Source organism: Streptomyces sp. NPDC044003 (genome assembly GCF_056435185.1).
In genome coordinates, this window is record NZ_JBWKFA010000013.1 from 71,938 (window position 1) to 183,439 (window position 111,502).

Consider the following 111,502-nt stretch of genomic DNA (forward strand, 5'->3'; position numbering starts at 1 on the left):
ACGAGAACGCCCGGCGGGACTTCCGGGAGGAGTGGGCCGCCGTCGCCTGCCCCGGTCTCGTCGTGCTCGGGGAGGGCGGGATCATCGGTCGTGATCAGTACGCGGAGATGGCTCGGGTGCAGGCCGGGCTGCGGGGCGTCAGCCTCCCCGGTGCCGGGCACGACGTGCACCTTGAGCGGCCCGAGCTGCTGGGCGGGCTGATTCTCGATTTCGTACGGCAGGAAAGGCTTTGACGCCCTTGCCGTGGAGCCCTTGTCGTTGAGCCCGTATGCGTGGAGCCCGTATGCGTGGAGCCCTTTCCCCCGCAGCCCTTTCCTCGAAGCCCTTGCCTTGGAGTGCACTTCACTCCCTAGAGTGCGCGCATGCGCTATCGGGTACTCGGCGGGACCGGGATCGACGTCAGCACCTACTGCCTCGGCACCATGATGTTCGGGGCGGTCGGCAATCCGGACCACCAGGAGTCCGTACGGATCATCCATGCCGCCCTCGACCAGGGCATCAACTTCGTCGACACGGCCGACATGTACTCGGCCGGCGAGTCCGAGGAGATCGTCGGCAAGGCGCTGCGCGACCCCCGGCGCCGTGAGGCCACCGTCCTCGCCACCAAGGTGTACTTCCCGATGGGCGGCGAAGGGCCCAACAAGGGTGGCTCCTCCCGCCGTTGGATCACCCTCGCCGTCGAGAACAGCCTCAAGCGGCTCGGTACGGAGTGGATCGACCTCTATCAGGTGCATCGGCCCGATCACCGGACCGACATCGAGGAGACCCTCGATGTTCTCGGTGACCTCGTCGGTCAGGGGAAGATCCGGGCCTTCGGCTGTTCCACCTTCCCCGCCGAGGAGATCGTCGAGGCCCACGCCGTCGCCGAACGGCGCGGGCTGCGCCGGTTCCGCTCCGAGCAGCCGCCGTACTCGCTGCTCGCGCGGGGCGTGGAGGCCTCCGTGCTGCCCACCGCCCAGAAGTACGGGATGGGGGTGCTGACCTGGAGCCCGCTCGCCTCCGGCTTCCTCACCGGCAAGTACCGCAAGGGGCAGCCGATCGACCTCACCAGCGGGCGGGCCGCGCTCACCCCGCACCGCTTCGACCCCTCACTGCCCGTGAACGCCGCCAAGCTCGACGCCGTCGAGGCCCTCGTCGACGTCGCCGAGTCCATCGGGTGCTCCCTGCCCGAGCTGGCGATCGCCTTCGCGGCCGCGCACCCGGCCGTGACCTCCGTGATCCTGGGGCCCCGGACGATGGAGCAGCTGGAGGGGCTGCTGAAGGGCTCGACCGTCGTCCTCACCGACGAGACCCTCGACCGGATCGACGCGATCGTGCCGCCCGGGACCAACCTCTACCAGCCGGACGGCGCCTGGAAGCCGCCCTTCCTCACCGATCCGGCCCTGCGGCGGCGGCCGTTGGGCGAGCGGGCGGCCGGGTGAGCGGAAGGGGGCCTAGGCGCTGGGCGTGAACTGTTCCGTGCCCACCACCCGGAGCAGTGCCAGGCGTTCCCCCGCGTCCGTGCCCGGAGGCGGGGTGTAGAGGACGAGGCGCTGTTCGCCCTCCGGGGCGAGCAGCACCTGGCAGTCCAGGTCGACCGCGCCGATCAGCGGGTGCGCGACCCGCATCCGGCTGTGCCGGCGGACCGCCACCTCGTGCCGTTCCCACAGCTCCGTGAACTCCTCGCTCGCCCCGTGCAGACGCTCCACGAGCCGGGTGGCGGCCGGGTCGCCGGAGCGGCGGGCGACGGCCGCGCGCAGGTCGGCGACGTGGAGGCGGCTGTAGTACGCGTGCTCCTCGGCCGGGTACGCCGTACGGGCCGCCGGGTCGGCGAACCAGCGCCACGCCACGTTCCGCCCGTGCTCCGACACCGTGCACACCCCGCCGAGCAGGGACCGGGCCATCGCGTTCTGGGCGAGGACGTCCCCGAGGTCGCTCAGGACCTGCGCGGGGGTCGTGTCCAGCTGGTCGAGCAGGTGCAGCAGGCCCGGTGCGACGTGGTCGCCGGCCGTGGCGCCGGCGGGCGGGCGGTGGCCGGCGAGGAGGTGGAGGTGGTCGCGCTCGTCGGTGTCGAGACGCAGCGCGCGGGCGAGCGCGGCGAGCATCTGCGGCGAGGGCTGCGGGCTGCGGGCCTGTTCCAGGCGGATGTAGTAGTCGGCGGACATGCCCGCGAGCTGGGCGACCTCCTCGCGGCGCAGTCCGGGCGTGCGACGCCGGGGTCCGGCCGGGAGGCCCGCGTCCTGCGGGCGGACCCGCTCGCGGGAACGGCGCAGGAAGTCGGCGAGTTCACGGCGGTCGATCGTCATGCGGATCATGGTGCCGCGTACGGGCGGTCGTATCCAGGGACCGGCAGTCCCCGGGCCCCGACAGCGAGGCAGAGCCGCATCCGGGGGACGGCCGGCCCCCGGGGCACGCGGCCCCGACAGCGAGGCAGAGCCGCATCCAGGGACTGCCGGTCCCAGGGTCAGGAAGGCTCTCCCGGTGGCTTTCGGTGGTCGGCAGAGTCCTCGGTGTCAGGCAGCGCGACCGCCTCCGCCGGAGGTGGTCGGGCAACCACCGGGTTCACCACCCCCTCCCCCCCGGAGCAGAGATCATGGCCACCGTCACCGTCGGCACCGCCCGCGTCCACTACGACATCGAGGGTTCGGGCGCCGGGCCCGCGCTTCTCCTCGTCCACGGCACCGGTTCCGGTGGCGCCGTCATCAACTGGGGCCGGACCGCGCCCCGTTTCACCGCCGACCGCCGGGTGATCACCCTGGACCTGTCCGGCGCCGACCGGACCGTCGACGACGGCGGCCCGCTGACCGTCGAGACGCTCGCCGCGCAGATCGTCGCGGTGATCGAGGACGCGGGGACCGGCCCGGTCGACCTGCTCGGGTTCTCGATGGGGGCGCCGGTGTCCGCGGCCGTCGCTGCCCTCCGCCCGGACCTGGTCGAGCGGCTCGTGCTGGTGGCGGGGTGGGCGTACACCGACGGCGACGAGTACCTGCGGAACCTGTTCACGCTGTGGCAGCGGCTCGGCGCGTACGACCCGGCGGGCTTCGGGCGGAGCGTGACGATGACCGGGTTCAGCCGCGACTTCCTCAACTCGATCGGCCGCGAGGGCGTCGAGGCCCTCATCCCGAACATGCCGCCCACCCCGGGCACCCTGCGGCACGTGGCGCTCGACCTCGGGGTCGACATCCGCGGGCTGCTGCCCCGGATCACGGCGGAGACGCTGGTCATCGGCGGTACGCAGGACGCCACGGTGCCGGTGGAGAACAGCAGGGAGCTGCACGCGGCGATCGCCCGCAGCACGTACGCGGAGATCGACGCCGGGCACGTCATGCTCTTCGAGAAGGAGGACGAGTTCGTGAAGACGGTGACGGAATTCCTCCGCTCGGCCGCCTCCTGAAGCCATCCTTGACCGCATGGCGGAAACCAGAATGATCGACGCGGCCGAGCGGCGGGCCCGGCTCGGGGTACGGCACCGGCTGGCCGCGGGCGCGCGGGCGAAATCCGCGGCGGAGGTCGGGGGCGCGCTCGTGGCGCTGCACGCGACGGACCCGGCGAGCGTGTTCCTCGCGGTGGCGGCGCGGCTGGCGGAGGGCGTCGAGCCGGTGGGGACGGTGGAGCGGGCGCTGTACGAGGACGGGGCCCTGGTGCGTATGCACGGCATGCGGCACACGGTCTTCGTCTTCCCGTCCTCCCTCGCGGCCGACGTCCAGGCCTCGACGACCGAGCCGGCCGCGGTCCGCGAACGGACCACGCTCCTCAAGCACTTGGCGGCCGGCAGCGACTTCGACGGGGAGTGGCTCGCGGAGACCGAGCGGCTCGTCCTCGCCGAGCTGGGCGCGCGGGGCGAGGCGACCGGGGCCGAACTCGGCGAGGCCGTACCGAGGTTGAGGTCGACGTACGTGTACGGGCGGGGGACCCGCCAGGAGGGGGTCCAGTCCGTGGCGAGCCGGGTGCTGCGGGTGCTCGGCATGGAGGGCCGGATCGTGCGGGGCCGGCCGCAGGGTTCGTGGACGTCGAGCCGCTTCCGCTGGGCGCTCGGCGAGGCCCATCCCGTGCGGGATCCGGCGGAGGCGCGGGCCGAGCTGTTGGGGCGGTGGCTCGGGGCGTGCGGGCCCGCGACCGAGGCGGACCTGACGTGGTGGACGGGGTGGAAGGTCACGGACGTCCGCAAGGCGCTGGCGGCGGTGGGGGCGGTGCCGGTGACGGTGGACGAGGGGACGGGTTTCGTCCTGCCGGACGATCTGGGACCCGTACCGGAGCCGGAGCCGTGGGCGGCGCTGCTGCCCGCGCTGGACCCCACGGCGATGGGGTGGCGGGGCCGTGACTGGTACCTGGACCCGGACCACCGGGCGGCGCTGTACGACCGCAGCGGGAACATCGGGCCGACGGTGTGGTGGAACGGCCGGATCGTCGGCGGCTGGGCGCAGCGCCCGGACGGCTCCCTCGCTCGTCGGCTCCTCGCCGACGTGGGCGCGGAGGCGGAGCGGGCGATCGGGGCGGAGGCGGAGCGGCTGGCGGAGTGGCTGGGGGACGTACGGGTGACGCCCCGCTTCCGGACGCCGCTGGAGCGGGAGCTCGCCGGCGCCTAGGGGCTTTCGCGACACCCCCTGGGGCGGCGGCTCCTAGTGACGGCTCGCCAGGCCCGGGACGCCCAGGTCGTAGAGGCCGTCGAGGACCAGGTCGACGCCGACGGCGGCGAGCAGCAGGCCGAGGAGGCGGCCGAGGAGCTCGATCGTGGCGTGGTGGGTGCGGCGCAGGATCCGGGCGAGGAGCAGGACGCAGGCGAGGTCGAGGGCGATGACGGACACGTACGCGCCGACGACCGTCGAGCGCCAGGTGAAGGAGTCGCGGGCGGCCGCCTCGATGAGGACGGCCGTCATGGCGAGCGGGCTCACGACGTACGGCATGAGCAGCTCGCGCACCCCGCTGACCAGGTCGGGGGAGTCCTGGTGGGTACCGTCGGAGCCGAGGTGGAGGCCGAGGACGAGGCCGACGGCGTAGATGAAGAAGATGACGCCGCCGGCGAGCTGGAGGGCGGGCGTGCTGATGTGGAAGACGTCGAGCAGCCAGGGCGCCGTGATGCCGGTGACGAGGCCGACGAGGACGGCCGCGCCGGAGGAGATGAGCGCGATGGTCCGCAGCTGTCGGACGTCGTGGACCTGGGCGAGGCCGGCGAAGGCGAGGAGCACCTTCGGGGGTCCGACGACGGAGAAGAAGGCGATGAAGGCGGCGGAGTAGGTGAGTGCGTTCACACCGGAATCATGGGGCGGTCGGGTGATTTCTCCTGTTTTCCCGGTTTCCGTCCGCGCGGTGTCGAGAACGGCGGACCGGCTCCGACTGTGCTGCGAGAGGAAGTAATCGCAGAGATCGACGAGGAGGACGTCATGAAGTACCTGGTGATGGTCCAGGGAGCGCAGGCCGACTACGAGGCGATGACGGGCCACGGCTCCGCGCAGTACCCGGCCTGGGACAAGGTGCAGCTCAAGTCCATGTTCGCCCACATGAACGCGATCAACGAGGAGGTGTCCGCGCGCGGCGAGATGGTCGACGCCCAGGGCCTCGCCGCCCCGTCCACGGCCCGCTTCGTCACGGTGGACGCCCAGGGCGAGCCGGTCGTGACCGACGGCCCGTACGCCGAGACCAAGGAGGTCCTCGCCGGCTACTGGGTCCTCGACTGCGACTCCCTGGACCGCGTCACGGAGATCGCCGCCCAGGTCGCCCGCTGCCCGGTCCCGCCCGGCTCTCCGGACTACCCGGTGGTCATCCGCCCGATCGACGAGACGGGCCCGAGCCAGGACTGACCTCAGTGCACCCCGTGGGCCCCGCCCGTCGTGCGGGGCCTGCCGTTCGGGATGAGGAGGGGGGCCGTCAGGGCTGTCGTCAGGGCCGTGAGGGTGCAGAGGGTGAAGGTGGTGGTGAAGCCTGCCGTGCCCAGGGCGAGGGTGGAGGTCACGGCCACGCCGATGGTGCCGCCGACCTCGTGGAAGGTGTTGACGATGCCCGAGGCGAGGCCGGCCTCGTGCGGGGGGATCAGGCCGAGGGCCGTCGTAGTGGCGGTGACGAAGACCGCGCCCAGGCCGAGGGCCGCCGTCGCCAGGGACGGCAGGAGGGTCGTCCAGGGGTCGGCGGTCGGGGTCAGGAAGGCGAGCGGCAGGCAGCCCGCCGCCGCCAGAGCCATGCCGCCGGCGGCGCAGGCGCGCGGGCCGGCCGTCGTGACCAGGCGGGAGCCGAGGTGTGCGCCGATGGCCGTGGTGAGCGCGACCGGGAGGAAGAGGAGTCCGGTGCGGAAGGCGTCCAGGCCGTGGACGCGCTGGAGCCGCATCGAGCCCAGGAAGAAGAACGAGATCAGGAGCGCGGTCGCGACCAGCATGAGGAGGGAGCCCGCGACGACCGGGCGTCGGGTCAGCATCCGCAGGTCCATGAGGGGGGTGCGGGTCCTTCGTTCCGCTGCCGCGAACGTTGTGTAGAGGGCGGCCGCGCCCAGGAAGGGGAGCAGGGTCCTGGGCGACGTCCAGCCGGAGTCTCCCGCCCTGATCAGGCCGTAGACGAGTGCTCCCGTGGCGGTGGTGACGAGGATCGCGCCCGGGACGTCCAGGGGGCCGGCCCCTGCCGTGGGCCTGTCCTTCGGGAGGAGTCTCGGGAGTACGGCGAGGAGCGCCAGGCCCGTCGGGACGTTCACGTAGAAGATCCACGGCCAGCCCGGGCCCGCCGTGAGGGCGCCGCCCAGGAGGACTCCGACGGCCGAGCCGGTGCCGCCGATCGCCGCCCAGACGCCGAGGGCCTTGGCCCGTTCCGGGCCGTGGAAGGTGGTGGTGACGAGGGCCAGTGCCGCCGGGGAGAGCAGGGCGGCGCCGATGCCCTGGGCGACGCGGCCGGAGAGCAGGGCGGCGGCGTTCGGTGCGAGGCCGCAGGCCAGGGACGCGGTGGTGAAGAGGGCGAGGCCGGTGAGGAGGACGCGGCGGGCGCCCAGGGCGTCGGCGAGCCGGCCGCCGAGGAGCATCAGGCCGCCGAAGCAGAGGGTGTACGCGGTGACCACCCAGGTCAGGGTCGTACGCCCGAGGTCCAGGTCGGTGGCGACGGCGGGCAGGGCGACGTTCACGACGGTGACGTCCAGGATCAGCATGAACTGGGCCGCACAGATCAGCGCGAGGGCCGTCCAGCGGCGTGCGTGGACGTCGGCGGGGGCGAGGTCGGTCGACATAACTGAACTGTACGGCACAGTACAGTTGAACTCAAGAGTACAGTTCGCTTGGTACGCTCCCCGCATGGATCCCAAGCCCGCCCCCACCGGCGCCCGCGCCGCCCGCAAGCGGCAGGCCGTCGTACGGGCCGCCCGCGACCTCTTCCTCCGCGAGGGCTTCGGCGTCGGCATGGACGCCATCGCCGCCGAGGCGGGCGTCTCCAAGGTGACCGTCTACAACCACTTCGGCAGCAAGGAAGCCCTCTTCACCGCCGTCGTCGCCGGCGCCCTCGACGAACCCCTGCACGGGGACACCGACGGCCCCGACCTCTCCCGCCTCGCCGACGCCGACGATCTGCGCGCCGCCCTCACCGAGGCGGGGCGCGCCTGGGCCCTGGCCGTACGCGCCGACGAGGAGGGCCGCGCCCTGCGCGCCCTCGTCGCCACCGAGCTCCACCGCTTCCCCGAGCTCGGCCTCGCCTGGCGCGCGCACGGCCCGGCCGGCCACCACCCCGCCGTCGCGGACGCCCTGCGCGCCCTCGCCGACCGGGGCCGGCTCGCGATCCCGGACCTGGAGGTCGCGGTCCTCCAGCTGTACTCGCTGCTCGTCTTCCCACAGATGGTGTTCGAGCAGTACGGCACCGAGCTCACCGAGGAGCTGAGCGAGCGGCTCGTCGTCGACGGGGTGGAGATGTTCCTCCGCCGCTACACGCCCTGACAGGTGTCATCCTTGGACTTCGACGGAACCCCGCGCAGGGGAGTAAATTACCCCCTGGGGTATCTGTGGAGGAGTGGCAGTGGAACTCGATCTCGCGGGCGCCGAACTCAAGTCCGTCCTGAACCGGCTGCGCCGGGCCCAGGGCCAGATCTCCGGCGTGATCCGGATGATCGAGGAGGGGCGTGACTGCGAGGAGGTCGTCACCCAGCTCGCCGCCGCCTCCCGCGCCCTCGACCGGGCCGGGTTCGCGATCATCGCGACCGGCCTCCAGCAGTGCCTGACCGACATCGAGGGCGGCCGCAAGAACGGCGAGGACCCCGAGGCGATGCGGGCCCGCCTGGAGAAGCTCTTCCTCTCCCTGGCATAGCGCCGGAAAGAACCTGAAAAACAGCAGTACCCCCGGAGGGCGTTTCCCCCGGGGGTACTTCCGTGTCCGGACGTCGTCAGTCGTCCGCCAGGCCCTTCAGCCGCTTCGCGATGCGCGTCAGGCGCGCGCCCTGGTAGCGGGCGGCCTGGAGGACCTCCTCGCCGGGGGCGCCGTTGGCGCCCGGGTGCGCGGTGCCGTACGGGTTGCCGCCGGCCGCGTACACCGCCGGGTCCGTGAAGCCGGGCGAGACGATGACCGAGCCCCAGTGGTGGAAGGTGTTGTAGAGCGCGAGCAGCGTCGACTCGTTGCCACCGTGGACGTTGTGCGCGCTGGTGAAGGCGGTCGCGGGCTTGTCCGCCATGACGCCCCGCTGCCAGAGCCCGCCCGTCGTGTCGACGTACTGCTTGAGCTGCGCGGCCACGTTGCCGAAGCGGGTCGGCGAGCCCAGCGCGTACGCGTCCGCCCACTCCAGGTCGTCGAGCGTGGCGACCTCCACGTCACCGGTGGCGTCCACATGGGCGCGCCAGGCCGGGTTCGCGTCGATGGCGGCGTCGGGGGCGAGCTCGGGCACCCGGCGGAGGCGCACCTCGGCACCGGCCTTCTCGGCGCCCTCGGCGACGGCCTGGGCGAGCTGGTGCACGGATCCCGTGGCCGAGTAGTAGATGACGGCGACCTTGACGGACATGGTGGACTCTCCTCAGCCGAACTCGACGAGCGAAGCGGATTGCTTTCCGGTTCCTGATATCAAGGTTAAGCGGATTGCTATCCGGTTTGCAAGGGGAACAGGTATGCTCACCTCAGGAAAGCGACCGAGGGGGACGGGGCTCAGGGAACAGGAGTCGGCAGATGAGCGCGGAGAACCCCCAGTCCGGAGAGACGTCCGGAGAGACGTCCGGAGACCGGGCGGCGGTGCCGGCACTCAGCCTGCTCCCCACCGTCGACGCCCCCGCCCCCGAGCGCGCCGACGCGGCCCGCAACCGGCGCCGGATCCTCGACGCGGCCGCCCGGATCGTCGCCGAGGAAGGCCCCGACGCCGTCACCATGAACCAGGTCGCCCACGCCAGCGGCATCGGCGTCGGCACCGTCTACCGCCGCTTCGGCGACGTCTCCCAGCTCCTGTGGGCGCTCCTCGACGAGCGCGAGCGCCGCTTCCAGGAGGCGTACATGAGCGGCCCTCCCCCGCTGGGCCCCGGCGCCCCCGCCGCCGAACGGCTCGACGCCTTCCTCGACGCGCTCGTCGACCGGGTCGCCGCACAGCGCGCCCTGCTGCTCGCGGCGCACTCCGCGGCACCCCGCGCCCGCTACCACAGCGGCGCCTACCGGGTGATGCACACGCACATGGCCCTGCTCATCGGACAGCTCAGGCCGGGGAGCGACAGCACGCTCCTCGCGCACCTGGCGCTCGCGCCGTTCTCGCCCGACGTCATGCACCACCTGACGGTCGAGCAGGCCCTGTCGGCCGACCGGCTCAAGGCCGGTGTGCGGGAGCTGCTCACCCTCCGGGCCTGAACGCCGTCCGACCCGTGGCCGGTGGTGGACCGCCGTGCCCCCGCCGTCGCAGGATCACGCCATGACCACGTACTTGATCCTGCACGGCTTCCAGAACCGCCGCCCGCCCGCCCACTGGCAGCACTGGCTCGCCGGGGAGCTGCGCGAGCGCGGCCACGAGGTCCGCTACCCCCAGCTGCCCGAGCCGGACGCGCCCGGGCTCGACGCGTGGCTCGACGCCCTGGAGGAGCACGGCAGGCGCCCGGCCGAGGGCGAGTTCGTGGTGCTCGCGCACAGCCTCTCGGTGCTGCTGTGGCTGCGCGCCGGGGAGCGCCGGCCGGACGCCGACCGGGTCCTCCTGGTCGCCCCGCCGTCCCCGCAGGTCACCGCCTCGATCCCGGAGATCGCCGCCTTCGCCGACGGCCTCGACCTGACGGAGGCGGGACTCAAGGCGCGGCTCGTGTACGGGGACGGGGACCCGTACTGCCCCGAGGGCGCCGACCTGCACTACGGCATCCCGCTCGGCCTCGACCTGGACCTCGTACCGGACGGCGAGCACCTCAACCCCGACACGGGGTACGGGGAGTGGCCCTCGCTCCTGGAGTGGTGCGAGGACCCGGCGGCACGGGTGCGGAGCAATGGGAACCCGTGGAAAAGCACGGGCCTTTGAGCGGCCGGACCCGATAGCGTCGGCCGGATGTATCCCGAGAACGCACCGTACGACCAGGGCCTGCTCGACGTGGGCGACGGCAACCGCATCCACTGGGAGGTCTCCGGGAACCCGGACGGCAAGCCCGCGCTCGTCGTCCACGGCGGGCCGGGCTCCGGTTCCTCCCCGCGCAGCCGGCGCCGGTTCGACCCGGAGGCGTACCGGGTCGTCCTCTTCGACCAGCGGGGCTGCGGGCGCTCCACCCCGCACGCGAGCGACCCGGCCGCCGACATGTCCGTGAACACCACCGCGCACCTGGTGGCCGACATGGAGCGGCTGCGCGAGCATCTCGGGATCGACAAGTGGCTGCTCTACGGCGGGTCCTGGGGCTCCACGCTGATCCTGGCGTACGCGGAGGCGTACCCCGAGCGCGTGTCGGAGATCGTGATCGCGGCCGTCACCACCACCCGCCGCTCCGAGACCGCCTGGCTGTACGAGGGCGTCGGCCGCTTCTTCCCCGAGGCCCACGAGCGCTTCCGCGCGGGGGTCGACCACGCGGCGGACCTGGTCGGCGAGTACGCCGCCCGGATGAACCACCCCGACCGGGCCGTACGGGAGAAGGCGGCGGCCGACTGGTGTGCCTGGGAGGACGCCGTCCTCTCGATGGAGGGCATGGGGACCCCGTACACCGACCGGGTCGACGACACCCGGCTCGGTTTCGTCCGGATCTGCTCGCACTACTTCGCGCACGGCGCCTTCCTGGAGGAGGGTGCGCTGATCCGCGACGCGCACCGGCTCGCCGGCATCCCCGGGGTCCTGATCCACGGCCGGCTCGACATGGGCGGACCGCTCACCACCGCCTGGGAGCTGACCCGCGCCTGGCCGGACGCCGAGCTGCACGTGGTGGAGAAGTCGGGGCACCTCGGCGGCGAGGAGACGGGGACGCTGATCCTGACGGCCCTCGACCGGTTCGCGAAGCCGTAACCCCGCCGGGCGCGCCGCTTCGCGAAGCCGTGATCCCGCCGGGCGCGCCGCTTCGCGAAGGGGTGAATCCACCGGGCGGTCGCCACGCGCGCGCGTGATGATCGGTCCATGAGTCCCCAGGCCCCCGAGATCCACCTCGCCCAACAGCCGGAGGCCGACGCGCTGCTCGGCCGCTCGCCGCTCGCCGCGCTCGTCGGCATGCTCCTCGACCAGCAGGTCCCGATGGAGTGGGCGTTCTCCGGCCCGTACACGATCGCGACCCGCATGGGCCACGACGACCTCGACGCGCACGAGATCGCCGCCCGGGACCCGGAGGAGTTCGCCGCGCTGCTCTCCGAGAAGCCCGCCGTGCACCGCTATCCGGGCTCGATGGCCCACCGGATCCAGCAGCTGTGCCAGTTCCTCGTCGAGGAGTACGGGGGCGACGCCGAGGCCGTCTGGGCGGACGCGGCGACCGGGAAGGAGCTGCTCGCGCGGCTCCAGGCGCTGCCCGGCTTCGGGAAGCAGAAGGCGCAGATCTTCCTGGCCCTGCTCGGCAAGCAGTACGGGGTGCGGCCCGAGGGCTGGCGGGCGGCGGCCGGTCTCTACGGCGAGGAGAACTGCCACCGCTCGGCGGCGGACATCACGGGGCCGGAGTCGCTCGCGAAGGTGCGCGCGCACAAGCAGGAGATGAAGGCGGCGGCCAAGGCCGCGAAAGCCGCGAAATAAGGCCAGTCGTCCGGGAATTGATAATTCCACATTTCATTCCTGCGCGACCTGACAGGAATTGCGACGGATCTGTTCACAGAATGCCCCCGAGATCGCTAACTTCCCCTCAACCTCGTCCGCACCGGGAAGGACTTCTGTGAACGCATCCCAGCGCCGAGCCGCGGCCATCCTCGCCGCAGCCGCCCTCGCCACCCCGCTGGTCCTCGCCTCCCCCGCCACCGCGGGACAGGACCCGGCGGCCGCGCCCGCCCGCGACGCCGCCCGGCTGGCGAAGAAGCTGGTCCGCGAAACCACCGCCCAGGACGCCTACAAGCACCTGCAGAAGTTCCAGGCGATAGCCGACTCGGCCGGCGGCAACCGCGCGGCCGGCACCCTCGGCCACGACGCCTCGGCCGCCTATGTGTACACGCAGCTCAAGAAGGCCGGATACGACGTCCGCTACCAGCAGTTCGACTTCATCTACACCCAGACGCTCGCCGAGCAGGCCTCCGTCGTCGCGCCCGCGCCCCGCGCGCTCGGCATCAAGGCCATGACGTACACGAAGTCCACCCCGGTCGGCGGCATCACCGCCGAGCTCGCGGCCGTGCCCGTCGACGCCGACGGCTCCACCGGCTGCGAGCCGGGCGACTTCGCCACCGGCGCCTTCACCGGAAAGATCGCGCTGATCAAGCGCGGTGTCTGCTCCTTCGCGGTCAAGCAGCAGAACGCCGCCGCGGCCGGTGCCGTCGGCGCGGTCGTCTACAACAACGTCGACGGCGCCCTCTCCGGCACCCTCGGCGACCCCGCCTCCGGCAAGATCCCCACCGGCGGGATCAGCCTGGCCGAGGGCACCCAGCTCGCCGCCGACCTCGCCAAGGGCCCGGTCTCGCTCTCCTTCGAGATCCGCCAGCTCCAGGAGAAGCGCACCACCAACAACGTCATCGCGGAGACCCGGGGCGGCAACGCCGCCAACACGGTCGTGCTCGGCTCCCACCTCGACTCCGTCACCGCCGGCCCCGGCATCAACGACAACGGCTCCGGCTCCGCCGGTCTCCTGCAGACCGCCCTGGAGCTCGCCAAGTCGAAGGACAAGGTCCGCAACAAGGTCCGCTTCGCCTGGTGGTCGGCGGAGGAGGTCGGCCTCCTCGGCTCCGAGCACTACGTCAACAGCCTCACCGCGCTCGACAAGAAGGAGATCAGGCTCTACCTCAACTTCGACATGATCGCCTCGCCGAACTACGGCCTTTTCGTGTACGACGGGGACAACTCGGACGGCGTCGGCGCGGGCGCGGGCCCCGAGGGCTCCGCCCAACTGGAGCGCGACATCGCCGACTTCATGGACGGGCGCGGGGTCCCGCACGAGGGCACCGACTTCACCGGCCGCTCCGACTACGGCCCGTTCATCAAGGTCGGCATCCCCTCCGGCGGCACCTTCACCGGCGCCGAGGGCATCAAGACCGCAGCCCAGGCAGCCAGGTTCGGCGGCACGGCGGGCGTCGCGTACGACGTGAACTACCACGCCAAGGGCGACGACATCGGCAACATCGACATGACGGCCTTCGACGTGAACATCGACGTCATCGCCAACGCCGTGGGCACCTACGCCCACGACCTCTCGTCCCTGCGCAGGCCGGTCGTCTCCACCCCGACCACCGGCGACGCGGGCAGCGGCGGCGGCCTGCACGGCGACCACGACGAGGTGACCGCCTAGTCAGCGCCTTCGGCGGGCCGTCCCGAAGATCGAGCGGCTGATCTCCCGGCCCAGCTGGGTGCCGATCGACCGGGCCAGGGACGTGAAGATCCCACTGCCCACCACCTGTTCGGCCGGCGAGGGCTCCTCCTTCTTCTCCCGGGGAGCCCTCGCCCCCTCCTTCTCCGCCTCCTTCGCGGCGGCCGCCTCCAGCGCCGCCGCCTCCGCCGCCCGCTGCTCGGCGGTCAGCCTCTCGTACGCCGACTCCCGGTCCACCGCCTCCGCGTACCGCCCGTACAGCGGCGAACCCTTCACCGCCGCGTCCAGGGCCGCCGCGTCGACCGGCCCCATCAGCGACTCCGGGGCCCGCAGCCGGGTCGCCGCCACCGGAGTCGGCGCACCCTTCTCGCTCAGTACGGTGATCACCGCCTCGCCCGTACCGAGCCCGGTCAGCACCTCCTCCAGGTCGTACGGCGACTTCGGGAAGGTCCGCACCGTCGCCTTCAGGGCCTTCGCGTCGTCCGGGGTGAAGGCGCGCAGCGCGTGCTGCACCCGGTTGCCGAGCTGCGCGAGCACGTCCGAGGGGACGTCCTTCGGGGTCTGCGTCACGAAGAAGACCCCGACGCCCTTCGAGCGGATCAGCCGCACCGTCTGCGTGATCGACTCCCGGAACGCCTTCGAGGCGCCGTTGAAGAGCAGATGCGCCTCGTCGAAGAAGAAGACCAGCTTCGGCTTCTCCAGGTCGCCGACCTCGGGCAGGTCGTTGAAGAGGTCCGCCAGCATCCACATCAGGAAGGTCGAGAACAGCTGCGGCTTGTCCTGCACCGCCGGCAGCTCCAGGACCGAGACGATCCCCCGCCCGTCCGCCGCCGTCCGCAGGAACTCGCTCGTGTCGAACTCCGGCTCCCCGAAGAAGCCGCCCGCACCCTGCTGCTCGAAGGCCGTGATCGACCGCAGGATCACCCCGGCCGTCACCGTCGACAGCCCGCCGATCCCCTTGAGCTCGGCCTTCCCGGTGTCCGAGACCAGGAAGGCCACCACCGCCCGCAGGTCCTTGAGGTCGATCAGCTCCAGGCCCTTGGAGTCGGCGTAGTGGAAGATCAGTCCGAGCGACTGCTCCTGGGTCTGGTTGAGCTGGAGCACCTTGGAGAGCAGGACGGGACCGAAGCTGGTCACGGTGGCGCGGACCGGGATGCCGGGGCCGGTGCCGCCGAGCCCGTAGAACTCGCAGGGGAAGCCGCGCGCCTGCCACTCCTGGCCGACCTGCCCGGCGCGCTCGCGGACCTTCCCGCCGTCCTGGCCGGGCACCGAGATGCCGGAGACGTCGCCCTTGATGTCGGCGAGGAAGACCGGCACTCCGTTCGCCGAGAGCTGCTCGGCGATCAGCTGGAGCGTCTTCGTCTTGCCGGTGCCGGTCGCTCCGGCGACCAGTCCGTGCCGGTTGAGCACGGGCAGCGGGAGGCGGATGCCCGCTTCCGGGTGACAGACGCCGTCCCAGAGCAGCGCCCCCAGATCGAGTGCGGGTCCGTCGAAGGCGTACCCGGCGGCGATCTCGGCGGCGGGCGCCGGCAGGGAGGCGGGGGGTGTCCCGGTCGCTTCGGTCTCCGGCGGCTGCTCGCTGACGCTCATGACGGCACCCCCAATTTCGGTTTTGTCACGGTTCGCACCAGCATCCCACTGCCCTCGCGTGGCTGCGCCGGTAGCCGCTTGCCCGGTAGGCTTTCCGTGTGATCTTCAAGCGCATCGGAAACGGAAAGCCGTATCCCGACCACGGCCGGGAAAGCACCCGGCAGTGGGCGGACGTCGCCCCGCGCCCGGTCCGCCTCGACCAGCTGGTGACCACCAAGGGCCAGCTGGACCTGGAGACCCTGCTCGCCGAGGACTCCACCTTCTACGGCGACCTCTTCGCGCACGTCGTGAAGTGGCAGGGCGACCTCTACCTCGAGGACGGACTGCACCGCGCCGTCCGCGCGGCGCTCCAGCAGCGCCAGGTGCTGCACGCCCGCGTCCTGGAACTCGACTGAGCCGCCGGTCCGGCTGAGCCTTTCGGGGTCAGTTCACCCCCATCCGGACGCGATCACATGATCATCAAGTAGGCATCGCCGACGGGCGGCATTACGCTGCGTTCATGAGCATGCTCACTCCCCCCGGCATGGGCGGTAAGTACCGCATCACGGGGGATGTCTATCCCCGCATGCGCCGCCCCCACCGCCGGCGCAGGATCGTCCTCGCGTCCGCCGCCGCCGTGGTCGTGCTCGGCGCGGCCGGCTGGGGGACGCTCCAGCTCGTCGACGTCTTCTCCGGCGACGGGGGAACGAAGACGACGGCCGGGAAGCAGGCCGACTGCAAACCCGCGCCCAAGCCGACCCCCGCGCCCGCCGCCTTCCCGAAGCCCGCGCAGATCACGGTCAACGTCTACAACGCGACCCCGCGCAGCGGACTCGCGAAGACGACCGCGGACGAGCTGAAGAAGCGCGGCTTCAAGATCGGCAAGGTGGGGAACGCGCCCACCGCCTACGACAAGAAGGTCCCGGGCGCCGGCCTGCTGCTCGGCGCGCCCGCGGCCACCAAGGGCGCCTTCACGGTCCTCGGCACCCAGCTCGCGGGCGCCACGACCAAGACGGACACCCGGGGCACGGCGGACGTGGACCTGATCATCGGGACCGCGTTCAAGACGCTGTCCCCGAAGACGACGGCGGACGCGGCCCTGGTCGCCCTGACCAAGCCCGCGCCCGTACCGACCGGGAAGTGCTGAGAGCCTTTACTCGGCCGAGCCGGCAGTGTCCTATTCGGCGGAGCCGTACATGCGGTCGCCCGCGTCGCCCAGGCCCGGGACGATGTAGCCGCTCTCGTTGAGTCGCTCGTCGACCGAGGCCGTCACGACGGTCACCGGCGTGCCCGCGAGCTCGCGCTCCATGACCTCGACGCCCTCCGGGGCGGCGAGAAGCACGACCGCGGTCACGTCGTCGGCGCCGCGCTTGATGAGCTCCTGGATCGCCGCGACCAGCGTGCCGCCGGTCGCCAGCATCGGGTCCAGGACGTACACCTGGCGGCCCGAGAGGTCCTCCGGCATCCGCGTCGCGTAGGTCGACGCCTCCAGCGTCTCCTCGTTGCGGATCATGCCGAGGAAGCCGACCTCGGCCGTCGGGAGCAGCCGGACCATGCCGTCGAGCATGCCGAGACCGGCGCGCAGGATCGGGACCACCAGCGGACGCGGGTGCGACAGCTTCACGCCGGTCGTGGGCGTGACGGGGGTCTCGATGTCGACCTGCTCGGTCCGCACGTCCCTGGTGGCCTCGTAGGCGAGCAGGGTGACCAGCTCGTCGGCGAGACGGCGGAAGGTCGCGGAGTCCGTGCGCTTGTCGCGCAGGGTGGTGAGCTTGTGGGCGACCAGGGGGTGGTCGACGACGTGGAGACGCATGACTCAACAGTAGCCCGCCGAGCACTGGCGTCGACCCACGGCGCTGAGGGAAGGTGGGGGCACAGGGACCCAGCGATGGGGTGGTGTGGCCGATGCCAGACCCGGCAGACACGCGCGGCGAGCCCCCCGAGGAGCCTCGCCCGGAGACCGACGCGGAGCGCCGCAGGCGCCGCGCCCAGTTCCTCCGCGAGCTGAACGAGGCCAAGGCGCTGCGCGAGCGGGTGCAGCCGCGGCGCGCCCGGGCCGCGCGGATGCGCCAGGCGATGCGCATGCGGACCTTCCGCTGGTGAGGTCCCGGACGGATCATCCGTTGTGCGCCCCCTCCGTGCGCCGGGGTCGCACGCCCGCCCGATCGCGGGGTCATTCAGACTGATGCACGACGCAAGAGCCGAAGACCTCTCCTGACGGCGTCGTATCTGTCACGATGCCGATTGGGCGGGGCATCAGGCTCGCGCCGCCGGAACGTCACACCTCTGATCAGTGGGAGAGAGTCAGGTGTACTTCGCCGCACTGCTCGCGCGCACCGAAGACGGGTGGGAAGCGAGCGACACGGAGCTCGACGACGTGGAGACCCTGTCGGATCTGGCCGAGCTCGCCCGTGAGGCCTCGGACGACGACACGGTGATCGTCTTCATCGAGCAGGAGGACGCGTGGTTCGGGATCGTCCGGATCGAGGGTGAGGAAGACCCTCGCATCTACGTCTCGGACGGGGCCGCCGCCGCCCGTTCCTCGTACGGGGAGATGCTCACCCGGGAGCTCCTCGGGGACGATCTGGACGACCTGGTCGACGACCTGGAGACGCTGGACCTCGACGGCACCGAGGACGGGGAGCCGCTGGACGCCGACACGGACGAGGACGACGAGGCGGGCTCCGTCGCCGCCGAGGCCGTCCCGGCCGCTCCGGTGGGCGACCGGCTGATCCTGGCGGACCTCGGCATGTCGGCGGAGGACCTGCTGGCCCTCGACACCGACGCGCTCGCGGAGATCGCGGACGCGCTGGGCGCCGCCGACGTCCTGGAGGCCGTCCGCTAGTGGCACCCGCGGTACCTGTTCCCGACGCCACGGGCGACGCCACGGCGCAAGCCACGACCGACCCCGTACGGGACCCCGGCCCGGACTCCGGGCGCGACCCCGTACGGGACCCCTGGCGGGATGCCATGCGGCTTGCGATCGCCGAGGCCGAGGCGGCCGGGCCCGCCGGTGACGTACCGGTCGGCGCGGTCGTGCTCGGCCCCGACGGCGCCGTGCTCGCCCGCGCGCACAACGAGCGGGAGGCCACCGGCGACCCCACCGCGCACGCCGAGGTGCTCGCCCTGCGGCGGGCGGCCGCGGCGACCGGCGAGTGGCGGCTGACGGGCTGCACGCTCGTCGTGACCCTGGAGCCGTGCGTGATGTGCGCCGGGGCACTCGTCCAGTCGCGGGTCGAGCGGGTGGTGTTCGGGGCGCTCGACGAGAAGGCGGGCGCGACCGGTTCGCTCTGGGACCTCGTCCGGGACCGCCGGCTGAACCACCGTCCCGAGGTGATCCAGGGCGTCCTCGGCGAGGAGTGCGCCGAGCAGTTGACGGCCTTCTTCCGGACCCGCTGACCCCCGCTCCGACCTGCTCTTCGATACGGATTTCATCGCAGCGCCAAGTTGGGCTAAGCTCTCTCTCGGTAGCGTGTCCGAGCGGCCGAAGGAGCTCGCCTCGAAAGCGAGTGTGGCGCAAGTCACCGAGGGTTCAAATCCCTCCGCTACCGCTTCGATCGAAGGGCCCGGTGCATCAGCACCGGGCCCTTCGGCGTATCTCCGGTGCGGGCGCGCCTCCGTACGCGAAAGGCCCCGGTCCGCGCTCGTGACGCGTACCGGGGCCCTGCGAAGGAGGACGGGGGAAGCGGCATCGGGGGGACAAGCCGCTCCCCCCGATGAGAACCGGACCTGCAAGCCCGTGCCGCAGTCAGGGGGGAAGCATGCGGCGCGGACCCCGCAGTGCGGGCCGGTTCCTTCGAGCCCCGGGATTCCTGCCAGATCCGCCGGGCTCGACATCCATACTGCTCGCCCTTCACCCTTCCGGGGGACGGCGAAAGGCCCCGATCGCCGGGCCCTTGGTCCATAAAGCCTCGGTTAGAGTGGCGCGGTCGTACGGCGGGGGAACAGGGGAGGGCTGGGCAGATGGCGCAAGCGAAGAAGGTCGCGCTCTACGCGGTCGTGGTCTTTGTGCTGTACACGATCGTCACTTCCCCGGCCAGGGCCGCCGACCTGGTACAGGTAGGGTTCGAAGGCATTTCCAGCGCCGCCCAGGGAGTCGGTCAGTTCATGACCGAACTCGTCAACTAGGAGCTTTCCGTGATCCGCCATCTGGTCCTCTTCAAGCTCAACGACGGTGTCGACCGCGACGAGCCGCGCGTGGTCGCCGGCGTCGAGGCGTTCCGCGCGCTCGGCGAGCAGATCCCGGAGCTGCGCTTCTGGGAGTGCGACTGGAACATCACGGACCGCCCGATCGCGTACGACTTCGCCATCAACTCGGCCGTCGAGGACAAGGACGCGCTCCAGCGCTACCTCGACCACCCCGCGCACCAGGCGGGTGTCGCCCAGTGGCGCGAGTTCGCGACCTGGGTGATCGCGGACTACGCCTTCTAGTCCCCCGCTTCACCCCTGGGCCCCCTGCCGTCGCGGCGGGGGGCCTTTTCCGTGCGTGACCTCCCCTTTTTCCGCCAACATGCCCTCAACACGTGGCTATGCGGTGCTTGCACACAGTGGACATGTCTTGTGATGCTATGACCGCTTTTGACGGATGAGTTGACCGTAGTTGACCCAGTCGACCAGCAAGACCAGCCAAAGGGGTGGCGTGAACGTGCCGGCCAGTACAGCACCTCAGGTCCCGCCCCAGCACGAGGCGGGCGGAGCCGCGGACACCCCGCGGCCCAGGCCGCAGAGCAGCCGGGGCGCCGACACCCGGGCGCTCACCCAGGTGCTCTTCGGGCAGCTCAAGAACCTGGAACCCGGGACCCCCGAGCACCACCGGGTCCGCGGGGCCCTCATCGAGGCCAACCTGCCGCTCGTGCGGTACGCGGCGGCCCGCTTCCGCTCCCGCAACGAGCCGATGGAGGACGTCGTCCAGGTCGGCACCATCGGCCTGATCAACGCCATCGACCGCTTCGACCCCGACCGGGGCGTGCAGTTCCCCACCTTCGCGATGCCCACGGTCGTCGGCGAGATCAAGCGGTACTTCCGCGACAACGTCCGGACCGTGCACGTGCCGCGCCGGCTGCACGAGCTCTGGGTCCAGGTGAACGGCGCCACCGAGGACCTGACGACCGCGCACGGCCGCTCCCCCACGACCGCGGAGATCGCCGAGCGGCTGCGGATCGGCGAGGACGAGGTACTCGCCTGCATCGAGGCCGGCCGCTCGTACCACGCCACCTCCCTGGAGGCCGCGCAGGAGGGCGACGGGCTGCCCGGACTGCTCGACCGGCTCGGCTACGAGGACCCCGCCCTCGCCGGCGTCGAGCACCGCGACCTCGTCCGTCACCTGCTCGTCCAGCTGCCCGAGCGGGAGCAGCGGATCCTGATGCTGCGCTACTACAGCAACTTGACCCAGTCTCAGATCAGTCAGGAGCTCGGCGTCTCGCAGATGCACGTGTCAAGGCTCCTCGCCCGCAGCTTCGCCCGCTTGAGATCCGCAAACAGGATCGAGGCGTAACCGGAACGGGTAGACCGGTTCGGAGCAGTTCTTCGGCACCCCAAATGCCGTACACCCCTTGTTTCCTGCGGAAATGTCAGCTCTCCGTGTCGACAAGTCACTACAGCGTGTTGCCGACATGTGACATTCTGCTGGAACCGAGTTTGCCGCAGCCCCGCCGCCGGTATTCAGGTGGAGGCTGCGTTCCTCAGATGGTCGCGGCCACCGCGACCGTCCGCGACCTCAAGGGGGTGGCATGTCCACAGAACTGGGCAGCTCGAAGGTGCTCACGCTCACGCCCGTTCCCGTGCCCACGCAGACGACGGCGCCGACCGCGACCGACAGCGCGGCGGTCACGCCGCCGCCGATGCCGGTCACGTCCGGAGCCCTCGACACCCGCACCCTCTCCCGCTCCCTCTTCCTGCGGCTGCGCGCCCTCGACGCCGAGGGCGCCGCCGCCGACAGCCCGGAGCGGACCTACGTCCGCGACACCCTCATCGAGCTCAACCTCCCGCTCGTGCGGTACGCGGCGGCCCGCTTCCGCTCCCGCAACGAGCCGATGGAGGACATCGTCCAGGTCGGCACCATCGGCCTGATCAAGGCGATCGACCGCTTCGACTGCGAACGGGGCGTGGAGTTCCCGACGTTCGCCATGCCGACCGTCGTCGGTGAGATCAAGCGCTTCTTCCGCGACACCTCCTGGTCGGTGCGCGTCCCGCGCCGGCTCCAGGAGCTGCGCCTCGCCCTCACCAAGGCCAGCGACGAGCTCGCCCAGAAGCTCGACCGCTCCCCCACCGTCCCCGAACTCGCCGCCGTGCTCGGGGTGTCGGAGGAGGACGTCGTCGACGGCCTCGCCGTGGGCAACGCGTACACGGCCTCCTCGCTCGACTCCCCCTCGCCCGAGGACGACGGCGGCGAGGGCTCGCTCGCGGACCGCCTCGGCTACGAGGACACGGCCCTCGAAGGCGTCGAGTACCGCGAGTCGCTCAAGCCGCTGCTCGCCAAACTGCCGCCCCGGGAGCGGCAGATCATCATGCTCCGCTTCTTCGCCAACATGACGCAGTCGCAGATCGGCGAGGAGGTCGGCATCTCCCAGATGCACGTCTCGCGACTCCTCACCCGCACCCTCGCCCAGCTGCGCGAAGGCCTCATCTCCGACTGACTTCCCCAAAAGCCCGCCCTGTTGACGACCCGTCAGCCAGACTGGTGCGCATGAGGCGAAGGAAGCCGGGACTCGCGGCGGTGGCGCTCTGCCTCGGCGGGGCGCTGACCGCGTGCGGCGGCGGAGGAGACGGCGAGGGGTACGCGGCGGTCGGCGCCGGCCCCTCCCCGAAGGGCGCGGTCGCCCCTTCGGGCGTGGTCACCCTGGTCCCCCTGGAGCCCTCGGAGAGCGGGACGACGTCCAGCACGTCGTCCCCGTCGCCCGCGGCCCCCGGGGCCCTCGGGACGCCTTCCGGGGGCGGCAGCGGGGCCTCTCCGGGCCCCTCGGGGGCCCCTGGAACCTCCGGGACCTCCGGACCTTCCGGGACCTCCGGGCCTTCCCGTACGGGATCGAGTACGGGATCGAGTACGGCTCCGACGACCGCGCCCGGCAGTGGCGGCACCGGCACCCCGCCCCGTACCCCCTCCGCCACGCCCCGGCCCACCCCGCCCGACACCGGCACGCCCCCGTCCTCACCCGCGCCGACCACCGCGCCCGGGCCCGCCGTGCTGACCGTCTCCGCGCCGAGCCTCGCGGACGGCGACCGGCGCTGGTGCCAGCGGGTCACCGTGACCTTCCGCAACACCGGTGGCACCGCCGCGACTTCGGGCACGGTCGGTTTCGCGACGCACATCATCGGGCTGCTCGGCACCGACTGGGGGACGGTCGACTCCCGTCAGCCGCTGCCCGCGCCGATCGCCGCCGGGACGGCGCGGACGCAGACGTACACGGTGTGCGTGGAGTCCTGGCGGGTGCCGCTCGGGATGCGGATCGACACCCGGGAGGTCACCGCCGCATGGCGCTGACCAGCACCTCCGCGAACTCCTCCGGATGGCCAGGTTCCTGATGTGCGATTGAAGTGTTCTCCTCTCATGGCTGAAGGAGATTCCCACCTACCTCGCGGTGGCGGGCTTGACGCGTCGTGCGCGCCTGGCGACTGCCCTTCCGGCAGCCGGGACGAGCACGAGGCCCATCCGATACAGGTGCAGGATGTTCCGACCTGCATTGTGGTCGGCGTTGCCCACCCAGCCGCAGCCGGGGTTCTTGCATGCGAACACGGCCTGGGATTCCCGGCTGCCTGGTGTGATGAAGCCGCACATGGAGCAGCGTTGGGAGGTGCCGGGAGCGGGAACCTTGTGCAGGCTGCCGCCGTAGCGGGCGGTCTTGTAGTTCAGCAGCTCGACAGTACGCCCCCAGGCCTCTTGGCTGATGGAACGGTTCAGGCCGGACTTCTGAGCGACGTTCTTCCCTGGCTGATCAAGGTCACCCTTCGCGCTCTTGACCATGTTCGTGATGTGCAGAGCTTCGACGACCACGGTGCCGTATTTCTTCGCGATCTCCGTGGTGGTCTGATGCTGCCAGTCCAGGTGCCTGCGCTTGGCTCTTGCGCGAAGCGCCTGAATCTGGTCATACGTAACCCGCAGACGGTGCGAGGAGCGCTCCCCCCGCTTGCGGAACCTCTTGCGATGGGCTGCTCTCCGCTCCAACCGGAGCAGCTTCGCGGCTTCCGCCTCGGTCAACCAGTTGCCATGCGTCCTGATGGACCCGTCCGAGAGAGCCAGGGGCACGGTGACCCCCACGTCGATACCGACCTCCGGGCCGACATGGCGGGCAGGTCGGGACTCGACGCTCGTGAGGCGAAAGGCGATGTGCCAGCCGAGAGCGTCCTTCACCAGCCGGGCCCCGGTGATCCGGTTCTCACGGTCGGCGAGTCTGCCGACAGGCAAGTCCTTGGTCCAGCGGAAGCGGACTCGACCGATCTTGGGGATCGTGACCATGCCCCAGCGACGGTGCACACGAGTGACGTGCAAGTCCCGTCCCTGTGGGATGTCCACGGACATCGGCGTGCGGAGGCGGGCTTTGAATTCCGGCGCGTTGGCCCGGCCTTCCCAGCAGTTCTTCCATGCTTGGAAGTACGTCTTCAGCACGGCCTGCCCCGCCTGCGCGGGGAGCACGGCGAGCCAGCCGATCTCGCGTCGTGCCTGTCGAATCGCCGCATCGGCGGCAGCCAGGGAACGCTTTTCCTTCGGGAGCATCGCCCACCAATCGTGGAGGCAGTTCCACACGGTCCGCGCAGCATGCGCCTGGGCGTCCAGCAGCCGGACCTGGGCGGGCGTCAGTGCCAGTCGTGCACGGTGCCCGAACTGTCGCTTCACCACATCCCGCTCTCCCACGACCACGACGCTCACCACCACTCTCCGTCCCCGATCGATCACCGATGTGCTTGCGGAACATCACATGGAATGGCCCTGGTGGACTTCGGCATGATGACGTCGCAGCAGGACGTTCGCGTCGGTCTCGCCGCTCCAGTCGAAGCCGGCCCGGGCGGCAGCGCGAGAGTCGGCGAGTGCGGCGCACTCGACACAGTGCGAGACGGGAACGGGCGGACGGCTCAGCTCGCACGAAGCAGTCGTCCGCTCGTTCGCCGCCCTGACCCCGGCACTCAGCCGCTCGGCCGACGTCGCCGGGCGCACCTGCTCCGGGTCCGCCTCCCACTCCCGCCCGCCGCCGAGCGGCCGCAGCATCGCGTACGGACCGGCCTGCCCCCTGTACTCGCCGACCTTCCGCACGGCCGGGTCGTACAGGTGTGCCCCGCACTCCATGTACCCTGCCATTCCTCGATTCCTCCCATGACTCACCCGATCGGGCGACTACTCTCCGTGGTTCAAGCGTTGCTCAATGGGAGGGGTGGCCGCAACGCTCACAGCGTGCCAAGGGCCACTGTCACGAGGGGGTTTGCAGTGACCCAAAGAAACGCGAGGATGAGCACGGAGGTCGCCACAACGGCGGACGTCTTCGGCGAACTCCTCAGGCATTACCGCGAGTCAGCCGGCCTCACGCAGGATGCGCTGGCCCGCCGTATCCCGTGCGACCGCTCACAGGTGGCCCGGGTGGAGGCGGCCAAGCGGGTGCCCACGGACACGTTCGCAAAGGTATGCGACGAAATCCTCGGCACGGGTGGGGTGTTGCTGCGACTGTGGGGCCGCATCGACTGGTACCCGCAGGTGGAGCATCCGGACTGGTTCGAGCGGCGCGCGGAGATGGACGCGGAGGCGGTGACGTTAACGGGAGTACCAGGCCCAGGTGATGCCGGGTCTGCTCCAGACCCCGGAGTACGCACATGCCCTGTTCTCGCGGGTGTCGAACGGCGAGGCGGTCGAAGACCGAGTTCGAGCACGACTGAGCCGCCAGCAACGCTTTCTGGCCGAGGACGGCCCGCTGTACATCGTGGTGCTTGACGAGAGCTGCCTGCGGAACGTCGTGGGCGATGCAGCCGTCATGCGGGAGCAGTGCGCACACCTGCTGCGGGTGGGCGAGCAACCCAACACCGTGGTGCAGGTCGCGCCTTCCGACCGTCCGGAGCTCCGCCGCCCCAACACTTCGGTATCGCTGATCAGGCTTCCCGACGGGCATGAGTGGGTCTACTCGGAATCTCTCGACAGAGGGCATTTCACCGATGATCCGGGCGACTTCACGCGGCACAGCCAGACCTATGATGTGCTGAGGGCAGACGCTCTGTCAGCCCATGATTCCGCCGCTCTGATCAGCGACATGATGGAAGGGTACGGGCACCATGCAGAGGCACGATCTGACAGCGGTGACCTGGATCAAGAGCAGCTACAGCGGCGACAACGGCGGAAACTGCCTCGAAGTCGCCCCCGGGTTCCCCGACCTCGTCCCCGTACGTGACAGCAAGGCCCCAGAGGGCCCTGCGATCGTCTTCGAGCGCTCTGCCTGGGAGACCTTCGTCCACGCCCTGTGAATGACGGGTGAGCGGCGCTACCCGGTGGTGAGCCCGTACCTCACCCCCGTCAGCCCCTCCGACAGCTCCCACAGTCGGCGGCCGGTCCCGGGGTCGGCCGCCGCGTCGGAGAGGCGGACGCGGGTCGGGGCGCCGCGCAGTTCGCCCATGCCGTCCGGGCCGATGAACTCGCCGCCCGCGACGGACGGCTCGGTCGCCGCGTACAGCTGGGGCAGCGCACCCCGCTCCGGGCGCTGGGCGAGCAGCGGATTGCCGATGCGCCCGAAGAACAGCTTGGCCAGGCCCGAGGTGTCCTTCATCTGGAGGCTGGTCGCGGTGTAGCCGGGGTGGGCGAGCACGCTGCGGACCGGGCTCGCGGTCTCGGTGAGGCGGCGGTGCAGCTCCTTGCCGAAGACGGCGTTGGCGAACTTGGACTGGTTGTAGAAGGTCATCGGCGCATAGCCGCGCTCACCGTTCAGGTCGTCGAAGCGGAGGCTGCCCTGCCGGTGGTTGATCGAGCTGACCGTGACCACCCGGGGATCGGTCCCGGCGGCGAGCAGGTCCAGCAGCAGGCCGGTGAGCGCGAAGTGGCCGAGGTGGTTGGTCGCGAACTGGAGCTCGTGGCCCTGGGCGCTGAGTGTGCGCGGCGGCGCCATCACACCCGCGTTGTTGACGAGCACGTCCAGGCGCGGGTGCTCCGCGCGCAGCCGGTCGGCGAAGGCGCGCACCGAGTCGAGGTCGGCGAGGTCGAGCGGGCGGACGTCGAGGAGGCGCGCGTCGGCACCGAGGGCCTCGGCGGCGCGGCGGCCCTTCTCCTCGTCCCGTACGGCGAGGATCACGCGGCCGCCCCGGCGGGCGAGCTCGCGGGTGGTGGCGAGGCCGAGACCGCTGTTGGCCCCGGTGACGACGAAGACCCGCCCGGTCTGGTCCGGGATGAGGTCGGCGGTCCAGCGCTGCTTGTCAGTCATGCGGCACACGTTGCCGTCCGTGTCACCGAGTGTCAAGCGCGACTCTGGATGTCATGGACGTCACCGCGTTACCATCGGGCCGTGACCACCCTCGCCCAGCGCAAACGCCAGCTCGTCGCGACCGAGCTCACCGAGGCGGCGCTCCAGCTGCTCGCCCTCCGGGGCTTCGACGCGGTGACCGTCGACGAGATCGCGACCACCGCGGGAGTCTCCAAGCGGACCTTCTTCCGGTACTTCGCGTCCAAGGAGGACGTGGTCGTCCAGTTCCTGGCCGGCATGGGCGCCGACATGCGCGCGGGGCTCGCCGCCCGGCCCGCCGCGGAGCGCCCCTCCGAGGCGCTGCTCCACACCGTCTCCGTACCGCTGGCGGCCTGCGGCGACCACGCCGAGCGCGCGCTGCCGGTGGTCCGGCTGATCCTGCGGACGCCCGCACTGCTCGCCCGCTTCCTGGAGCACCAGGCCCGATGGCGGGAGGAGCTGACGGAGGAGCTGGCCGCCCGGCTCGGGCGCGATCCCGGGACCGACCTCTATCCCCGGCTCGCGGCGGGCATGGCCCTGGCCGCCTTCGACGCCGTACTGCACCGGTGGAGCGGGGGCGAGGGCGCCGAGGATCCCGGCGCGCTGATCCGGGAGGCCTTCACGGTGCTCGCGCCCGCGCTGGATTCCGTAAGGGAGTAAAAAAGTGGGCCGGGTCCGCGTGATGCGGATCCGGCCCACCTCTACGGGGGTGCGGAGCGGTCAGCCCAGCGCCAGCCAGGCGACGGCCGCCAGGACGACGATCACGGCGACGACGCCCACGATCAGGCCGACCCGGGGGCCGCCCGACGCGGCCGCGGCCTGCGGCTGCTGCCGCTGCGGGGTGCCCTCGTCGACGAAGGCGCGGAACATCTGCGTGCTGCCGGCGGGGTCGTAGCCCTCGGGACCCTGAGGGGGCTGGCCCTGGCCGTACGGTGCTTGGGGGTTGTGTGCCATGGGCCAGGACCCTAGCGAAGTCGGGGTGGGGGCCCAAGCCCCGGCACCGACCGTCCGCCTTTGCCGATTCTTTAGCGCCGTTTGACCGATTTAGTTTGCCTGAAGCAACCATCCATCTCTATGGTTGCCCTAAGCAACAAGATGGACGGGGGTGCCCGATGGCGACACGGAACAGGTACGAGGAACTCGCCCGCTCGGTGAGCGCGATCGGAGCCGTCAAGCGCGGACTCGCCCGCGCCCTGCCCGTCGAATGCCAGGGCGGCTCGGCGGCCGTGCTCGCCCTGGTCAACCACCACGGCGACATGCGGATGAGCCGCCTCGCCGAACTCATGGCCGTCGACATGTCCGTGTGCAGCCGCCATGTGGCCCACACGGTGGAACACGGCTGGATCGAGCGCCTGCCCGACCCGGACGACAAGCGCTCCCGCATCCTGCGGCTCACGGAACCGGGCCACGCGATGCTCGGCGAGCTCGACCGCCGGGTGACCGATGCCTTCTCCCGCCACCTCACGGAGTGGTCCGACGACGACGTCGAACTCCTCACCCACCTGTTGACCCGCCTCCGCGACTCCTTCGGGGACTGCCGGGCCCAGGCCCACCACGCTTGAGAAAAAGGAAGTTCATGGCTACGACCACGCCCGACACCGGTGCGCGGGACGGCGTCACCGGTACCGGCGGTGGCGGCGACTCCGCCCCGATGACGCACCGGCAGATCATGGAGGCGCTGTCCGGGCTGCTGCTCGGCATGTTCGTCGCCATCCTGTCCTCGACGATCGTCTCCAACGCCCTCCCCCAGATCATCACCGACCTGGACGGCGGCCAGTCCGCCTACACCTGGGTGGTGACCGCCGCCCTCCTGGCGATGACCGCGACCACCCCGCTCTGGGGCAAGCTCGCCGACCTCTTCTCCAAGAAGCTGCTCGTCCAGATAGCCCTGGTCATCTACGTCGCGGGCTCGGTCGTCGCCGGCCTCTCGCAGAGCACCGGCATGCTCATCGCCTGCCGTGTCGTCCAGGGCATCGGCGTCGGCGGTCTGACCGCCCTCTCCCAGATCATCCTGGCCGCGATGATCGCCCCGCGTGAGCGCGGCCGCTACAGCGGCTACCTCGGCGCGACCTTCGCCGTCGCCACCGTCGGCGGCCCGCTGCTCGGCGGCGTCATCACCGACACGGACTGGCTCGGCTGGCGCTGGTGCTTCTACGTCGGCGTGCCCTTCGCGATCATCGCCCTGATCGTCCTGCAGAAGACCCTGAAGCTCCCCGTCGTGAAGCGTCAGGTCAAGGTCGACTGGGCCGGCGCCTTCTTCATCAGCGCCGCCGTCTCCCTGCTCCTCATCTGGGTCACCTTCGCGGGCGACAAGTACGACTGGATGTCCTGGCAGACGGCCGCCATGGTCGGCGGCTCGGTCCTCCTCGGCGCGGTCTTCGTGCTCGTCGAGTCCAGGGCGAGCGAGCCGATCATCCCGCTCCGCCTCTTCCGCAACCGGACGATCACCCTCGCCTCGCTCGCCTCGCTCTTCGTGGGTGTCGCGATGTTCGCCGGCACGGTCTTCTTCAGCCAGTACTTCCAGCTGGCGCGGAACGAGTCGCCGACGATGTCCGGCGTCCTCACGATCCCGATGATCGGCGGCCTGTTCATCTCCTCCACCGTCTCCGGCCTGGTCATCACCAAGACCGGACGCTGGAAGGCGTGGCTGGTCAGCGGTGGCGCCCTGGCCGCCGGCGGCCTCGGCCTGCTCGGCACGATCCGCTACGACACGGCGTACTGGCACATCGCGATCTTCATGGCGGTCCTCGGCCTCGGCCTCGGCATGATGATGCAGAACCTGGTGCTCTGCACCCAGAACCAGGTGGCCCCCGCCGACCTCGGCTCCGCCTCCTCCGTCGTCACCTTCTTCCGCTCCCTGGGCGGTGCGATCGGTGTCTCGGCGCTCGGCGCGGTCATGGCCCACCGGGTCACGGACTACGTCAAGGAAGGCCTGACCGAGCTCGGCCCGAAGGCCGCGGCCGCCCTGGGCAAGGGCGGCTCCGGCGGCGGCATCCCCGACATGGACAAGCTGCCGGCCCCGATCCGCACGGTCATGGAGGACGCGTACGGCCACGGTGTCGCCGACGTCTTCCTCTACTCGGCGCCGTTCGCGCTGCTCGCCTTCGTGGTGACGCTGTTCATCAAGGAAGTCGCGCTGAAGAGCAACACGGTGAAGGCGGAAGCCGAGTAACAGAGCTCCCGGGCGCGCTTCGAGCGGAGGCGCGACCGGGTCCGGTACGGAGCGGCGGGCAGGGGACGGCCCGCCGCTCCGTCATTTCTCCGTACGGCGCGCGGCTCCGTCACTTTCGTACGGCGCGCGGCTCCGTCGCTTTCGTACGATGCGCCGCTCCGTCATTTCTCCGTACGGCGCGCCTCTTCGGTCTCGCGCGCGACCATGACCTCGATGCCGGCGATCAGGACGTCCAGGGCGTAGCCGAAGTCCCGGTCCCAGATCTCGCTGAGGCTGTCGTGCGAGGTCCGCTCGTCGAGGATCTCCCTCAGGCCCTCGATCTGGTCCGTGAGGTCCGGGTCGTCGCGGAAGGCGTTCACCGAGTCCACGTAGAACTCGTCCTGCGACATCCCGGCCTCCGCCGCGCGCCGGCCGAACTGGGACTCGATCGTCCCGTAGCCGTACACGAACTGGAAGACCGCCGACATCGCGCTCGGCCTGCGGTCGAGCGACAGGCCGGTCTCCGCGACCGTGTCGTGGATCTTCTGGCCGACGGCGATCGCGTTCGGGCCGATGTTCAGGTACTGGCCGGCGCTCGGCGACATCCACCCGTGGCGGACCAGCATCCGCCGGTAGTCCAGGGCGAGCAGGCGGATCCGCTCCTGCCAGTCCGCGGCGGCGTCGACCGCCGCGAGGTCGATCTCCCCGTAGACGCTGTCCATGGCGTACTCGAGGATGTCGTCCTTGGTGTCCACGTACCAGTACAGGGACATCGCGGTGACGTTCAGCTCGGTCGCGAGCTTGCGCATCGACAGCTTGGCCAGGCCCTCCTCGTCGAGCATCCGGATCGAGGCGGCGACGATCCGGTCCCGGTCGAGCCCGGCCGGGCCACCGCCGCCGCGGGCGGCCCTCTTCTCCAGCCAGACGCTGGAACGCGCCGGGTTCTTGGCCCGATCGGCTGCCTTGACCATCGCGTTCCTCCGTCTGTCAGCTGTCCGTCACCATGCTAGGCAGCGACCGGCTGCTCGGACGTCACGGCCTTCTCCGCGCGCTCGGCCCGCTTGAGCAGGGCCGCCGCGAGCAGACCGCCGGCGAAGACGGCGATCGCACCGACCAGCTGGCTGGTCTGGAGGCCGGAGGCGAAGGCGTCCGAGATCTGCCGGCGCTCGGCCTCGCCGCCGGCGGCGGCCAGGGCGGCGGGGAGGGAGGTCGCGGTGACGGCGACGAGGGCGGCGAAGCGGGCGTTGAGCACGGCTCCGAGGACGGCGACGCCCAGGCCGTTGCCGAACTCGGCCAGGGTGCCGTTGATCCCGGCGCCCACGCCCGCCTTCTCCGGCGGGATCGCGCTCATGATCGCGTTGGCCATGGCCGGGTTGGCGACGGCGAGGCCGATGCCCATCAGGACCAGGCCGAGGAGCATGCCCCAGTAGGTGCCGTCCGTGCCGCCGCCGAGCAGGGCGATCGAGCCGAGCCCGGCCGCCACCAGGGTCATGCCGACGGCCACCGTGGTCGGGGTGCCGAGCTTCGTCACGATCCGCGGGCCGACGCCGGTGAGGTTGAGCGCGACGACGGTCAGCGCGAGCGGCGCCATCCGCAGACCGGCTTCGAGCGGCTCGTAGCCGAGGACGAACTGCAGGTGCTGGGTGAGCAGGAAGAGCGAGCCGCCCATGCCGAACATGACCAGGATCGCGCCGGCGACCGCGCCCACGAACTTCTCGTTGCGGAAGAAGTGCATGTCGAGCATCGGGTACGGGGTGTGCAGCTCCCACAGCGCGAAGGCGGCGAGGACGGCGGCGCCGATCGCGGCCGGGACGAGCACCTCGGCCGAGGTCCAGCCGTGCGCGGGACCCGTGATGATCGCGTACACGGCGGCGGTCATGCCGATGGTGGAGAGCAGCGCGCCGAGCAGGTCGGGGCGCTCGCCCTGGGGGTTCTTGGACTCGGGGACGAGCTTGAGGACGGCGGCGAGCGCCACGACCGCGACCGGAAGGTTGATCAGGAAGATCATTCCCCACCAGTAGTGGTTCAGGATCACTCCGCCGATCAGCGGGCCGGCGGCGAAGCCGAGGGAGGCGACGGTGGCCCAGATCGCGATGGCCTTGACCCGCTCGGCGTCGCCGAAGATCTGCATCACGACGGCGAGGGTGGTGGTCATCAGGAGCGCGCCGCCGACGCCCATGCCCGCGCGGGCGGCGATCAGCTGCGCGGTGGAGTCGGCGAGGCCGGCGGCGAGGGAGCCGAGGCCGAAGAGTGCGAGACCGGCGGCGAGGAGCTTCTTGCGGCCGTAGCGGTCGGCGGCGTTGCCGGCGGTGAGCAGCAGGCCGGACTGGACGAGCGAGTACGCGTTGATCATCCACTGGATGTCGGAGGTGGAGGCGTGGAGCTCGGAGGTCAGCGAGGGGATGGCGACGCTGAGCACGGTGTTGTCGAGCAGCACGGTGAGCTGGGCGAGACAGATGACGCCGAGGATCAGCCAGCGCTGTGGGTGGCCACCGGTGGGCGTGGTCGACGCCGTCATGGCAGGACTCCTTATACGGTGTACGGGAGCAGGTCTCGTACACCGTACAAGGAGTCTCGTACGCTGTATAGGGATTATTTTCCGGGGGCTACTTCTCGCTGGTCAGGTCGTAGAAGGTGGAGCTGCCGACGGTGACCTTCTCGAAGGTGTCCTCGACCCACGAGGTGATCGCGCTGCCGCCGCCCATCCCGCCGCCCGAGGCGATGAAGTAGTGGATCCTGCCCTCGGCGACGTACTGCTTGAACTGCGCGAGCGTCGGGGACGGGTCGCTTCCGTTGAAGCCGCCGATCGCCATCACGGGCTTCTCGGTGGCGAGCTGGTAGCTGGCGGCGTTCTGGGCGCCGACGGCCGCCGCGACCCAGGTGTACGAGTCGGCGTCCTTGAGGAGGGCCTCCTTGGCCTCGGTACCGACGTTCGCGCCGTTGAGCAGACCGCCCAGGCCACCGTTCATGCCGCCGCGCTCACTGTCACGACCGTCGCCGGGGGTCTGGCCGTTGCCGGGCATCTGACCGGCGGGGGTTTGGCCGTTGCCGGGCATCTGACCGCCGGGAGCCTGGCCGTTGCCGGGGGCCTGACCCCCGCCCGGGGCCTGGCCGGTCTGCGGCTGACCACCCGGAGCCTGGCCGTCGCCCGGCGCCTGACCACCGGGAGCCTGACCGACGAAGACCATCCGGCCGTTCATCGGACCCCGGCCACCGCCCATGCCGCCGCCCGCCGGGCCCGCCGTCACGATCGAGCCCTGGTGGCCGCTGTCCACCGTCGCCAGGGTGTACGCGAACGGCCCCGCGAGCCCCGCCGCCAGGCCGAGGCCCGCCACCGCGAGCCCGAGCCGCCGGTCGACCCGGCCCGCGAGCAGCAGCCCGAGCGTGGCGACCGCGCCCGCCACCAGGACCGTCCAGCGCAGCCACGGCAGCCAGTCCGGCGTACGGCCGAGCAGCGTCCACGCCCACCAGGCCGTCACCGCCACTGTCACGGCGAGCGCCGCCGAAGCGAGCCACCGGGTCCGCTCCTCCCACAGCACCGCCGCGCCCATGCCGACGATCGCCGCGACGTACGGGGCCAGGGCCACCGTGTAGTACTCGTGGAAGATGCCGGCCATGAAGCTGAACACGACGAGCGTCATGAGCAGCGAACCGCCCCACACCAGGAACGCGGAACGTGCCGTGTCCGTCCGGGACGCCCGCCGGGTGACGACGAGCCCCGCGACGAGCAGAAGCAGCGCGGTCGGCAGCAGCCAGGAGATCTGACCGCCGACCTGGTCGTTGAACATGCGGCCGATGCCGGTCTCGCCCCAGCCGCCACCGGCACCGCCGGCGCGACCGGGCAGCTCCGCGCCTGCGGGCAGATCCATTCCCATGCCGCCGCCGCGCCCCCCGCCACCGACGCTGCCGGTCTCGTTGCCGTTGATCCGGCCGAGGCCGTTGTAGCCGAAGGTCAGCTCCAGGAAGCTGTTGTTCTGCGAGCCACCGACGTACGGACGGGAGGACTTCGGCCACAGCTCGACCGCGGCCACCCACCAGCCCGCCGAGACGAGCATCGCGAGCCCGCCCAGGCCGAGCCGGCCGAGCCGCCGCACGAAGCCGCCCGGCGCGCACGCCACGTACACGAGGGCGAGCGCCGGCAGGATCAGGAAGGCCTGGAGGGTCTTCGCGAGGAAGGCGAAGCCGAAGGCCACGCCCGCCCACACGAGCCACCTCGCCGCGCCCTTGTCCAGCTCCAGGGCGCGCAGCACGCAGTACACCGCGACCGTCATGAGCAGCGCGAGCAGCGCGTCCGGGTTGTTGAAGCGGAACATCAGGGCGGCCACCGGCGTCAGCGCGAGGACCGCGCCCGCGATCAGGCCCGCGCCCGCGCCGAACCGGCGCCGGACGGCCGCGTACAGCACGGCGACCGTGCCCACGCCCATGAGCACCTCGGGCACGAGGATCTGCCAGGAGCCGAGCCCGAAGAGGCGGACGGACAGGGCCATCGGCCAGAGCGCGGCCGGCGGCTTGTCGACGGTGATGGCGTTGGCCGCGTCGAGGGAGCCGAAGAAGAAGGCCTTCCAGCTCTCGCCGCCCGCCTGGACGGCGGCGGAGTAGAAGGAGTTGGCGTAACCGGAGGCGCTCAGGTTCCACAGGTAGAGCAGCGTGGTGGCGGCCAGCAGGCCGAGGAAGGCGGGCCGGACCCAGGGGGCGTCCTCGGCGCGGCCGCGCCACAGCCGGGCGAGCCGGCCGCTGCGGGGCGCCGCATGGACGGCGGTGGGCGGAGTGGTCATCGTTCGTTCCTTGCTGAAGCGCGGTCCGGGAAGACCCAGAGCCGGAAGAGGAGGAAGCGCAGGACGGTCGCGGCGAGGTTGGCGACGACCAGGACGGCGAGCTCGGTGGAGTGCGCCGGGTCGCCGGTCGCCGCGCCGAGGGCGGCGAGCGATCCGCTCGTCAGGGCGAGGCCGATGGCGAAGACCACGAGCCCCTGCGCCTGGTGGCGGACGGCCCGGTCCCGGCCCCGTACGCCGAAGGTGAGGCGCCGGTTGGCCGCCGTGTTGGCGACGGCGGAGACGAGGAGGGCGGCGGCGTTGGCGAGCTGCGGGCCGACGCCGAGGCGGAAGGCCGAGTACAGCGCCAGGTAGAAGAGCGTGGACAGGACCCCGACCACGCAGAAGCCGACGAGCTGGCGGGCGAGGCCGCCCGGCACACCGTTCAGTTCGCGGTCCCGGGGGTCGTCGCCGAAGGGCCGGGCGAGCCGGTCGAGGGGCAGCGAACCGGTCGCGAGGGCCCGCCCCACCCGCCAGACGCCCTTGAGGTCGTCGGTGGCGGTCTTCACGATGTGGACGGTCGAGTCGGGGTCGTCGACCCAGTCGACCGGCACCTCGTGGATGCGCAGCCCGGCCCGCTCGGCGAGGACCAGCATCTCGGTGTCGAAGAACCAGCCGGTGTCCTCCACCATCGGCAGCAGCCGCTCGGCGACCTCCCTCCGTATGGCCTTGAAGCCGCACTGCGCGTCGGAGAACCGGGCGGCGAGCGAGGAGCGCAGGATCAGGTTGTAGGCGCGCGAGATGAACTCCCGCTTCGGCCCGCGCACCACCCGCGAGGAGCGGGCGAGCCGGGAGCCGATCGCCAGGTCCGAGTGGCCGGAGATGAGCGGCGCGACCAGCGGGAGCAGCGCGTTGAGGTCGGTGGACAGATCCACGTCCATGTAGGCGAGGACGGGCGCGTCCGAGGCCGACCACACGGTCCGCAGCGCCCGGCCGCGGCCCTTCTGCTCGAGCCGTACGGAGCGCACCTCGGGCAGCTCGGCGGCGAGGGCGGCGGCGACGTCGGGTGTGGTGTCGGTGGAGGCGTTGTCGGCGACGGTGATGCGGAAGCCGTACGGGAAGGTCCGGAGGAGGTGCTCGTGGAGCCGGCGGACGCACGGCTCCAGGTCCTTCTCCTCGTTGTAGACGGGGACGACCACGTCCAGGACGGGCCGTCCGGCCACGTTCACCGGCAGGTGATCCCGGGCGGGAAGGGCTTCCCCGAGGGTTTGGGTTCGCATGCCCCGACATTCGCCGGGGCCGCTGTCACGGCTGTGTGATGAGCCTGTGGCCTGCCTGTGAGTCCTGGTCGGCAGGCAGGCGCACGGTGAAGACGGTCCGGCCGGGGACGCTCTCGACGGTCACCTCTCCGCCGTGGGCGAGCACGACCGCGCGGACGATGGCGAGGCCGAGGCCGGTGGATCCGGCGTGCCGGGAGCGGGAGGCGTCGCCGCGCGCGAAGCGTTCGAAGACGGCGGGAAGCAGCTCGGGCGGGATGCCGGGGCCGTCGTCCTCGATCTCGACGAGCGTCGCCGCGGAGTCGCCGCGGACGCGCGCGGTGACCTTGGTCCCGGGCGGGGTGTGGGTGCGGGCGTTGGCGAGGAGGTTGACCAGGACCTGCTGGAGCCGGGCGCCGTCGGCCCGTACGAGCGCGCCTGACGTGGGCAGTTCGAGACGCCAGTGGTGGTCGGGCCCTGCGGCGCGGGCGTCGCTGACGGCGTCCACGACGAGCGGGACGAGGTCGACGGTCTCGTACGAGAGGGGGCGTCCTGCGTCGAGCCGGGCGAGCAGCAGGAGGTCCTCGACCAGGCCAGTCATCCGGGCGGCCTCGGACTCGATGCGGTAGAGCGCGTGCCGGGTGTCGGGGCCGCACTCCTCACCGCCGCGCCGGGTGAGTTCCGCGTACCCCCGGATCGAGGCGAGCGGGGTGCGCAGCTCGTGGCTGGCGTCCGCGACGAACTGCCGCACCCGGGTCTCGCTCTGCTGGCGGGCGTCGAGGGCGGAGTGGACGTGGTCGAGCATCCGGTTGAGGGCCGCGCCGACCTGACCGACCTCGGTGCGCGGGTCGGCCTCGGCCTCAGGAACGCGCTGATGGAGCGCCACTTCCCCGCTGTGCAGCGGGAGTCTGGCGACCTGACGGGCGGTGATGGCCACCCGTCGCAGCGGGCGGAGGGCGACCCGGACGAGCACGGTCCCGGCGAGCGAGGCCGCGACGAGCCCGGCGCCGGTGACGCTCAGCTCGACGAGGACGAGGGTGGAGAGGGCGTCCTCGACCTCGGTCAGGGGGATGCCGGTGAGGAACTCGCCGTGGGCCCCGGCGGCGTACTCGACCCGGTACGAGCCGAGCCCGCCGGGCAGGTCGACGGTGTGCGGCCGGCCGTCCCGGGGGACGGTGGCGAGGGCGGCCCGCTGGGCCGCGTCGAGTGCCTTGATCCGGAACTGCACGCCGTACGCACCACTGTCCTCGGTCTCCGCCTGGAATCCGGCGGAGGAGACGCCGTCGTCCGTGAGGACGGCCCCGAGCGTGCCGTTCGGCACGCCCGGCCCGACGACGAAGGCCAGCGGCTCCCGGTCCCGCACGGGATCGGGCGCGCCCATGGCGCTGGGCGGCCCGGCGGCCCGGTTCGAGACGGCCCGCACCTGCTCGTCGGCCTGGTCGTACAGGTACGAGCGGAACGCGATCGTCGTCACCGTGCCGATCACCGCCGCGACGACCGCGATCAGCGCGACCGCGGAGACGACGAGCCGCGTCCGCAGCGACCACGGCCGCCGGCGTCGTATGCGCACGGGTCCTACTCCCCCGGCTTGATCAGATAGCCCGCCCCGCGCCTGGTGTGGATCATCGGCGAGCGGCCCGCGTCGATCTTCCGGCGCAGATAGGAGATGTAGAGCTCGACGACATTGGCCTGGCCGCCGAAGTCGTACGACCACACGCGGTCGAGGATCTGCGCCTTGCTGAGCACCCGGCGCGGATTGCGCATGAGGTAGCGCAGCAGCTCGAACTCGGTCGCGGTGAGATGGATCGAGTCACCGCCCCGGGTGACCTCGTGACTGTCCTCGTCGAGGGTCAGGTCCCCCACGGCGAGCAGGGACTCGCTGCGCGTCTGCGCGGCCCCGGACCTGCGGATGAGGCCGCGCAGCCGGGCCACGACCTCCTCCAGGCTGAAGGGCTTGGTGACGTAGTCGTCGCCACCGGCGGTGAGCCCGGCGATGCGGTCCTCGACGGCGTCCTTCGCGGTCAGGAACAGCACGGGGACATCGGGCAGCTCGCGGCGGATCGAGCCCAGCAGGCTCAGTCCGTCGACGTCCGGGAGCATGATGTCGAGGATGACGACGTCGGGCCGGAACTCACGCACGGAGCGGAGCGCGGCGGCCCCGTCCCCGGCGCTGCGGACCTGCCAGCCCTCGTAGCGCAGGGCCATGGAGAGCAGCTCGGCGAGCGAGGCCTCGTCGTCGACGACGAGCACCCGGACGGCGGTTCCGTCGGCGCGGAGCATGTCGGCGTGGGTGCCGGTGCGGCGTGTGGTGACGGTCATGGCACCACGGTGTCGGCCGCCGCTGAGAGGCCTCTTTCCCTTTCCTGTGAATTCCCTGAGAAAGGGGCGGGAGGCTCAGCGGTGTTTCACGTGAAACAGCGCGGCTCCGTTCTCGTACAGGACGCGCCGGAGCCAGTCGTCCCCGAGCCCGAGACGTTCGAGGGCGTGGAGCTGATGGACGTAGGGATACGGGATGTTCGGGAAGTCCGAGCCGAGGAGGATCCGGTCGCCGAGGTCGAGGAGCCGCTTGCGCTCGACCTCCGGGAAGGGCGCGAGCCGCTCGCTGAAGTCGGTGAAGGCCATGGTGGTGTCGAGGTGGACGCCCTCGTACCGCTGGGCGAGGTCGAGGAACTCGCCGTACTCCGGCATCCCCATGTGGGCGACGATCACCCGCAGCCGGGGGTGGCGGGCGAGCAGCCGCCCCATGGGCCCGGGGCCGGTGAAGTTCCCCGGGGTGGGACCGGAGCCGCAGTGCACGACGACGGGCGTACGGCTGTCGGCGAGCGTCCCCCAGACGGAGTCGAGCCGCGGGTCGCCCGGGTCGAATCCGCCGACCTGGAGGTGCACCTTGAAGACCCGGGCGTCGGCGTCGAGCGCCTGCTGGACGTACGCCTCGACGCCCGGCTCGGGGAAGAAGGTCGCCGTGTGCAGGCAGTCGGGGGTGCGGGCGGCGAAGTCGGCGGCCCAGGAGTTCAGCCAGGCCGCCATGCCGGGCTTGTGCGGGTAGAGCATCGCGGTGAAGGCGACCGCGCCGAACCCGCGCAGGAGGGCGAGCCGGCGCTCCTCCTCCTCGCGGTAGGTGATCGGCCACTCGACGCCGGTCAGGGGCCCGACGGCGTCGAAGTACGCCCAGACCTTGTCGAGGACGTTCTGCGGCATGAAATGCGTGTGCACGTCGACGAACCCGGGGAGCCCGAGCCGCTTCAGCACGGCTTCCGACTCACTCGCGCTCATAGCCGTAGCTCCGCTCGACCTTGCCGATGTGGACGCTGTAGCTGTCGTACCAGTGCTTCCGCCCGTGCGCCTTGGCGGCCTGGTGCTCGGTGTGGAGGCGCCAGGTGTCGAGGGACTCCAGGTCGCGGAAGTAGGCGACGGTGATGCCGATGCCGCCGGGGGTGCGCGCGGACTCGTAGCCGAGGAAGCCGGGGATCTCCCGGACGATCTCCTGCATCCGGGCGCTGGTCTCGGCGTAGCCCTCGGGGGCGTCGGGACGGACGGAGGTGAACACGGCGGTGTAGTAGGGCGGTTCGAGGCCCGCCACCAGCTTCGGGGTCATGTGATCACCCTCGCCGGGTCGGAGGCGGGATGTCCACGGCGGCCGGGGAAAGGGATCCAAGACTTTACGAAGACGGACAGGGCGCGGACGCACGGCCGATCCGCAGCTCAGAAGAGCCCCTCCTGGGCGCTCTCGACCACCGGAACCACCGCTGTCACGGGCACCGAGAAGCCCTCGTCCTGCGCGGCGGCCGCGAGGATCCAGCCGCCCATGAGCCGGGTGTCGAGGGCGAGACAGCGCCCGTCGGGGGCGAGGAGGTGCAGATCGGGGCCTGCGGCGGCGAGCAGCCGCCCGGTGACGACGCCGCCGCCGACGAGCTCGGCGACCGTGCCGTCGAGCGGCGGCAGTCCGTCGAGGTGGAAGGCCTCCACGTGGTCGCGCGCGGCGAACTCCAGCGGCTCCAGGGTCTCCGTCCAGCCGCCGACCTCCCGGGCGCGCCGGTACAGCTCCTCGACCTCGCGGGCCCGGTCCGCGGCGGGCGGCAGGGCGTGCCGGGCGGCCCGCTTCCGCTCGTACGCGACCCGGTCGGGCACGCCGAGGGCCTGCCGCAGGACCTCCTCGGTGCGGCGGGCGGCCATCAGCGGGCCGCGGCCCAGCCAGCTGAACGCGACGGCCCCCTGCTCCAGGAGCCGGGCTTCGCCGCGGGCCTCGGCGGTGATCCCGACCTTGGTCATCCCGGGCCCGAACCAGGCCAGGTAGACGCGGTACGGCTGCGGGTCGTCCAGGAAGGTGTCGGCCGCGACGGAGTGGGCCCGGTCGAGCCGTGCGCACTCCGGGCACCGCCCGCCGGTGGCCCGCCCGGGGACGACGGCCTCCAGGGGGCAGGGATTGCCGCGGGCCCCGGGACACCGCCGGACGCCGACGGCCCGGAAGGCGAGCCGCTGCCCGTACGTGAGCGAGCTGACGCGCCCTCCCCGCCACCGCAGCCCGGGCACGCCGCCGGCCCAGCTGATCCCCCGAGACCACCACTCCACGCCGCCCGCCCCTCCTAAGCTCCCTGAATGCCCAGTCTCCGCCACATCCGCTTCCAGTCTCCGACCAGCGGCCCACGGGGCCACCACCCCGGCGTCTTCGGCCTGACCAACGCGCTGGCCCGGGACGGAAGACTCTCCCCCGAGGAGTGGAGGATCTGGCGCACCTCGAACGACTGGTACGACGCGCACTTCCCGAACCCGACGACGGTGGACCCGACGGTCTACGACCCGGCGGTGAACCCGGGGGCCGCCGCCTGGTTCCGACCGACGGCGACCGAGGCGCTGGCCCGGGTCGCCCCGTACCTGCGGATCCTGCGGGACCACGGCGTGCCCTGCGTGCGCCTGGAGTCGGCGGACCCGGGCCGGATCGTGTACGAGGACGCGTACCAGGTGGTGGCGGTGGGCCGGGTCTCTCAGGGCAGCACGTAGATGCGGGTCCCGTCCGGGCCGGTCTCTCAGGGCAGCACGTAGATGCGGGTCCCGTCCGGGGCCGGTCTGCCCACCTCACGCATGCAGCCGCGTTCGAGGAGGAGCCGGACGCAGTCACGGACGCGTTCGCGGGAGAGGCCGGTGCGGCGGGTGACGTCCTGGGACCGGTAGCGCACCCCGCCCCGCACGAGCGCGGGCGCCAGGCAGGAGGCGACCGTCCGCATGTCCCCGGTGATGGCCCAGGACTCGACGAGCTCCTGCGGGGTGAGCGCGACGGCGGCGCGGGTGCGCTGGCGGGGCACGGCGAGCCGCTCCAGGGAGTCGGCGACCCTGGAGAGGTTCCGCCGGGTCTCGCGGAGCAGCTCCGCGTACTCGACGTGCTCGGCATACGCGACGGCCCCCTCGTCGAACCGCCCCTCAAGGCGGACGAGGACGTCGACGAGCTCCGGCGGCAGCAGGTACCCGGCGTCCACCGGCGAGGGTTCGAGACCGTATCCGCCGTATCGCTGGACCGCCGCCACGACCCCCGCCGTCCACGCCCGGAACGGCCCGGCCTCGGGTCTGCGGCAGGCTCCGACGAGCTGGACGAGCCCCTCCAGGCTCACCATCCGGGTCGCCGCCCGGATCCCGGTGGACCGGCCGGGGCCCGCACCCCCTTCGAGGTCCCGTGCGGCCGCCAGGCACTCCTCGGGCAGCGCCACGGTCCGCAGCGCCTCCCGCGTCCCCGCGTACCCCAGCCGTCTCGCCACGTCCACCACCGGGAACCAGTGGGTGCCGTCCTGCGCGGTCAGCCGCCGCAGGCGCGCTCCTGTGGCGACGTACGCCAGGTCATCGATGTCGATCGCGTCCATCGATCATCACCTCCGCCACGCAAGCTAGGCCGAGGGCATATTCAACTGACATGCAAATCAGACAGGTTCACCCAAAAGGGGAGGGTTTTCGGGTATTTCCCCTAAAACCCTCCCCTCCGCGTGCTTACTTGGCGACGACGCGCTCAGACGCGCTTACTTGGCGACGAACTGCGTGAGGATCGCCTGCACCTCGTAGATGTCGACCCCCTTGGTGAAGGTCTTCGTGACCGGCAGCTGGGTGCCCGAGATCCAGATCTTCAGCTCGGCGTCCAGGTCGAACGTGCCGGCCGTCTCGACGGCGAAGTGCGTGATGCTGCGGTACGGGATCGAGTGGTACTCGACCTTCTTGCCGGTGATCCCCTGCTTGTCGACGAGCACGAGCCGCCGGTCGGTGAAGAAGATCGTGTCGCGGATCAGCAGGTACGCGGCGTGCACCTGCTCCCCCTGGCCGAGCAGCCGCGCGAAGTCCTGCTGCGCCTGCGCCGGATCGATCGCGTGCGCGTTCCCGAAGAGCGCCATGCCCCAAACCCCCACATCGGATGAGAAAGAAAGATCATCCGACCCTAACTCCCGCCCCCCAAGGCCCGCTACGGCCGCGTGCGACCTGCCGTCACGCACCCTCCCCGGACTAAGATCCGGACCATGGCTCTGACCATGAACGACGTGGACCGGTTCGAGGCCTCCCGGCCCCGCCTGGAGGCGATCGCCTACCGCCTCCTCGGCTCGGCGAGCGAGGCCGAGGACGCCGTGCAGGACACCTTCCTGCGCTGGCAGGCCGCCGACGTCGCCCGCGTCGAGGTCCCCGAGGCCTGGCTGACGAAGGTCCTCACCAACCTGTGCCTCAATCAGCTCACCTCGGCCCGCGCCCGCCGCGAGACCTACGTGGGCGAGTGGCTGCCCGAACCCCTGCTCGCCGGCGACCCGATGCTCGGCCCCGCCGACACCGCCGAGCAGCGCGAATCCGTCTCGTACGCGGTTCTGGCCGTCATGGAGCGCCTCTCCCCCAACGAGCGCGCGGTGTACGTCCTCCGGGAGGCCTTCGACTACCCGCACCGGGAGATCGCCGAGATCCTCGACATCAGCGAGGCCGCCAGCCAGCAGATCTTCCACCGCGCCAAGAAGCACGTCGCCGACGGCAGGGCCCGCACCGAGATCGACGAGGCCGAGGCGCGGCGGATCGTCGAGGAGTTCCTCGCGGCGGCCACCAGCGGCCACACCGAGCCGCTCGTACGGCTGCTCACGGGCGACGCCGTCGCGATCGGCGACGGCGGGGGCAAGGTCCCGGCGCGCGCGAAGGCGTTCGAGGGCGCGCTCGCGGTGGCGACGTTCATGCGGGGCCTGTTCAAGCCCGGCATCGCCAAGCGCAAGGTGATCGGCGGTTCGCCCGACGTCTACGCCACGACCGCGAACGGCGTCCCCGCCGTGGTGGCCGTGCTCGACGGCCGGGTCGTCGGCATCATGTGCCTGCAGGTCACGGCCGAGGGCATCACCGCCTTCCGGAACCAGGTGAACCCGGACAAGCTCGAGCGCGCGACGAGGCACTGGGCGACGACGGACCACGGAGCACCACTCCTGGAAGCGGCCTTCTGACCCCACCCCATCCGATGTGACCCAGCTCACATCCCACTCCTGTCAGGAATCGTCGGGCTGCCCGGTTCAAGGGGCGAAACCGCGTGAGACAGGAGCAGGGACATGCAGCAGCACCGGATCATCGTCCTCGGGGCCGGCTACACCGGAGCCATCGCCGCCGGACGCCTCGCCAAGCAGCTCCACAGCGAGGACGTCGCCATCACCCTCGTCAACGCCGAGCCCGACTTCGTCGAGCGCGTCCGGCTGCACCAGCTGGCGGTCGGCCAGGAGCTCACGCCCCGGCCCTTCAGCGAGATGTTCGCGGGAACGGGCGTCGAACTGAAGCTGGCGACGGTGACAGCGGTCGACGCCGACCGGAAGACCGTCTCCGTCACGACCGGAAACGGCGCCGAAGCCCTCCCCTACGACACCCTCGTGTACGCCCTCGGCAGCGGCTGGGACACCCAGGGAGTCCCCGGCACGGCCGAGCACGCCCACGAGCTCTCCAGCCGCCCCGGAGCGCTCCGGCTGCGCGAGCGCCTGGCCGCCCTGGAGGCCGGGCAGTCCGTGGTCGTCGTCGGCGGCGGCCTCACCGGCCTGGAGGCGGCGACCGAGATCGCCGAGGCCCGCCCCGACCTCGACGTCGCGCTCGCCGCCCGCGGCGGACTCGGCGACTGGCTCTCGGACAAGGGCCGCGCGCACGTACGGAAGGTCTTCGCCGGCCTCGGCATCACGGCGCACGAGCACACCGCGGTCACGGCGGTCGAGGCGGACCGGGTCACCACGCCCCAGGGCTCGGTCCCGGCCGCGGTCACCGTCTGGACCACCGGCTTCGCGGTGCACCCGATCGCACGGGCCACCACCCTGGAGGTCACCGACACCGGCCGGATCGTGGTGGACGAGACGATGCGCTCGGTCTCCCACCCGGACGTGTACGCCGTCGGCGACGCGGCCCTGGCCATGGGCCCCGGCGACAAGCCGCTCCGGATGTCGTGCGCCTCGGGCACCCCGATGGCCTGGCAGGCGGCCGACGCCATCGCGGCCCGCCTGACGGGCGGAAAGCTCCCGAAGACGCAGCCGCGCTACTTCAACCAGTGCATCTCGCTGGGCCGCAGGGAAGGCCTGATCCAGTACGTCACCGCCGACGACCGCTCGGTCCGCGCGGCCCTGACCGGCCGGTTCGCCGCCGGCTACAAGGAACTGGTCTGCAAGGGCGCGGCCTGGGGCGTGGCCAACCCGAAGCTCGGCATCCCGACCCGCCGCCGCCGCATCCTCCGCACCCCCGTCACCCCGGCCGCCCCGGCCCGGGCCACGGCCTGACCCCCGTAAGGCGAAGACCCCGAGGGCATCCAGGGAAAACCTCTGGAGGCACCTCGGGGTCTTCGCCCTGCCGCACACGCGGCTTCGCGCCTACGCCGAAGGGGCGGCGACGGTCAACGCGTAGTCCACACCGGTCGAGAAGTCGCCCGCGTTCCCCCGGATCCGCAGCTCGTGCTTCCCGGGGGCCAGGGCGGGCAGCTGGAACCAGAGCCCGCACCCGACGGTGGCGAAGGTCCCTCCCTCTCCGGTGACCGCGTTCCCCCGGACGCTCCGCACCGTGATCGGATCACCCTTACGGGTCTCCGGCGTGACCGCCTTGCCATCGAGGACCACGCTCCCCCGAGCGCTGCGCATGAAGTCCTCACATTGCGAAGGGTCTCCGAAGGTATTGACGACGGGAGCGGCGATCGGCCGCCCGGCGGGAACCTCGCACACCCGCTCGACCTGTCCACCGAAGGTGCCGGCCAGGAACCACACGTCCCGCGGCTGATTCCGCCCGCACAGACTCCCGTCCGGGTCGGCGACGGGACTGGTCCCCTCGGGCTCCGAAGCCGCCCACGACCACCACCGCCCCTGCAGCTCGACAGCGGACAGCCGCACACCCGCCGCCGGGGTCGGGGCGCCACCCGCCGACGGGGACGCGGTGCCACCCGCGGAGGGGGCCACAGAGCCACCCGCCGACGCCGACGCGGCGCCACCCGCCGGCGTCCGCCCGGCCGCACCGCCCGGGTCGGCAGCCTCCTGCGCCCCGCAGCCCGCCACCGCGGCCACGACGACGACGGTCAACCCCGCCGCCCCCACTCTCCACTTCACATGGCTCCCCTGGCCGTTCGCTCCCACACCACCACAACGCAAGAGGCCCGGACTCTCGTCCGGGCCTCTTGTCTGTGTGCACTCGGCAGGATTCGAACCTGCAACCTTCTGATCCGTAGTCAGATGCTCTATCCGTTAAGCTACGAGTGCTTGTTTTTAGTTCTTGTCTCCGCTCCCCCGGCCCTTTCGGCCCGCTGTCCCGGCGACAGGAAGAACATTACATGAGTCCCGCCGCCATGTGAAATCCATTCCCCACACCCCTTGTGACCTGCGAAAACGTCAGAGTCGGAGTCGAGTGGGGGTCGGCGGACGGGTGGGCGCGGCCGGGGCCTGCGGGGCGGAAATCCATGGAAAGAGACCGGGGTCACACCATCGGGCCTCGAAGGCGGAACGCGTCCGTGGAACTCGTCGGCGGAACGCGTCGGTGGGACTCGACGGTGGACGGGCCGGGAACGGGAACGGGCCGGGAACGGCCGAAGCCCCGGCCTTGGGGGCCGGGGCTTCGGTGTGGGGCGGAGGCGGAGGGATTTGAACCCTCGATGGGCTTTAAGACCCAAACCGCATTAGCAGTGCGGCGCCATAGACCGGACTAGGCGACGCCTCCATGCACCTCGCGCATACGCGGGTGGTGCGTGCAGATGATGACACAGGCGAACCGGCTGTCACCAATCGCTTCTCACCGTACTAGTCCTCCGGGGTCCAGGGCAAAGCCCCGCCCGCCCGAGTCCCGCCCCGCCCGGCGCACCCCGGTTGCGCAACGCCGGGGCGCCCGGAGCGTTAGAGGGGGCGGGCGCGCCGTGCACCCGCGCCCGCCGTACTCCCCGTGCTTCTGGAGATCCGCATGCTGCGCAGTCTCGTCCTCTCGACCCTCGCCGCCACCGCCCTCGGGACCGCCGGCCTCGGCCCGCTTCCGCCGCTGGCCTTGTTCTCGTCGCCCGACAGGCTGACCGTGACGGTCGAGAAGAGCGGCCACCCGGAGGCCGACGGCACCTTCGAGCTGACCTGTGACGACCGGGCCAAGAGCAACCACCCGGCCGCCGAGAACGCCTGCGCGCGCCTGGACAAGCTGGCGAAGGAGGGCGGCGACCCGTTCCGGCCCGTCCCCCCGGACCAGATGTGCACCCAGGTGTACGGCGGGCCCGCGCTCGCCCACGTCACCGGCACCTGGCAGGGCCGCAAGGTCGACGCCCGCTTCTCCCGGGCGAACGGGTGCGAGATCGACCGCTGGCAGAATCTGGAGCCTCTGCTTCCCCTCGTCCGGGGGTGACCCCCGGAGGCTCCCTTAGACTCCCCTCAGTGACAGGCTGCGGCCCGAGGGGCAAGATGGGGCCGGCCGGCCGATAGGCAAGCACGTGCAGTGCGTCAGGGAGGAAGCGTCGTCGTGAGCAGCAGGCCATCCCGAGGCGCTGCTCGCCTCGCAGCCATACTCGACGCCCTCCCCGACGGCCTCGTGCTCGTCAACTGCAACGGCACGGTCGTCAACGCCAACACCATCGCCCTCGGCATGTTCGAGACGCCCGGCACCGCGCTCGTCGGGCGCGGCCTGCTGGACCTCCTGCCCGAGTTCGACTCGCGCCTCATCCCCGGCTCCATGCGCCGCCCTGACGGCGCCGACGAGCGGGGCCGCACCAAGCCGACCCGGATGATCGCCCGCCGCACGGACGGCTCCGAGTTCCCCGTCGAGGTGTCCAACGCCAGCCTGGAGGACGGCCGCGAGGCCTACGACTCGTACGGCGGCTACACCGGCGACGAGCTGCTCATGCTCGTCGTACGGGACCTCACCGGCACCCTCGACACCGAGGCCGAACTCGCCCGCTCGCAGCGCCAGACCGAGATGATCCTGCGCGCCGCCGCCGAGGGCGTCGTCGGCACCGACACCGACGGCCGGGTCGTCCTCGTGAACCCCGCCGCCGCGCAGATCCTCGGCTACCGCGCCGGCGAGCTCGGCGGCCAGGAGCTGCACCCGCTGATCCTCGCCAAGCGCCCCGACGGCGAGCCCTTCCCGTACGAGGAGTCCCCGCTCGCCGACACCCTCAAGTCCGGCCGCAAGCACCGGGTCCGCGGACAGGTCCTGTGGTCGAAGAAGGGCGAGCGGGTGCCGGTCGACCTGACGACCGCTCCGGTACGGGACGGGGACCAGCTCGTCGGCGCGGTGATGACCTTCACCGACCGCAGGCCGTACGAGCAGCTCGTCGAGGAGCACGCCGCCGAGCTCGCCGACCACACCGAGCGGCACGCGGCGGAGCTCGCCGACCGGGCCGAGCGGCACGCCGCCGAGCGCGAGACGCAGGCGGAGCGGTACGCCTCCCTCGCCGCCCGCCACGAGCAGCTGACCGCCGTCCTCGCCGAGTCGCTGCGCGGGCCCCTGGAGGAACTCCGCACCCAGCTGGGCACCCTCGCCGCCGACGACGCCGGGCAGCTGTGGCCCGAGGCCAACCAGGTCCTGCACCACCTGGCCGCCGGGTACGCCCGGATGACGGCCCTCGTCGACAACGTCCTCGGCTACCAGCGGCTCGACGCCGGTGCCGAGGAGCTCGACAAGGCCGTGGTGCTGCTCGACGGGATCGTGGCCGGCGGCATCGACGGTGCCGTGGAGCTCATCGGGCCCGGCCGCGCCCAGTTCGCCGTGCACGCGCCGCCGATCGAGGCCGAGGTCGACGCGGCCCGGCTGACGACCGCGCTCGCCCATCTCGTCGCGGACGTCGCCGGCGTCGACGCGACCGGCAAGAGCAAGGCCGAGCGGACCCCGAGCGACTCCACGATCGTCGTCGCGGCCGCACAGCGCGGTGACGTCGTACGGATCGAGGTCCGCGGTCCGTACGCCGGCGGCGACCCGGTGCACGGGCCGGTCGTGCGCGGCATCGTGGCGGCGCACGGCGGTGTCGTGCAGACCCACGAGGTGCCGGGGACGAGCGGCGGCGCGTACGTCCTCGAGGTGCCGCTCGGCGCGGGCCGGGGCACGGTCCCCTCGCCGCCGCGGAACGACGCGCCCTCGGGCGGCCGCGAGGCCCTCGCCCTGCCCGCCCAGGCCTCGGGGCCGGATTCGGGGCCGGATTCGGGGACGAACTCGGGGCCGAACTCGCGGACGACCGCGGGCTCTGGCCTCGCCACCGGCCCTGTTCCGGCCTCCGCCTCCGGTCCGGTGCCGGTCTCGGGCGCTGTGCCCGCCTCCGGTCCGGTGCCGGTCTCGGGCGCTGTGCCCTCCTCCGGTCCGGTGCCTGTCTCTGGTCTTGTCCCCGCCTCCGGCTCCGGCGTCGAATCGCCGTCCGTCGCCGCTCCCGGTGGGATTCCCGGCGCCGGTACGGCTCCGAGCGCGGCTCCCGGTGCCGTCCTGGCCGTCGAACCCGCCCCCGAGGGCTCCGGCAGTGGACGGCGGCGGGCGCGGCGGGCGTCCACCGACGCCTTCCTGGAGAGCGCGATCGCGCCCGAGGGCGAGACGCCGGGCGGTGCCGGGCCGAGTGGGCGTCGCCGCGCCCGTACGGCCGAGCCCGCCGAGCTGATCCCCGCCCAGCAGAACGCCGCCGTCGACTCCCCCGTCGAGCCCACCGGGCGCCGACGGGGCCGGCCCGCCGAGGGCGCCGTCGTGACGGCCGCCGAGGGCGCGCAGGGGCGTGCCGCGCTCGGCGCGGCCGTGCCGCCGCAGGGCGTCGCCGTGGAGCCGACCGGGGCTCCCGCCCTGGCCCGCGCCCTGCCCGCGATCGCCTCCGAGGAGGCTCCGGCGCAGCCCAGCGGCCGCCGCCGGCGCGCGCTGGCCGCCGCGCAGGAGCGGGCCGCCGCGGCCGAGGCCGGGCCCCGTACGCCGTTCGCGCTGCCGCCCGCCGATGCCGACCGTGACGAGACGGCCGTCCCCGCTCCGGTGGCCGGTCCGCTGCCCGTCTCCGACGAGGGGCAGCACGAGGCCGTACGGGGCGTCCCGGGCGACGGCCACACCCCGCCGCAGTCCCATCCGCAGGCCGAGACCCCGGTCGAGCCGACCGGGCGGCGCCGGGCCGTGGCGGTCCCGCAGCCGGAGGCCGCGCCGCAGCTCGCGCCGCAGAACAGCACGGGCTCCGGGACCGGCACCGGCTCCGTACCGCTGCCTCCCGAGCTGCCGATGCCGGCGACCATGTCGAAGGACTCGACCCAGGGGCGGGCGTTCAGCGTCCGTACCCTCGGGCAGGGCGTTCCCTTCGTCCCGCCGACCCCGCCGGCCGCACCGGCCGGTCCTCACGCTCCTGCCGTGCCCGCCGCGCCTTCCAACGGCTCGGGGCGGCGGCGCAGGCTCGCCACTCCGCCCGAGGTCGACCCGCCGGCCGCCGGGGCGCCGGTCGCGGTGGCCGAGGCCAGGCCGCACCCGCAGCCGACCGCCCCGGCCCCCTCGCCGCACGACACCCCGGCCGAGGGCCGCGCGTACGCCATAGGAGCGCCCGCCGAGGGCTCCGCCGAGGGGCCCGAGCCGCTCGACGGTCCCGGTGGCGCGGTCGAGGTCGCCAACCGGCCCGCCCCGCGTCCCGTCGACGACGAACTGCCCCCGGAGCCGCTCGACAACCCGCGCCGGCTGCTCGTCTGGCCCGCGCCCGACGTCACCACCCAGCAGGCGCTGAGCGACCGCGGCTACCGGCCGGTGATCGTGCACTCCCGCGAGGAGGTCGACGCGCAGATCGCCGCCTTCCCGGCCGCGCTCTTCGTCGACCCGCTGACCGGGCCCATCACCCGTACGGCCCTCCAGTCGCTGCGTCAGGCGGCCGTCGCCGCCGAGGTGCCGGTGCTGCTCGCGGCCGGGCTCGGACAGGCGACCCGGGAGGCGGCGTACGGCGCCGATCCGGCCGTACTCCTCAAGGCGCTCGCGCCCCGCGACAGCGAGCAGCACCCCTCGCGGGTCCTGCTGATCGAGGAGAACGAGACCATCGCGGAGGCGCTCGCGGCCACGCTGGAGCGGCGCGGGATGCAGGTCGCGCAGGCGGAGACGGACACCGAGGCGGTCATGCTGGCCACCCAGACCCGGCCGAACCTGGTGGTGATGGACCTGATGCAGGTGCGCCGCCGCCGGGCCGGGATCATCGACTGGCTGCGGGCGAACGGCCAGTTGAACCGCACTCCGCTCGTCGTCTACACCTCGGCCGATCTCGTCGAGGAGGAGCTGCCGAAGCTCGACTCCGGCGAGACGGTCCTGTTCCTCGCCGAGCGGTCGAACAGCGCCGAGGTCCAGGCGCGGATCGTCGACCTGCTCGCGAAGATCGGCACCAACTAGGAAGGGGGAGGGCCGTGGCCCTCCCCCTTCCCGGTGTCTCCAGCTGTTTCCGGTGTCTACAGCTGGGTGACGTCCAGCTCGCCCTCCGCGTACTGCTTGCGGATGACCTTCTTGTCGAACTTGCCGACGCTCGTCTTCGGCACCGCCGGCACGATCGCCCACCGCTCCGGCAGCTGCCACTTGGCGATGCCGCCCTCGTCGGCGAGGAAGGCCTTCAGCGTCTCGTAGTCGGCCGTCGCGCCCTCCTTGAGGACGACGGTCGCCAGCGGACGCTCGCCCCACTTCTCGTCCGGCACCGCGACGACGGCGGCCTCGGCGACCTCCGGGTGGGCCATGAGGGCGTTCTCCAGTTCGACGCTGGAGATCCACTCGCCGCCCGACTTGATGACGTCCTTGGCGCGGTCGGTGAGGGTGAGGAAGCCGTCCGGGCTGATCACGCCGACGTCGCCGGTCTTCAGCCAGCCGTCCTCGCTGAACTTGTCGGCGGGGCGGAGCTCCTCGGCGTCGATGCCGCCGAAGTACGAGCCCGCGATCCAGGTGCCGCGCACCTCCAGCTCGCCCGCCGACTCACCGTCCCAGGGAAGGTGCTCGCCGCCGGGGCCGACGAGGCGCGCCTCGACACCGGCGGGGAAACGTCCCTGCGTGACGCGGTACGGCCACTCCTCCTCGGCGGTGAGGCCGTGCGGCGGGTGGGCCATCGTGCCGAGCGGGGAGGTCTCGGTCATGCCCCAGGCGTGGCAGAGGCGGACGCCTAGCCGGTCGTACGCCTCCATCAGGGAGGGCGGACAGGCGGCGCCGCCGATGGTGACCTGCTTCATGGAGGAGAGGTCGCGGGGGTTCGCGATGACCTCGGCGAGCAGGCCCTGCCAGATGGTGGGGACGGCGGCCGCGTGGGTCGGCTTCTCGCGCTCGATCATGTCGGCGAGCGGGGCCGGCTGGAGGAAACGATCCGGCATGAGCATGTTGATGCCGGTCATGAAGGTGGCGTGCGGCAGGCCCCAGGCGTTGACGTGGAACTGCGGGACGACGACCAGGGTCGTGTCCTTGTCCGTGAGGCCCATCGACTCGGTCATGTTCACCTGCATGGAGTGCAGGTAGATCGAGCGGTGCGAGTAGACGACGCCCTTCGGGTCGCCGGTGGTGCCGGAGGTGTAGCACATGGCCGCGGCCGAGCGCTCGTCCAGCTCGGGCCAGTCGTACCTGGTCGGACGCCCGGCGATCAGCTCCTCGTACTCGTGGACGCGCGGAGCCGCGCCGTCGAGGAGGGAACGGTCGCCCGGGCCCGCGACGACGACGTGCTCGACCGTCGGCAGGTGCGGGAGCAGCGGGGCGAGGAGCGGCAGCAGGGAACCGTTGACGAGCACGACCCGGTCGGCGGCGTGGTTGACGATCCACACCAGCTGCTCCGGGGGCAGGCGGAGGTTGAGGGTGTGGAGGACCGCACCCATGGAGGGGATCGCGAAGTACGCCTCGACGTGCTCCGAGTTGTTCCACATCAGGGTGGCGACGCGCTGGTCGCCGGTGACCCCGAGCTCGTCGCGCAGGGCGTGGGCCAGCTGGTGCGCGCGTGTTCCGGCCTCCGCGAACGTGCGGCGCTGCGGCTCCGGCTCGCCCGTCCAGGTGGTGATGGTGGACTTCCCGTGGATCGTCATCCCGTGCTGGAGGATGCGGCTCACGGTCAGTTGTACGTCCTGCATGGTGCTGTACACGGGGCGTCCTCCCGGTGGGCGCTACGTGGCAGAAGGGGTGTGGAGATTCTGCGCACGTACCGCGCGGTATGTCACTACCCGAGAGTACGTAAATTGCCAGTGATTACTGGCGGGAGTCGCCGAGCCGATGGTGTGGTTCACCGTACGGGCGTCAGCTCCGGGTCCTCGCGGAGCTTGCCGAGCGCGCGGGACACGGCGCTCTTGACCGTGCCGACCGACACCCCGAGCACCTCGGCCGTCTGGGCCTCGCTGAGGTCCTCGTAGTACCGCAGCACCACCATCTGACGCTGCCGCTCCGGCAGCTTCAGGACCGCGCGCCACATCGCGTCGTGCAGCACCTGCCGCTCCGCCGGGTCCGGCTCCGGGAGACCGGCGGGCTCGGGCAGCTCCTCGCAGACGAACTCGTCGACCTTGCGCTTGCGCCACTGCGACGTACGCGTGTTCAGCAGCGCGCGGCGGACGTAGCCGTCCAGGGCACGGTGGTCCTCGATGCGCTCCCAGGCCATGAAGGTCTTCGCGAGCGCGGTCTGGAGGAGGTCCTCCGCGTCCGAGGGGTTGGCGGTGAGGGAGCGCGCGGTGCGCAGCAGCACGGGTCCACGCGCCCGTACGTACGAGGTGAAGGTCGGGTACGACGCGTACTGCGAGGCACCGGCGCAGACGGGGCCAGAGGGTGGCGGAGTCATGACTCCACGCTAGGAGGGCACGGGTACCCGGCGGATCGGCCCCAGGTCCCGAACCGCCGTCCGCCTCAGGTTGTAGGGGTGGGGATGCCTCCACCTCCTCTGGGTGGAGACCCGGGGCCACTCGGGTCAGGGTCAGGGGCGCCGACCCGCGACGAACGACAGGGGGACGGGGACCCGGGCGGCGAACCGGGCGGGGGAGGTGACACGGGCGACCGGTGCGTCCATCGCGTTGCGGTCGATCGCAAGGGTGCGCCCGCCGTACGTCTCCGTGACGTTCCCCGCGTACTGGTGGATCCTGGCGTGCGGGGTCCAGGCCACCGGCTGCAGCACCGACTCGGTGAGCAGCGCCGGCTGCCCCCGCCAGCGCGCGAACCACATCACGTCCGGCAGGTCCTTCGTCCCCGCCTTCCGCTGCGTCTCCATGTCCCGCACCCCCGTGTCGGCGCTGCTGTAGAAGCCGGGCAGGTAGCCGAGACGCCGCACCTCCCGGTTCCAGGCGCGGACGAACGCGAGGGTCGTCGCGGCGCAGCTCGTGTCGCCCCGCCGGTAGGCCTCGATGTCGAGGTAGAGCGGGCTGCTCGTGCCGATCCCGAGGGCCTTCGCGGCCCGTACCGCGTCGCCTCCCTCCTTGGTGCCCTGGGTCGCGGGCGCGCTGCCGATGGCGAAGCGGCGCTTGGCGAGGGAGTCCACGCACGGTGCCTGGGAGCCGACGAAGAGCGGCAGCAGCCGCCAGCCCATGGCGTGGGCGGAGGCGACCCAGGCGGGGGTGAGCTCCTTCTGGACGGGGCAGCCCCGCCCCCGCCCGCCGAAGTAGATCCCGACGGCCCCGTACGGCGACCCTCGCCAGGCCTTCATCACCGCGAGGGACGGCGCCTCACAGGTGTCGAACGCCTTGCCCGCGAAGTGCACGGGCGCGGCAGCGAGTGCGGCGGGGCCGCCCGGAGCGCCGAGACCTCCGGGAGCGCCGGGACCTCCAGGAGCGCCCTGGGCGGCGAGGGTGCGCGTCGTGGTGGAGGAGCCGGGACCCGGGGCGGAGCCGGGACCCGGGGCGGAGCCGGGCGCGGTGGCGGAGCCCGGGCCCAGGGCGGCGGAGGCGGCGGTGGTGGCGGAGGCGGGCCCCAGGGCGGCGGAGGCGGCCGTCGTGGTGTCGGAGCCGGGTCCCAGGGCGGCGGAGGCGACCGCCGTGGTGTCGGGTGTCGTCGTTGCGGGAGGACGTTCCGTTCTCCCGGTGGTCGGGGGCGGGGTGTTGAGGAGGGCCGTCCCGGCCAGCGCCACCAGCACCGCGGCGACCACGGTCCGCGCCCCGGGAGGCGGCGTGGAGCGTGGGCGGGCCGGTGCCGACGGCGTGGCCGGGACGTGCGCGGTGGCGGCTTCGGATGCGGGCGGCGTACGAGTGCTCATGGCGCGAGTGAAGATCCGCCCGCCCCACCCGGCCACCGCTCAGGCCGTCGCCTCAGCCGTCCGTGCCCAGGATCAACCCGGACGTGGGAACCCCTGTGCCCGCCGTGACCAAGGTCCGGGCCGCGCCGGGTATCTGGTTCACGGAGGTGCCGCGGATCTGCCGCACCGCCTCCGCTATGCCGTTCATGCCGTGGAGGTAGGCCTCGCCGAGCTGCCCCCCGTGGGTGTTCAGCGGAAGCGCGTCGGCCGCGACGAAGTCCGCCGCCTCCCCCGGCCCGCAGAAGCCGAACTCCTCCAACTGCATCAGCACGAACGGGGTGAAGTGGTCGTAGAGGATGCCCACGTCGATGTCGGAGGGCGCAAGACCGGACGTCCGCCAGAGCTGCCGGGCCACCACGCCCATCTCCGGCAGCCCGGTCAGCCCGTCCCGGTAGAAGCTGGTCATGGCCTCCTGCTTCCGGCCGGCGCCCTGGGCCGCCGCGAGGATCACGGCGGGCGGGCGCGGCAGGTCGCGGGCGCGCTCGACGGAGGTGACGACGATCGCCTGGCCGCCGTCGGTCTCCTGGCAGCAGTCGAGGAGCCGGAGCGGCTCGACGATCCAGCGCGAGGCGGCGTGGTCGGCGAGGGTGATCGGCTTCCCGTGGAAGTACGCGGCGGGGTTGCGGGCCGCGTACCGCCGGTCGGTGACGGCGACATGGCCGAAGGCGTCCGGGGTCAGCCCATAGGTGTGCAGGTACCGCTGGGCGGCCATGGCGACCCAGGAGGCCGGGGTGAGCAGCCCGAACGGCAGCTGCCAGCCGAGCGCGGCGCCCTCGGCGGAGGGCTCGCGCTGCTGGACGCCCGAGCCGAAGCGGCGCCCCGAGCGCTCGTTGAACGCCCGGTAGCAGACGACGACCTCGGCGACCCCGGCGGCGACGGCGAGCGCGGCCTGCTGCACGGTGGCGCAGGCGGCGCCGCCTCCGTAGTGCACGCGGGAGAAGAACGACAGCTCGCCGATGCCGGACGCCTGGGCGACGGTGATCTCGGGGTTGGTGTCCATGGTGAAGGTGACCAGGCCGTCGACGTCGGCGGGGGTGAGCCCGGCGTCGTCGAGGGCCGCGCGCACGGCTTCGACGGCGAGGGAGAGCTCACTGCGGCCCGAGTCCTTGGAGAACTCGGTCGCCCCGATGCCCACGACGGCGGCCCGCCCGCCGAGCGTGTCCCTGCCGCGGACGCTCATCGCGTCACCTCCACGGTGACCGTCCCGGTGACGTGGTGTCCGAGCCCGTTGGCACCGACGACCCGGACGCTCGCCGTGTCCCCGTCCACCTCGGTGACCGTCCCGGTCAGGACCATGGTGTCCCCGGGGTAGTTGGGGGCGCCGAGCCGGATGGCGACCTTGCGGAGGACGGCCCGGGGGCCGAAGTGGTCGGTGATGTAGCGGCCGACCAGCCCGTTGGTCGTGAGGATGTTCATGAAGATGTCCGGAGAGCCCTTCTCCCGGGCCAGCTCGGCGTCGTGGTGCACGTCCTGGTAGTCGCGGGAGGCGAGGGCCCCGGCGACGATCAGGGTGCGGGTGACCGGGATCCGCAGCGGCGGCAGCTCGTCGCCGGGCTTCATGACAGGTCCTCCTCTGCGAGCAGGTCGCCGAGTTCGGCGAGGAGTTCGGTGCCGGAGCCCAGGTAGGCGTCGAGCTGCCGGCCCCACAGGAAGTGCCGGTGGACGGGGTGGTCGAGGTCCGCGCCCATGCCGCCGTGCAGATGCTGACCGGCGTGCACGACCCGCTTGCCCGCCTCGGAGGCCCACCAGGCCGCGGTCAGCGCCGCCCCGGTGGCGTCGAGCCCCTCGTCGAAACGCCAGGCGGCCTCGTAGGCGGTGACCCGGATGGCCTCGGTGTCCATATGGGCGTCGGCGGCCCGCAGTTGCACCGCCTGGTGGGTCGAGAGCGGCCGCCCGAACTGCTCCCGTACGGACGTGTACTCCACGGCCCTGGCGAGGGACCCGGCGCACACCCCGGCCTGGAGCCCCGCGAAGGCGGTCCGCGCGGCGGCGAGCACGTCCTCGTAGGCGCCGGCAGACCCGAGCGGCTCGGCCGGCGCCCCGTCGAGGACGAGCCGGGCGGCGGCCCAGGGCGCGGTGAGCTCGACGGCCTCGACGGAGGCCGCGTCCTCGGCACGGACCAGCCACAGGGCGCGGTCCTCGTCCGGTACGAGGACGTGGTCGGCGTCCCTGAGCCACGGCACCCACTCCACGACCCCGCTGAGCCGCCCCGCGCCGGCGCCTCGCGACGTGACCGTGCCCGGTGCCGGGAACGCGCCCGTCACCACCGTCGTACCGTCGCGGAGGCCGGGCAGGAGCCGGGCGCGCTGCTCCTCCGTACCGTGCCGGGCGACGGCGAGGATCCCGTACACACAGCTCGCGGCGAACGGCACCTGAGCCGTCCTGCGGCCCTGCTCCTCCAGGAGCAGGACCAGGCCGAGCAGGCCGGTCTCCTCGACGGCACCCGGCAGTCCGGCCGCGCAGAGCGCCTTCCAGAGCTCCGCGTCCGTGCCGGTCCCGGCGGCCCGGAGCCGCTCGTGGGTCGCGAGGTCGGCGAAGATCCGCCCGGCGAGCTCCCGGGCGGCCTCCTGCTCCTCGGTGGGGGTGAAGTCCATGTCAGTCCTCCCCTCCCGCGCGGAAGACGGGAAGCTCGAGTTCCTCGTCGACCCGCTGGAACTCGAGCCGCACCGGCATTCCGATCCGCACCTTGTCGTACGGCACGCCCACCACGTTGCTGATCATCCGCACGCCCTCGGCGAGTTCGATCAGCCCGACCGCGTACGGAGGCTCGAAGGCTGGGAAGGAGGGGTGGTGCATCACCACGTACGAGAAGACCGTCCCGGCCCCGCTCGCCTCGACCGTGTCCCACTCCCGCGATCCGCAGTCGGCGCACCCCGGCAGCCAGGGGAAGCGCAGGCTCGCGCAGTCGCCGCAGCGCTGGATCAGCAGCCGGTGCGCGGCCACGCCCTCCCAGAATCCGGCGTTGTCCCGGTTGACGACGGGCCGGGGCCGCCGCGGTACGGGCTTCGGCCCGGGCTCCGGCTTCCGGGACGGCCGGGCGGCGGGCGCGTACTTGAGGATGCGGAAGCGGTGGGTTCCCGCGAGTTCGCCGTCCGCCCGGACGTCCGTCCGCGTCGTCACGAAGTGCCCGGTGCCGAGCTTGGTGGTCTTGCGCTCCGACACGGACTCGATGACGGTGTCGAAGCCGATCTCCTGCCCCGGGCGGAGCGGTCGCAGGTACTCCTGCTCGCAGTCGGTCGCGACGACCGAGGTGTATCCGGCGCCGTCGAGGAGGGCGAACAGCTCCTCGTACGCCGCCGACCGGTCCGTGTGCCCGGAGAGGCCGCCCATCGTCCAGGCCTGGAGCATGGTCGGGGGTGCCACGGCGTCCGGCCCCGAGTAGGCGGGGTGCGCGTCCCCCATCGCCTCGCACCAGTGCCTGATCATGGGCAGGTTCACCGGGTCCTTGCCGGTGCCGGCGGTGGCCGCGGACCGTCCCACGAAGGCCACGAGCCGCTCGTACAGCCCGTCCGGACGGTCCGGAGCCGTCACCACCGGCCCGTCCGGCCGACCGGGAGCCGTCACCACCGGCCCGTCCGGCCGACCGGGAGCCGTCACCACGGGCCCGTCCGGCCGGTCCGGAGCCGTCACCACCGGCCCGTCCGGCAGGTCCGCAGCCGTCACCACCGGCCCGTCCGGCCGACCGGGAGCCGTCACCACGGGCCCGTCCGGCCGGTCCGGAGCCGTCGTCACCCGCCCGTCCCGCTTCTCCGTACCGCTCATCGCCGACCCCTCCCCTTCATGCCGAGCCGCATCCTCGCGACGATCTCGCGCTGCACCTCGCTCACCCCTCCCCCGAAGGTGTTGATCTGTGCGGCCCGGTTCATGCGCTCCAGCTCACCGCCGCCGAACTCCCCCGGCGATCCTGCTCGCACCGTCCCCGGCCCACCCGCGATCTCCTGACATATTCGATACACCTCCACCGCCGATTCGGTTCCCGCGAACTTCACGCCGCTCGCGTCCCCTGGGGCCAGTCGGCCGGCCCCCACGTCACCCACCAAACGCCAGTTCAGAAGGCGTGTCGCGGCCAGCCGGGCATGCGCTTCGGCGGCCCGGATCCGGATCCACGGCTCGTCAATACGACGCCTACCCGTCACCGGATCGGGGGTGCGTGCCCGGTCGAGGACGGCCGCGAAGAAGTCCTCCGCCTGCATGCCGATCGCGGCGAGCGCGACCCGCTCGTGGTTGAGCTGGCTCGTGATGAGACCCCAGCCGCCGTGCTCGGGCCCGACCAGATGGCTGGCCGGGACGCGGATCCCGTCGTAGTACGTGGCGGTCGTCGTCAGCCCGCCCACCGTCTCGATCGGGGTCCAGGAGAAACCGGGGGAGTCGGTGGGGACGAGGACGATGGAGATGCCCCGGTGCGGGGCCGCGTCGGGGTCGGTGCGGCAGGCAAGCCAGATCCAGTCGGCGTTCTGGGCGTTGGAGGTGAAGATCTTCTGGCCGTCGACGATCCAGGAGTCCCCGTCCCGGACGGCCCGGGTACGGAGGGAGGCGAGGTCCGTGCCGGCCTCGGGCTCGCTGTACCCGATGGCGAAGACGGTCTCCCCGCGCAGGATCCGGGGCAGGAAGAAGGCCTTCTGCTCCTCGGTCCCGTACGCCATCAGCGTGGGTCCGACGGTGTTGAGGGTGACCATCGAGACGGGGGCGCCCGCGCGGTACGCCTCGTCGAAGAAGACGAACTGCTCGTCGGGCCCGCGGCCCTGCCCCCCGTACTCCTCGGGCCAGCCGAGACCGAGCAGCCCGTCGGCGCCGATCCGGCGGAGCAGGCGCCGCTGGGCGGCCGCGTCGGTGGCGGGCGGAGGGCCGTCGGGCATCACGTCCCGGAAATACGCGCGGAGTTCGGCGCGCAGCCGCAGCTGCCGCTCGGTCGGGGCGAGGTGCACGGCGACGGCCTCCCGTGGGACGACTGAGATTTCTGACTGTCCGTCAGATTCCGTACGCCTGTCAAGGTCGGCGACGCCCTCGAAGCCCACCCGCAAGCCCCCGCGCACACAAGCGCGACGGCCCGCACGCCGGTACCGAAGTACCGGCGCACAGGCCGTCGTTCACGCCACGGTCACGCCCCCCGTCGGGCCGGATTCCGCGCTGCCGGTCACCACCACGGGTGGAAGTTCACCACGTTGTTGGACTGGGCGATGTGGGTGAAGGCGGAGCCGTTCACACTCGCGGTGTTGTTCTGGTTGGAGGCACCGGAACCGGTCGCCACCTGCTGCGTCGTGGTCGAGTTGCCGAAGTTGTCGCCTCCGACGCCGCTGCCGATGATCGTGGCGACGCTGGTGTTCGATCCGTCGTCCGCGAAACCGCCGTTGTCGGCCTGGGCCACCCCGGTGAAGAGCGCGGCGGCGAGGGGCAGGGCGGCGGCAGCGGCGAGGATGCGGGCGGTACGGATGCTTGCCATGTCTGTTCCTCCGGGAACTGAAAGCTGATGCTGTTGCACGGAACTGCGCTTCGGAACTGCTCAGGAACTCTCTGAACTACGGCCATTTCCAGGGCAGTTGACCGACCGCCCCGGTCGTTGTGCTCGACGTCGCGAATCCAGAGTTGCCCACCGAATCCCCGGCGAACCACCCCGGAGCGGCTGATTCCCCCGCAAGCGTGAGGACAAGCCGATAAACCCTTCGTAACCGAGAAACCCCCAGCTCATGATGGGTACGAGCAGCGAAACATCCCCGGAACCGGTGCGCCGCACGGGAGGAAGCGTTTCCCCGGACCACCCCCCGGGAGCGCGACGCGCCGACACCGCACGCCCCGGCGCCGCCCGAACGCGGTTCCACCGCACGAAAAGAGATACGACGCGGCGCGAGGACGCGCCACGAGCGTCCGGCCCGGACGCCCAGCTCGAACATCCGGCTCGGGCGTCCGACGCGGACGCCCTCTCCGACACCCGACGGGAGGGGCCGCTTTTACCCCACTCCGCCGGCCCGCGGACCCCGTCCGGGGCTCGGACCGGCCGGCGCACGGGGCAATGCCTACCTACGAGCCGGTACGACGGAAGCGATGTCACACGTACGAGGGGTGTTCCGGCCCTCGCCGGGCATCCCTCGGAACCGCCGCCTCCGGACACGACATCCACGGGCCCCACCGGGCGGGAAAAGCGAAATGGCCGGTCCAGCGGGTGTTTTCACCCTGAAGCGAAAGGAGATATGCGCGTGTCTAACCCCGCACCCGCGCCTAAATTATCCAGAATTTCACCCACTGCCCCAGTTGAAACCACGGCGTCTCGTCGCCTAGGAGCGTGTCATGCAGATTCGCAGGTGGCTCCCGGACCAGCCCACCCTCATCGGCCGCCATGACTGGCCGGACGAGGGTGACGCGGGAACCCATCTGCGGCTGCGGGCCGGCTCCATCGTCGTACTCGACCGGCGGGCGTGGCGCGTCCTGGAGATCGCCGGCTACCCCGGCGCCCACTGGCCGGAGGTCTACGAGAAGGCGTGGCGCGACCACATGGAGCTGTGGTGGCACGCCAACGAGCTGCTGCGGGTCAACAACCAGGCGGTCAAGCCGGCCTCCGACCGCACCGACTTCTACAAGCGCCCGGTGGTCCTGGTGCTCCGCGACGAGAACCTGCCCCGCTCCGCGCCGAAGCACTGGTGCGCCCCCGCCAGCCAGGACTGGCAGGTCCTCCCCGAGCACTACGCCGTCTGCCGGGCCTGCGGCGAACTGCCGCCCTGCCACCACGGGGAGTACAGCCCTGAGGGCGGTCCCCGCCTCCCGGAACAGAGCGGCGGCATCCCGCTCATCGTGCCGGAGGGCTGCTGCATGGGGTGCGCCGAACAGATCAAGCCACGCATGCGGACCGTACGCTTCCCCGGCCCCAACCTCTGGTACCCGGACCTGGGCGAGGACACCGCGGTCTTCCACGCCCGCGCCGCCTGCGAGGACCAGGTGGCGCACTACCGCGCGCAATGGCAGGCCGCGTACCCCCAGCCCACCGTGCACCCGACCACACCGGGGTTCCCGGGCTTCGACCACCTCTTCCTGCCCCGGGCCCGCCACGACCATGACGTGCCCTCCGCCCCCGTGCTCACGCACGCCCAGGCCCCCCTGGCGCCGCACGCCCAGGCCCCCCTGGCGCCGCACGGTCAGGCCCCCCTGGCGCCGCACGGTCAGGGCCCCGTGACGCCGCACGGTCAGGGCCCCCTGGCGCCGCACGGTCAGGCCCCCCTGGCGCCGCACGCCCAGGAGGAGGCGCGCACCTCCCTGGTCACCGGCTCCGGCGCCTTCTCCCCTGCCTTCGACGACTACCGACCGGAGCCCGACCCGTACCCCTCGGCCCCACCGCCGGCCACCCAGGTCGCTCAGTCCGCCCAGGCCACCGCGCCCACACCCGCACCCGCGCCCCTGGCCATGCCCGCTCCCGTACCCGCCCCGGCCCCCGTTCCGATGTCCGGGCCGATGCCCGTCGGGGACGCCGCGCCCGCCGTCCGGGCCGCGGAGGAGCTGAGTCGTTCCCTCACGTCCCCTCCGGTCTTCCACAACGCGGAGCAGGCGGCCCGGGTAATCGAGGAACTCACCGCCGCGGTCCGCAACATCGCCCTCTGCCTGAACAGCCCCCAGGCCCGCAGCCACCCCTGACCCGCCCGGAAAACGAGAGCCTCCGACCGGTCCCGCCGGTCGGAGGCTCTCGCGCGGTGCGGTGGGTGTGGGATTTGAACCCACGGAGACATCGCTGCCTCGACGGTTTTCAAGACCGTTCCCTTAGGCCGCTCGGGCAACCCACCCTCGCCCCTGCCCACCTGGGGCGGAGCGGGCTACAGCGTACCGGCTGCGGGGGCGGGGCCGCGATGAGCGGGCGGGATGGCCTGCTGGGGGCCGGGGGGCGGCCGTCAGCTGTCGCCGGTGCGCTCGCCGAGGGTGACGGTGGCCGTGGCGGTCTTGCCGTCGCGCTCGTAGGTGATCTTCACCGAGTCGCCCGGCTTGTGCGTCCAGATCTCGCTGATCAGGGTCGGGCCGCTGTCGATCGGGTGGTCGCCGAAGCCCGTGATCACGTCGCCGGCCTTCAGCCCCGCCTTCGCCGCCGGGCCGTTCGGCGTGACCGAGGCCGTGCCGCCCGAGCCCTGGGAGGCGATGGTCGCGCCCTCGCCCTTCTCGTTCATGTTCACGGTCGCGCCGATCACCGGGTACACCGGCTTGCCCGTCCTGATCAGCTGCTGGGCCACGTTCTTCGCCTGGTTGACCGGGATGGCGAAGCCGAGGCCGATCGAGCCGGCCTGGGACTGGCCGAAGCCGCCGCTGGTCGACTGGATGGCCGAGTTGATGCCGATCACCGCGCCGCTCGCGTCGAGCAGCGGTCCGCCGGAGTTGCCCGGGTTGATCGAGGCGTCCGTCTGCAGCGCGCTCATGTACGAGTTGCTGCCGCCGGAGCCGTCGCCCGAGGCGACCGGGCGGTTCTTGGCGCTGACGATGCCCGTCGTCACCGTGTTCGACAGGCCGAAGGGCGCGCCGATCGCGATCGTCGAGTCGCCGACCGCCACCTTGTCGGAGTCCCCGAGCGGCAGCGGCGTCAGGCCCTTCGGGGCGTCCTTCAGCTTCAGGACCGCCACGTCGTAGCCCTCGGCCCGGCCGACGACCTCCGCGTCGTACGTCTTGCCGTCCGAGAAGGTCACGGACAGCGTGCCGCCGTCCGCCGCCGACGCCACCACGTGGTTGTTGGTGACGATGTGGCCTTCCTGGTCGTAGACGAAGCCGGTGCCCGTGCCGCCCTCGCCCTCCTGGGCGCCGGACTTGGCCTGGATGGTGACCACGCTCGGCAGGGCCTTCGCCGCGACCGCCGCGACCGTCCCCGGGTCGCGCTTGAAGGAGGCCGGGGCCTGGCCGGAGGAGACGGTGGTCGAGCTGAAGCCGTTGTCGCCGCGCTCGGCCGCCCAGTAACCGATGCCGCCGCCGATGCCGCCCGCGACGAGCGACGCGACGAGCACGGCCGCCACGAGGCCGCCGGTCCGCCTGCGCGGCGCCTCGGGTACGGGGGGATGCGGGGCGCCCCAGGCCGGGACGGCCGGCGGGGGCGGCGGCCAGCCACCGGCGGGGGCGGCGGCAACCGGCTCGGGGGCGGGCGCGGGGGCCGCGGCCGGGACCGGGGGCTGGATCACCGTCGGCTCGTCCGCCTGCGGTGCCGGCTGAGGCGCTTCCTGCACGGCCGACTGAGGCGCTTCCTTCGGGGGTACGGGAGGCGTCGGAGGGGCGGACGGGGCAGCCTGCTCCGCCGGGTCCGGCGTGCCCTCGTTCTCGGTGCTCACAGCTCGCTCTCCTCGTCGACGGCGCGGTTACCTAGGTGGCTCCAGGGTGCTGCACCAGCTTTTCCCACAGGACGTCAGGCCGCTGTAAGGCGGAGCTGTGCATTCACACTCCATCCTTTATATACGGACAGAACGGACAGCCTCCGGGGTGCCCGCGCCACCCCGCCAATGGCACCATGACGCGGTGACTCACGCACGGCAGCACCCGAACCGCGTCCCCCTCCAGGTCGTCGCCCACCGCGGAGCGTCCGAGGACGCACCGGAACACACCCTGGCCGCCTATGTGAAGGCCATCGAGGACGGCGCCGACGCCCTGGAGTGCGACGTCCGGCTCACCGCCGACGGCCACCTCGTCTGCGTCCACGACCGGCGCGTCGACCGCACCTCGAACGGCCGCGGCGCCGTGTCCGCGCTCGAACTCGCCGATCTCGCCGCCCTGGACTTCGGCACCTGGAAGGGCCGGGACGACTCCGGCGAGATCCCCGACTGGGGAGACCCCGGATCCACCTCCGTCCTCACCCTGGAGCGGCTCCTGGAGCTGGTCTCCGACGCCGGGCGCCGGGTCGAGCTGGCCATCGAGACCAAGCACCCGACCCGCTGGGCGGGCCAGGTCGAGGAGCGGCTGCTCCAGCTCCTCGAGCGTTTCGGCCTGGACGCGCCCGCGTCCCCCGCCGATTCCCCCGTACGCGTCATGAGTTTCTCGGCCCGTTCCCTGCACCGGATCGCCGCCGCCGCGCCGACGCTGCCCACGGTCTCGCTCGCCCAGTTCGTCTCGCCCCGGCTGCGGGACGGGCGGCTCCCCGCGGGCGCGCGCATCGCGGGTCCGTCGATCCGGATCGTCCGGCACCATCCCGCGGTGATCCTGCGGCTCCAGAAGGCCGGGCACCAGGTCCACGTCTGGACGGTGGACGAGGCCGAGGACGTCGAGCTCTGCGAGCGCCTGGGCGTGGACGCGATCATCACCAACCGTCCGAAGCAGGTACTCGCCCAGCTGGGCCGCGACTGAGCTGCACGCCGAGTGAGGCGCCTCACTCGTCCTACTTTTCCCGTCCGTCACAGGGGATAACAGCTCTTACAGGGTGTGCCCCGGCGCGTTCCGTGCGTACGCGATCGTCACGAGTGCCTCATCACACGTGGATTGGCCGGTTTCCGGTCCAGGCCATTGGGGCATCCACACGGTGGCGTGGGGCAAAGGAGGTCTCGGGGGTGGCGTTGGTGGTGGCACAGGAGGTGCCCACGTCGTCGAGCATGGCCGTACCCCATGGCCCTGCGGGCGTGGGTGAGGCGCGACACCGGATGCGGGACGAGCTGTACCGCAGCGGGGTGGCCGAATCGGTCGTCGACGACGCGGTACTGATCCTTTCCGAGCTGCTCAGCAATGCCTGTCGGTACGGCAGGCCGCTGGGCCACGCGGAGCGGGGCGAAGGCGATGTACGGGCGGCCTGGCGGGTCGACCCGGCGGGCGGCCTGCGGGTCGAGGTGACCGACGGCGGTGGTCCGACACGGCCCGTCCCGTCGACGCCCTCGGTCACCGCACGGGGCGGCCGCGGGCTGAACATCATCGGGGCGCTCGCCCAGGACTGGGGCGTACGGGACAGCGCGACCGGCGAGGTCACCGTCTGGGTGGTGGTCACCGAGGGACACCGGCGCGAGGACTTCGCGGCGCGCGTCGGCGGCGGCCCGGGCCTCGACTTCCTGGACGCGTACGACGATCTGGACTGAGAAGACGATCCGGACCGAGAACACGATCTGGACCGAGAAGCACGATCCGGAGCGAGAAGAGGATCTGGACCGAGAATCCGATCCGGACGGAGAACCGGTCCGGGAGTGCGGTGGCGGGTGCGGCCACGCGGCGGTGCCCGCCCGGGCTGCCGCGCCGCCCCGCCTGAGCGGCCCCGGCGTCCGGTGCGGCTAGGCTCGCGCCCGATACAGCACCGCACACAGAGCACAGCCGCGATCGGGAGAAAGCCACACCATGGCCAAGAAGCGCCCCCAGACGAAGGCCGGCAAGGCCGGCCAGGCACAGGTCACGAGCGGGGAGATCCCGGTCGTCGGCGCGCGCGAGCCGTGCCCGTGCGGTTCGGGCCGCCGCTACAAGGCGTGTCACGGCCGGGCCGCCGCGCACGCCGTGACCGAGCTCGTCCAGCGCCCCTTCGAGGGTCTGCCCGGCGAGTGCGACTGGGTCGCGCTGCGCGAGCTGGTGCCGGCCGCGACCGTGCCGCTCACCCTGAAGGGCGGGCTGCCCGAGGGCGTGCCGTCCGTGACGCTCGCGACCGTGCTGCCGATGGCGTGGCCGGCGCTCCGCCGCGACGACGGCTCCGTCCTGCTCGCCCTGCAGAACGACTCCACCTCCGGCGACCTGGCCCGCGACCTCGCCGACACCCTCCAGCGCGCCCTGGAGACGGAGCCGGGCAGCCCGGTCCCCGCGCGCCGCGTGCCGGCCGAGGGCCCGCGCCTGCAGGAGCTCCTCGACGCGGACGCCCCGTTCGTGCCGGAGGTCCACTCGGGCTTCGAGTTCTGGATCCCGCAGTCCACGGACGGCGCGGACCCGGAGGTCGCCGCCTCCCTGGAGCGGGCCAACGCGGCCGCGATCCCGACCGTGAAGCTCGCGAGCGTCGACTCGGCGTACTGGTGCGAGGTTCCGGACAAGAACCACCTGCGCTGGGTCATGCCGCACGAGGAGGAGAAGCTCCTCGACGCGCTGGCCCGTCTCCAGGCCGGCGAGGGCACCTCGCTCGGCGCGGACACCCGGCTCGTCGGTTCCTTCCGGGCCCACGGCCTGATGGTGCCGGTGTGGGACCTGCCGTCCTCCATGACGGCCGAGGACTGCGAGAAGCCGGCGGCCGAGTTCGCCGAGCGGCTGGCCGCGGCGCTCGCCTCGGACGCCCCGCTGACGGCGGAGGAGCGCCGGGCGCGCGGCGGTCTCACGAACCGTCAGGTGACTCTCAGCTGATACCCCAGGTGGTATCGGTGACTGACAGACCGACCAGTCGGTGACTTCCGCCACAAGGCGGGTCCTCGGTCGGACAATTCCCTGTCCGAATAACCGAGATCGAATTTGCGAACAGCAGATCTCTTGTTACCGTTCTCGAAGCCCGGTCGCTGGTGCATCCCCCGTCGCCAGCGACCGGGCCTTTCCATGTCCGCTTCCGGCAGAGCCGGGGCATGCGACATTCAACTTCCTTCGCCGTCCGCCGTGTTGCTTCCCGCGCGGAGCAGCAGCGGAGTGGAACCGCCCTCGCCGGATCCGGCGAATTCCGCGACCGCCGTATAGGCCGTGACCGCGCCCCGAGCGTGCTCCCTCGGCGTTTCACAGGTTCCCGGTTCGTCCTGCGCCGGAACCGGGCAGTCCACCTGCACGGTCCGTCCGCCGGGGCCCATGAGGGTCAGAAACGCGTCGAGCTGTCGGCCGGTGGCGTTCCGGTAGTAGGTACGCGCCCAGACGTCGGGCCCCTCGCCCAGGACGCAGGTCTGCGCCTCGGCGCCCTCGGGAGAGGCGAGTTCCGGCCCACAATGCGTGACGCGCTCGGGCGACACGGGAGCCGACGGGGCCGGAGAGGCGGTTGCGGGGGCGGCGGACGCGGGTGTACGGGGTCCCAGGCCGAGCCCCCTGAGCAGTTCTCCGGGCTTCGCGTCGCCCTCGGCGCTCGCGCCGGCCGGTCGTACAGGCTCCCCCGTCGGCAGTGCGTTCGCGACGAGGGGCAGCAGGACGGCGACCGTGACGGCGGTCCCGAGTCCGACCACGCGGAGGTTCACCGGGCTCATGGGACCCACCTGCTCCTGCTCGGCTGGAGATCTTGAACGGTGGAGTGAACATAGCGGCGGGACCCGGGCGCCCGGTCGGTCGCGCGCCCGTTTCCCGTACGAGTCGGACCGGGACACACCCGTTCGGGTGAACCAGAGGGTCCCCGGCCCGCCTCAGTACGCCAGCCGGCTCCCGCCGCCCGGCGCGCTCGTGCTCGCCTCGACCAGGGCGTCGACCACCGCCTCGACGTCGGGGAGCCACGGCCGGGCCGAGCCGGCGAGCGGGGCCCGCTCCCAGCGGACCTGCCCGGTCCCCGCGACCGAGGGCGGAAGGAGCAGGTAGCCGCCCTCGCCGTGGAACCGCAGCGAGCTGGGCACGCCGTCCTTCGCGTAGAGCAGCTCGCCGAGCCGTTCGAGGTCGTACGGGGCGACGAGGATCGACCACCGGGTCGGGGTCGCCACCACCGGGCCGAGCCGCATGCCCGTCGCGTCGAGCGCGGCGAGGGCCCGCGCCCCGGCCACCGCGGGGAGGCTGACCGCGCAGGGCGCGCGGCCGCCCGTGGCGAGGACCACGGGGGCGTCCGGGCGCCGGGTCCACCACCAGCGGACCATGCGCTCGTCCGTGGTGGCCGCGAGCAGTCCGGGGTCGTAGGGGTGCGCGCCGGGCACCACGCAGTCGGGGTCGGGACAGGAGCAGGCCGCTCCGGTGGCCGTGCGGGTCGTGACTCTCAGGCCCGTGGGCGTACGGGGTGTCGTTCTCAGGCTCGCGCCCGGCAGGACGGGCCAGTTCCACTCGACCGCGAAGGTGACCGCCGCTTCGAGCCGGGCGGTCCTCTCCTTGCGCCGGAACCGGAGCCTGCGTCGCCTTCCGAGGATCTCGCGCATGAGCGCTCGTTCCTTTCCGTTGAACGCCGAATCCACATCACACCATGTGCAGAACACTTCACCGTGCGTATCAGCGCGTGCCGGGTCGGCGGGGTGCCGGACCGCCGTGGGGCGGTGCGGACCGGGCCGGTGCCGGGTGGATCCCGGGGGGACCGGGTGGAGCCAGGTCAGAGCCGGAGCGGGTCAGAACACGTTCCCCGCCACTCGGTGACGGGTTGCGGCCTGCGGCGGGAAAGACGCCGGGGTTCCGCGTCACGTTCCGGGGCGGTGTCAACTGCCCCTGCCTGTCACCGATTACGTACCCAGCACGCTTGGAATGACGCGCTTTCAAACGACGCCAGTCGACCGCAAAAGGTGCACACCGGGGGCAATTTTCAGCCAACTTCCCGCGCACTTCAACCCTTGCGCACGACCTCACGGACACCACAAGTCCCGTGCGGACAATGCTGGACATCGTTCCTCTGGTGCGTGTACATGTGGATGCATCGAGCGGCTCAGGATGACATGGGGGTTTGCGATGCTATGGCGTCAAACGCACCGGTCGGAAAGCCGACTGACATGAGCGCCCCGCACATGCCGAAAGTGGCCGGAATCGATTCCACGGTTTCGGGGCCCCCGCACACTACGTCGCCCCTCCCCGGGGTCCCCGCGGCTGCGGGTCCCGCCGATGGGGCCCTCCCACCCGGAGCCCTGATCCAGGACCGGCTCGCCTCCTGGGTCTCCGACCTCACCACCCTGCACGAACTCACCGAGCGCCTCATCAAGACCGCCTCCCTCGACGAGGCGCTCCGCGAGGTGCTCGGCGCCGGCGCCGCGCTCGTCGGCGCCCGCCGTGGCATGGCCGTCCTCGAACCGGCCGACGGCCACGGCCCCACCAGCACCATCGGCCTCGGCCTCGCCCACTCCGACCTCGGCACCATCGAGACCGTCCCGCGCGGCGCCACCAGCTACGGCCGCCTCCTCGACGGCCTGCCCGATCCCGGGCATCCGGAGCGCGTCCCCGATCCGATCGCCATCCGTGACGTCCGTACGGAGGAGGGCCTCGACCCGCGCCACCGCGAGGTCGCCGCCCGCCTCGGCTACGCCGCCAGCTACACCCTCCCGCTCGCCACCGAGGAGGCCGGCCGGCTCGGCGCGGTCGTCTGGCTCTACGACGAGCCCGCCGAACCCACCGACCGGCAGCGCCACCTCATCGGGCTCTACGGCCGCTTCGCCACCGAGCACCTCGCCCGGCTCCTCCAGGTCGAGCGCGCCCGCGTCCAGGTCGCCACCGTCGCCGAGGAACTGCTCCCCAGCCGCCTGCCCCGCGTCCCCGGCGTCCAGCTCGCCGCCCGGCACCGCACCGGCCCGACGGGCGGCGGCGACTGGTACGACGCGCTGCCGCTCCCCGACGGCGCCCTCGGTCTGGCCGTCGGCTCCGTCTCCGGCACCGGACCCAGCGCGCTCGCCGCCATGGGCCGGCTGCGCGCCTCCCTCCGGGCGTACGCGGTGATGGAGGGCGAGGACCCCGTCGCCGTCCTCTCCGACCTGGAGCTCCTGCTCCGGCTGACCGAGCCCGCACGCTCGGCGACCGCCCTCTTCGCGTACGCCGAGCCCGCGCAGCGCCGGATCGTCCTCGCCGGCGCCGGGCACGCCCCGCCGCTGGTCGTCGGCGAGCGCCGCACCCAGTTCGTCGAGACCTCGCTCTCGGCCCCGCTCGGGATGCTCTCCTGCTGGGAGGCGCCGAGCGTGGAGCTGTCCCCGGCACCCGGAGAAACGGTGCTTCTCTACACGGACGGGCTGCTGCGCCGTACCGGCGACGCCATGGACCGGGCCTTCGCACGGCTCCACGCGGCCGCCGCGAGCGTGCCGAGGGCGGACCGGGGCGACCCGGGCGCCGTCGCCGACCACGTCCTGCGGACCCTGCTCCCCGAGGGCCTGGACCGGGCCGTGGAGGGGGAGGACGTGGTCCTCCTGGCCGCCCGCTTCGAGTGAGCCCCGGTTCTCGCGGCGGATACGTGCCGGACGCGGATGCGTGCCGGACGCGGACACGCGTGGGCCTCGGATACGTGTAAGCGGAACGTGACTCTTCGGTAATGGGTCTTCCGGCCCTGTGCCCCCTTCCGTACGACCGTACGATGGTGGGGGTTCAGTGTCGTACCAAGAGGAGGCAGACCCGTGGCCGAGGAGCTCACCCCGGAGACCCCGGAAGAGACCGAGACCGAAGAGCAGGCGATCAAGCAGCGGAAGAACGGCCTGTACCCGGGCGTGTCCGACGAGCTCGCCGAGAACATGAAGTCCGGCTGGGCCGACACCGAGCTGCACGACCTCGCGCCGATCGCGCAGGCCGACAAGACCGCCGCCCGCCGCGCCGCGCTCTCCGCCCGCTTCCCGGGCGAGCGCCTGGTGATCCCCGCCGGGAACCTGAAGACCCGGTCGAACGACACCGAGTACGCCTTCCGCGCCTCCACCGAGTACGCGTACCTCACCGGCGACCAGACGCAGGACGGCGTCCTCGTCCTGGAGCCCACCGCCGACGGCCACGAGGCCACGATCTACCTGCTGCCGCGCTCCAACCGCGAGAACGGCGAGTTCTGGCTCGACGGCCAGGGCGAGCTGTGGGTCGGCCGCCGCCACTCCCTCGCCGAGGCCGAGCAGCTCCTGGGCGTCCCGGCCAAGGACGTGCGCGAGCTCGCCGACGCCCTCAAGGAGGCCACCGGCCCCGTCCGCGCCGTCCGCGGCCACGACGCCGGTATCCAGGCCGCGCTGGCCGACAAGGTCACCGCCGAGCGCGACGAGGAGCTGCGGGTCTTCCTCTCCGAGGCCCGCCTTGTGAAGGACGCCTTCGAGATCGCCGAGCTGGAGAAGGCCTGCGCCTCCACCGCCCGCGGCTTCGAGGACGTCGTCAAGGTCCTCGACAAGGCCGAGGCCACCAGCGAGCGCTACATCGAGGGCACGTTCTTCCTGCGCGCCCGCGTCGAGGGCAACGACATCGGCTACGGCTCCATCTGCGCCGCCGGCCCGCACGCCACCACCCTGCACTGGGTCCGCAACGACGGCGACGTCCGCTCCGGCGACCTTCTGCTGCTCGACGCCGGCGTGGAGACCACCGAGCTCTACACCGCCGACATCACCCGGACCCTGCCGATCAACGGCCGGTACACCGAGATCCAGCGCAAGATCTACGACGCCGTGTACGAGGCGCAGGAGGCCGGCATCGCCGCGGTGAAGCCCGGCGCCGCCTACCGCGACTTCCACGACGCCGCCCAGCGCGTCCTCGCCGAGAAGCTCGTCGAGTGGGGCCTCGTCGAGGGCCCGGTCGAGCGCGTCCTGGAGCTCGGCCTGCAGCGCCGCTGGACCCTGCACGGCACCGGCCACATGCTCGGCATGGACGTCCACGACTGCGCCGCCGCGCGCACCGAGAAGTACGTGGACACCACCCTGGAGCCGGGCATGTGCCTGACCGTCGAGCCCGGTCTCTACTTCCAGGCCGACGACCTGACCGTGCCGGAGGAGTACCGCGGCATCGGCGTCCGGATCGAGGACGACATCCTCGTCACGGAGGACGGCAACCGGAACCTCTCGGACGCGCTGCCGCGGCGCGCCGAAGAGGTCGAGGCGTGGATGGCCGCGCTGAAGGGCTGATCCCCGCGTACGTTGGAACCGAAGGGCCCCCGCCGACCGACCGGCGGGGGCCCTTCCCCGTACGTCACGCCATGAGGAGCGACGGGCTGTCCCGCCACTTCAGGATCTTGTCGAAGCTGACCACGGCCCCGCCCCGGCCCGAGCGGTTCCCGAACTGCACGTGATCGGCCAGCTCCTCGATCAGGCGCAGCCCCCGGCCGTGCTCGGCCTCGTCGGACGGGACGGCCGGGACGGCGCTGCCCGGGAAGCCCGGACCCGAGTCGGCGACCTCGATACGGCAGGTCTCGCCGTCCAGGTACGCCGTCACCCGGTACGCCCCGCCCTGTTCGCGGGGGCCGTGCGCGCCGCCGTGCTCGACCGCGTTGGCACACGCCTCGGTCAGCGCGACCGACAACTCGTACGACACGTCGGGATCGACACCCGCCGTCTCCATCGTGCCCAGCAGAAGCCTCCGCGCGAGCGGCACGCTCGCGGCCTCGCGCCGCAGATGGAGTGACCACCAGATGCTCATGCTCCAGCCTCCCGGCAGCGGCTCGACATACCGATACCTATTGCCGGAGCGGACGCTCCGTAAGCACCGGGAGGCGTCAAGAGCGCTCGTTCGGCGGATGCAGAGGGCGGGTAGGCCGGTGTATGTCCGGGCGAAGAGGCCCAAGGGTGACCTTCCGGACCTGCCTCATGGCGGTGGGACGCGTGGTGCGATGATGGGCCCGCCATGACTGCCCCCGCGCTCGCTCCACGGCTGCTGAGGGCCGCGGTGTTCACCGCGGTCTGCGTCGTGCTGTCCGCGTTGGGACACGCCCTCGCCGCCTGCGCGGGCATCGCCCTGTGGACCGTCGTCGCCGGTTTCCTCGGCGTCTTCGGGGTCACCGTGCTCTTCACCGGCCGGGAGCGTTCCCTCGGCTTCGTCGTCGGCGCCCTCGCCGGCGGACAGCTCGGCCTGCACGTCCTCTTCGGGCTCGGACAGCGGCAGCTCGCCCTGAGCGGCCAGGCCGACGACGCCCTCGTCCGGATGGCCGCGCGACTCGTCTGCGGAGCCGGGACGGCGTCCCTCAGCCCCACCGACGCCACCCGCATCCTCACCGACGCCGGACTCGACCCGGCCGCCGCCGCGCACGCCCACATGGGACACACGGCCGCGATGGCGACCACGCCCGCCGGTGAGCTGCTGCCCGGTCTGCCCATGCTCCTCGGCCACCTCCTGGCCGCGCTGGCCACGGGCTGGCTGCTGCGCCGCGGCGACCACGCCCTCGGCCGGCTCGTGGAGCTCTCCGAGCAGGGCGCGACGGAGCTCGCCGAGTGCGCCCTCGTGCGCTCCCTGCGGGCCGCGCTCCGTCTCGTACGGGCCCTGCTCGCCGGACTCCCCGCGGCGCCCCGCACCGGACCGCGCCGAACCCTCCGGGCGCCCTCCGACTCCTCGCCGGCGCCGGTGGCCGAGGCCCTTCAGCACACGGTGATCAGGCGCGGCCCGCCGGCCGCCGACTGCGTCCTCGCAGCCTGACGCGGACCCCTCCACCGGAGCGGGCCGCGCCCGTCCGCACGCCCGAGCGGGACCTCCGTCCCCGGGCGCGCCGGACCTCGCCCTTTTCGAGCTTTCGAGCTTTTCGAGCTGGAGTGTCTTCTGCCATGAGCATGTCCCGTGTCTCCGCCACCCGCGCCGCCCTCGCCGGCGGTATCGCCCTCTCCTCCGTGGTGCTGCTGTCCGGCACCGCCTTCGCGCACGTCAGCGTGCAGCCGCAGGGCGAGGCGGCCAAGGGCGGCTACGCGACCGTCAACATCAAGGTCCCGAACGAGCGCGACAACGCCTCCACCGTGAAGCTGGAGGTCAACTTCCCGCTCGACCACCCGCTGGCCTCCGTCATGCCGCAGCCCATCCCCGGCTGGAAGGCCGAGGTGACCAAGAGCAAGCTCAGCAAGCCGCTGGAGCTGCACGGCAAGAAGATCAACGAGGCCGTCTCCAAGGTCACCTGGACCGCCGACGGCTCGAAGATCGGCCCGGGCCAGTTCCAGCAGTTCCCGCTCTCCCTCGGCCAGCTGCCGGAGGACACCGACGAGCTGGTCCTCAAGGCGATCCAGACGTACGACAACAAGGAGGTCGTGCGCTGGATCGAGGAGCAGAAGGAGGGCGCCGAGGAGCCCGAGAACCCGGCCCCCGTCCTGAAGCTCTCCGCCGCCTCCGCCGACCACCACGGCGGCGCGGCCGCCCCGGCCGCCTCCGCCGAGACGGACGAGAAGGCCGGTCACGACCACGAGACGGCCGACCACCAGGAGACGGCCTCCTCCTCGTCCACCGACACCACGGCCCGTGTCCTCGGTGTCGTCGGCATCCTCGTCGGTGTCGCCGGTGTCGCCTTCGGCGTCCTCGCCGGCCGCCGCCGCTCGGCCTGACGGCCGGACCCTCACCCGACATCCGGAAGAAGCACCATGTCTGAGAAGAAGACCCCCGGGACGGCGACGGACCGTCCCGGGCGGCGCACGCCACTGGTCATCGCGACCGTCGCGATCGTCGCCGCGATCGGCGTCACCGCCGCCGTCGGCCTCGGCGGCAACGACGACAAGCCCTCGGGCTCCTCCGTCGTCGCCGAGGTGTCCGGCGGCACCGACTCCACCAAGGCCGCCACCGTCCTCGACCGGCCGTTCACCAAGCCCGCGCTCGTCCTCACCGACACCAAGGGCCAGAAGTACGACCTGCGGGAGCGCACCAAGGGCAAGCCGACCCTCATCTACTTCGGCTACACGCACTGCCCCGACGTCTGCCCCCTGACGATGAGCAACATCGCCATCGCCAGGAAGCAGCTCCCCAAGGCCGACCAGGACAAGCTCCAGGTCGTCTTCGTCACCACCGACCCCGAGCGGGACACCTCCGCCGAGCTCGCCAAGTGGCTGCCCGCCGCCGGCGACCCCTCCTTCACCGGCCTCACCGGCGACTTCTCCGCCATCAAGGCGGGGGCCCGGCAGATCGGCATCGGCATCGACCCGCCGACGAAGGACAAGGACGGCAACGTCGTCTCCATGCACGGAGCCCAGGTGATCGCCTTCTCGCCCACCACCGACCAGGGCTACGTCCTGTACGGCGAGGACGCGAGCGTCGACGACTACGCCAAGGACCTGCCGAAGATCATCAAGGGGGAGAACCCGTGACCCGCCGCACCACCGCCCTGTCCGCCGCCGTGGCGCTCGCCGCCGCTCTCGCGCTGACCGGGTGCTCGTCCTCCGACAGCAAGCCCGACCTGGAGGTCAGCGGCGCGTACATGCCCCAGCCGGTGATGGACATGGCCGGCGGCTTCCTCACGATCAAGAACGGCAGCGACACGGCGGACAAGCTGACCTCCGTCACCAGCCCGATCTCGGAGGACGTCACCATCCACGAGTCGAAGAACCAGAAGATGCAGGAGGTGGCGTCCTTCGACATCCCCGCGAACGGGGAGCTGAAGCTCGAACGCGGCGGCAACCACATCATGTTCATGGAGCTGAAGAAGACGCCCAAGCAGGGCGACACGGTCAGCATCGAGCTGCACTTCGAGAAGTCCGACCCCATCAAGGTCGACGTCCCCGTCGAAGCAGCCAACCACAACCCGCAGCAGCACTGAGCTCGTTGACGGAGTGACACACAGATGACAACCACCGCCCCGCGCCTCGGCAACGCCCTGGCCCGGCTGCTGATCCTCGCGGCCGCGCTGTTCGGCACGCTGCTCGCCGGTGCCGCCCCCGCCTCCGCGCACGCGGCGCTCACCGGCAGCGACCCGAAGGACGGGGCGGTGGTCGCCACCGCCCCCAAGGAGGTCAACCTGACCTTCTCGGAACAGGTCGCCATGAGCGCCGACGCCATCCGCGTCCTCGACCCGGCCGGCCGCCGGGCCGACACCGGCGAGATACGCGATCTGTGCAGCGGTTCCGTCGTCCGGTACGGGGTGGGGCTCCGGGCCGGACTTCCCGACGGCACGTACACCGTGGCCTGGCAGGCCGTCTCGTCCGACAGCCACCCCGTCGCCGGTGCCTTCACCTTCTCCGTCGGAGCCCCCTCCCAGACCTCCGTCGCCCTGCCCGACAAGGCGCCCGGCGGCGGCCTCGTCGGCGCCCTCTACGGCATCGCCCGCTACCTCTCGTACGCCGGATTCGCCGTCCTCGTCGGCGGCGGCGCCTTCGTCCTGGCCTGCTGGCCGCGCGGCGCGAGCGTCCGCCCCGTCCAGCAGACGGTCGTCCGGGGCTGGCTGACCCTCACCGGCGCCACCCTGGCGATGCTGCTCCTGCGCAACCCGTACACCGGCTCCGGAGAGCTCTCCGACGCCTTCGACCTGGCCGGCCTGAAGGCCGTCCTGGAGACGAAGACCGGCGCCGCGCTCACCTCCCGGCTGCTGCTGCTCGGCGCGGCCGCGCTCTTCGTGGCCGTCCTCTTCGGCGCCTACGCCCGCCGCACCGACCCGAAGGAGAAGAAGGACCTCGCCTTCGGACTCGGCCTCGGCGGCACCGTCGTGGCCGCCGGCATCGCCGGCACCTGGGCCCTGGCCGAGCACGCCTCGACCGGTCTCCAGCCCGGTATCGCCATGCCCGTCGACATCCTGCACCTCCTCGCCGTCGCCGCCTGGCTCGGCGGCCTCACCGTGCTGCTCGTCGCCCTCTACCGGGCGCCGTCCGTCGAGCGCTCCGAGATCGAGCGCTTCTCCAAGGTGGCCTTCGGCTCCGTCGCCGTCCTCGCGGCCACCGGGCTCTACCAGTCCTGGCGCCAGGTCGGCTCCTGGTCCGCGCTGACCGGGACCCGGTACGGCCAGCTGCTCCTGGTCAAGATCGGTCTCATGGCGGTCCTCATCGGCATCGCCTGGATCTCCCGCCGCTGGACCCGGCGACTGGCGGACCCGGTGAAGCCGGAAGCGGCCGAGGACGCTGAAGAGGCCGAGGCCGCGGAAGCGGACCTGGCAGAGGCCGAAGACGCGGAAGCGGACCTGGCAGAAGCTGAGGACGCGGAGGCGGACCTGGAAGAGGCCGAGGACGCGCCGGGATCGGAAGAACCCGGCGAAGCGATCGCCCCCGAGCGGGCCGCGCAGCTCGCCCGGCAGCGGGCCGCCGTCGCCACCGCCCGGCGCAAGCGGGAGCGGGACGCCGACCCCGAGCGGGCCGGACTGCGCCGCTCGGTGCTGACCGAGGCCGCCGTCGCCGTCGTCCTGCTCGCCGTGACGACCGTCCTCACCTCGACGGAACCCGGCCGCACCGAGGAGGAGGCCGGCCGTGCCACCTCCGCCTCCGGCCCGGCCGCCGTGCCCGACCGGCCCGTCGACATCCGGCTGCCCTTCGACACCGGCGGCGTCGACGGCAAGGGCGTCGTCCGTCTCAGCCTCGACCCCGGCCGCACCGGCGCCAACGCGCTCCACATCTTCGTCGAGCGCCCCAACGGCAAGCCGCTGGACGTCCCCGAGATCAAGGTCGCCCTCACCCTGGAGGCGAAGGACGTGGGCCCGCTGCCCGTCGCCCCCGACCGGATCCAGACCGGACACTGGAGCGCGAGCGGCGTCCAGATCCCCATGCCCGGCGATTGGAAGATCCAGGTGACCGTCCGTACCTCCGAGATCGACCAGACCACCATCGACAAGAACGTGAAGATCGGCTGAGCCCAGTGACCGACAGCGACAACCTCGATCTCTCCCGGCGGCGCCTGCTCGGCACCGTCGGCGCGGCAGGAGCCGCCGGCCTCGTCGTCGGCGCGGCCGGCGGCGCCGGGATCTCCGCGGCCCTCTCCGGTGACGACACCGCCGGTGCCGGAGCCGGCGGCGCCCCCGCCCTGACCAGCGTCGGCTCGACCGCGGTGATGTTTCACGGGAAACATCAGGCGGGCATCACCACCCCTCTCCAGTCCCGTGGTCATCTGATCGCCTTCGACCTCGCTCCCGGTGCCGGCCGCAAGGAGGCCGCCGCCCTGCTGCGCCGCTGGTCGGCCACGGCGAAGGTGCTGATGGCGGGTGAGGCCCCCGGCGAGGACACCGGCATCGCGCTCGACGCGGGCCCCTCCTCCCTCACGGTCACCTTCGGCTTCGGCCGTACCTTCTTCGACCGCACCGGGCTCGCCTCGCGCCGACCCGCCGGTCTCGACCCGCTGCCCGCGTTCTCCTCCGACGCCCTGGACCCCCGGCGCTCGGAGGGTGATCTGTGGGTGCAGATCGGCGCCGACGACGCGCTCGTCGCCTTCCACGCGCTGCGCGCCGTCCAGAAGGACGCGGGGGACGCGGCCCGGGTGCGCTGGCAGATGAACGGCTTCAACCGCTCGGCCGGTGCCACCGCGAAGCCGATGACCGCCCGCAATCTGATGGGCCAGGTCGACGGCACGGGCAACCCGAAGCCCACCGACCCGGACTTCGACCGGCGGATCTTCGTCCCGGCCGGGGCCGGCGGCGCGCAGGAGTGGATGGCCGGCGGCTCGTACGCGGTGGTGCGCCGGATCCGGATGCTGCTCGACGACTGGGAGAAGCTGCCGCTGGACCGGCAGGAGAAGGTGATCGGGCGCCGGAAATCCGACGGGGCCCCGCTGTCCGGCGGCTCCGAGACCACCGAGCTCGACCTGAACAAGCTCGGTCCGGACGGCAAGCCGGTGATCCCGGACAACGCCCACTCCCGGATCTCCGCCCCCGAACAGAACGGCGGAGCGGCGATGCTGCGCAGGCCGTTCTCCTTCCACGACGGGATCGGCACGGACGGGACCCCGGACGCGGGCCTGCTCTTCGTCTGCTGGCAGGCGGACCCGCTCAGGGGCTTCGTCCCGGTGCAGCGCAAGCTCGACCGGGGCGACGCGCTGTCCACGTTCATCCGGCACGAGGCGAGCGGGCTCTTCGCGGTCCCGGGCGGCCCCGCCGAGGGCGAGTACGTGGGCCAGCGCCTCCTGGAGGCATGACCACCACGACCGAAGCGGGCCGTGGCGCGGGCGGCGGCCCGCTTCCGCGGCGACCATTAGGGTGACGGTATGTCCGCCACCCGGTACACCTATCTCGGCCCCGAAGGCACCTTCACCGAAGCGGCGCTGCGCACGCTGCCCGAGGCCGCGACGCGGGAACTCGTCCCGATGGTCTCGGTCCCGGCCGCCCTCGACGCCGTACGGAACGGGGAGGCCGCCGCCGCGCTGGTACCGATCGAGAACTCCGTCGAGGGTGGGGTGACCGCAACGCTGGACGAGCTGGCCTCCGGCGAGCCGCTGATGATCTACCGCGAGTTGCTCCTCCCGATCGCCTTCGCGCTGCTCGTCCGGCCCGGGACCAGGCTCTCGGAGATCAAGACGGTCACGGGCCACCCGGTGGCCCAGCCGCAGGTCCGGAACTGGCTGCGGGCGCATCTGCCCGAGGCGGTGTGGGAGTCGGCGGCCTCCAACGCCGACGGGGCCCGGCTGGTGCAGGAGGGCCGCTTCGACGCCGCCTTCGCGGGGGAGTTCGCGGCGGCGACGTACGGCCTCGAGGCGCTGGTCACCGAGATCCACGACGCGGAGAACGCCGAGACCCGGTTCGTGCTCGTGGGCCGGCCGGCCCGGCCGGCGGCTCCGACGGGCGCGGACAAGACCTCGGTGGTGCTGTGGCTGGGTGACGATCATCCGGGTGCCCTCCTCGAACTGCTCCAGGAATTCGCGGTGCGCGGGGTGAACCTGATGCTGATCCAGTCCCGGCCCACGGGAGCGGGGATCGGGAACTACTGCTTCGCCGTGGACGCCGAGGGCCATATCGCGGACCGGCGGGTGGGCGAGGCGCTGATGGGCCTCAAGCGGATCTGCCCCAAGGTGCGGTTCCTCGGCTCGTACCCGCGGGCGGGTGTCGCGGTCGAGGACGTGCGGGCGCTGCGGCGCGGGACTTCGGACGTGGAGTTCACGGAGGCCTCCGACTGGCTGGCGAGGGCCCAGGACGGTCGGGCCTGATCCGATGGTGACCGAACGCTCCCGACGGTGTGAGCGTTCGTCCACAGGTACGAACCACTAGTCCTACCTGCATACTTTTCAGTTACCCACAGAGGTTATCCACAGGGTCTCGCGAGACCTGGGGACAAGCCGACTCCGCCCCGAGACAAGGTCGACAAATCACCCCACTCACCCCCCGCCACTCCGTGCGCCATCCACAGCGCCCCGCTGACGCCCTCGTCAGCGCCCTTCTGCGGACCCACTCGTTGGAGCGAGCAATTCCCACCCAAATGAGTGTGTGAATGGTGTTTGATCACGGAATTCCCAGGGACGATGAGGGAAATCCCCGCGATCTTCTCCGTAGTCCACAGATCTTCCGCACAGCCTGTGGATAAGTGATTCCCGACGGTCGGTCGTCCACATTTCCGCGCGTCTCAATTCGGGCGAAACAACACGCGCACCCTTATCCGGTGGGGGCAGGTGAACGCGCACCGGTAGCCTGGTGGGGTGATTGACCTTCGCCTGCTCCGTGAGGACCCCGACCGTGTTCGCGCCTCCCAGCGCGCCCGTGGAGAGGACGTCGCGCTCGTCGACGCCCTGCTCTCCGCCGATGAGCGGCGCAGGTCGTCCGGCGTCCGCTTCGACGAGCTCCGATCCGAGCAGAAGGCGCTCGGCAAGCTGATCCCCAGGGCCACGCCCGAGGAGCGCGCCGAGCTCCTGCAGAAGGCGGAACAGCTCAAGACCGACGTCAAGGCCGCCGAGGCCGAGCAGAACGAGGCCGACGAGACGGCCCGGCAGCTGCTGCTCCAGCTCGGGAACATCGTCCACACGGACGTCCCGGTCGGCGGCGAGGAGGACTTCGTCGTCCTGGAGACGCACGGCACCATCCGCGACTTCGCGGCCGAGGGCTTCGAGCCCAAGGACCACCTGGAGCTGGGCGAGGCGCTCGGCGCCATCGACGTCGAGCGGGGCGCCAAGGTCTCCGGCTCGCGCTTCTACTACCTGACCGGTGTCGGCGCGCTCCTGGAGCTCGCCCTGGTCAACGCCGCGATCGCCCAGGCCACCGAGGCCGGCTTCATCCCCATGCTGACCCCGGCGCTGGTCCGTCCGCGCGCCATGGAGGGCACCGGCTTCCTCGGCCAGGCCGCGGAGAACGTGTACCACCTGGAGAAGGACGACTTCTACCTCGTCGGCACGTCCGAGGTGCCCCTCGCCGCGTACCACATGGACGAGATCATCGAGGCCGACAAGCTGCCGCTGCGGTACGCGGGCTTCTCGCCCTGCTTCCGCCGCGAGGCCGGCACGTACGGCAAGGACACCCGGGGCATCTTCCGCGTCCACCAGTTCGACAAGGTCGAGATGTTCTCGTACGTCGCGCCCGAGGACGCGGAGAACGAGCACAAGCGGCTCCTGGACTGGGAGAAGCAGTGGCTGACCTCGCTGGAGCTGCCGTTCCAGGTCATCGACGTCGCCACCGGTGACCTGGGCTCCTCCGCCTCCCGCAAGTTCGACTGCGAGGCGTGGATCCCGACGCAGGGCAAGTACCGCGAGCTGACCTCCGCGTCGAACTGCGACAGCTTCCAGGCCCGCCGTCTCTCCGTCCGCATGCGCGACGAGCAGGGCGGCAAGAAGACCGTGCAGCCGCTGGCCACCCTGAACGGCACGCTGTGCGCCGTACCGCGCACGATCGTGGCGATCCTCGAGAACCACCAGCTGGCCGACGGTTCGGTGCGCGTGCCCGAGGTCCTCCGCCCGTACCTCGGCGGCCGTGAGGTCCTGGAGCCGGTCGCCAAGTGAGTCCCTTCCCCTACCGCCTGGTCGCGACGGACCTCGACGGCACGCTGCTGCGGGCCGACGAGTCCGTCTCGGACCGTACGCGGGACGCGCTCGCCGCCGTGACGGCGGCGGGTGCCGCGCACATCGTGGTCACCGGCCGGGCGGTGCCCTGGACCCGGCACATCCTCGACGACCTCGGCTACCAGGGGATCGCGGTGTGCGGGCAGGGCGCGCAGGTCTACCACGCCGGTGAGCACCGGCTGCTGACCTCGCTGACCCTGGACCGGCAGCTCGCGGGGCTCGCCCTCTCCAAGATCGAGGCGGAGGTGGGCCCGCTGGCGCTGGCCGCCAGCCGCGACGGTCTGGACGGCGAGGTCCTGATGGGCCCCGGTTACCAGGCCCAGGACGGGCCGCTGCCGTACGTGCCGTACGAGGACCCGGCGGAGCTGTGGTCGGCGCCGCTCACCAAGCTGTACGTCCAGCATCCGACGCTCACCGACGACGAGCTGACCCGGGTCGCGCGGGAGACGGTCGGCGGGCTCGTGGACGTCGTCATGGCGGGGCCGGGCATCGTGGAGATCCTTCCGCTCGGCCTGAGCAAGGCCACCGGTCTGTCGCTCGCGGCGCGCCGGCTCGGTGTGAAGGCCGCGGAGACGATCGCCTTCGGCGACATGCCCAACGACATCCCGATGTTCGGCTGGGCGGCGCACGGCGTGGCCATGGGCAACGCGCACGAGGAGCTGCGGGCGGTGGCGGACGAGGTGACGGCCTCGAACGAGGAGGACGGCATCGCGCTCGTCCTGGAGCGGCTGCTGTCGGCCTGACCCTTCGAAACCCGCGAAGGCCACCCTCCGGGGTGGCCTTCGTCGTACGCGGCGGAGGATGCGCGGATCGAACGCGCGCGGGGTTTCCCCCGACTACGGCTTAGCAAGCCGCTGCCTTACCACTCGGCCAATCCTCCGGGAGGGAGCGGCCCGCGCGAACCAGGTCCGCGCGCTCGAAGCGGCCGCTCCCTTCGGGAGATCCCCCGTGTCCCCCGTACAACTAGTGTGCGACGGGCGGCCGTTCGGGGGCGACCGGTTTTTCTCCCCGGGTCAGCGGATAGCAGGCCAGACCGATCGCCAGCGAGATCGCGTGACCGAGGTCGGTGTAGGTGCGGTCGGTGACGAGCGGTACGAGGAAGAAGGCGAGCACTCCGGCGAGGTAGAGCAGGCGCCAGGGGTTCGGCAGCCGGTAGGTGAGGATCCCGGCGGAGGCGGCGAGGCCGTAGCTGACCCCGATGTCGACGACATGCACCATGCTGCGCGGCACGTCGTGGAGCCGGATGGCCACGAGGACGACCTGCTGGCTGATGAGCGTGGCCGCGATGTGGGCGGTGGCGACGGTGAAGAGCCATTTCGGGGTGCCCAGCCAGCGTTCCACGGGGGCGTGGAAGACCTCGAAGAGCACCGCGTACAGGAGGAGGTCGGCCGGGTTCTCGATCCAGAACGCGCTGCCGAGCAGGGCCCGCATGGGGTGGTGCGCGAGCTGGTGGAGATTGCTGCTGTTGCGGTGGAGAAGGTACGTCTCCAGGCCGTGGGGGGCGAGCGCGATGACGAGGCTGGTGATCGCGATGACCGCCAGCCACACATGCGTACCGGGTGACGAACGCACCCACGACCTGATCGGCCGGGACGGTTCGCCACCCGGGGAGGTTCTGCTCGGCACCTTTCAGTGCCTATCACCCGAAGCTGGGAGAAACCTCAGAAATTGATCATGTGTCCCGCAATACCGTGGATCGCTTCCTTCACGGCCTCGCCCAGCGTCGGGTGCGCGTGCACGTTCCGGGCGACCTCGTGGACCGTGAGGTCCCACTGCTGGGCCAGCGTCAGCTCGGGCAGCAGCTCGGTGACGTCGGGGCCGATCAGGTGGGCGCCGATGATCTCGCCGTACTTCGCGTCGGCGACGATCTTGACGAAGCCGGTGGCGTCGCCGAGGCCGTGCGCCTTGCCGTTCGCGACGAACGGGAACTTGGCGACCTTGACGTCGTAGCCCTTCTCGCGGGCCTGCGCCTCGGTCCAGCCGAAGCTGGCGATCTGCGGCTGGCAGTAGGTCGCGCGCGGGATCATCGGGTAGTCGAGCTCCATCGTCTCGGCGTCCCCGATGGTCTCGGCCGCGATGACGCCCATGGCCTCGGCGGTGTGCGCGAGCATCAGCTTCGCGGTGACGTCACCGATGGCGTAGATGTGCGGCACGGAGGTGCGGCAGCGGCCGTCGACGTCGATCGCGCCGCGCTCGGTGAGCGCGACACCAGTGTTCTCCAGGCCGTAGCCGGCGACGTTCGGGGCGAAGCCGATGGCCTGGAGGACCTTGTCGGCCTCCAGGACCTTCTGGACGCCGTCCTTGCCGGTGACGGTGACGCGGACCTGCGGGCCGGACTCGTCGATGGCCTCGACGCGGGTGGAGGTCAGGACGTCGATGCCGAGCTTGCGGTACTGCTTCGCCAGCTCCTTGGAGACCTCTTCGTCCTCCAGCGGGGCGATCCGGTCGAGGAACTCGACGATGGTGACCTTGGTGCCGTAGTTGTTCAGCACGTACGCGAACTCGATGCCGATGGCGCCGGCGCCGGCGATGACGATCGACTTCGGGGCGTCCTCGGCGAGGATCTGCTGCTCGTACGAGACGACGCGGTCGCTGAGGGCCGTGCCGGGGAGCATCCGCGGGCTGGCACCGGTGGCGATGATGCAGTTGTCGAAGGTGATCGTCTCCGAGGTGCCGTCGGCCTTGGCCACCTGGAGGGTGTTCGCGTCGAGGAAGGTGCCCCGACCGTTGAACTCGGTGATCCCGTTCTTCTTCATCAGGAAGTGGACGCCCTTGACGCGGCCGTCCGCCACCGTGCGGCTGCGGTTGAACGCCTCGCGGTAGTCGAAGGTGACCGTGCCGTCGACCTTGATGCCGAAGGTCTTCGCCTCGTGGTTGAAGATGTGGGCGAGCTCGGCGTTGCGCAGCAGCGCCTTGGTGGGGATGCAGCCGACGTTCAGGCAGACACCGCCCCAGTACTTCTCCTCGACGACCGCGACCCGCTTGCCCAGCTGGGCGGCGCGGATGGCGGCGACGTAGCCGCCGGGGCCAGCTCCGAGTACGACGACGTCGAAGCGGTCTGACATGACTGACTCCCGAGGGTGATGAGGGTGTTCGGTCCGCGTACGGCCCCACAGTAGTCCGCCGTCCCCGACACGGTCAGTTGTAGGATGACTGGGCAACCGGGCGAATGGAGAGGTGCGGAACGGCATGGCGGCACTCAAGGCGGCGGGGCGGACCTCGCTGGTGGACTCCGTGGTGGAACAGCTGCGCTCGCAGCTCACCGACGGGGAGTGGGCGGTCGGCGACCGCATCCCGACCGAGCACGAACTCGCGCAGCAGCTCGGCGTGGGCCGCAACACCGTCCGCGAGGCGATCCGGGTCCTCGTCCACGCCGGCCTCCTGGAGTCCCGCCAGGGCAACGGCACCTTCGTCAGGTCGACCGCCGATCCGGCCGCCGTGCTCCACGGGGTCCGGCACGCGGGCGCGGCCGACGTCCTCGAACTGCGGGTCGCCCTGGAGGCCGAGGCCGCCCGGCTCGCGGCCGCCCGGCGCGACACCCACGACCTGCAGCGGCTGCGGGCCGCCCTGACCACGCTGCGGGAGGAGGGCGACCGGGACGCGGACGCGGACCTCGCCTTCCACCTCACGGTCGTCGGCGCCACCCACAACGCCGCCTTCGTCGAGGTCTACCGCTTCTTCTCCGCGCAGGTGCACGAGGTCCTGGTGGAAGCCCTCGGCGACCGGGAGATGCCCCCGGTCGACATCGACGCCCACGAGGCCCTGGTGGCGGCGGTCGAGGCAGGCGACCCGGAGGCGGCGGAGCGGCAGGCCCGCGAGCTGCTGCGGGTGCCGATGGAGACGGTCGCGGCCCTGACGGAGCAGAACAAGTGACCTCCGGAACCCGGCAGGGAGAAGAAGTCCGCGTGCTCGTCGACGCGGAGGCCGGGGTACGGCCCTCGGCCGAGGGGGCGGCGGCCCGGCGCGCCCTGCTCGCGCACCCGGCGGTGCTCCTCGTCGGCATCGTGCTGGCCTCGCTGAACATGCGGGTCGCGCTCGCGAGCGTGGCACCGCTGGTCGGCGAGATATCCGCCGCCTTCGGCCTCTCGGCGACCGCGAGTTCGCTCGTGACCTCGGTGCCGGTGCTGTTCCTCGGCCTGGGCGCGCTGGTGGCGCCGTGGCTCGGCCGCCGCTTCGGCGCCGAACGCGTGCTGTTCGCGGCGCTCCTGCTGCTCGGCGTCGGCATCCTCGCGCGCGTACTGCCGTCCGTGTACGCGCTGTACGCCGGCGGGGTCCTCGTCGGCACCGCGATCGCCCTGCTCAACGTGCTGATGCCGGGCCTGATCAAGCGTGACTTCCCGGACCGGGCCGCGTCGATGACCTCGGTCTACACGGGCGCGATGATCGCCGGTGCGACGGTCGCCGCGGCGGCCGCGGTCCCGCTGGAGAAGGCCCTCGGCGGGGGCTGGGAGGCCTCCCTGGGCTTCTGGTCGCTGCTCGCCGCGGTCGCGGCCCTCGCCTGGCTTCCCCAGGTGCTGATCGCCCGCGGACGTACGGGACACGAGGTACGGGCCGTCCCGGCCGCCGGCGCCCGCCCGGTGAGCGTCTGGCGCTCGGCGCTCGCCTGGCAGGTCACCCTCTTCATGGGCCTGCAGTCGCTCTGGTCGTACGTGCTGATCGCCTGGATGCCGACGATCTTCACCGACCACGGGATGAGCCGCTCCACGGCCGGCGTGATCTTCGCCTTCAACAATTTGATCCAGGTCGCCGGCGCCTTCGCGGTGCCGCTGCTCGCCGGCCGGATGCGCAGCCAGCGCCCGCTGATCGCACTGGTCACGACGCTGGTCGCGGCCGGTTACGCCGGACTGATGGTGGCGCCCGTGGAGGGTGCCTGGCTCTGGTCGGCGGTCCTCGGCGTCGGTCAGGGCGGTGCCGTCGGCCTCGCCCTGACCCTGATCGTGCTGCGCTCCGGGGACGCGGTGACCGCGGCCAGGCTGTCCGGGATGGCCCAGACGGTCGGCTATCTGATGGCCGCCGCAGGGCCGCTGGCGGCCGGCGCCCTCCACCAGGCCACCGGCTCCTGGACCCTGCCGATCTGCGTGGTCCTCGGCGTCTGCGCGGCGGCCCTCGCCGTCGGCCTGCTCGCGGCCCGGGACCGGACGGTCTGAGACGAGGGCGGGGGCGGTACGGCTCGGGGGTGGGCCTCTCGGTTCCGGGCGACGACCCTCGGAGCCGTACCGCTTCCGTCTCTGTCGTCCTACTCCTCGCCGGCGAAGGTCAGTCTGCGCAGCTTCTGGCCGGCGAACCAGGTCGCCACGACCGTGACCGACACCAGGAGTGTCACCGCGGTCGTGAGCCCGACCTCGGAGGTGACCAGGCCGTCGCCGGTGACCTTCTGCGCGAGGGCCAGCGCCCACTGCTGGACGCTCAGGGTCCTGGCGCCCGCGATCAGGGAGCCGAAGAGGGCCTCCCACACCAGGGCGTAGACCAGGCCGATCACCACGGCGTGCCGGCTGACCGTGCCGAGCAGCAGGAACAGGGCGCTGTAGGCGATGGAGGCGACGAGTGCCGCCACCGTGTACGCGACGGCGACCTGCTGGCCGTTGCCGTTGAGGATGAAGCCGGCGATCAGCGTCGGGACGGCCGAGAAGACCATGGTGACGGCGATGGCCACGATCAGCTTGGTGGTGATGATCGTCGACCGCTTCACGGGCTTGGAGAGCAGGTAGACGATGGAGCCGTCGTCGATCTCCGGGCCGATCGCGCCCGTGCCGGCGATGACGCCGATCAGCGGGACCATCGTGGCGAGCGCGAAGCCGCCGAGGAGGTCGGCCGCGACCTGGTCGTCCGCGCCGTTGAGCACGCGGACGGCCGCGGCGATAAGCACGAGCAGGGCGGGCAGGAGGAAGAGGATCGCCGCCCGCCGGCGGCCGAGGAGCGCCCGGTAGGTGAGCCGGGCGACGGTGGGGTCGTACATCGGGGTCGTACTCCTTTCAGGCCGCGACGAGATACGAGAAGACGGATTCGAGGGACTCGTCGGAGGGCGAGACCGTCAGCAGCCGGATGCCCCGCTCCCGCGCGACCTTCGGCAGCAGCTCGGTGAACCGTCCGAAGTCGACGGCCTGGATCCGCAGCCCGCCGTCCACCGCGTCGACCTCGATGCCGGACGTGGACGGGTCGGAGATCAGCGCGGCGGCGAGCGCGCGGTCGTCGCTGGAGCGGATCAGATAGCGGTGCGGCCGGTCGGTCATCAGGCGGCGGATCCGGCGGAAGTCGCCGGAGGCCGCGTGCCGTCCGGCGACGATCACCTCGATGTGGGCGGCGAGCTGCTCGACCTCCTCCAGGATGTGCGAGGAGAACAGGACCGTCCGGCCGTCGGCGCCCATCCGCCGCAGCAGCTCCATGAGCTGCATGCGCTGGCGCGGGTCCATGCCGTTGAACGGCTCGTCGAGCAGGAGCACGGACGGCTCGTGGACGAGGGCCGAGGCCATCTTCACGCGCTGCCGCATGCCCTTGCTGTACGTGGAGATCTTCCGGTCCTGCGCGTACTCCATCTCGACGGTCGCCAGGGCCCGCTGGGCCTCCGCCGCGCCGAGGCCGTGGAGCTCCGCGTTGGCCACGACGAACTCGCGGCCGGTGAGGAAGTCGTACATCGCCTCCCGCTCGGGGACGACGCCGATGGACCGGTAGACCGACTCGTTGCGCCAGACCGGCTCGCCGTCGAGGGTCACGCTGCCCGTGGAGGGGTCGAGGAAGCCGCCCATCATGTTGATGAGGGTGGACTTCCCGGCGCCGTTGGGGCCGAGGAGACCGGTGACGCCGGGGCCGATCGACATCGTGACGTCGTTGACCGCCACGACGTTCCCGAACCAGCGCGAGACGTGGTCGATGTTGAGGGTGCTCATGGGCGCTGCCCCTTCCTTCGAGGGGTGGTGGCGGGCGACGGGAGGGCGCTCACAGTCCGACCTTTCGGTAGCGGCGCATCAGGATGCCGTAGCAGGCGGCGACGAGGCCGAGGACGACCAGCAGGTAGATCACGCCCAGGCCGGCGCCGACCTCCGCCTCGCCGGGGAAGGAGGCGGGGGCGCCGAGGAAGGCGTTCTGCAGGCCGATGATGAGGGTGAGGGGGGAGAAGAGGCCGAGCCAGGCGATGGCGTCGGTGTTCTCCGTGGCGTAGGAGATGCCCTGGAGGGTGGAGACCGCGCCGTAGGTGATGGTGAGGACGGCGATCACGGCCGCGACGCCGAAGCCGCGGCGCGGGGTGAGCGCGGCCATGACCAGGCCGATGCCGGCGAAGAGCACCGACAGGATCGCGACGGAGACGAGGCCCTGGCCGAACATCTTGGCCTGCTCGGCGAAGTCCATCTTGGCCAGCAACGAGCCGATCCACAGGATCAGCAGCGGGGACGCGGTGAGGATGAAGAGGGCCGAGGCCATCGCCCCGAACTTGGCGAGCACGTAGTCGACCCGCTCGATGGGGCGGGAGAAGTACAGCGGGACCGTCCGGAACCTCAGGTCGCGGGAGACCGACTGGGGGGCCTGGGAGGCCAGGTAGACGGCGATGACGAGCTGGAGGAGGACCGCGTACTGGGTGTACTCGACGAACAGCTTGTCGGCCTTGGTGTACACCGAGATGGCGACGATGATCAGCGCCGGGACGCACATCACCGCGAAGAGCAGCATCGGCAGCACCTTGGACTTGGCGCTTCTGCCAAGCCCGTACGCGCCGCGCAGCGACTGCGAGAACAGCGACCTGCGCGCGTACGCCCGGCCCAGACGCGGGCCGTCGTAGGACCGGTAGCCGATGTTGTGGATCTGGGTGGTGTCGGGGGCCTGGTTGCTCATCGAGCCGGCACCTCCTCCTGGTCCGTCGCCTTGAAGACCTCGGCGATGTGGTGACGGCGCTGCTCCATGCGGACGAGACCGAGGCCGAGGTCGGCGACGGTGTCCCGCACGAGGTCGTACGTCTCCTCGCCGGCCGCCTCCAGGAGCAGGATGTGGCCGGCGCCCGGCAGGCCGTCCTCCACGCCCGGGTGGATCGTCACACCGGCGGCGGCCAGGGCGTCGCGGAGCGAACCCGTGCCGTCGGGGTGCGTGTCGGAGTCGGTGACCTCCACCGCGAGCGTCGTGGTGGTCCGGGTGAAGTCACTGGTGGAGCTGGAGCGGAGCAGCCGGCCGCCGTCGATGACGACGACGTGGTCGCAGGTGCGCTCCAGCTCGCCGAGGAGGTGCGAGGTGACGAGGACGGAGATGCCGAAGTCGGTCCAGACCCGGCGGATCAGTCCGAGCATCTCGTCCCGGCCGACCGGGTCGAGGCCGTTGGTCGGCTCGTCGAGGAGGACCAGCTTCGGGTCGTGGACCAGCGCCTGGGCCAGCTTCACCCGCTGCTTCATGCCCGTCGAGTAGCCGCCGATCGGGCGGTAGCGCTCCTCGTACAGGCCGACGTGGCGCAGGGTGTCGGCGGTCCGCTCGCGGGCGGCGGTCGCGGGCAGCCCGGACATCCGCGCCATGTGGACGACGAACTCGGTGGCCGAGACGTCGGGCGGGAGGCAGTCGTGCTCGGGCATGTATCCGACGCGCTCACGGATCTCGGGGCCGTGGGTCCGGACGTCGAGGCCCAGGACCTGGGCGCTGCCCTCCGTGGCGGGGGAGAGCCCGAGCAGAATTTTGATCATCGTGGACTTGCCGGCTCCGTTGGCACCCACCAGTCCGGTCACACCGGGCCCGATGTCCAGGGAGAGCCGGTCGAGAGCGGTCACCCGGGGGAACCGCTTGCTGAGGCTTTCGGTGGCGATCACAGTCACGCTTCGACGGTAGTGGTGTGCGCCACAGCAGTCGTCAGCCCAACGGCTCGATCCTTCTCCGACTACAGGAGTACAAGCCCGTACGGGCGTCGCGACGAAAGTCTTTTTCCCCAGGCCGTCGGTCGGTCTTTTCCACAGGGTCGCCGTCCGACCCCTTGACGCAGCCGCCGGGCATTGTCACATTCATCGGTGTCAAGTTACGGACGCGTAGCGCAGCCGGGCGCTCACACGGGACGGCGGGTGGCATGGCCTCAGCAGTGACAGGCGAACTCTCCGCGGAGCTGCGGGGGTTCAGGGAAGTACAGCGGCTCTCCTACGAGTGCGCGGAAGCCGTCGCGGCCCAGCTCAAGCCGGGCGTGACCGAGCGCGAGGCCGCCCGGATGCAGCGGGACTGGCTGTGCGAGCGGGGGGTGCGGGACTGGTTCCACCGGCCCTTCGCCTGGTTCGGGGACCGCACGGCCTTTGTGGACTTCAAGATCCCGCTGCAGTTCTTCCCCACGAACCGGCGCCTGGAGGCGGGGATGCCGTTCATCCTCGACATGGCACCGGTCTACAAGGGATACACCTCCGACATCGGCTACAGCGGCTGCCTGGGCCTCAACCCCCTGCACGACAAGCTGCTCGCCGACCTGCAGGCCCACCGCGAGCTGATCCTGCGCGAGGTCCGCGAGCGCCGCACGCTGCGCGAGATATACGAGGACGTGGACCGGCTCATGGTCCGCCAGGGGTACGCGAACCGGCACCGGGCCTATCCCTTCGGCGTCATCGCCCACAAGATCGACCGGGTGAAGGAGCGCCGCTGGACGCCGACCCTCTTCGGCTTCGGCACCCAGTCGCTCAAGGGCCTCGCGAGCGACGCCCTGCACGGGCACCGGGACGGCTGGTCACCGCTCTGGTCGCCGTACAAGTTCTCCGACCACCCGCCCAGGCCCGGGCTGTGGGCGGTCGAACCGCACCTCGGATTCCGGGGGACGGGCGCGAAGTTCGAGGAGATCCTGGTCGTCACCGACTCCCGGGACCCCGAGCAGAGCGCTTTCTGGCTGGACGACGATCTGCCGCACGTGCGGCGCTGGAACGAAGGGGCGGTCTGATGGCGGGGCTCAACGGAGCGCGGGAGCGCTGGGTCCGGACGGGCGGGATCGAACTGTGCGTCGCCGAGCTCGGCGACGCGGACCGGCCGACCGTCCTCCTGGTGCACGGCTACCCGGACTCCAAGGAGGTGTGGTCGGAGGTCGCGACCAGACTGGCCGAGGACTTCCACGTCGTGCTGTACGACGTCCGGGGCCACGGCCGGTCGACGGCGCCGGCCCCGCTGCGCGGCGGCTTCACCCTGGAGAAGCTGACGGACGACTTCCTCGCGGTCGCCGACGCCGTCAGCCCGGACCGGCCGGTGCACGTCGTCGGGCACGACTGGGGCTCGGTCCAGTCCTGGGAGTTCGTGACCGTGGCCCGCACCGAGGGTCGGATCGCCTCCTTCACCTCGATGTCGGGGCCCTCCCTCGACCACTTCGGGCACTGGATCAAGCAGCGGATGACCCGGCCCACCCCGCGCCGGGTCGGCCAGCTCCTCGGCCAGGGCGCCAAGTCCTGGTACGTGTACATGCTGCACACGCCCGTGCTGCCGGAGCTCGCCTGGCGCGGGCCGCTCGGCCGGCGCTGGCCGAAGGTCCTGGAGCGGATGGAGAAGGTCCCGGCCGGCGACTACCCGACGCCCTCGCTGCCGAACGACGCGGCGCACGGCGCCTGGCTCTACCGGGACAACGTCCGGGCCCGGCTCGGCAGGCCGCGGCCCGACGCCTACGCCCACGCGCCCGTGCAGCTGATCACGCCGACCGGTGACGCCTTCCTCTCCGAGCGGCTCTACGACGACCTGGCCAGCTGGGTGCCGGACCTGACCCGGCGCACCCTGCCCGCCAAGCACTGGGTGCCGCGCACCCGGCCGGACCAGCTGTCCGCGTGGATCGGCGAGTTCGTCCGGGGCAACGAGGACGCGGCGACCAAGGCACCGAAGCCCGTCGCGGCGACGACGGCGAAGAGCGGTGTGAAGCCGCAGTACGCGGAGCGGTTCGGCGGGCAGCTCGTCCTGGTCACCGGGGCGGCCAGCGGCATCGGGCGGGCCACCGCCTTCGCGTTCGCGGAGGCGGGCGCCCGGGTGGTGGCCGTGGACCGGGACGCCGAGGGCGCGGCCCGCACGGCCGAGATGGCGCGTCTGATCGGCGCCCCGGAGGCCTGGGGCGAGACGGTGGACGTCGCCGACGAGCAGGCGATGGAGAAGCTGGCCACGAAGGTGGCGAGCGAGTACGGCGTCGTCGACGTCCTGGTCAACAACGCGGGCATCGGGCTCACGGGCTCCTTCTTCGAGACCTCGGCCGAGGAGTGGAAGCGGGTCCTGGACGTCAATCTGTGGGGTGTCATCCACGGCTGCCGTTTCTTCGGTGCGCAGATGACCGCGCGCGGCCAGGGCGGCCACATCGTCAACACCGCCTCGGCGGCGGCCTTCCAGCCCTCCCGCGCGCTGCCCGCGTACAGCACGTCGAAGGCGGCGGTGCTGATGCTCAGCGAGTGTCTGCGCGCCGAACTGGCCGACCAGGGCATCGGGGTGTCGGCGATATGCCCCGGCATCGTCAACACCAACATCACGGCGACCGCACGGTTCGCCGGGGTCACGGACGCGGCGGAGGAGAAGCGGCGGCAGCAGAAGGCCTCCCGGCTGTACGGCCTGCGGAACTACCCGCCGGAGAAGGTCGCGGACGCGATCCTGGGGGCGGTCCTGCACGACCGGGCCGTCGTCCCGGTGACCCCCGAGGCCCGGGGCGCCCACTTCCTGTCCCGGCTCAGCCCGGGAGCCCTGCGGGCCCTGGCCCGCTGGCAGCCGCCGGCATAGCGGGTGGGGTACGGGAGGGGCGTGCGGTCGTACGATCCCTCCCAGGAGGGGCCCCGCGGTGGCGGGGTGGAGGATGCGGTCGGTGGGAGCGGGTTTGTCCGAGCAGTCAGCACAGCCGGAGTACCGGATCGAGGATCTCGCCCATCACAGCGGGGCCACGGTCCGGACGATCCGCGCCTACCAGGACCGCGGTCTGCTGCCCCGCCCGGAGCGGCGGGGCAGGTCGAACGTGTACGGGGACGCGCACCTCGCGCGGCTCCACCAGATCGCCGACCTCCTCGACCGCGGCTACACCCTGGCCTCGATCAAGGAGCTCCTGGAGGCCTGGGACACCGGCCGGGGGCTCGGCGGTGTCCTTGGCCTGGTCGCGGAGGTCAACGGCCCCTGGACGGACGAGGAGGCGGACCGGATCTCCCGGGCGGAGCTGGACGCCCGCTTCGGCGGCACGCCGGACGAGGAGGCCATCCGGGAGGCCGTCGAGCTCGGCGTGCTGGAGCGGCTGCCGGACAGGGACACCGAGGAGTACCTCGTACCGAGCCCGCAGGAGCTGGCGGTGGCGGCCGAGTTGTACGCGGCGGGCGTTCCGCTGTCGGCAATCACCGGTCATCTGAGGGAACTTCGCGATCAGGTCGAGCACATCGCCTCCCGCTTCCTGGAGTTCACGACCGAGCACGTCTTCGCGCGCTATCTGGAGCACCGGCCGCCGACGGACGCGGACGCGACGGAGGCGGCGACGATGGTGCGGCGGCTCCGACCGCTCGCCCAGCAGACGGTGGACGCCGAACTGGCCCGCGCCATGCGCCTGCTGGCGACGCGTCACCTCCAGATCCACCTGTCGGCCGATCCGCCCGCCATGAAGGACGATCAGCCGCGTGCGGTGGCGCTGCCCGCCGGGACGATACGGGCCGTACAGAACCTGGTTGGCGCGGACGGCGTCGAGGCGTTCGTCGCGGCGGCCACGGAACGAGAGGTCGGCAAAAGGACATTGGACGCGCTTGCCTCAAGCCACCACATAGCGACTGAACTTACTCAATCACCCTGAAAACGCAGCCCCGTTGTCCACAGAATCGCCAACTGGCCTGTGGATAAACAGCTTTGCTTGTGGATCAAACCTGCGCGCTCGAAATTCGATGGTGAGGAGATTCACGCTCCGACATCCTGACGGAATGAACCAAGCACGCACAGTGAAGGTGTCGAAGTACCTCTCCAAGCATCTGCGCCATCAGCCCGAGCGCATCGGACTCGTCCTCGACGCGCACGGCTGGACCGAGATCGACGCCCTGCTCCGGGCCGCCGCCGAGCACGGCTTCCCGATCACCCGCGAGGAGCTCGACCACGTCGTCGCGACCAACGACAAGAAGCGCTTCGCGATCGAGGGCACCCGCATCCGCGCGAGCCAGGGCCACACCGTCACGGTCGACCTGGACCTGCCGGCCGCCGAACCGCCCGCGTACCTCTACCACGGTACGGTCGCGGCCCGGCTCCCCGCGATCCGGGCGGAGGGGCTGCGGCCCATGGCCCGCCACCACGTCCACCTCTCCCCCGACCGGGAGACGGCGACCCGCGTCGGCGCGCGCCGGGGGCGGCCCGTGGTGCTGAGCGTCGACGCGGGAGCCATGCGGCGGGCCGGACACGTCTTCCACGTCAGCGCCAACGGGGTCTGGCTGACGGACGCGGTCCCGCCGGAGTTCCTCCGCTTCCCTTCCTGAGGCGGATCCGAGCCTGAGGCGGATCCAAGCCCGAGGCAGATCCAAGCCCGAGGCGGATCCGAGCCCGAGACAGATCCGCGCCCGAGGCGGATCCGAGACCTGACGCAGGTCTGGACCTGAGGCATGATCGATTTCATGGCTCACCCGCATCTGCCCAGCACCGAAGCCGCCGTCATCGCGATCCGCGAGATCGCCCAGGAGTTCCACCTGGAGATGACGGTGACCGACGACATCGGCGCCGACCGGACGTCCCGGCGCACCTCCGCCGGCGCGTTCACCGTCCTGGACCCGGACGGCTCCCTGCCCCACGAGGCCTATGTGGAACTGGGCGGCTCCCCCGCCGTCACCGTCCAGGTCTTCCCCGAGGACGACGCCCTGATCACCGTCGACGGCATCGAGTTCGCGGACGTGCCGCGCGACGCCGTCCCCGCCTTCCTCCGCTCCGTCCACGGCGGCCTCGCCCATGTGAAGGGCCGGTTCTTCCCGCCCGGATGGTGGCTGATCATCCCGCTCCCCGGCGACGAGACGTACAAGGAACTGGTCACGGGGGCCACCCTCACCCCCTGGATGAGCGCCCGCGTTCGCTGACCGCCGTAGGCTCGGGGTCATGAGCCTGCGCCTGAGCACCGTGATCCTGCCCGTCGACCGCTGGCACGAGGGAGGCCGCCAGAAGTGGCGGCACGCCGAGGAGCTGGGATTCCACACGGCGTACACCTACGACCACCTGTCCTGGCGGACCTTCCGCGACCGCCCGTGGTTCGGCGCGCTTCCCACCCTCACCGCGGCGGCCACGGCCACCGAGCGGCTCCGGCTCGGCACCCTCGTGACCTCCCCGAACTTCCGGCACCCGGTGACGCTCGCCAAGGAGCTCATCTCGCTGGACGACGTCTCCGGCGGGCGGGTCACCCTGGGCATCGGCGCGGGCGGCAACGGCTTCGACGCCACCGCGCTCGGGCAGGAGGCGTGGACGCCGAAGGAGCGGGCGGACCGGTTCGGCGAGTTCGTGGCGCTGCTCGACGGGCTGCTCACCGAGGACGTGGTGTCGGAGCAGGGCACGTTCTACTCGGCCGAAGAGGTGCGGAACATCCCCGGCTGCGTCCAGCGCCCGCGGCTGCCGTTCGCGGTGGCGGCGACCGGGCCGCGCGGGCTGAGGCTGGCCGCGCGGTACGGGCAGGCGTGGGTGACGACCGGCGACCCGAAGCTGTACGAGGAGGGGACCCCGGAGCAGTCGGTGGCGGCCCTGCGCGGACAGATCGAGAAGCTCGCCAAGGCGTGCGCCGAGTCCGGTCGGGACGTCGCCGAGCTGGACAAGATCCTGCTGACCGGCTTCACCCCGGACCGGAACCGGCCGCTGGAATCCGTGGACGCGTTCGTCGACTTCGCCGGGCGCCACCGCGAGCTCGGCTTCACCGAGATCGTGATCCACTGGCCGATCGCGGACTCCGTCTTCGCCGGCGACCAGACGGTCTTCGAGAACATCGCCACCGAGGCGCTCGCCCAGCTGGGCTGAGCCTCACCGGCCTGACCCGCGCAGGGGTGGGTCAGGCCGTACGGCGGGCGTGGCTCCGCCACAGGGCGAGCATGACCGGGGAGTCGGCCGGTGCGGGGCGGGCCGGGCAGACGTCGAAGTGACTGACGCGGCAGGTGTCGGACGGCACGGCCGAGCCCAGGTTGACCGCGGTCCCGTCGCCCGCGACGCGCCAGCGTCGGCCCGCCGGGACGAGCCGGGCCGTCAGCTCCCCGGGCTCGATCATGACCCAGCGCCCGCGCACGGTGCGATGCCACTCGGCCCGGGCCCCGCACCGGTCACAGGCGGCGGGGGACGGCGCCCGCTGTTGAGGTACGGCACTCACGACGCGGTCCGCGTCCGGTACAGCACTCACGACGCAGGCCTCGTCCGGTACGGCACTCACAGCGCAGGCCGCGTCCGGTGCCGCGCTCACAGCGCAGGCCGCGTCCGGTACGGCACTCACAGCGCAGGCCGCGTCGGGTACGGCGCTGAGGGCCCGGACCGCGTCCCGTACCGCACCTTCGGCGCGCACCGTCGGCGGTGCCACCACCTCGGCCAGGCCGGCCAGAACGTCCCCCACCAGCACCGGCTCCCGTACGGGATGCGCCGCTCCGGCCCGCTCACACCCCCCGCACAGGGCCATGCGGAGGCTCCCGACCCACGTCCCGTACGGCGCACCACAGGAGTCGCACTCCTCGCTTCGCCGGCCCGCGACCATGCCCCGCCCTCCCTGGAGACGCCGTCAGCTCCCAGGGATCTTCCCCGTCACGCCGAAAACGAACGGATGTTTACGGCCATGTCCTGACACGCCGGTCGCGCCGGTCCTGCCCTTCAGCCCCGTCCCGAGCGCTTCGGCAGGTTCCGGTAGCCCGGGTGGACGCCCGGGGTGAGGCCCTGCTGCTCGGCGATCCGCCCGAGGAGCGCCGTCAGCCGGGCCCGGTCCTCCTCGTCGAGCGCCGCGAACAGGTCGTCCTCGTGCAGCGCGGCGACCTCCCGGACGCGTCCGAGCGCCCGGCGCCCGTCCTCGGAGACGTACAGCTCGTGGTGACGACGGTCCTCGGCGCTGCGGCGGCGTTCGACGAAGCCCTTCTTCTCCAGGTTGTCGATGAGGGCGACGACCCGGCTCGGGACGACGCCGAGGTCGGCGGCGAGGGAGCGCTGACTCCGCCCCGGCTCCATGGCGATCATCCGCAGCAGGCCGACGTCCGGCGGGGCGAGGCCGAGCTCGCCGACGCGCTCTCCGAAGCGTCCCGCCGCGTGCGCCCCGAGCTGGGCGAGCAGGAACGCCCCGCCCCGCGGGGGCGGGCTCGCCGCCGCTCCGGGATCTTCCACTGGTTGCCGGTCACTGCTCACGGGGCTATCGTACGCCACAAGAATGATTCTCCACTGTGAACTATTCTCCTCACGGAACGGACAGGACTTGTGTCTGCAGAGACCCGCACCCGGCCCGCGGAAGCCCCTCGGAAAGAAGCCCAGGGAGGACCGCCGCCGGGCGTGCTCGCCGTGGTGTTCACCGGGCTGTTCCTGGCCGGGCTGGTGCTCAGTACCGTGCTCGCCGACGGCAACACCTTCCCCTCGCCCTTCGGCGAGACCGGCGAGATCGTGGCGTACTTCCGCGCCCACTCCGGCGCCGTCCAGATCCTCGGCGCCCTCCAGTTCGCGGCCTCGATCCCCCTCGCCGTCTACGCCGCCACGGTCTCGGCCCGGCTGCACCGCCTCGGCGTCCGCGCCCCCGGCGCGACCATCGCCCTGGCCGGCGGCCTCCTCGCCGCCGGATTCCTGGCCTGCTGCGGCCTGGTGAGCTGGACCCTGTCCCGTACCGAGGTCCTCGACCTGCCGGCGCTCGTCCGGGCCCTCCAGTACCTGGCCTTCGCCACCGGTGGCCCCGGCCACGTGGTGACGCTGGGCCTGCTCGTGGCCGGGATCGCCGTCCCCGGGCTCCTCGCCGGACTGCTGCCCCGCGCGCTCGCCGTGACCGGCCTCGTCCTGGCGGTGATCGCCGAGCTCGCCACCCTCACCCTGCTCTTCGACGGCGCCGCCCTGCTGCTGCCGCTGGCCCGCTTCACCTGCCTGGGCTGGCTGATCGCCGCCGGATTCCTGCTGCCCCGCCGCCGCACCCGCACCCGCACGGACAAGGAGCACTGACAGGAGCGCCGGAAGGAGCGCTGACATGACCGAAGACCTGACGGACAAGGAGCTCTGACATGACCGAGAACCTGACGGACAAGCTCGTGCGCTTCCAGCAGCCCGAGAAGACCCTCCGCTATCTGGGGGAGCTGCCCGACACGCGCCTCGCCGGCCTCTTCGGCCTCGACCCCGAGGCGTACCGGAAGCTGCTGCGGGACTTCGACGACCGGACCCGGGACACCGCGGCCGAACTGCTCAAGGACCCCGGCTTCGCCGAGCGGGCCGGCCGGCTGCCCTTCCGGGCGGGGCAGCGGATCGTGGCCCTCGGTGAGAGCACCACCGCCGACCGGCTCTCCTGGTTCTCGATCCTGCGTCACCTCCTCCCGGACGGCGTCGAACTCGTCAACCTCGCCGTCTCCGGCTCCACCACCACGCAGGCCCTCGCCCAGCTCCCCCCACTGGCCTTCCTGCGCCCCGACTGGATCCTGTGCATGCTCGGCGCGAACGACGCCCAGCGGCTGGGCCGAGGGCCGCAGGCGGCCGGCACCCGGCTGGTCAGCGCGGCCGAGACCGCACGCAACCTCCTCGCCCTGCGGGAACTCGCCGGACGCGGCGGACTCTCCGACCCCGACCATTGGATCTGGCTCACCCCGAGCTCCGTGGACCAGGAACGGGCCGACGCCTATCCGCACTTCCGCCGCGCCGGGATCGGCTGGACGAGCGAGGACGTCGACGGCGTCGCCGACTTCCTCCTGGGGCAGCCGGAACGCACGGTCGACACCCGCCGCGCCACCGCCGGACTGCACCTGGACGACGGGATCCACCTCACGCTCGACGGCCAGCGCGCCGTCGCCGTGGCCCTCGTCGACGCACTGACCGAGGAACGCGCCTCATGAGACTGATGCTCTTCGGCGTCACCGGCGGTACGGGCGCGCAGCTCCTGGCCCAGGCCCTCGCCGCCGGCCACCGGGTCACCGCCGTCGCCCGCGACCCCGCCCGGATCCCGGTCACGGACGCGGGGGCGCGGCTGACCGTCCTGCCCGGCGACGTCCTCGCCCCCGAACCCTGGCGGCAGGCCGTCACCGGCCACGACGCCGTCCTCTCCTGTCTCGGCAGCACCGACCGCAGGCACCCCACGACCGTCTACTCGCAGGGCACGCGGAACATCGTCGAGGCCATGCGCGCCTCCGGCGTCGGCCGACTGCTCTGCCTCTCGTCCGCCGGCCTGGAGGTCACCCCGGAGGTGCCGCTGCCGCAGCGGCTCGTCACCCGGTACGTGATCCAGCGGCTCTACCGGCACGGCTACGCCGACATGGCCCGGATGGAGGCCTTCGTACGGTCCCCGGCCGCGGACGGCACCGCATGGACGGTGGTCAGGCCCCCGATGCTGACCGACGGCCCGCTGACCGGCACCTACCGGACCGTCGAGAACGCCCCTCTGGCACGGCCGAAGTCCCTCTCCCGCGCCGATCTCGCGCACTACCTGCTCACCCACCTCGACGACCGCCGCGCCCACCGGGCCGTCGTGGAGGTCGCGTACTGAGTACACGAGCGAACACACAACGCACTCATATGTGCGGGACCTCGCACGCCCGTGCGTCCGGTACGGAAGAATGGTGCGGTGACCTCTCCCCGTTCCCCGCGCCCTTCCGCCCCGGTGGCCCGGCTGATCGCCACCGACCTCGACGGCACCCTGCTGCGTGACGACAAGTCCGTCTCCGAGCGCACGGTCGCCGCCCTCGCGGCGGCCGAGCAGGCCGGGATCGAGGTCTTCTTCGTCACCGGCCGCCCGGCCCGCTGGATGGACGTCGTCAGCGACCACGTCCACGGGCACGGCCTGGCCATCTGCGCCAACGGCGCCGCCGTCGTCGACCTCCACTCCGGAGGCACCTTCCTGGAGGTCCGCCCGCTGGAGCGGCCGGTCGCGCTCGACGTCGTCCGCGCGCTGCGCGCCGCCGCCCCGGGGACGTCCTTCGCCGTCGAGCTCACCACCGGCATCCACTACGAGCCGCAGTACCCGCCCTTCTTCCTCGACCCCGGCGCCACCGTCGCCACCGCCGAGAAGCTGCTCTTCGAGGAGAAGCCCGGCGCGGCCGCCCCGGTGCTCAAGCTGCTCGCCCAGCACCCCGAGCTCGACCCCGACGCGTTCCTCGCGATCGCGCGGGAGGCCGCGGGCGACCGGGCCGCCTTCACGCGGTCCAGCCCGACCGCCCTCATCGAGATCAGCGCCCTCGGCGTCTCCAAGGCCTCCACCCTCGCCCTGTGCTGCGCCGAGCGCGGCATCGCGGCCGAGGAGGTCGTCGCCTTCGGCGACATGCCGAACGACATCGAGATGCTGAGCTGGGCCGGCCGTTCGTACGCGATGGGCAACGCCCACCCCGACGTCATCACCGCCGCCTCGGGCCGGACGGTCGGCAACAACGAGGACGGGGTGGCCGTCGTCATCGAAGAACTCGTCGCCGAGGCACTGAAGGCCGTTTTCTAGAGCGCGCTGAAGGCCCTTCAGAGCGGGGCCTCCCACACCACCGTCGTCCCGCCGCCGTCCTCGCCCAGGCCCGGGCCGCACCAGCTCGCGCCGCCCAGCGACTCGGCCCGGCGGGCCAGATTGCGCAGGCCGCTGCGCCGCCCGCCCACCGGGATGCCGATGCCGTCGTCGGCGACCGAGAGACGCACCCCGGCGGAGCCGTCGGGCAGGATCACGCCGGCGTCGACGACCACCTCGATCCGGCTCGCCGCCGCGTGCCGGAACGCGTTGGAGAGCGTCTCGCGCAGGGCGGCGATGAGGTTCTTGCCGGTGAGTTCGCCGACCGTCGAGTCGATCGCGCCGAGGAAGCGGTGCGCGGGCTTGAAGCCGAGCGGCACGGCCGCCATGTTGATCTCCCGCAGGACACGGGTGCGCAGCCCCGACGGGGCCTCGGCGGGGCCCTGCTGGAGCGCGAAGATCGCCGTACGGATCTCCTGGATGGTCACGTCCAGCTCGTCCACGGCCTTGCCCACACCCTCGCGCACGGCGGGCACGATCGACTTCCGCTGAGCGCTCTCCAGCATCATTCCGGTGGCGAAGAGCCGCTGGATCACCAGGTCGTGCAGGTCGCGGGCGATCCGGTCGCGGTCCTCGTAGACGGCGAGACGCTCCCGGTCGCGCTGGGCGTCGGCCATCATCAGGGCGAGGGCGGCCTGCGAGGCGAACTGGGTGGCGAGCGTCCGCTCCGCCTCCGTGAACTGCCGGGCGCCCCGCACCCGGGGCGTCGCGAGCGCGCCGAGCACCCGTCCGCCGCTCTGCAGCGGCAGCATCATGCTCGGTCCGTACGGGGCCGTCAGCCGGCTGATCATGCGCGGGTCGGTCGAGGCATCGGCCACGAAGACCGCCTCGCCCTCCAGGAGCTCCTTCACGACGGCGCTCTCGGGCGGGATCACCACGCCCAGCGACTTCGTGGGCCGGGGCGAGGAGACGGCGACGATCTCCAGGCCGCCCTCCTCGGCGGGCAGGAGCACGATCCCGGCGTCCGCGTCGGCGAGCCGGCGGGCCTGTTCGGCGACGACCGTGAGGGCGTCGTCCGCGTCGCCGCCGGAGAGCAGCGCGGTGGTGACGGCGACCGAGCCGTCGATCCACCGTTCGCGCTGCCGGGCCGCCTCGTACAGACGGGCGTTGCCGATCGCGATGCCGGCCTCGGTGGCGAGGACCCGGACCATGTGCACGTCGTAGTCGCTGAACGCGCCTCCGCCGTGCTTCTCCGCGAGGTAGAGGTTGCCGAAGATCTCGCCCTGGACCCGGATGGGGACGCCGAGGAAGGTCCGCATCGGCGGGTGACCCGGCGGGAAGCCCGCCGCGCGCGGATCGGTGGACAGATCGGCGAGGCGGATGGTCTGCGGGTCGCGGATCAGCGCGCCGAGCAGCCCCGCGTGGCCGTCGGGGCGCCGGCCGATCCGGCGGGCCGCGTCCTCGCCGACGCCGAAGGTGACGAAGTCGGAGAGACCCTCGCCCTCGTCGTCGACGACGCCGATCGCGGCGTAGCGGGCGTCGGCGAGTTCGGCGGCGGTCTCGCAGATCCGGTCGAGGGTGGAGTGGAGTTCGAGCCCGGTGCCGACGGAACGCATGGCCTCCAGGAGCTGCGGCACGCGGGCGGTGAGCTCCGTGGACAGCCCCTGGAGGCTGCGGGTGGCCTGGGTGGCGGCTTCCAGGGGGTCCGAGGAGTCGTCCGGGGGGTTCGGGACGTCGGACGCGGCGGCGGTCATGGGATTGAGCCTAGTAAGTCCTATTTGGCGAGAAAAGTCGGCTGCCCTTCGCTCCCTGCCGTGGCGAGCAGATCGGTCTCCCGCTCCTGGTCCAGCATCCGCCGCAGCGGGCCGTCCACCGCCGCGAGCTCGGCGTACGGGCCGCGCTGCACGGTGCGCCCCTCGTCGAGGACCACCACCTCGTCGACGGCGTCGAGACCGTGCAGCCGGTGGGTGATGAGGACGGTGGTGCGGCCCTCGGTGGCCCGGAGCAGGTCGTCGGTGAGCGCGTCGGCGGTGACCAGGTCCAGGTGCTCGGCGGGTTCGTCGAGGACGAGGACCGGGAAGTCGGCGAGGAGGGCCCGGGCGAGCGCGAGGCGCTGCCGCTGGCCGCCGGAGAGCTGAGAACCGTGCTCGCCCACGAGGGTGTCGAGCCCGGCGGGCAGCCCGTCGACCCAGTCGAGCAGCCGGGCCCGGCGCAGCGCCTCGCGCAGCTCCTCGTCGTCCGCCCCGACCTTGGCGAGCCGCAGGTTCTCGCGGACGGAGCTGTCGAAGAGATGGGCGTCCTGGGCGCAGAGGCCGACGAACCGACGAACCGCGTCGCCGTCGAGCTCACGGGCCGGCACACCGCCGATCCGGTACGTGCCGTGCTCCACGTCCAGGAACCGGAGCAGCACCTGGGCGAGCGTGGTCTTGCCGGAGCCGGAGGCGCCGACGACCGCGACCCGCCGCCCGGCCTCCAGGGTCAGTGCGAAGCCGTCGAGCGCGGACCGTTCCTGCCCGGCGTGCCGAGCGGAAAGCCCGGCCAGCTCCAGCGGGAACGGGCTCGCCGGGGGAGCGGCGGGCGTCTCCGGCTCGTGTACGGGGACGGGGGCGTCCAGCACCTCGAAGACCCGCTCGGCACTGCGCTTGACGCGCTGCCGGTACTGGACGGCGAGCGGAAGCCCGGTGACGGCCTCGAAGGCGGCGAGCGGCGTCAGGACGACCACCGCGAGGGCCACTCCGTCGAGCCGCCCGTCCCGTACGGCCTGGACGCCGACGAGCGCGGCGGCCGCGACTGTCAGGCCGCAGACCAGGGCCGACAGCCCGGCGCCGAGCGCGGTGGCGGCGGCCTGCCGGGAGGCGATGGAGGTGAGGGTGCGGTCGGCGTCCCGGGCCCGCTCGATCCGGCCCCGGAGCGCACCGGCGACGGTCAGTTCGGCGCAGCCGCGCAGCAGATCGGCCACGGCGGTGGCCAGGGCTCCGCGCGCGGGGGCGAGCCGCCGTTCGGCCCGGCGGGCGAGAGCCCCGCCGGCCGCCGGCACGACGACGCCCGCGGCCAGCAGGCCGACGGCGAGGACGGCCCCGGCCTCGGGCAGCAGCCAGGCGGTGAACCCGACGGAACCGGCACCCACGACGAGCGCGGCGCCCACGGGGAGCAGCCAGCGCAGCCAGTAGTCCTGGAGGGCGTCGACGTCCTGGACGAGCCGCGCGAGGAGGTCACCGCGCCGGGTGCGGCGCAGTCCGGCCGGGGCGATCCGCTCCAGTCGCCGGTAGACGGAGACCCGCAGGTCGGCGAGCATCCGCAGGACGGCATCGTGGGAGACGAGCCGCTCGGCGTACCGGAAGACGGCCCGGCCGATGCCGAAGGCGCGCGTGGCGGTGACGGCGACCATCAGATAGAGCACGGGCGGCTGTTCGGAGGCCCGGGAGATGAGCCACCCGGACACGGCCATGAGCCCCACGGCGGACCCGAGCGCGAGACTCCCGAGCAGCAACGCAAGCGCCATCCGCCCCTTGAGCTCCCCGGCGATCCCGCGTACTCGCGCCAGTGTGGGCATGCGTTCCGCCTGGGGCGATGGGGGTCCCCCCTGCTCGAGCGAAGCCGAGAGCTCGGGGGAGGGTGGGCACACCCCACCGGCAACGCCGCCGTCTCCCGCACCCGCACCCCTGGCGCCCACGCTCTCGGCACCCGCACCCGCGGCAACCGCACCGACCTCCACCGAGCCGCCGGAAGCGCCCACCGTCACCACCCGGTCCGCCACGGCGAGCAACGCCGGCCGGTGAACGACCAGCAACACGGTGCGCCCAACGGCAAGCCGCCGCACCGCGTCCACCACCCCCGCCTCGGTGGCCCCGTCCAACGCCGCCGTCGGCTCGTCGAGCAGCAGCAGCGGCCGGTCCGCCAGGAACGCCCGGGCGAGCGCGAGCCGTTGCCGCTGTCCCGCGGAGAGCCCCGCACCGTCCTCGCCGAGCACCGTGTCGAGCCCCTGCGGCAGCCCCGCGACGAACCCGTCCGCTCCGGCGTCCCGCAGGGCGTCCCGTACCGCCTCGTCGGAGGCGTCCGGCCGGGCGAGCCGTACGTTCTCGGCGACCGTCCCCGCGAAGAGGTAGGGCCGCTGCGGCACCCAGGCGATCCGGGCCCGCCACTCCTCCAGGTCCAGCGACCCCAGGTCGACGCCCCCGACCCGTACCGAACCGCCCTCCTCCGGCACCGCGAACCCGAGCACGACGTCGAGCAGCGTCGACTTCCCGACCCCGCTCGGCCCGACCAGGGCCACCGTCTCGCCGGGCTCGACCGTCAGCGTCGCCGCGTCGAGCGAGGGCTCGGTGCGTCCCGCATGACGTACGGTCACGCCGTCGAGCTCAAGCCGTACGGACTCCGGCGCGTTCGCCGTGCCACCGTCCCGTACCGGCTGCTCCAGGACGTCGAAGATCTCCTCCGCCGCCGCGAGGCCCTCCGCCGCCGCGTGGTACTGCGCCCCCACCTGTCGCAGCGGGAGGTACGCCTCCGGCGCCAGGATCAGGATGACGAGGCCGGTGTAGAGGTCGAGCTCACCGTGGACGAGCCGCATGCCGATGGTCACGGCGACGAGCGCGACCGAAAGGGTCGCGAGCAGCTCCAGGGCGAACGAGGAGATGAAGGCGATCCGCAGGGTGCGCATCGTCGCCCGGCGGTACTCCGAGGTGATCGCGCGGATCGACTCGGCCTGGGCCTTCGCCCGGCCGAAGATCTTGAGCGTGGGAAGGCCGGCCACCACGTCCAGGAAGTGGCCGGAGAGCCGCGAGAGCAGCTTCCACTGCCGGTCCATCCGGGCCTGGGTGTACCAGCCGATGAGGATCATGAAGACCGGGATGAGCGGCAGCGTGACGACGATGATCGCCGCCGAGACCCAGTCCTCGGTGACGATCCGGGCCAGGACCGCCACCGGCACGACCACCGCGAGACCCAGCTGGGGTAGATAGCGGGCGAAGTAGTCGTCGAGGGCGTCCACACCCCGCGTGGCGAGGGCGATCAGCGAACCGGCCTTCTGGCCGCTGAGCCACCCCGGGCCGAGGGCGGCCGCACGGCCGAGGAGCCGGCCGCGGAGTTCGGACTTGACCGCCGCGCTCGCCCGGTGGGCGGCGAGCTCGGTCAGCCAGGAGACAAGCCCCCGCGCCACCGCCACCCCGGCGAGCAGCAGCAGGGGCGTGATCAGATCGGAAACCGACTGGGCCTTCTGGAAGGCCCCCACCACGATCTCGGCGATGAGCATCGCCTGGGCGATGACCAGCGCCGCTCCGACGAGGCCGAGCACGACCACCGCGATCAGGAAGAGACGGGTGGCCCTGGCGTACCGGAGCAGGCGCGGATCGATCGGTTTCACGTGAAACATGCCCCTCTAGTGAGCGTCGGCCCTAGTGAGCGTCGGCGATGTGCTGCGTACCGATGCGCTTGCGGAACACCCAGTAGGTCCAGCTCTGGTAGAGCAGCACCAGCGGGGTCGCGATCGCCGCGCACCAGGTCATGATCTTGAGCGTGTACGGGCTCGACGACGCGTTCGTCACGGTAAGGCTCCACTCGGGGTTGAGCGAAGAGGGCATGACGTCCGGGAAGAGGGCGAGGAAGAGCATCGCCACCGCGGCGGCGATCGTGACGCCCGAGAGCGCGAACGACCAGCCCTCGCGCCCCGCCTTGATCGCGACGATCGCGCCGACGAGCGCCACCACGGCGACCAGCATCGCCGCGAGGCTCCAGCTGTCCCCCATGTCGACCTGGGTCCAGATCAGGAAGCCCAGGGCGAGCACGGCCGTGACCAGACCCAGCTTGAGCGCGAGCGCGCGCGCCCGCCCCCGGATGTCCCCGACCGTCTTGAGCGAGGCGAAGACCGCGCCGTGGAAGGTGAAGAGGGTGAGCGTGACCAGGCCGCCGAGGAGCGCGTACGGGTTGAGCAGGTCCCAGAAGTTGCCGACGTACTCCATGTCGCCGTCGATCTTCACGCCCCGGACGATGTTGCCGAAGGCCACGCCCCAGAGGAACGCGGGGATCAGCGAGGTCCAGAAGATGGCCTGCTCCCAGTTGCGCTGCCAGTTCTCCTCGGGCCGCTTCGCCCGGTACTCGAAGGCGACGCCCCGGACGATCAGGCAGACCAGGATGATCAGCAGCGGCAGGTAGAAGCCGGAGAACAGCGTCGCGTACCACTCGGGGAACGCGGCGAAGGTCGCTCCGCCGGCGGTGAGCAGCCACACCTCGTTGCCGTCCCAGACGGGTCCGATGGTGTTGATGAGGACCCGCTTCTCGGTCCGGTCCCGGGCGAGCAGCTTGGTCAGGATGCCGACCCCGAAGTCGAAGCCTTCGAGGAAGAAGTAGCCGGTCCAGAGGACGGCGATGATGACGAACCAGACGTCGTGGAGTTCCATGCCTCGATCTCCTGAGCCTCAGTACGAGAAGGCCATCGGGCGGTCGGGGTCACGAGAGTCCCCGCCGATCTTGGTGGGCGGGTTGAGGTCGTCCTCGGTGAGCTCCGGCGGTCCGGCCTTGACGTACTTGACGAGGAGCTTGACCTCGACGACGGCGAGAATCGCGTAGAGGGCGGTGAAGACGATCATCGAGGTGAGGACCTCGCCCTGGGAGACGCCGGGGGAGACCGCGTCACGGGTGCGCAGCACGCCGTAGACGACCCAGGGCTGGCGGCCCATCTCGGTGAAGATCCAGCCCCAGGAGTTGGCGATCAGGGGGAACGCCATCGTCCAGAGGGCGATGATCCAGTACCACTTGCCCAGGCGGGGGCTGAGCGCCTTCCGCTTGAACAGGACCAGATTCGGCACCTCGTCCTCACCGGTCCGCATCCCCGGTGCCAGCATGAACTTCTTCCGGGTCAGCCAGAGGCCGAGCATGCCGATGCCCAGCGAGGCCATGCCGAAGCCGATCATCCAGCGGAAGCCCCAGTAGGCGACGGGGATGTTGGGCCGGTAGTCGCCGGGCCCGAACTTCTCCTGCTCGGCCTTGTTCACGTCGTTGATGCCCGGGACGTACGAGCTGAAGTCGTCGTTCGCGAGGAAGGACAGCAGGCCCGGGATCTCTATGGCGACCGTGTTGTGGCCCTCCTCGACGTCGCCGTAGGCGAAGACGGAGAAGGGTGCGGGCGCCTCGCCGTCCCAGAGCGCCTCGGCCGCGGCCATCTTCATCGGCTGCTGCTTGAACATGACCTTGCCGAGCAGGTCGCCGCTGATGGCGGTGCCGAGGCCGGCGATGATCAGGGTGATCAGGCCGAGCCGCAGCGAGGTCCGCATGATCGGGATGTGCTTCTTGCGCGCCAGATGGAACGCGGAGATACCCACCATGAACGCGCCGCCGACCAGGAACGCCGCCGTGATCGTGTGGAAGAACTGGGTGAGCGCGGTGTTCTGGGTGAGCACGTGCCAGAAGTCGGTGAGCTCCGCCCGGCCGCGCTCCTCGTTGATCCGGTAGCCCACGGGGTGCTGCATCCAGGAGTTGGCCGCCAGGATGAAGTACGCGGAGAGGATGGTGCCGATCGACACCATCCAGATGCAGGCGAGGTGGATCTTCTTCGGCAGCTTGTCCCAGCCGAAGATCCACAGACCGATGAAGGTCGACTCGAAGAAGAAGGCGATGAGCGCCTCGAAGGCGAGCGGGGCACCGAAGATGTCGCCGACGAACCGGGAGTAGTCGGACCAGTTCATGCCGAACTGGAACTCCTGCACGATTCCGGTGACCACGCCCATGGCGATGTTGATCAGGAAGAGCTTGCCCCAGAACTTGGTCGCCCTGAGGTACTTCTCCTTCTCCGTCCGCACCCAGGCGGTCTGGAGCCCGGCGGTGAGCGCGGCGAGGGAGATCGTCAGGGGGACGAAGAGGAAGTGGTAGACGGTCGTGATGCCGAACTGCCAGCGCGCCAGAGTCTCTGGCGCCAGAGCTAGGTCCACGTCGTTTCTCCTTACATCGCCGTCAGCGCCGTGGTCGCATCGGCAGTTTGCCCTGTTAATACCACCTATTACGGGACGAACAGGGACACGCTTGTGAACGCGTTCACATTCACAAGCAATTATGGCTCATACGAAATCCGTACCTTCAGTCGGGGTCCCCCTACCGAAGGTCACCTCTTCCCAGGACCTTCAACATATTGTTGAATCCGAGGCATGACCCTTCGGATACGCATCAGCTGGCCGGCCGGACACACCACGGCCACCCTTGAGGAGACCCCCACGAGCAAGGCGCTCGCGGGAGCCCTCCCGATCTCCTCCACCGCCCGGACCTGGGGCGAGGAGGTCTACTTCGACACGCCGGTCTCGGCCTCGGTCGAGGGCGACGCGCGCCAGGTCGTCGAGCCCGGCACCGTGGCCTTCTGGACGGAGGGCGACGCGCTCGCCCTCCCCTACGGCCCCACCCCGATCTCACGGGGCGACGAGTGCCGGCTCGCGAGCCCCTGCAACCTGCTGGGCGCGCTCGACGGCGACCCGCGGATCCTGGCCACCGTCAGGGACGGCGACCCGATCCGCGTGGAGCTCGTCTCGAACTGATCGGCTCCTGCCGATCGAATCTCGCCGATCGACTCTCGCCGATCAGACCTCGATGATCAGACCTCGATGATCAGACCTCGATGATCAGCCTTACTTGCGGAAGCCCTCCGCCGTCTTCAGGAACAGGTCGTTCGCCTCGCACTCACCGATCGTGACGCGCACGCCCTCGCCCGCGAACGGACGCACCATCACGCCGTGCCGCTCGCACTCCGCCGCGAAGTCCATGGTCCGCTCGCCGAGCCGCAGCCAGACGAAGTTCGCCTGGGTGTCCGGCACGGTCCAGCCCTGGGCCACAAGCCCCGCATGGACCCGCTCGCGCTCGGCCACCAACGAGCCGACCCGACCGAGCAGTTCGTCCTCGGCCCGCAGCGAGGCCACCGCCGCGTCCTGCGCCAGCTGGCTCACGCCGAACGGCACCGCCGTCTTGCGCAGCGCCGCCGCCACCGGCTCGTGGGCGACCGCGAAACCGACCCGCAGCCCCGCCAGGCCGTACGCCTTGGAGAAGGTGCGCAGCACGGCCACGTTCGGCCGGTCGCGGTACAGCTCGATGCCGTCCGGGATCTCGGTGTCGCGGACGAACTCCCGGTACGCCTCGTCGATGACGACCAGGACGTCGGAGGGCACCCGGTCCAGGAAGCGCTCCAGCTCCGCCCGGCGCACCGCGGTGCCGGTGGGGTTGTTGGGGTTGCAGACGAAGATCAGCCGGGTCCGGTCGGTGATCGCCTCGGCCATCGCGTCGAGGTCGTGCACCTCGCCCTCGGTCAGCGGCACCTGCACCGAGGTGGCCCCGCTGATCTGCGTGATGATCGGGTACGCCTCGAAGGAGCGCCAGGCGTAGATCACCTCGTCGCCCGGGCCCGAGGTGGCCTGCAGCAGCGACTGCGCGACGCCGACCGAGCCGGTGCCGGTGGCCAGGTGGGAGACGGGAACGCCGAAGCGGTTCGCCAGCTCCTCCATCAGGCCGGTGCAGGCCATGTCCGGGTACCGGTTGAAGTTCGCGGCGGCGGCAAGGGTGCTCTCCATGACCCCCGGCAGCGGCGGGTAGGGGTTCTCGTTGGAGGACAGCTTGAAGGCCACGGGACCGCCCGCGGCGGCCGGCTTGCCCGGCTTGTAGGTGGGGACACCGTCCAGCTCGGCGCGCAGCTTGGGGCTGCCGGTGCTCGTCCCGCTGGTCTCGCTCACAGTGTGGCCTCCTCGACCGTCCGTACCGCCAATACTCCTCACCTTAAGAGGATTCGCCTCCGCTGCGAATGGGCTGTGGACAACAGGAGGGACACGCTGTGGATACGACCCCTTCCGCGCCCCCGGAGAGGGGGAGCGCGCGAACGGGTGGCGTGCGCCGGTGGCGGGCGCCGTGGCGCGCATCCCCCGTAGAGGTGAGTTGAGACCTCTTCGAAACCTCGCCCCCTCGCCAGGCCTACGCCGCCCGATGACCCCAGATCGCACGACGGAAGCCCCAACTACCTTCGATTCACTGCCCCTTGGGCCATTTCGATCATGCAGAAACGTGCCTGTCAATGCCTGCATATGCGGCCGTCCCGACCGCCCCTCATCGCCCTACTATCGGCTCGCCATGACAGCAGCAGGGAAGCACCAGGTGAGCCGGGCACAGACCCGGGGAAGCCGGCAGGGCCGGGCAGGCATCCGGGACGTGGCCGCCGCCGCCGGGGTCTCCATCACGACTGTCTCCGACGCGCTCAACGGCAAGGGCCGACTCCCGGACGC

Annotated in this window: 107 protein-coding genes, 5 tRNA genes and 2 pseudogenes (1 of these 114 cut by a window edge); 62 read left to right on the forward strand and 52 right to left on the reverse strand. The window is 71.9% G+C overall.

The window, feature by feature from the left end:
- Nucleotides 1-233 carry the end of an alpha/beta fold hydrolase gene (locus tag AC07AW_RS35475; RefSeq protein ID WP_478819586.1) on the forward strand. The gene continues 610 nt to the left of window position 1, outside the view, so only the last 233 of its 843 coding nucleotides appear in the window; its start codon lies beyond the left edge, outside the window; it ends in the stop codon at nt 231-233.
- Between the two features lie 129 nt (nt 234-362).
- Nucleotides 363-1,421: an aldo/keto reductase gene (locus AC07AW_RS35480; protein ID WP_478819587.1), complete on the forward strand. Its 1,059-nt coding sequence runs from the start codon at nt 363-365 to the stop codon at nt 1,419-1,421.
- A gap of 12 nt (nt 1,422-1,433) precedes the next feature.
- On the opposite strand, the gene AC07AW_RS35485 is transcribed toward AC07AW_RS35480, so the two are convergent.
- Nucleotides 1,434-2,294 (reverse strand): helix-turn-helix transcriptional regulator, encoded by an 861-nt coding sequence (locus AC07AW_RS35485; RefSeq protein ID WP_478819588.1) that lies wholly within the window; start codon nt 2,292-2,294, stop codon nt 1,434-1,436.
- Between the two features lie 278 nt (nt 2,295-2,572).
- Between AC07AW_RS35485 and AC07AW_RS35490 the strand changes: the two genes are divergently transcribed.
- Nucleotides 2,573-3,373: an alpha/beta fold hydrolase gene (locus AC07AW_RS35490; protein ID WP_478819589.1), complete on the forward strand. Its 801-nt coding sequence runs from the start codon at nt 2,573-2,575 to the stop codon at nt 3,371-3,373.
- A gap of 16 nt (nt 3,374-3,389) precedes the next feature.
- On the forward strand, nt 3,390-4,565 hold the full coding sequence (locus AC07AW_RS35495; protein ID WP_478819590.1) for a winged helix DNA-binding domain-containing protein: 1,176 nt from the start codon (nt 3,390-3,392) through the stop codon (nt 4,563-4,565).
- A 33-nt stretch (nt 4,566-4,598) separates the two neighbouring features.
- Here the strand turns inward: AC07AW_RS35495 and AC07AW_RS35500 are convergent, their stop codons facing one another.
- Nucleotides 4,599-5,228 (reverse strand): MarC family protein, encoded by a 630-nt coding sequence (locus tag AC07AW_RS35500; protein WP_478819591.1) that lies wholly within the window; start codon nt 5,226-5,228, stop codon nt 4,599-4,601.
- A gap of 132 nt (nt 5,229-5,360) precedes the next feature.
- Between AC07AW_RS35500 and AC07AW_RS35505 the strand changes: the two genes are divergently transcribed.
- A complete protein-coding gene (locus AC07AW_RS35505) occupies nt 5,361-5,777 on the forward strand; it encodes a YciI family protein (RefSeq protein ID WP_478819592.1) in 417 nt (138 codons plus the stop codon).
- A gap of 2 nt (nt 5,778-5,779) precedes the next feature.
- Here the strand turns inward: AC07AW_RS35505 and AC07AW_RS35510 are convergent, their stop codons facing one another.
- Entirely contained in the window at nt 5,780-7,177 is a 1,398-nt protein-coding gene (locus AC07AW_RS35510) for a DHA2 family efflux MFS transporter permease subunit (RefSeq protein WP_478819593.1), read from the reverse strand.
- A 64-nt stretch (nt 7,178-7,241) separates the two neighbouring features.
- On the opposite strand from AC07AW_RS35510, the gene AC07AW_RS35515 reads away from it, so the two are divergent.
- Together AC07AW_RS35515 and AC07AW_RS35520 are read left to right on the forward strand one after the other, a co-directional pair.
- A complete protein-coding gene (locus AC07AW_RS35515) occupies nt 7,242-7,874 on the forward strand; it encodes a TetR/AcrR family transcriptional regulator (protein ID WP_478819594.1) in 633 nt (210 codons plus the stop codon).
- A 79-nt stretch (nt 7,875-7,953) separates the two neighbouring features.
- Entirely contained in the window at nt 7,954-8,241 is a 288-nt protein-coding gene (locus AC07AW_RS35520; RefSeq protein WP_366037502.1) for a metal-sensitive transcriptional regulator, read from the forward strand.
- A gap of 76 nt (nt 8,242-8,317) precedes the next feature.
- Here the strand turns inward: AC07AW_RS35520 and wrbA are convergent, their stop codons facing one another.
- Nucleotides 8,318-8,926, reverse strand: a complete 609-nt coding sequence (gene wrbA, locus AC07AW_RS35525; protein ID WP_392159521.1) for an NAD(P)H:quinone oxidoreductase — start codon at nt 8,924-8,926, stop codon at nt 8,318-8,320.
- A gap of 161 nt (nt 8,927-9,087) precedes the next feature.
- Here wrbA and AC07AW_RS35530 point away from each other — a divergent pair, with 161 nt between their 5' ends.
- The 5 genes from AC07AW_RS35530 (at nt 9,088) to AC07AW_RS35550 (ending at nt 13,760) form a co-directional block, all read left to right on the forward strand.
- Nucleotides 9,088-9,750 carry a TetR/AcrR family transcriptional regulator gene (locus tag AC07AW_RS35530; RefSeq protein WP_478819595.1) on the forward strand — a complete coding sequence of 221 codons (663 nt, stop codon included), beginning with the start codon at nt 9,088-9,090 and terminating at the stop codon, nt 9,748-9,750.
- A gap of 61 nt (nt 9,751-9,811) precedes the next feature.
- The gene (locus AC07AW_RS35535) at nt 9,812-10,399 is read left to right on the forward strand and encodes an RBBP9/YdeN family alpha/beta hydrolase (RefSeq protein WP_478819596.1); all 588 of its coding nucleotides are present in this window, start codon (nt 9,812-9,814) and stop codon (nt 10,397-10,399) included.
- A 27-nt stretch (nt 10,400-10,426) separates the two neighbouring features.
- A complete protein-coding gene (pip, locus tag AC07AW_RS35540; protein WP_478819597.1) occupies nt 10,427-11,362 on the forward strand; it encodes a prolyl aminopeptidase in 936 nt (311 codons plus the stop codon).
- A gap of 108 nt (nt 11,363-11,470) precedes the next feature.
- Complete coding sequence (locus AC07AW_RS35545; RefSeq protein ID WP_478819598.1) at nt 11,471-12,070, forward strand: HhH-GPD-type base excision DNA repair protein; 600 nt, start codon at nt 11,471-11,473, stop codon at nt 12,068-12,070.
- A gap of 136 nt (nt 12,071-12,206) precedes the next feature.
- On the forward strand, nt 12,207-13,760 hold the full coding sequence (locus AC07AW_RS35550; protein ID WP_478819599.1) for a M28 family metallopeptidase: 1,554 nt from the start codon (nt 12,207-12,209) through the stop codon (nt 13,758-13,760).
- Here AC07AW_RS35550 and AC07AW_RS35555 read toward each other — a convergent pair whose 3' ends face one another.
- The gene (locus tag AC07AW_RS35555; protein ID WP_478819600.1) at nt 13,761-15,368 is read right to left on the reverse strand and encodes a helicase HerA-like domain-containing protein; all 1,608 of its coding nucleotides are present in this window, start codon (nt 15,366-15,368) and stop codon (nt 13,761-13,763) included.
- A 98-nt stretch (nt 15,369-15,466) separates the two neighbouring features.
- On the opposite strand from AC07AW_RS35555, the gene AC07AW_RS35560 reads away from it, so the two are divergent.
- Both AC07AW_RS35560 and AC07AW_RS35565 read left to right on the forward strand, forming a co-directional pair.
- A complete protein-coding gene (locus AC07AW_RS35560) occupies nt 15,467-15,763 on the forward strand; it encodes a type II toxin-antitoxin system VapB family antitoxin (RefSeq protein WP_030209440.1) in 297 nt (98 codons plus the stop codon).
- 104 nt (nt 15,764-15,867) lie between these two features.
- Nucleotides 15,868-16,494, forward strand: coding sequence for a LytR C-terminal domain-containing protein (locus AC07AW_RS35565; protein WP_478819601.1), 627 nt, complete (start codon nt 15,868-15,870; stop codon nt 16,492-16,494).
- A gap of 30 nt (nt 16,495-16,524) precedes the next feature.
- Here the strand turns inward: AC07AW_RS35565 and upp are convergent, their stop codons facing one another.
- A complete protein-coding gene (upp, locus tag AC07AW_RS35570; RefSeq protein ID WP_389306939.1) occupies nt 16,525-17,160 on the reverse strand; it encodes a uracil phosphoribosyltransferase in 636 nt (211 codons plus the stop codon).
- A 92-nt stretch (nt 17,161-17,252) separates the two neighbouring features.
- Here upp and AC07AW_RS35575 point away from each other — a divergent pair, with 92 nt between their 5' ends.
- The 9 genes from AC07AW_RS35575 (at nt 17,253) to AC07AW_RS35615 (ending at nt 22,827) form a co-directional block, all read left to right on the forward strand.
- Entirely contained in the window at nt 17,253-17,450 is a 198-nt protein-coding gene (locus tag AC07AW_RS35575; protein WP_478819602.1) for a hypothetical protein, read from the forward strand.
- Nucleotides 17,451-17,655: 205 nt separating this feature from the next.
- Entirely contained in the window at nt 17,656-18,192 is a 537-nt protein-coding gene (locus tag AC07AW_RS35580; protein ID WP_478819673.1) for a tRNA adenosine deaminase-associated protein, read from the forward strand.
- A gap of 125 nt (nt 18,193-18,317) precedes the next feature.
- A complete protein-coding gene (tadA, locus tag AC07AW_RS35585; protein ID WP_392159609.1) occupies nt 18,318-18,746 on the forward strand; it encodes a tRNA adenosine(34) deaminase TadA in 429 nt (142 codons plus the stop codon).
- A gap of 67 nt (nt 18,747-18,813) precedes the next feature.
- Nucleotides 18,814-18,898: transfer RNA gene (locus tag AC07AW_RS35590), tRNA-Ser, on the forward strand.
- Nucleotides 18,899-19,310: 412 nt separating this feature from the next.
- The gene (locus AC07AW_RS35595) at nt 19,311-19,475 is read left to right on the forward strand and encodes a hypothetical protein (RefSeq protein ID WP_177181689.1); all 165 of its coding nucleotides are present in this window, start codon (nt 19,311-19,313) and stop codon (nt 19,473-19,475) included.
- 9 nt (nt 19,476-19,484) lie between these two features.
- The gene (locus tag AC07AW_RS35600) at nt 19,485-19,778 is read left to right on the forward strand and encodes a Dabb family protein (RefSeq protein WP_369145438.1); all 294 of its coding nucleotides are present in this window, start codon (nt 19,485-19,487) and stop codon (nt 19,776-19,778) included.
- Between the two features lie 214 nt (nt 19,779-19,992).
- The gene (locus AC07AW_RS35605) at nt 19,993-20,841 is read left to right on the forward strand and encodes an RNA polymerase sigma factor SigF (protein WP_369145437.1); all 849 of its coding nucleotides are present in this window, start codon (nt 19,993-19,995) and stop codon (nt 20,839-20,841) included.
- Between the two features lie 235 nt (nt 20,842-21,076).
- Nucleotides 21,077-21,982: an RNA polymerase sigma factor SigF gene (locus tag AC07AW_RS35610; protein WP_478819603.1), complete on the forward strand. Its 906-nt coding sequence runs from the start codon at nt 21,077-21,079 to the stop codon at nt 21,980-21,982.
- Between the two features lie 50 nt (nt 21,983-22,032).
- The gene (locus tag AC07AW_RS35615; protein WP_478819604.1) at nt 22,033-22,827 is read left to right on the forward strand and encodes a hypothetical protein; all 795 of its coding nucleotides are present in this window, start codon (nt 22,033-22,035) and stop codon (nt 22,825-22,827) included.
- A gap of 87 nt (nt 22,828-22,914) precedes the next feature.
- Here AC07AW_RS35615 and AC07AW_RS35620 read toward each other — a convergent pair whose 3' ends face one another.
- The gene (locus AC07AW_RS35620; protein WP_478819674.1) at nt 22,915-24,147 is read right to left on the reverse strand and encodes an RNA-guided endonuclease InsQ/TnpB family protein; all 1,233 of its coding nucleotides are present in this window, start codon (nt 24,145-24,147) and stop codon (nt 22,915-22,917) included.
- A gap of 108 nt (nt 24,148-24,255) precedes the next feature.
- Nucleotides 24,256-24,636 (reverse strand): hypothetical protein, encoded by a 381-nt coding sequence (locus AC07AW_RS35625; protein ID WP_478819605.1) that lies wholly within the window; start codon nt 24,634-24,636, stop codon nt 24,256-24,258.
- A 147-nt stretch (nt 24,637-24,783) separates the two neighbouring features.
- On the opposite strand from AC07AW_RS35625, the pseudogene AC07AW_RS35630 reads away from it, so the two are divergent.
- Both AC07AW_RS35630 and AC07AW_RS35635 read left to right on the forward strand, forming a co-directional pair.
- Nucleotides 24,784-25,711, forward strand: a pseudogene (locus AC07AW_RS35630) (helix-turn-helix domain-containing protein).
- A pseudogene (locus AC07AW_RS35635) lies at nt 25,683-25,784 on the forward strand (DUF397 domain-containing protein); the annotation flags it as partial. The pseudogenes AC07AW_RS35630 and AC07AW_RS35635, both read left to right, overlap by 29 nt.
- Nucleotides 25,785-25,801: 17 nt before the next feature.
- Here the strand turns inward: AC07AW_RS35635 and AC07AW_RS35640 are convergent.
- Nucleotides 25,802-26,731: an oxidoreductase gene (locus AC07AW_RS35640; protein ID WP_478819606.1), complete on the reverse strand. Its 930-nt coding sequence runs from the start codon at nt 26,729-26,731 to the stop codon at nt 25,802-25,804.
- 48 nt (nt 26,732-26,779) lie between these two features.
- Here AC07AW_RS35640 and AC07AW_RS35645 point away from each other — a divergent pair, with 48 nt between their 5' ends.
- Nucleotides 26,780-27,409 carry a TetR family transcriptional regulator gene (locus AC07AW_RS35645; RefSeq protein WP_478819607.1) on the forward strand — a complete coding sequence of 210 codons (630 nt, stop codon included), beginning with the start codon at nt 26,780-26,782 and terminating at the stop codon, nt 27,407-27,409.
- 60 nt (nt 27,410-27,469) lie between these two features.
- Here AC07AW_RS35645 and AC07AW_RS35650 read toward each other — a convergent pair whose 3' ends face one another.
- Nucleotides 27,470-27,703 (reverse strand): hypothetical protein, encoded by a 234-nt coding sequence (locus AC07AW_RS35650; RefSeq protein ID WP_030685489.1) that lies wholly within the window; start codon nt 27,701-27,703, stop codon nt 27,470-27,472.
- Nucleotides 27,704-27,861: 158 nt separating this feature from the next.
- Between AC07AW_RS35650 and AC07AW_RS35655 the strand changes: the two genes are divergently transcribed.
- Together AC07AW_RS35655 and AC07AW_RS35660 are read left to right on the forward strand one after the other, a co-directional pair.
- Nucleotides 27,862-28,311, forward strand: a complete 450-nt coding sequence (locus tag AC07AW_RS35655; protein ID WP_478819608.1) for a MarR family winged helix-turn-helix transcriptional regulator — start codon at nt 27,862-27,864, stop codon at nt 28,309-28,311.
- Between the two features lie 89 nt (nt 28,312-28,400).
- On the forward strand, nt 28,401-29,921 hold the full coding sequence (locus AC07AW_RS35660; RefSeq protein ID WP_478819675.1) for an MDR family MFS transporter: 1,521 nt from the start codon (nt 28,401-28,403) through the stop codon (nt 29,919-29,921).
- A gap of 161 nt (nt 29,922-30,082) precedes the next feature.
- Here the strand turns inward: AC07AW_RS35660 and AC07AW_RS35665 are convergent, their stop codons facing one another.
- From AC07AW_RS35665 to AC07AW_RS35705, 9 genes are all read right to left on the reverse strand, one after another.
- On the reverse strand, nt 30,083-30,871 hold the full coding sequence (locus tag AC07AW_RS35665) for a TetR/AcrR family transcriptional regulator (protein ID WP_478819609.1): 789 nt from the start codon (nt 30,869-30,871) through the stop codon (nt 30,083-30,085).
- A gap of 35 nt (nt 30,872-30,906) precedes the next feature.
- The gene (locus AC07AW_RS35670) at nt 30,907-32,418 is read right to left on the reverse strand and encodes an MFS transporter (protein WP_478819610.1); all 1,512 of its coding nucleotides are present in this window, start codon (nt 32,416-32,418) and stop codon (nt 30,907-30,909) included.
- Nucleotides 32,419-32,506: 88 nt separating this feature from the next.
- Nucleotides 32,507-34,675: an ArnT family glycosyltransferase gene (locus AC07AW_RS35675; RefSeq protein WP_478819611.1), complete on the reverse strand. Its 2,169-nt coding sequence runs from the start codon at nt 34,673-34,675 to the stop codon at nt 32,507-32,509.
- Nucleotides 34,672-35,931: a bifunctional glycosyltransferase family 2/GtrA family protein gene (locus tag AC07AW_RS35680; protein ID WP_392159540.1), complete on the reverse strand. Its 1,260-nt coding sequence runs from the start codon at nt 35,929-35,931 to the stop codon at nt 34,672-34,674. The genes AC07AW_RS35675 and AC07AW_RS35680 overlap by 4 nt, the downstream gene beginning before the upstream one ends.
- Before the next feature lie 25 nt (nt 35,932-35,956).
- On the reverse strand, nt 35,957-37,477 hold the full coding sequence (locus AC07AW_RS35685; protein ID WP_478819612.1) for a sensor histidine kinase: 1,521 nt from the start codon (nt 37,475-37,477) through the stop codon (nt 35,957-35,959).
- A 5-nt stretch (nt 37,478-37,482) separates the two neighbouring features.
- On the reverse strand, nt 37,483-38,226 hold the full coding sequence (locus tag AC07AW_RS35690; RefSeq protein WP_478819613.1) for a response regulator transcription factor: 744 nt from the start codon (nt 38,224-38,226) through the stop codon (nt 37,483-37,485).
- A 75-nt stretch (nt 38,227-38,301) separates the two neighbouring features.
- A complete protein-coding gene (locus AC07AW_RS35695; protein ID WP_478819614.1) occupies nt 38,302-39,180 on the reverse strand; it encodes an amidohydrolase family protein in 879 nt (292 codons plus the stop codon).
- Nucleotides 39,167-39,502: an antibiotic biosynthesis monooxygenase family protein gene (locus AC07AW_RS35700; protein ID WP_478819615.1), complete on the reverse strand. Its 336-nt coding sequence runs from the start codon at nt 39,500-39,502 to the stop codon at nt 39,167-39,169. Before AC07AW_RS35700 ends, AC07AW_RS35695 begins: the two co-directional genes overlap by 14 nt.
- Nucleotides 39,503-39,609: 107 nt before the next feature.
- Nucleotides 39,610-40,476, reverse strand: a complete 867-nt coding sequence (locus AC07AW_RS35705) for a DUF2797 domain-containing protein (RefSeq protein ID WP_478819616.1) — start codon at nt 40,474-40,476, stop codon at nt 39,610-39,612.
- 27 nt (nt 40,477-40,503) lie between these two features.
- On the opposite strand from AC07AW_RS35705, the gene AC07AW_RS35710 reads away from it, so the two are divergent.
- On the forward strand, nt 40,504-40,905 hold the full coding sequence (locus tag AC07AW_RS35710) for a hypothetical protein (protein ID WP_478819617.1): 402 nt from the start codon (nt 40,504-40,506) through the stop codon (nt 40,903-40,905).
- Nucleotides 40,906-40,931: 26 nt separating this feature from the next.
- On the opposite strand, the gene AC07AW_RS35715 is transcribed toward AC07AW_RS35710, so the two are convergent.
- Entirely contained in the window at nt 40,932-41,756 is an 825-nt protein-coding gene (locus tag AC07AW_RS35715; protein ID WP_478819618.1) for a BRO family protein, read from the reverse strand.
- A 153-nt stretch (nt 41,757-41,909) separates the two neighbouring features.
- Complete coding sequence (locus AC07AW_RS35720; RefSeq protein ID WP_329856176.1) at nt 41,910-42,275, reverse strand: PH domain-containing protein; 366 nt, start codon at nt 42,273-42,275, stop codon at nt 41,910-41,912.
- 123 nt (nt 42,276-42,398) lie between these two features.
- On the opposite strand from AC07AW_RS35720, the gene AC07AW_RS35725 reads away from it, so the two are divergent.
- On the forward strand, nt 42,399-43,346 hold the full coding sequence (locus AC07AW_RS35725; RefSeq protein WP_478819619.1) for an RNA polymerase sigma-70 factor: 948 nt from the start codon (nt 42,399-42,401) through the stop codon (nt 43,344-43,346).
- Between the two features lie 102 nt (nt 43,347-43,448).
- Nucleotides 43,449-44,645: an NAD(P)/FAD-dependent oxidoreductase gene (locus AC07AW_RS35730; protein WP_478819620.1), complete on the forward strand. Its 1,197-nt coding sequence runs from the start codon at nt 43,449-43,451 to the stop codon at nt 44,643-44,645.
- Nucleotides 44,646-44,735: 90 nt separating this feature from the next.
- On the opposite strand, the gene AC07AW_RS35735 is transcribed toward AC07AW_RS35730, so the two are convergent.
- From AC07AW_RS35735 to AC07AW_RS35745, 3 genes are all read right to left on the reverse strand, one after another.
- Complete coding sequence (locus AC07AW_RS35735; protein ID WP_478819621.1) at nt 44,736-44,999, reverse strand: hypothetical protein; 264 nt, start codon at nt 44,997-44,999, stop codon at nt 44,736-44,738.
- A gap of 536 nt (nt 45,000-45,535) precedes the next feature.
- Nucleotides 45,536-45,608: transfer RNA gene (locus AC07AW_RS35740), tRNA-Arg, on the reverse strand.
- Nucleotides 45,609-45,971: 363 nt separating this feature from the next.
- A tRNA-Ser gene (locus AC07AW_RS35745) sits at nt 45,972-46,062 on the reverse strand.
- A 237-nt stretch (nt 46,063-46,299) separates the two neighbouring features.
- Between AC07AW_RS35745 and AC07AW_RS35750 the strand changes: the two genes are divergently transcribed.
- Together AC07AW_RS35750 and AC07AW_RS35755 are read left to right on the forward strand one after the other, a co-directional pair.
- Nucleotides 46,300-46,725 carry an SSI family serine proteinase inhibitor gene (locus AC07AW_RS35750; RefSeq protein ID WP_478819622.1) on the forward strand — a complete coding sequence of 142 codons (426 nt, stop codon included), beginning with the start codon at nt 46,300-46,302 and terminating at the stop codon, nt 46,723-46,725.
- Nucleotides 46,726-46,839: 114 nt separating this feature from the next.
- Nucleotides 46,840-50,688: a PAS domain-containing protein gene (locus AC07AW_RS35755; protein ID WP_478819623.1), complete on the forward strand. Its 3,849-nt coding sequence runs from the start codon at nt 46,840-46,842 to the stop codon at nt 50,686-50,688.
- Nucleotides 50,689-50,744: 56 nt separating this feature from the next.
- On the opposite strand, the gene AC07AW_RS35760 is transcribed toward AC07AW_RS35755, so the two are convergent.
- From AC07AW_RS35760 to AC07AW_RS35800, 9 genes are all read right to left on the reverse strand, one after another.
- Nucleotides 50,745-52,397, reverse strand: coding sequence for a long-chain fatty acid--CoA ligase (locus tag AC07AW_RS35760; protein ID WP_478819624.1), 1,653 nt, complete (start codon nt 52,395-52,397; stop codon nt 50,745-50,747).
- Between the two features lie 137 nt (nt 52,398-52,534).
- Nucleotides 52,535-53,080, reverse strand: coding sequence for a SigE family RNA polymerase sigma factor (locus AC07AW_RS35765; RefSeq protein ID WP_351185709.1), 546 nt, complete (start codon nt 53,078-53,080; stop codon nt 52,535-52,537).
- A gap of 132 nt (nt 53,081-53,212) precedes the next feature.
- Entirely contained in the window at nt 53,213-54,481 is a 1,269-nt protein-coding gene (locus AC07AW_RS35770; RefSeq protein WP_478819625.1) for a DUF1906 domain-containing protein, read from the reverse strand.
- A 52-nt stretch (nt 54,482-54,533) separates the two neighbouring features.
- Complete coding sequence (locus AC07AW_RS35775) at nt 54,534-55,700, reverse strand: lipid-transfer protein (protein WP_392159555.1); 1,167 nt, start codon at nt 55,698-55,700, stop codon at nt 54,534-54,536.
- Complete coding sequence (locus AC07AW_RS35780; RefSeq protein ID WP_392159556.1) at nt 55,697-56,080, reverse strand: MaoC family dehydratase; 384 nt, start codon at nt 56,078-56,080, stop codon at nt 55,697-55,699. The genes AC07AW_RS35775 and AC07AW_RS35780 overlap by 4 nt, the downstream gene beginning before the upstream one ends.
- Nucleotides 56,077-57,114, reverse strand: coding sequence for an acyl-CoA dehydrogenase family protein (locus tag AC07AW_RS35785; protein ID WP_478819626.1), 1,038 nt, complete (start codon nt 57,112-57,114; stop codon nt 56,077-56,079). Before AC07AW_RS35785 ends, AC07AW_RS35780 begins: the two co-directional genes overlap by 4 nt.
- A 1-nt stretch (nt 57,115) precedes the next feature.
- Nucleotides 57,116-58,282, reverse strand: coding sequence for a bifunctional MaoC family dehydratase N-terminal/OB-fold nucleic acid binding domain-containing protein (locus tag AC07AW_RS35790; RefSeq protein ID WP_478819627.1), 1,167 nt, complete (start codon nt 58,280-58,282; stop codon nt 57,116-57,118).
- Complete coding sequence (locus tag AC07AW_RS35795; protein ID WP_478819628.1) at nt 58,279-59,445, reverse strand: acyl-CoA dehydrogenase family protein; 1,167 nt, start codon at nt 59,443-59,445, stop codon at nt 58,279-58,281. Before AC07AW_RS35795 ends, AC07AW_RS35790 begins: the two co-directional genes overlap by 4 nt.
- Nucleotides 59,446-59,654: 209 nt before the next feature.
- Nucleotides 59,655-59,960, reverse strand: a complete 306-nt coding sequence (locus tag AC07AW_RS35800) for a hypothetical protein (RefSeq protein WP_478819629.1) — start codon at nt 59,958-59,960, stop codon at nt 59,655-59,657.
- An 842-nt stretch (nt 59,961-60,802) separates the two neighbouring features.
- Here AC07AW_RS35800 and AC07AW_RS35805 point away from each other — a divergent pair.
- Nucleotides 60,803-62,137: a hypothetical protein gene (locus AC07AW_RS35805; protein WP_478819630.1), complete on the forward strand. Its 1,335-nt coding sequence runs from the start codon at nt 60,803-60,805 to the stop codon at nt 62,135-62,137.
- 59 nt (nt 62,138-62,196) lie between these two features.
- Here the strand turns inward: AC07AW_RS35805 and AC07AW_RS35810 are convergent.
- Nucleotides 62,197-62,283 (reverse strand) — tRNA-Ser (locus tag AC07AW_RS35810).
- A gap of 105 nt (nt 62,284-62,388) precedes the next feature.
- The gene (locus AC07AW_RS35815; protein WP_478819631.1) at nt 62,389-63,798 is read right to left on the reverse strand and encodes a S1C family serine protease; all 1,410 of its coding nucleotides are present in this window, start codon (nt 63,796-63,798) and stop codon (nt 62,389-62,391) included.
- A gap of 184 nt (nt 63,799-63,982) precedes the next feature.
- On the opposite strand from AC07AW_RS35815, the gene AC07AW_RS35820 reads away from it, so the two are divergent.
- The 3 genes from AC07AW_RS35820 to AC07AW_RS35830 all read left to right on the forward strand — a co-directional run bounded on the left by AC07AW_RS35820 (nt 63,983) and on the right by AC07AW_RS35830 (nt 66,751).
- Entirely contained in the window at nt 63,983-64,804 is an 822-nt protein-coding gene (locus tag AC07AW_RS35820) for a glycerophosphodiester phosphodiesterase (RefSeq protein ID WP_478819632.1), read from the forward strand.
- 113 nt (nt 64,805-64,917) lie between these two features.
- Nucleotides 64,918-65,520, forward strand: a complete 603-nt coding sequence (locus tag AC07AW_RS35825) for an ATP-binding protein (protein WP_392159564.1) — start codon at nt 64,918-64,920, stop codon at nt 65,518-65,520.
- Nucleotides 65,521-65,773: 253 nt separating this feature from the next.
- Complete coding sequence (locus AC07AW_RS35830) at nt 65,774-66,751, forward strand: DUF5926 family protein (protein ID WP_478819633.1); 978 nt, start codon at nt 65,774-65,776, stop codon at nt 66,749-66,751.
- A 221-nt stretch (nt 66,752-66,972) separates the two neighbouring features.
- Here AC07AW_RS35830 and AC07AW_RS35835 read toward each other — a convergent pair whose 3' ends face one another.
- Together AC07AW_RS35835 and AC07AW_RS35840 are read right to left on the reverse strand one after the other, a co-directional pair.
- Complete coding sequence (locus AC07AW_RS35835) at nt 66,973-67,563, reverse strand: hypothetical protein (protein WP_478819634.1); 591 nt, start codon at nt 67,561-67,563, stop codon at nt 66,973-66,975.
- Nucleotides 67,564-67,716: 153 nt separating this feature from the next.
- A complete protein-coding gene (locus AC07AW_RS35840) occupies nt 67,717-68,427 on the reverse strand; it encodes a bifunctional DNA primase/polymerase (protein ID WP_478819635.1) in 711 nt (236 codons plus the stop codon).
- Nucleotides 68,428-68,949: 522 nt separating this feature from the next.
- Between AC07AW_RS35840 and AC07AW_RS35845 the strand changes: the two genes are divergently transcribed.
- A complete protein-coding gene (locus tag AC07AW_RS35845; protein ID WP_478819636.1) occupies nt 68,950-70,401 on the forward strand; it encodes a PP2C family protein-serine/threonine phosphatase in 1,452 nt (483 codons plus the stop codon).
- 183 nt (nt 70,402-70,584) lie between these two features.
- Complete coding sequence (locus AC07AW_RS35850; protein ID WP_478819637.1) at nt 70,585-72,051, forward strand: aminopeptidase P family protein; 1,467 nt, start codon at nt 70,585-70,587, stop codon at nt 72,049-72,051.
- A gap of 64 nt (nt 72,052-72,115) precedes the next feature.
- Here the strand turns inward: AC07AW_RS35850 and AC07AW_RS35855 are convergent, their stop codons facing one another.
- Nucleotides 72,116-72,562 carry an ATP-binding protein gene (locus AC07AW_RS35855; protein WP_369145378.1) on the reverse strand — a complete coding sequence of 149 codons (447 nt, stop codon included), beginning with the start codon at nt 72,560-72,562 and terminating at the stop codon, nt 72,116-72,118.
- Nucleotides 72,563-72,766: 204 nt separating this feature from the next.
- Between AC07AW_RS35855 and AC07AW_RS35860 the strand changes: the two genes are divergently transcribed.
- From AC07AW_RS35860 to AC07AW_RS35900, 9 genes are all read left to right on the forward strand, one after another.
- On the forward strand, nt 72,767-73,552 hold the full coding sequence (locus AC07AW_RS35860; protein WP_478819638.1) for a hypothetical protein: 786 nt from the start codon (nt 72,767-72,769) through the stop codon (nt 73,550-73,552).
- A gap of 125 nt (nt 73,553-73,677) precedes the next feature.
- Nucleotides 73,678-74,439, forward strand: a complete 762-nt coding sequence (locus tag AC07AW_RS35865; RefSeq protein WP_478819639.1) for a YcnI family copper-binding membrane protein — start codon at nt 73,678-73,680, stop codon at nt 74,437-74,439.
- A 36-nt stretch (nt 74,440-74,475) separates the two neighbouring features.
- Nucleotides 74,476-75,192, forward strand: coding sequence for an SCO family protein (locus AC07AW_RS35870; protein ID WP_478819640.1), 717 nt, complete (start codon nt 74,476-74,478; stop codon nt 75,190-75,192).
- Nucleotides 75,189-75,641, forward strand: a complete 453-nt coding sequence (locus AC07AW_RS35875) for a copper chaperone PCu(A)C (protein WP_478819641.1) — start codon at nt 75,189-75,191, stop codon at nt 75,639-75,641. Before AC07AW_RS35870 ends, AC07AW_RS35875 begins: the two co-directional genes overlap by 4 nt.
- Before the next feature lie 24 nt (nt 75,642-75,665).
- Nucleotides 75,666-77,654 (forward strand): copper resistance CopC/CopD family protein, encoded by a 1,989-nt coding sequence (locus tag AC07AW_RS35880; protein ID WP_478819642.1) that lies wholly within the window; start codon nt 75,666-75,668, stop codon nt 77,652-77,654.
- A gap of 5 nt (nt 77,655-77,659) precedes the next feature.
- A complete protein-coding gene (gene efeB / locus AC07AW_RS35885; RefSeq protein WP_478819643.1) occupies nt 77,660-78,928 on the forward strand; it encodes an iron uptake transporter deferrochelatase/peroxidase subunit in 1,269 nt (422 codons plus the stop codon).
- A 69-nt stretch (nt 78,929-78,997) separates the two neighbouring features.
- Entirely contained in the window at nt 78,998-79,933 is a 936-nt protein-coding gene (gene pheA, locus AC07AW_RS35890) for a prephenate dehydratase (RefSeq protein ID WP_478819644.1), read from the forward strand.
- 486 nt (nt 79,934-80,419) lie between these two features.
- Complete coding sequence (serS, locus tag AC07AW_RS35895) at nt 80,420-81,709, forward strand: serine--tRNA ligase (protein WP_478819645.1); 1,290 nt, start codon at nt 80,420-80,422, stop codon at nt 81,707-81,709.
- On the forward strand, nt 81,706-82,512 hold the full coding sequence (locus AC07AW_RS35900; RefSeq protein ID WP_478819646.1) for an HAD family hydrolase: 807 nt from the start codon (nt 81,706-81,708) through the stop codon (nt 82,510-82,512). Before serS ends, AC07AW_RS35900 begins: the two co-directional genes overlap by 4 nt.
- Nucleotides 82,513-82,564: 52 nt before the next feature.
- On the opposite strand, the gene AC07AW_RS35905 is transcribed toward AC07AW_RS35900, so the two are convergent.
- The 3 genes from AC07AW_RS35905 to lpdA all read right to left on the reverse strand — a co-directional run bounded on the left by AC07AW_RS35905 (nt 82,565) and on the right by lpdA (nt 84,834).
- Nucleotides 82,565-82,649: transfer RNA gene (locus tag AC07AW_RS35905), tRNA-Ser, on the reverse strand.
- 83 nt (nt 82,650-82,732) lie between these two features.
- Nucleotides 82,733-83,341: a rhomboid-like protein gene (locus AC07AW_RS35910; protein WP_478819647.1), complete on the reverse strand. Its 609-nt coding sequence runs from the start codon at nt 83,339-83,341 to the stop codon at nt 82,733-82,735.
- 89 nt (nt 83,342-83,430) lie between these two features.
- The gene (lpdA, locus tag AC07AW_RS35915) at nt 83,431-84,834 is read right to left on the reverse strand and encodes a dihydrolipoyl dehydrogenase (protein ID WP_478819648.1); all 1,404 of its coding nucleotides are present in this window, start codon (nt 84,832-84,834) and stop codon (nt 83,431-83,433) included.
- Nucleotides 84,835-84,958: 124 nt separating this feature from the next.
- On the opposite strand from lpdA, the gene AC07AW_RS35920 reads away from it, so the two are divergent.
- Both AC07AW_RS35920 and AC07AW_RS35925 read left to right on the forward strand, forming a co-directional pair.
- Nucleotides 84,959-85,642 (forward strand): FadR/GntR family transcriptional regulator, encoded by a 684-nt coding sequence (locus AC07AW_RS35920; protein WP_478819649.1) that lies wholly within the window; start codon nt 84,959-84,961, stop codon nt 85,640-85,642.
- Nucleotides 85,639-86,916: a CynX/NimT family MFS transporter gene (locus tag AC07AW_RS35925; RefSeq protein ID WP_478819650.1), complete on the forward strand. Its 1,278-nt coding sequence runs from the start codon at nt 85,639-85,641 to the stop codon at nt 86,914-86,916. Before AC07AW_RS35920 ends, AC07AW_RS35925 begins: the two co-directional genes overlap by 4 nt.
- 89 nt (nt 86,917-87,005) lie before the next feature.
- Here the strand turns inward: AC07AW_RS35925 and AC07AW_RS35930 are convergent, their stop codons facing one another.
- The 4 genes from AC07AW_RS35930 to AC07AW_RS35945 are packed head-to-tail and all read right to left on the reverse strand — an operon-like array spanning nt 87,006 to nt 90,546.
- Complete coding sequence (locus AC07AW_RS35930) at nt 87,006-87,725, reverse strand: ABC transporter permease (protein WP_478819651.1); 720 nt, start codon at nt 87,723-87,725, stop codon at nt 87,006-87,008.
- A 16-nt stretch (nt 87,726-87,741) separates the two neighbouring features.
- A complete protein-coding gene (locus tag AC07AW_RS35935) occupies nt 87,742-88,653 on the reverse strand; it encodes an ABC transporter ATP-binding protein (protein WP_478819652.1) in 912 nt (303 codons plus the stop codon).
- Nucleotides 88,654-88,702: 49 nt separating this feature from the next.
- Nucleotides 88,703-89,593, reverse strand: coding sequence for an ABC transporter permease (locus tag AC07AW_RS35940; RefSeq protein ID WP_478819653.1), 891 nt, complete (start codon nt 89,591-89,593; stop codon nt 88,703-88,705).
- The gene (locus tag AC07AW_RS35945; protein WP_478819676.1) at nt 89,590-90,546 is read right to left on the reverse strand and encodes an ABC transporter ATP-binding protein; all 957 of its coding nucleotides are present in this window, start codon (nt 90,544-90,546) and stop codon (nt 89,590-89,592) included. Before AC07AW_RS35945 ends, AC07AW_RS35940 begins: the two co-directional genes overlap by 4 nt.
- Before the next feature lie 251 nt (nt 90,547-90,797).
- Between AC07AW_RS35945 and AC07AW_RS35950 the strand changes: the two genes are divergently transcribed.
- The 6 genes from AC07AW_RS35950 to AC07AW_RS35975 all read left to right on the forward strand — a co-directional run bounded on the left by AC07AW_RS35950 (nt 90,798) and on the right by AC07AW_RS35975 (nt 96,655).
- Nucleotides 90,798-91,643, forward strand: coding sequence for a M24 family metallopeptidase (locus AC07AW_RS35950; RefSeq protein WP_478819654.1), 846 nt, complete (start codon nt 90,798-90,800; stop codon nt 91,641-91,643).
- Nucleotides 91,643-93,436: an SDR family oxidoreductase gene (locus AC07AW_RS35955; RefSeq protein WP_478819655.1), complete on the forward strand. Its 1,794-nt coding sequence runs from the start codon at nt 91,643-91,645 to the stop codon at nt 93,434-93,436. The genes AC07AW_RS35950 and AC07AW_RS35955 overlap by 1 nt, the downstream gene beginning before the upstream one ends.
- A 73-nt stretch (nt 93,437-93,509) precedes the next feature.
- A complete protein-coding gene (locus AC07AW_RS35960) occupies nt 93,510-94,478 on the forward strand; it encodes a MerR family transcriptional regulator (protein WP_478819656.1) in 969 nt (322 codons plus the stop codon).
- A 124-nt stretch (nt 94,479-94,602) separates the two neighbouring features.
- Complete coding sequence (locus AC07AW_RS35965) at nt 94,603-95,145, forward strand: RNA 2'-phosphotransferase (protein WP_478819657.1); 543 nt, start codon at nt 94,603-94,605, stop codon at nt 95,143-95,145.
- A gap of 135 nt (nt 95,146-95,280) precedes the next feature.
- Nucleotides 95,281-95,733 carry a hypothetical protein gene (locus tag AC07AW_RS35970; protein WP_478819658.1) on the forward strand — a complete coding sequence of 151 codons (453 nt, stop codon included), beginning with the start codon at nt 95,281-95,283 and terminating at the stop codon, nt 95,731-95,733.
- A gap of 19 nt (nt 95,734-95,752) precedes the next feature.
- A complete protein-coding gene (locus AC07AW_RS35975; protein ID WP_478819659.1) occupies nt 95,753-96,655 on the forward strand; it encodes an LLM class flavin-dependent oxidoreductase in 903 nt (300 codons plus the stop codon).
- A 31-nt stretch (nt 96,656-96,686) separates the two neighbouring features.
- Here the strand turns inward: AC07AW_RS35975 and AC07AW_RS35980 are convergent, their stop codons facing one another.
- Both AC07AW_RS35980 and AC07AW_RS35985 read right to left on the reverse strand, forming a co-directional pair.
- Nucleotides 96,687-97,298, reverse strand: coding sequence for a DUF6083 domain-containing protein (locus AC07AW_RS35980; RefSeq protein ID WP_478819660.1), 612 nt, complete (start codon nt 97,296-97,298; stop codon nt 96,687-96,689).
- Between the two features lie 188 nt (nt 97,299-97,486).
- Nucleotides 97,487-98,008 (reverse strand): MarR family winged helix-turn-helix transcriptional regulator, encoded by a 522-nt coding sequence (locus tag AC07AW_RS35985; protein ID WP_478819661.1) that lies wholly within the window; start codon nt 98,006-98,008, stop codon nt 97,487-97,489.
- A 141-nt stretch (nt 98,009-98,149) separates the two neighbouring features.
- On the opposite strand from AC07AW_RS35985, the gene AC07AW_RS35990 reads away from it, so the two are divergent.
- From AC07AW_RS35990 to AC07AW_RS36005, 4 genes are all read left to right on the forward strand, one after another.
- A complete protein-coding gene (locus AC07AW_RS35990) occupies nt 98,150-98,800 on the forward strand; it encodes a hypothetical protein (protein ID WP_478819662.1) in 651 nt (216 codons plus the stop codon).
- Nucleotides 98,801-98,859: 59 nt separating this feature from the next.
- Nucleotides 98,860-99,678, forward strand: a complete 819-nt coding sequence (locus AC07AW_RS35995; RefSeq protein ID WP_478819663.1) for an SGNH/GDSL hydrolase family protein — start codon at nt 98,860-98,862, stop codon at nt 99,676-99,678.
- Nucleotides 99,675-100,325 carry an NAD(P)-dependent oxidoreductase gene (locus tag AC07AW_RS36000; RefSeq protein WP_478819664.1) on the forward strand — a complete coding sequence of 217 codons (651 nt, stop codon included), beginning with the start codon at nt 99,675-99,677 and terminating at the stop codon, nt 100,323-100,325. The genes AC07AW_RS35995 and AC07AW_RS36000 overlap by 4 nt, the downstream gene beginning before the upstream one ends.
- Nucleotides 100,326-100,403: 78 nt before the next feature.
- Entirely contained in the window at nt 100,404-101,267 is an 864-nt protein-coding gene (locus tag AC07AW_RS36005; RefSeq protein ID WP_478819665.1) for a Cof-type HAD-IIB family hydrolase, read from the forward strand.
- 17 nt (nt 101,268-101,284) lie between these two features.
- Here AC07AW_RS36005 and AC07AW_RS36010 read toward each other — a convergent pair whose 3' ends face one another.
- From AC07AW_RS36010 to AC07AW_RS36025, 4 genes are read right to left on the reverse strand one after another with little or no spacing between them, the layout of a single operon-like run.
- A complete protein-coding gene (locus tag AC07AW_RS36010) occupies nt 101,285-103,018 on the reverse strand; it encodes a sensor histidine kinase (protein WP_478819666.1) in 1,734 nt (577 codons plus the stop codon).
- A 20-nt stretch (nt 103,019-103,038) separates the two neighbouring features.
- Complete coding sequence (cydD, locus tag AC07AW_RS36015; protein ID WP_478819667.1) at nt 103,039-106,632, reverse strand: thiol reductant ABC exporter subunit CydD; 3,594 nt, start codon at nt 106,630-106,632, stop codon at nt 103,039-103,041.
- 22 nt (nt 106,633-106,654) lie between these two features.
- Nucleotides 106,655-107,656 carry a cytochrome d ubiquinol oxidase subunit II gene (gene cydB, locus AC07AW_RS36020; protein WP_478819668.1) on the reverse strand — a complete coding sequence of 334 codons (1,002 nt, stop codon included), beginning with the start codon at nt 107,654-107,656 and terminating at the stop codon, nt 106,655-106,657.
- Between the two features lie 18 nt (nt 107,657-107,674).
- Nucleotides 107,675-109,183 carry a cytochrome ubiquinol oxidase subunit I gene (locus AC07AW_RS36025; RefSeq protein WP_478819669.1) on the reverse strand — a complete coding sequence of 503 codons (1,509 nt, stop codon included), beginning with the start codon at nt 109,181-109,183 and terminating at the stop codon, nt 107,675-107,677.
- A gap of 213 nt (nt 109,184-109,396) precedes the next feature.
- On the opposite strand from AC07AW_RS36025, the gene AC07AW_RS36030 reads away from it, so the two are divergent.
- Entirely contained in the window at nt 109,397-109,777 is a 381-nt protein-coding gene (locus AC07AW_RS36030; protein WP_478819670.1) for a cyclophilin-like fold protein, read from the forward strand.
- Between the two features lie 90 nt (nt 109,778-109,867).
- Here AC07AW_RS36030 and hisC read toward each other — a convergent pair whose 3' ends face one another.
- A complete protein-coding gene (gene hisC, locus AC07AW_RS36035) occupies nt 109,868-110,959 on the reverse strand; it encodes a histidinol-phosphate transaminase (protein ID WP_478819671.1) in 1,092 nt (363 codons plus the stop codon).
- A 391-nt stretch (nt 110,960-111,350) separates the two neighbouring features.
- Between hisC and AC07AW_RS36040 the strand changes: the two genes are divergently transcribed.
- A partial coding sequence (locus tag AC07AW_RS36040) for a LacI family DNA-binding transcriptional regulator (RefSeq protein ID WP_392159611.1) occupies nt 111,351-111,502 on the forward strand: 152 nt, incomplete at its 3' end.

Excerpts from the sequence above, each read along its gene's own strand:
- AC07AW_RS35680 (WP_392159540.1), bottom strand. The coding sequence starts at position 35,931 with ATGCGAACCCAAACCCTCGGGGAAGCCCTTCCCGCCCGGGATCACCTG.
- pip (WP_478819597.1), top strand. The coding sequence starts at position 10,427 with ATGTATCCCGAGAACGCACCGTACGACCAGGGCCTGCTCGACGTGGGC.
- AC07AW_RS35770 (WP_478819625.1), bottom strand. The coding sequence starts at position 54,481 with ATGAGCACTCGTACGCCGCCCGCATCCGAAGCCGCCACCGCGCACGTC.
- AC07AW_RS35975 (WP_478819659.1), top strand. The coding sequence starts at position 95,753 with ATGAGCCTGCGCCTGAGCACCGTGATCCTGCCCGTCGACCGCTGGCAC.
- AC07AW_RS35750 (WP_478819622.1), top strand. The coding sequence starts at position 46,300 with ATGCTGCGCAGTCTCGTCCTCTCGACCCTCGCCGCCACCGCCCTCGGG.
- AC07AW_RS35490 (WP_478819589.1), top strand. The coding sequence starts at position 2,573 with ATGGCCACCGTCACCGTCGGCACCGCCCGCGTCCACTACGACATCGAG.
- AC07AW_RS35920 (WP_478819649.1), top strand. The coding sequence starts at position 84,959 with ATGGCGGCACTCAAGGCGGCGGGGCGGACCTCGCTGGTGGACTCCGTG.
- AC07AW_RS35700 (WP_478819615.1), bottom strand. The coding sequence starts at position 39,502 with ATGACCCCGAAGCTGGTGGCGGGCCTCGAACCGCCCTACTACACCGCC.
- AC07AW_RS35535 (WP_478819596.1), top strand. The coding sequence starts at position 9,812 with ATGACCACGTACTTGATCCTGCACGGCTTCCAGAACCGCCGCCCGCCC.
- AC07AW_RS35645 (WP_478819607.1), top strand. The coding sequence starts at position 26,780 with ATGTCATGGACGTCACCGCGTTACCATCGGGCCGTGACCACCCTCGCC.
- AC07AW_RS35780 (WP_392159556.1), bottom strand. The coding sequence starts at position 56,080 with ATGAAGCCCGGCGACGAGCTGCCGCCGCTGCGGATCCCGGTCACCCGC.
- AC07AW_RS35575 (WP_478819602.1), top strand. The coding sequence starts at position 17,253 with ATGCCAGACCCGGCAGACACGCGCGGCGAGCCCCCCGAGGAGCCTCGC.
- AC07AW_RS35665 (WP_478819609.1), bottom strand. The coding sequence starts at position 30,871 with ATGGTCAAGGCAGCCGATCGGGCCAAGAACCCGGCGCGTTCCAGCGTC.
- AC07AW_RS36010 (WP_478819666.1), bottom strand. The coding sequence starts at position 103,018 with ATGACCGCCGCCGCGTCCGACGTCCCGAACCCCCCGGACGACTCCTCG.
- AC07AW_RS35565 (WP_478819601.1), top strand. The coding sequence starts at position 15,868 with ATGAGCATGCTCACTCCCCCCGGCATGGGCGGTAAGTACCGCATCACG.
- AC07AW_RS35880 (WP_478819642.1), top strand. The coding sequence starts at position 75,666 with ATGACAACCACCGCCCCGCGCCTCGGCAACGCCCTGGCCCGGCTGCTG.
- AC07AW_RS35670 (WP_478819610.1), bottom strand. The coding sequence starts at position 32,418 with ATGACGGCGTCGACCACGCCCACCGGTGGCCACCCACAGCGCTGGCTG.
- AC07AW_RS35480 (WP_478819587.1), top strand. The coding sequence starts at position 363 with ATGCGCTATCGGGTACTCGGCGGGACCGGGATCGACGTCAGCACCTAC.
- lpdA (WP_478819648.1), bottom strand. The coding sequence starts at position 84,834 with ATGTCAGACCGCTTCGACGTCGTCGTACTCGGAGCTGGCCCCGGCGGC.
- AC07AW_RS35730 (WP_478819620.1), top strand. The coding sequence starts at position 43,449 with ATGCAGCAGCACCGGATCATCGTCCTCGGGGCCGGCTACACCGGAGCC.
- AC07AW_RS35595 (WP_177181689.1), top strand. The coding sequence starts at position 19,311 with ATGGCGCAAGCGAAGAAGGTCGCGCTCTACGCGGTCGTGGTCTTTGTG.
- cydD (WP_478819667.1), bottom strand. The coding sequence starts at position 106,632 with ATGTTTCACGTGAAACCGATCGATCCGCGCCTGCTCCGGTACGCCAGG.
- AC07AW_RS35855 (WP_369145378.1), bottom strand. The coding sequence starts at position 72,562 with ATGAGCATCTGGTGGTCACTCCATCTGCGGCGCGAGGCCGCGAGCGTG.
- AC07AW_RS35660 (WP_478819675.1), top strand. The coding sequence starts at position 28,401 with ATGACGCACCGGCAGATCATGGAGGCGCTGTCCGGGCTGCTGCTCGGC.
- AC07AW_RS35555 (WP_478819600.1), bottom strand. The coding sequence starts at position 15,368 with ATGAGCGTCAGCGAGCAGCCGCCGGAGACCGAAGCGACCGGGACACCC.
- AC07AW_RS35515 (WP_478819594.1), top strand. The coding sequence starts at position 7,242 with ATGGATCCCAAGCCCGCCCCCACCGGCGCCCGCGCCGCCCGCAAGCGG.
- AC07AW_RS35610 (WP_478819603.1), top strand. The coding sequence starts at position 21,077 with ATGTCCACAGAACTGGGCAGCTCGAAGGTGCTCACGCTCACGCCCGTT.
- AC07AW_RS35510 (WP_478819593.1), bottom strand. The coding sequence starts at position 7,177 with ATGTCGACCGACCTCGCCCCCGCCGACGTCCACGCACGCCGCTGGACG.
- AC07AW_RS35805 (WP_478819630.1), top strand. The coding sequence starts at position 60,803 with ATGCAGATTCGCAGGTGGCTCCCGGACCAGCCCACCCTCATCGGCCGC.
- AC07AW_RS35950 (WP_478819654.1), top strand. The coding sequence starts at position 90,798 with ATGGCCTCAGCAGTGACAGGCGAACTCTCCGCGGAGCTGCGGGGGTTC.
- AC07AW_RS35970 (WP_478819658.1), top strand. The coding sequence starts at position 95,281 with ATGGCTCACCCGCATCTGCCCAGCACCGAAGCCGCCGTCATCGCGATC.
- AC07AW_RS35800 (WP_478819629.1), bottom strand. The coding sequence starts at position 59,960 with ATGGCAAGCATCCGTACCGCCCGCATCCTCGCCGCTGCCGCCGCCCTG.
- AC07AW_RS36030 (WP_478819670.1), top strand. The coding sequence starts at position 109,397 with ATGACCCTTCGGATACGCATCAGCTGGCCGGCCGGACACACCACGGCC.
- AC07AW_RS35830 (WP_478819633.1), top strand. The coding sequence starts at position 65,774 with ATGGCCAAGAAGCGCCCCCAGACGAAGGCCGGCAAGGCCGGCCAGGCA.
- AC07AW_RS35870 (WP_478819640.1), top strand. The coding sequence starts at position 74,476 with ATGTCTGAGAAGAAGACCCCCGGGACGGCGACGGACCGTCCCGGGCGG.
- AC07AW_RS35695 (WP_478819614.1), bottom strand. The coding sequence starts at position 39,180 with ATGAGCGCGAGTGAGTCGGAAGCCGTGCTGAAGCGGCTCGGGCTCCCC.
- AC07AW_RS35980 (WP_478819660.1), bottom strand. The coding sequence starts at position 97,298 with ATGGCCCTGTGCGGGGGGTGTGAGCGGGCCGGAGCGGCGCATCCCGTA.
- AC07AW_RS35495 (WP_478819590.1), top strand. The coding sequence starts at position 3,390 with ATGGCGGAAACCAGAATGATCGACGCGGCCGAGCGGCGGGCCCGGCTC.
- AC07AW_RS35935 (WP_478819652.1), bottom strand. The coding sequence starts at position 88,653 with ATGAGCACCCTCAACATCGACCACGTCTCGCGCTGGTTCGGGAACGTC.
- AC07AW_RS35865 (WP_478819639.1), top strand. The coding sequence starts at position 73,678 with ATGAGCATGTCCCGTGTCTCCGCCACCCGCGCCGCCCTCGCCGGCGGT.
- AC07AW_RS35725 (WP_478819619.1), top strand. The coding sequence starts at position 42,399 with ATGGCTCTGACCATGAACGACGTGGACCGGTTCGAGGCCTCCCGGCCC.
- AC07AW_RS35545 (WP_478819598.1), top strand. The coding sequence starts at position 11,471 with ATGAGTCCCCAGGCCCCCGAGATCCACCTCGCCCAACAGCCGGAGGCC.
- AC07AW_RS35505 (WP_478819592.1), top strand. The coding sequence starts at position 5,361 with ATGAAGTACCTGGTGATGGTCCAGGGAGCGCAGGCCGACTACGAGGCG.
- AC07AW_RS35775 (WP_392159555.1), bottom strand. The coding sequence starts at position 55,700 with ATGAGCGTCCGCGGCAGGGACACGCTCGGCGGGCGGGCCGCCGTCGTG.
- upp (WP_389306939.1), bottom strand. The coding sequence starts at position 17,160 with ATGCGTCTCCACGTCGTCGACCACCCCCTGGTCGCCCACAAGCTCACC.
- AC07AW_RS35835 (WP_478819634.1), bottom strand. The coding sequence starts at position 67,563 with ATGAGCCCGGTGAACCTCCGCGTGGTCGGACTCGGGACCGCCGTCACG.
- AC07AW_RS35485 (WP_478819588.1), bottom strand. The coding sequence starts at position 2,294 with ATGATCCGCATGACGATCGACCGCCGTGAACTCGCCGACTTCCTGCGC.
- AC07AW_RS35790 (WP_478819627.1), bottom strand. The coding sequence starts at position 58,282 with ATGAGCGGTACGGAGAAGCGGGACGGGCGGGTGACGACGGCTCCGGAC.
- AC07AW_RS35715 (WP_478819618.1), bottom strand. The coding sequence starts at position 41,756 with ATGGACGCGATCGACATCGATGACCTGGCGTACGTCGCCACAGGAGCG.
- AC07AW_RS35845 (WP_478819636.1), top strand. The coding sequence starts at position 68,950 with ATGGCGTCAAACGCACCGGTCGGAAAGCCGACTGACATGAGCGCCCCG.
- AC07AW_RS35840 (WP_478819635.1), bottom strand. The coding sequence starts at position 68,427 with ATGCGCGAGATCCTCGGAAGGCGACGCAGGCTCCGGTTCCGGCGCAAG.
- wrbA (WP_392159521.1), bottom strand. The coding sequence starts at position 8,926 with ATGTCCGTCAAGGTCGCCGTCATCTACTACTCGGCCACGGGATCCGTG.
- AC07AW_RS35615 (WP_478819604.1), top strand. The coding sequence starts at position 22,033 with ATGAGGCGAAGGAAGCCGGGACTCGCGGCGGTGGCGCTCTGCCTCGGC.
- AC07AW_RS35655 (WP_478819608.1), top strand. The coding sequence starts at position 27,862 with ATGGCGACACGGAACAGGTACGAGGAACTCGCCCGCTCGGTGAGCGCG.
- cydB (WP_478819668.1), bottom strand. The coding sequence starts at position 107,656 with ATGGAACTCCACGACGTCTGGTTCGTCATCATCGCCGTCCTCTGGACC.
- AC07AW_RS35995 (WP_478819663.1), top strand. The coding sequence starts at position 98,860 with ATGACCGAGAACCTGACGGACAAGCTCGTGCGCTTCCAGCAGCCCGAG.
- AC07AW_RS35930 (WP_478819651.1), bottom strand. The coding sequence starts at position 87,725 with ATGTACGACCCCACCGTCGCCCGGCTCACCTACCGGGCGCTCCTCGGC.
- tadA (WP_392159609.1), top strand. The coding sequence starts at position 18,318 with ATGCGGCTTGCGATCGCCGAGGCCGAGGCGGCCGGGCCCGCCGGTGAC.
- AC07AW_RS35940 (WP_478819653.1), bottom strand. The coding sequence starts at position 89,593 with ATGAGCAACCAGGCCCCCGACACCACCCAGATCCACAACATCGGCTAC.
- AC07AW_RS35625 (WP_478819605.1), bottom strand. The coding sequence starts at position 24,636 with ATGGCAGGGTACATGGAGTGCGGGGCACACCTGTACGACCCGGCCGTG.
- AC07AW_RS36000 (WP_478819664.1), top strand. The coding sequence starts at position 99,675 with ATGAGACTGATGCTCTTCGGCGTCACCGGCGGTACGGGCGCGCAGCTC.
- AC07AW_RS35765 (WP_351185709.1), bottom strand. The coding sequence starts at position 53,080 with ATGACTCCGCCACCCTCTGGCCCCGTCTGCGCCGGTGCCTCGCAGTAC.
- AC07AW_RS35640 (WP_478819606.1), bottom strand. The coding sequence starts at position 26,731 with ATGACTGACAAGCAGCGCTGGACCGCCGACCTCATCCCGGACCAGACC.
- AC07AW_RS35965 (WP_478819657.1), top strand. The coding sequence starts at position 94,603 with ATGAACCAAGCACGCACAGTGAAGGTGTCGAAGTACCTCTCCAAGCAT.
- AC07AW_RS35710 (WP_478819617.1), top strand. The coding sequence starts at position 40,504 with ATGCCCAGTCTCCGCCACATCCGCTTCCAGTCTCCGACCAGCGGCCCA.
- AC07AW_RS35735 (WP_478819621.1), bottom strand. The coding sequence starts at position 44,999 with ATGCGCAGCGCTCGGGGGAGCGTGGTCCTCGATGGCAAGGCGGTCACG.
- pheA (WP_478819644.1), top strand. The coding sequence starts at position 78,998 with ATGTCCGCCACCCGGTACACCTATCTCGGCCCCGAAGGCACCTTCACC.
- AC07AW_RS35860 (WP_478819638.1), top strand. The coding sequence starts at position 72,767 with ATGACTGCCCCCGCGCTCGCTCCACGGCTGCTGAGGGCCGCGGTGTTC.
- AC07AW_RS35650 (WP_030685489.1), bottom strand. The coding sequence starts at position 27,703 with ATGGCACACAACCCCCAAGCACCGTACGGCCAGGGCCAGCCCCCTCAG.
- AC07AW_RS35960 (WP_478819656.1), top strand. The coding sequence starts at position 93,510 with ATGCGGTCGGTGGGAGCGGGTTTGTCCGAGCAGTCAGCACAGCCGGAG.
- AC07AW_RS35530 (WP_478819595.1), top strand. The coding sequence starts at position 9,088 with ATGAGCGCGGAGAACCCCCAGTCCGGAGAGACGTCCGGAGAGACGTCC.
- AC07AW_RS35675 (WP_478819611.1), bottom strand. The coding sequence starts at position 34,675 with ATGACCACTCCGCCCACCGCCGTCCATGCGGCGCCCCGCAGCGGCCGG.
- AC07AW_RS35720 (WP_329856176.1), bottom strand. The coding sequence starts at position 42,275 with ATGGCGCTCTTCGGGAACGCGCACGCGATCGATCCGGCGCAGGCGCAG.
- AC07AW_RS35955 (WP_478819655.1), top strand. The coding sequence starts at position 91,643 with ATGGCGGGGCTCAACGGAGCGCGGGAGCGCTGGGTCCGGACGGGCGGG.
- AC07AW_RS35785 (WP_478819626.1), bottom strand. The coding sequence starts at position 57,114 with ATGGACTTCACCCCCACCGAGGAGCAGGAGGCCGCCCGGGAGCTCGCC.
- AC07AW_RS35690 (WP_478819613.1), bottom strand. The coding sequence starts at position 38,226 with ATGACCGTCACCACACGCCGCACCGGCACCCACGCCGACATGCTCCGC.